The 115,343-nt window shown below is 70.8% G+C and carries 91 protein-coding genes (2 of these 91 only partly in view); 49 read left to right on the plus strand and 42 right to left on the minus strand.

What is annotated here, in order from left to right:
• From gltC to K8640_RS08895, 6 genes are all read left to right on the plus strand, one after another.
• Window positions 1-1,268, plus strand: partial view of an adventurous gliding motility protein GltC gene (gltC, locus tag K8640_RS08870; RefSeq protein WP_370640327.1) — the 3' portion only. The gene continues 805 nt to the left of window position 1, outside the view; the window shows 1,268 of its 2,073 coding nt (coding positions 806-2,073); the start codon falls outside the window, past its left edge; the stop codon is at window positions 1,266-1,268.
• A 115-nt stretch (window positions 1,269-1,383) separates the two neighbouring features.
• Window positions 1,384-2,664 carry an MFS transporter gene (locus K8640_RS08875; RefSeq protein ID WP_223746666.1) on the plus strand — a complete coding sequence of 427 codons (1,281 nt, stop codon included), beginning with the start codon at window positions 1,384-1,386 and terminating at the stop codon, window positions 2,662-2,664.
• Between the two features lies 1 nt (window position 2,665).
• Window positions 2,666-3,712 (plus strand): phosphate acyltransferase PlsX, encoded by a 1,047-nt coding sequence (plsX, locus tag K8640_RS08880; RefSeq protein WP_194869621.1) that lies wholly within the window; start codon window positions 2,666-2,668, stop codon window positions 3,710-3,712.
• Window positions 3,709-4,758 carry a phosphatase domain-containing protein gene (locus tag K8640_RS08885; protein WP_046712794.1) on the plus strand — a complete coding sequence of 350 codons (1,050 nt, stop codon included), beginning with the start codon at window positions 3,709-3,711 and terminating at the stop codon, window positions 4,756-4,758. The genes plsX and K8640_RS08885 overlap by 4 nt, the downstream gene beginning before the upstream one ends.
• A gap of 512 nt (window positions 4,759-5,270) precedes the next feature.
• Window positions 5,271-6,983, plus strand: a complete 1,713-nt coding sequence (gene pcnB / locus K8640_RS08890) for a polynucleotide adenylyltransferase PcnB (RefSeq protein ID WP_223746667.1) — start codon at window positions 5,271-5,273, stop codon at window positions 6,981-6,983.
• Window positions 6,980-7,912 carry a DMT family transporter gene (locus K8640_RS08895; protein ID WP_223746668.1) on the plus strand — a complete coding sequence of 311 codons (933 nt, stop codon included), beginning with the start codon at window positions 6,980-6,982 and terminating at the stop codon, window positions 7,910-7,912. Before pcnB ends, K8640_RS08895 begins: the two co-directional genes overlap by 4 nt.
• A gap of 9 nt (window positions 7,913-7,921) precedes the next feature.
• Here the strand turns inward: K8640_RS08895 and dinB are convergent, their stop codons facing one another.
• Window positions 7,922-9,130 carry a DNA polymerase IV gene (gene dinB, locus K8640_RS08900; RefSeq protein ID WP_223746669.1) on the minus strand — a complete coding sequence of 403 codons (1,209 nt, stop codon included), beginning with the start codon at window positions 9,128-9,130 and terminating at the stop codon, window positions 7,922-7,924.
• Between the two features lie 58 nt (window positions 9,131-9,188).
• The gene (locus tag K8640_RS08905) at window positions 9,189-10,172 is read right to left on the minus strand and encodes an aldo/keto reductase (RefSeq protein WP_223746670.1); all 984 of its coding nucleotides are present in this window, start codon (window positions 10,170-10,172) and stop codon (window positions 9,189-9,191) included.
• 81 nt (window positions 10,173-10,253) lie between these two features.
• Between K8640_RS08905 and K8640_RS08910 the strand changes: the two genes are divergently transcribed.
• Both K8640_RS08910 and K8640_RS08915 read left to right on the plus strand, forming a co-directional pair.
• Window positions 10,254-11,174 (plus strand): LysR family transcriptional regulator, encoded by a 921-nt coding sequence (locus tag K8640_RS08910; protein WP_223746671.1) that lies wholly within the window; start codon window positions 10,254-10,256, stop codon window positions 11,172-11,174.
• Window positions 11,175-11,238: 64 nt separating this feature from the next.
• A complete protein-coding gene (locus tag K8640_RS08915; RefSeq protein WP_223746672.1) occupies window positions 11,239-11,868 on the plus strand; it encodes an HAD hydrolase-like protein in 630 nt (209 codons plus the stop codon).
• A gap of 58 nt (window positions 11,869-11,926) precedes the next feature.
• Here K8640_RS08915 and rpsD read toward each other — a convergent pair whose 3' ends face one another.
• Window positions 11,927-12,559, minus strand: coding sequence for a 30S ribosomal protein S4 (rpsD, locus tag K8640_RS08920; RefSeq protein WP_223746673.1), 633 nt, complete (start codon window positions 12,557-12,559; stop codon window positions 11,927-11,929).
• A gap of 459 nt (window positions 12,560-13,018) precedes the next feature.
• Here rpsD and K8640_RS08925 point away from each other — a divergent pair, with 459 nt between their 5' ends.
• Complete coding sequence (locus K8640_RS08925; RefSeq protein WP_223746674.1) at window positions 13,019-13,621, plus strand: hypothetical protein; 603 nt, start codon at window positions 13,019-13,021, stop codon at window positions 13,619-13,621.
• A gap of 117 nt (window positions 13,622-13,738) precedes the next feature.
• Complete coding sequence (locus K8640_RS08930; protein ID WP_223746675.1) at window positions 13,739-14,035, plus strand: hypothetical protein; 297 nt, start codon at window positions 13,739-13,741, stop codon at window positions 14,033-14,035.
• A gap of 169 nt (window positions 14,036-14,204) precedes the next feature.
• Here the strand turns inward: K8640_RS08930 and K8640_RS08935 are convergent, their stop codons facing one another.
• Window positions 14,205-15,212, minus strand: a complete 1,008-nt coding sequence (locus K8640_RS08935) for a terpene synthase family protein (protein WP_223746676.1) — start codon at window positions 15,210-15,212, stop codon at window positions 14,205-14,207.
• Window positions 15,213-15,545: 333 nt separating this feature from the next.
• On the opposite strand from K8640_RS08935, the gene K8640_RS08940 reads away from it, so the two are divergent.
• Together K8640_RS08940 and K8640_RS08945 are read left to right on the plus strand one after the other, a co-directional pair.
• Window positions 15,546-15,959, plus strand: coding sequence for a secondary thiamine-phosphate synthase enzyme YjbQ (locus K8640_RS08940; protein WP_223746677.1), 414 nt, complete (start codon window positions 15,546-15,548; stop codon window positions 15,957-15,959).
• Between the two features lie 146 nt (window positions 15,960-16,105).
• Window positions 16,106-17,782, plus strand: a complete 1,677-nt coding sequence (locus tag K8640_RS08945) for a serine/threonine-protein kinase (protein ID WP_223746678.1) — start codon at window positions 16,106-16,108, stop codon at window positions 17,780-17,782.
• On the opposite strand, the gene K8640_RS08950 is transcribed toward K8640_RS08945, so the two are convergent.
• Together K8640_RS08950 and K8640_RS08955 are read right to left on the minus strand one after the other, a co-directional pair.
• Complete coding sequence (locus K8640_RS08950; RefSeq protein ID WP_141332995.1) at window positions 17,763-18,737, minus strand: RluA family pseudouridine synthase; 975 nt, start codon at window positions 18,735-18,737, stop codon at window positions 17,763-17,765. The two genes, K8640_RS08945 and K8640_RS08950, sit on opposite strands and share 20 nt — an antisense overlap.
• Entirely contained in the window at window positions 18,734-19,861 is a 1,128-nt protein-coding gene (locus K8640_RS08955; protein ID WP_223746679.1) for a serine/threonine-protein kinase, read from the minus strand. Before K8640_RS08955 ends, K8640_RS08950 begins: the two co-directional genes overlap by 4 nt.
• Window positions 19,862-19,991: 130 nt before the next feature.
• On the opposite strand from K8640_RS08955, the gene K8640_RS08960 reads away from it, so the two are divergent.
• Window positions 19,992-22,064, plus strand: coding sequence for a serine/threonine-protein kinase (locus K8640_RS08960; protein WP_223746680.1), 2,073 nt, complete (start codon window positions 19,992-19,994; stop codon window positions 22,062-22,064).
• Window positions 22,065-22,098: 34 nt separating this feature from the next.
• Here K8640_RS08960 and K8640_RS43075 read toward each other — a convergent pair whose 3' ends face one another.
• Window positions 22,099-22,704 carry a putative metal-binding motif-containing protein gene (locus K8640_RS43075; protein ID WP_223746681.1) on the minus strand — a complete coding sequence of 202 codons (606 nt, stop codon included), beginning with the start codon at window positions 22,702-22,704 and terminating at the stop codon, window positions 22,099-22,101.
• Between the two features lie 243 nt (window positions 22,705-22,947).
• Window positions 22,948-23,919 (minus strand): YafY family protein, encoded by a 972-nt coding sequence (locus K8640_RS08970; protein ID WP_223746682.1) that lies wholly within the window; start codon window positions 23,917-23,919, stop codon window positions 22,948-22,950.
• Between the two features lie 116 nt (window positions 23,920-24,035).
• On the opposite strand from K8640_RS08970, the gene K8640_RS08975 reads away from it, so the two are divergent.
• From K8640_RS08975 to moaD, 11 genes are all read left to right on the plus strand, one after another.
• On the plus strand, window positions 24,036-24,995 hold the full coding sequence (locus K8640_RS08975) for an SDR family oxidoreductase (RefSeq protein ID WP_223746683.1): 960 nt from the start codon (window positions 24,036-24,038) through the stop codon (window positions 24,993-24,995).
• Window positions 24,996-25,149: 154 nt separating this feature from the next.
• Window positions 25,150-25,941, plus strand: coding sequence for an isoprenyl transferase (locus K8640_RS08980; protein ID WP_223746684.1), 792 nt, complete (start codon window positions 25,150-25,152; stop codon window positions 25,939-25,941).
• Window positions 25,938-26,768, plus strand: a complete 831-nt coding sequence (locus tag K8640_RS08985; protein WP_223746685.1) for a phosphatidate cytidylyltransferase — start codon at window positions 25,938-25,940, stop codon at window positions 26,766-26,768. Before K8640_RS08980 ends, K8640_RS08985 begins: the two co-directional genes overlap by 4 nt.
• An 84-nt stretch (window positions 26,769-26,852) precedes the next feature.
• A complete protein-coding gene (rseP, locus tag K8640_RS08990; RefSeq protein ID WP_223746686.1) occupies window positions 26,853-28,493 on the plus strand; it encodes an RIP metalloprotease RseP in 1,641 nt (546 codons plus the stop codon).
• Window positions 28,494-28,500: 7 nt separating this feature from the next.
• Window positions 28,501-28,992, plus strand: coding sequence for a septal ring lytic transglycosylase RlpA family protein (locus K8640_RS08995; protein ID WP_223746687.1), 492 nt, complete (start codon window positions 28,501-28,503; stop codon window positions 28,990-28,992).
• A 9-nt stretch (window positions 28,993-29,001) separates the two neighbouring features.
• On the plus strand, window positions 29,002-29,736 hold the full coding sequence (gene tsaB / locus K8640_RS09000; RefSeq protein ID WP_141326583.1) for a tRNA (adenosine(37)-N6)-threonylcarbamoyltransferase complex dimerization subunit type 1 TsaB: 735 nt from the start codon (window positions 29,002-29,004) through the stop codon (window positions 29,734-29,736).
• A 60-nt stretch (window positions 29,737-29,796) separates the two neighbouring features.
• Complete coding sequence (locus tag K8640_RS09005) at window positions 29,797-30,825, plus strand: aspartate-semialdehyde dehydrogenase (protein WP_223746688.1); 1,029 nt, start codon at window positions 29,797-29,799, stop codon at window positions 30,823-30,825.
• Between the two features lie 125 nt (window positions 30,826-30,950).
• Window positions 30,951-31,847, plus strand: coding sequence for an MXAN_2561 family MXYO-CTERM-anchored protein (locus K8640_RS09010; RefSeq protein WP_255652794.1), 897 nt, complete (start codon window positions 30,951-30,953; stop codon window positions 31,845-31,847).
• Entirely contained in the window at window positions 31,844-32,572 is a 729-nt protein-coding gene (locus tag K8640_RS09015; RefSeq protein WP_223746690.1) for an MXAN_2562 family outer membrane beta-barrel protein, read from the plus strand. The genes K8640_RS09010 and K8640_RS09015 overlap by 4 nt, the downstream gene beginning before the upstream one ends.
• Before the next feature lie 6 nt (window positions 32,573-32,578).
• A complete protein-coding gene (locus K8640_RS09020) occupies window positions 32,579-34,441 on the plus strand; it encodes a PKD domain-containing protein (RefSeq protein ID WP_223746691.1) in 1,863 nt (620 codons plus the stop codon).
• Window positions 34,438-35,112, plus strand: a complete 675-nt coding sequence (gene moaD, locus K8640_RS42830) for a molybdopterin converting factor subunit 1 (protein ID WP_370640328.1) — start codon at window positions 34,438-34,440, stop codon at window positions 35,110-35,112. The genes K8640_RS09020 and moaD overlap by 4 nt, the downstream gene beginning before the upstream one ends.
• An 8-nt stretch (window positions 35,113-35,120) precedes the next feature.
• On the opposite strand, the gene K8640_RS09035 is transcribed toward moaD, so the two are convergent.
• The 3 genes from K8640_RS09035 to K8640_RS09045 all read right to left on the minus strand — a co-directional run bounded on the left by K8640_RS09035 (window position 35,121) and on the right by K8640_RS09045 (window position 38,091).
• On the minus strand, window positions 35,121-35,789 hold the full coding sequence (locus tag K8640_RS09035) for a hypothetical protein (protein ID WP_223746692.1): 669 nt from the start codon (window positions 35,787-35,789) through the stop codon (window positions 35,121-35,123).
• A 145-nt stretch (window positions 35,790-35,934) separates the two neighbouring features.
• Window positions 35,935-37,653, minus strand: coding sequence for a M50 family metallopeptidase (locus K8640_RS09040; RefSeq protein ID WP_223746693.1), 1,719 nt, complete (start codon window positions 37,651-37,653; stop codon window positions 35,935-35,937).
• A 15-nt stretch (window positions 37,654-37,668) separates the two neighbouring features.
• Window positions 37,669-38,091, minus strand: coding sequence for an NUDIX hydrolase (locus K8640_RS09045; RefSeq protein ID WP_223746694.1), 423 nt, complete (start codon window positions 38,089-38,091; stop codon window positions 37,669-37,671).
• Window positions 38,092-38,161: 70 nt separating this feature from the next.
• On the opposite strand from K8640_RS09045, the gene K8640_RS09050 reads away from it, so the two are divergent.
• The 3 genes from K8640_RS09050 to K8640_RS09060 all read left to right on the plus strand — a co-directional run bounded on the left by K8640_RS09050 (window position 38,162) and on the right by K8640_RS09060 (window position 42,294).
• Window positions 38,162-38,641: a hypothetical protein gene (locus tag K8640_RS09050; protein WP_223746695.1), complete on the plus strand. Its 480-nt coding sequence runs from the start codon at window positions 38,162-38,164 to the stop codon at window positions 38,639-38,641.
• 67 nt (window positions 38,642-38,708) lie between these two features.
• Window positions 38,709-40,664 carry an acetate--CoA ligase gene (gene acs, locus K8640_RS09055; protein WP_223746696.1) on the plus strand — a complete coding sequence of 652 codons (1,956 nt, stop codon included), beginning with the start codon at window positions 38,709-38,711 and terminating at the stop codon, window positions 40,662-40,664.
• A gap of 274 nt (window positions 40,665-40,938) precedes the next feature.
• Window positions 40,939-42,294, plus strand: a complete 1,356-nt coding sequence (locus tag K8640_RS09060; RefSeq protein WP_223746697.1) for an aminotransferase class I/II-fold pyridoxal phosphate-dependent enzyme — start codon at window positions 40,939-40,941, stop codon at window positions 42,292-42,294.
• 268 nt (window positions 42,295-42,562) lie between these two features.
• On the opposite strand, the gene K8640_RS09065 is transcribed toward K8640_RS09060, so the two are convergent.
• From K8640_RS09065 to K8640_RS09130, 14 genes are all read right to left on the minus strand, one after another.
• On the minus strand, window positions 42,563-43,201 hold the full coding sequence (locus K8640_RS09065; RefSeq protein ID WP_223746698.1) for a histidine phosphatase family protein: 639 nt from the start codon (window positions 43,199-43,201) through the stop codon (window positions 42,563-42,565).
• Between the two features lie 61 nt (window positions 43,202-43,262).
• The gene (locus K8640_RS09070; RefSeq protein WP_141326561.1) at window positions 43,263-43,898 is read right to left on the minus strand and encodes a hypothetical protein; all 636 of its coding nucleotides are present in this window, start codon (window positions 43,896-43,898) and stop codon (window positions 43,263-43,265) included.
• A complete protein-coding gene (locus K8640_RS09075) occupies window positions 43,895-44,779 on the minus strand; it encodes a ribonuclease HII (protein WP_223746699.1) in 885 nt (294 codons plus the stop codon). The genes K8640_RS09070 and K8640_RS09075 overlap by 4 nt, the downstream gene beginning before the upstream one ends.
• A 282-nt stretch (window positions 44,780-45,061) precedes the next feature.
• Window positions 45,062-45,430, minus strand: coding sequence for a carboxypeptidase-like regulatory domain-containing protein (locus K8640_RS09080; protein ID WP_223746700.1), 369 nt, complete (start codon window positions 45,428-45,430; stop codon window positions 45,062-45,064).
• A 65-nt stretch (window positions 45,431-45,495) separates the two neighbouring features.
• A complete protein-coding gene (locus tag K8640_RS09085; RefSeq protein WP_223746701.1) occupies window positions 45,496-46,947 on the minus strand; it encodes a hypothetical protein in 1,452 nt (483 codons plus the stop codon).
• A 12-nt stretch (window positions 46,948-46,959) separates the two neighbouring features.
• Window positions 46,960-48,738, minus strand: coding sequence for a M61 family metallopeptidase (locus K8640_RS09090; protein WP_223746702.1), 1,779 nt, complete (start codon window positions 48,736-48,738; stop codon window positions 46,960-46,962).
• 25 nt (window positions 48,739-48,763) lie between these two features.
• Window positions 48,764-50,197, minus strand: a complete 1,434-nt coding sequence (locus K8640_RS09095; RefSeq protein ID WP_223746703.1) for an RsmB/NOP family class I SAM-dependent RNA methyltransferase — start codon at window positions 50,195-50,197, stop codon at window positions 48,764-48,766.
• A gap of 132 nt (window positions 50,198-50,329) precedes the next feature.
• Window positions 50,330-51,955: a metallophosphoesterase gene (locus K8640_RS09100; RefSeq protein ID WP_223746704.1), complete on the minus strand. Its 1,626-nt coding sequence runs from the start codon at window positions 51,953-51,955 to the stop codon at window positions 50,330-50,332.
• Window positions 51,956-52,087: 132 nt separating this feature from the next.
• On the minus strand, window positions 52,088-52,870 hold the full coding sequence (locus tag K8640_RS09105; RefSeq protein ID WP_223746705.1) for a hypothetical protein: 783 nt from the start codon (window positions 52,868-52,870) through the stop codon (window positions 52,088-52,090).
• Window positions 52,867-53,571: a DUF4956 domain-containing protein gene (locus tag K8640_RS09110; protein ID WP_223746706.1), complete on the minus strand. Its 705-nt coding sequence runs from the start codon at window positions 53,569-53,571 to the stop codon at window positions 52,867-52,869. The genes K8640_RS09105 and K8640_RS09110 overlap by 4 nt, the downstream gene beginning before the upstream one ends.
• 15 nt (window positions 53,572-53,586) lie before the next feature.
• Window positions 53,587-55,299 carry a dTMP kinase gene (gene tmk, locus K8640_RS09115; RefSeq protein WP_223746707.1) on the minus strand — a complete coding sequence of 571 codons (1,713 nt, stop codon included), beginning with the start codon at window positions 55,297-55,299 and terminating at the stop codon, window positions 53,587-53,589.
• Between the two features lie 5 nt (window positions 55,300-55,304).
• Window positions 55,305-56,018, minus strand: a complete 714-nt coding sequence (locus K8640_RS09120; protein ID WP_223746708.1) for a VTC domain-containing protein — start codon at window positions 56,016-56,018, stop codon at window positions 55,305-55,307.
• 15 nt (window positions 56,019-56,033) lie between these two features.
• On the minus strand, window positions 56,034-57,290 hold the full coding sequence (locus tag K8640_RS09125) for a hypothetical protein (RefSeq protein ID WP_370640329.1): 1,257 nt from the start codon (window positions 57,288-57,290) through the stop codon (window positions 56,034-56,036).
• 285 nt (window positions 57,291-57,575) lie between these two features.
• Window positions 57,576-58,217 (minus strand): hypothetical protein, encoded by a 642-nt coding sequence (locus tag K8640_RS09130; protein WP_223746710.1) that lies wholly within the window; start codon window positions 58,215-58,217, stop codon window positions 57,576-57,578.
• Between the two features lie 91 nt (window positions 58,218-58,308).
• Between K8640_RS09130 and K8640_RS09135 the strand changes: the two genes are divergently transcribed.
• Entirely contained in the window at window positions 58,309-60,639 is a 2,331-nt protein-coding gene (locus K8640_RS09135; RefSeq protein ID WP_223746711.1) for a serine/threonine-protein kinase, read from the plus strand.
• Window positions 60,640-60,666: 27 nt separating this feature from the next.
• Here the strand turns inward: K8640_RS09135 and K8640_RS09140 are convergent, their stop codons facing one another.
• Both K8640_RS09140 and moeB read right to left on the minus strand, forming a co-directional pair.
• A complete protein-coding gene (locus tag K8640_RS09140; RefSeq protein WP_223746712.1) occupies window positions 60,667-60,999 on the minus strand; it encodes a rhodanese-like domain-containing protein in 333 nt (110 codons plus the stop codon).
• Between the two features lie 8 nt (window positions 61,000-61,007).
• Window positions 61,008-62,168, minus strand: a complete 1,161-nt coding sequence (gene moeB / locus K8640_RS09145) for a molybdopterin-synthase adenylyltransferase MoeB (protein WP_223746713.1) — start codon at window positions 62,166-62,168, stop codon at window positions 61,008-61,010.
• Window positions 62,169-62,302: 134 nt separating this feature from the next.
• Between moeB and K8640_RS09150 the strand changes: the two genes are divergently transcribed.
• Complete coding sequence (locus K8640_RS09150; RefSeq protein WP_223746714.1) at window positions 62,303-62,692, plus strand: iron-sulfur cluster assembly accessory protein; 390 nt, start codon at window positions 62,303-62,305, stop codon at window positions 62,690-62,692.
• Window positions 62,693-62,779: 87 nt separating this feature from the next.
• Here the strand turns inward: K8640_RS09150 and K8640_RS09155 are convergent, their stop codons facing one another.
• The 3 genes from K8640_RS09155 to K8640_RS09165 are packed head-to-tail and all read right to left on the minus strand — an operon-like array spanning window position 62,780 to window position 64,942.
• A complete protein-coding gene (locus K8640_RS09155) occupies window positions 62,780-63,298 on the minus strand; it encodes an acyl-CoA thioesterase (protein WP_046712842.1) in 519 nt (172 codons plus the stop codon).
• A 55-nt stretch (window positions 63,299-63,353) separates the two neighbouring features.
• Window positions 63,354-64,112, minus strand: coding sequence for a deoxynucleoside kinase (locus K8640_RS09160; protein ID WP_223746715.1), 759 nt, complete (start codon window positions 64,110-64,112; stop codon window positions 63,354-63,356).
• Window positions 64,113-64,123: 11 nt separating this feature from the next.
• Window positions 64,124-64,942 carry a glycerophosphodiester phosphodiesterase gene (locus K8640_RS09165; protein ID WP_223746716.1) on the minus strand — a complete coding sequence of 273 codons (819 nt, stop codon included), beginning with the start codon at window positions 64,940-64,942 and terminating at the stop codon, window positions 64,124-64,126.
• Window positions 64,943-65,092: 150 nt separating this feature from the next.
• Between K8640_RS09165 and K8640_RS09170 the strand changes: the two genes are divergently transcribed.
• From K8640_RS09170 to K8640_RS09180, 3 genes are all read left to right on the plus strand, one after another.
• On the plus strand, window positions 65,093-66,172 hold the full coding sequence (locus K8640_RS09170) for a hypothetical protein (RefSeq protein ID WP_141332796.1): 1,080 nt from the start codon (window positions 65,093-65,095) through the stop codon (window positions 66,170-66,172).
• Window positions 66,173-66,376: 204 nt separating this feature from the next.
• The gene (locus K8640_RS09175) at window positions 66,377-69,115 is read left to right on the plus strand and encodes a serine/threonine-protein kinase (RefSeq protein WP_223746717.1); all 2,739 of its coding nucleotides are present in this window, start codon (window positions 66,377-66,379) and stop codon (window positions 69,113-69,115) included.
• Between the two features lie 156 nt (window positions 69,116-69,271).
• Complete coding sequence (locus tag K8640_RS09180; protein ID WP_141332795.1) at window positions 69,272-70,078, plus strand: hypothetical protein; 807 nt, start codon at window positions 69,272-69,274, stop codon at window positions 70,076-70,078.
• Window positions 70,079-70,100: 22 nt separating this feature from the next.
• On the opposite strand, the gene K8640_RS09185 is transcribed toward K8640_RS09180, so the two are convergent.
• The gene (locus tag K8640_RS09185) at window positions 70,101-71,324 is read right to left on the minus strand and encodes a hypothetical protein (protein ID WP_223746718.1); all 1,224 of its coding nucleotides are present in this window, start codon (window positions 71,322-71,324) and stop codon (window positions 70,101-70,103) included.
• 460 nt (window positions 71,325-71,784) lie between these two features.
• Window positions 71,785-73,350 (minus strand): hypothetical protein, encoded by a 1,566-nt coding sequence (locus K8640_RS09190; RefSeq protein WP_223746719.1) that lies wholly within the window; start codon window positions 73,348-73,350, stop codon window positions 71,785-71,787.
• A 172-nt stretch (window positions 73,351-73,522) separates the two neighbouring features.
• Here K8640_RS09190 and K8640_RS09195 point away from each other — a divergent pair, with 172 nt between their 5' ends.
• The gene (locus K8640_RS09195; protein WP_223746720.1) at window positions 73,523-73,909 is read left to right on the plus strand and encodes a metallothionein; all 387 of its coding nucleotides are present in this window, start codon (window positions 73,523-73,525) and stop codon (window positions 73,907-73,909) included.
• On the opposite strand, the gene K8640_RS09200 is transcribed toward K8640_RS09195, so the two are convergent.
• From K8640_RS09200 to nadA, 3 genes are all read right to left on the minus strand, one after another.
• Window positions 73,902-74,714: a class I SAM-dependent methyltransferase gene (locus tag K8640_RS09200; RefSeq protein ID WP_223746721.1), complete on the minus strand. Its 813-nt coding sequence runs from the start codon at window positions 74,712-74,714 to the stop codon at window positions 73,902-73,904. The genes K8640_RS09195 and K8640_RS09200 overlap by 8 nt on opposite strands.
• A gap of 7 nt (window positions 74,715-74,721) precedes the next feature.
• Window positions 74,722-75,321 carry a hypothetical protein gene (locus K8640_RS09205; RefSeq protein WP_046712851.1) on the minus strand — a complete coding sequence of 200 codons (600 nt, stop codon included), beginning with the start codon at window positions 75,319-75,321 and terminating at the stop codon, window positions 74,722-74,724.
• Between the two features lie 77 nt (window positions 75,322-75,398).
• Entirely contained in the window at window positions 75,399-76,331 is a 933-nt protein-coding gene (nadA, locus tag K8640_RS09210; protein ID WP_046712852.1) for a quinolinate synthase NadA, read from the minus strand.
• Window positions 76,332-76,700: 369 nt separating this feature from the next.
• On the opposite strand from nadA, the gene K8640_RS09215 reads away from it, so the two are divergent.
• The 4 genes from K8640_RS09215 (at window position 76,701) to K8640_RS09230 (ending at window position 84,390) form a co-directional block, all read left to right on the plus strand.
• Window positions 76,701-79,124, plus strand: a complete 2,424-nt coding sequence (locus K8640_RS09215; RefSeq protein WP_223746722.1) for a PilZ domain-containing protein — start codon at window positions 76,701-76,703, stop codon at window positions 79,122-79,124.
• Window positions 79,115-79,903: a methyltransferase domain-containing protein gene (locus K8640_RS09220; RefSeq protein ID WP_194869298.1), complete on the plus strand. Its 789-nt coding sequence runs from the start codon at window positions 79,115-79,117 to the stop codon at window positions 79,901-79,903. Before K8640_RS09215 ends, K8640_RS09220 begins: the two co-directional genes overlap by 10 nt.
• A complete protein-coding gene (locus K8640_RS09225; RefSeq protein WP_255652796.1) occupies window positions 79,900-82,818 on the plus strand; it encodes an ATP-binding protein in 2,919 nt (972 codons plus the stop codon). The genes K8640_RS09220 and K8640_RS09225 overlap by 4 nt, the downstream gene beginning before the upstream one ends.
• A 177-nt stretch (window positions 82,819-82,995) precedes the next feature.
• Window positions 82,996-84,390 (plus strand): peptide MFS transporter, encoded by a 1,395-nt coding sequence (locus K8640_RS09230; protein ID WP_223746723.1) that lies wholly within the window; start codon window positions 82,996-82,998, stop codon window positions 84,388-84,390.
• 118 nt (window positions 84,391-84,508) lie between these two features.
• Here the strand turns inward: K8640_RS09230 and K8640_RS09235 are convergent, their stop codons facing one another.
• Window positions 84,509-85,957, minus strand: coding sequence for a POT family MFS transporter (locus tag K8640_RS09235; protein WP_223746724.1), 1,449 nt, complete (start codon window positions 85,955-85,957; stop codon window positions 84,509-84,511).
• A 474-nt stretch (window positions 85,958-86,431) separates the two neighbouring features.
• Complete coding sequence (uvrA, locus tag K8640_RS09240; RefSeq protein ID WP_223746725.1) at window positions 86,432-89,332, minus strand: excinuclease ABC subunit UvrA; 2,901 nt, start codon at window positions 89,330-89,332, stop codon at window positions 86,432-86,434.
• Between the two features lie 181 nt (window positions 89,333-89,513).
• Here uvrA and K8640_RS09245 point away from each other — a divergent pair, with 181 nt between their 5' ends.
• The 3 genes from K8640_RS09245 to K8640_RS09260 all read left to right on the plus strand — a co-directional run bounded on the left by K8640_RS09245 (window position 89,514) and on the right by K8640_RS09260 (window position 94,746).
• Window positions 89,514-90,419, plus strand: coding sequence for a DMT family transporter (locus K8640_RS09245; protein WP_223746726.1), 906 nt, complete (start codon window positions 89,514-89,516; stop codon window positions 90,417-90,419).
• Between the two features lie 275 nt (window positions 90,420-90,694).
• On the plus strand, window positions 90,695-93,640 hold the full coding sequence (locus K8640_RS09255) for a choice-of-anchor D domain-containing protein (protein ID WP_305070644.1): 2,946 nt from the start codon (window positions 90,695-90,697) through the stop codon (window positions 93,638-93,640).
• Window positions 93,641-93,834: 194 nt separating this feature from the next.
• The gene (locus K8640_RS09260; RefSeq protein ID WP_223746915.1) at window positions 93,835-94,746 is read left to right on the plus strand and encodes a metallophosphoesterase; all 912 of its coding nucleotides are present in this window, start codon (window positions 93,835-93,837) and stop codon (window positions 94,744-94,746) included.
• Between the two features lie 6 nt (window positions 94,747-94,752).
• On the opposite strand, the gene K8640_RS09265 is transcribed toward K8640_RS09260, so the two are convergent.
• Both K8640_RS09265 and K8640_RS09270 read right to left on the minus strand, forming a co-directional pair.
• Window positions 94,753-95,931, minus strand: a complete 1,179-nt coding sequence (locus tag K8640_RS09265) for a chlorophyllase/cutinase-like alpha/beta fold protein (protein ID WP_223746727.1) — start codon at window positions 95,929-95,931, stop codon at window positions 94,753-94,755.
• Between the two features lie 44 nt (window positions 95,932-95,975).
• Window positions 95,976-96,893, minus strand: coding sequence for a phosphatase PAP2 family protein (locus K8640_RS09270; RefSeq protein ID WP_223746728.1), 918 nt, complete (start codon window positions 96,891-96,893; stop codon window positions 95,976-95,978).
• Window positions 96,894-96,965: 72 nt separating this feature from the next.
• Here K8640_RS09270 and trxA point away from each other — a divergent pair, with 72 nt between their 5' ends.
• Window positions 96,966-99,272, plus strand: coding sequence for a thioredoxin (gene trxA / locus K8640_RS09275; RefSeq protein ID WP_223746729.1), 2,307 nt, complete (start codon window positions 96,966-96,968; stop codon window positions 99,270-99,272).
• Between the two features lie 104 nt (window positions 99,273-99,376).
• On the opposite strand, the gene K8640_RS09280 is transcribed toward trxA, so the two are convergent.
• Entirely contained in the window at window positions 99,377-99,664 is a 288-nt protein-coding gene (locus K8640_RS09280; RefSeq protein WP_223746730.1) for a hypothetical protein, read from the minus strand.
• On the opposite strand from K8640_RS09280, the gene K8640_RS09285 reads away from it, so the two are divergent.
• Window positions 99,657-100,877: an FHA domain-containing protein gene (locus K8640_RS09285; protein ID WP_223746731.1), complete on the plus strand. Its 1,221-nt coding sequence runs from the start codon at window positions 99,657-99,659 to the stop codon at window positions 100,875-100,877. The two genes, K8640_RS09280 and K8640_RS09285, sit on opposite strands and share 8 nt — an antisense overlap.
• A 47-nt stretch (window positions 100,878-100,924) precedes the next feature.
• Here the strand turns inward: K8640_RS09285 and K8640_RS09290 are convergent, their stop codons facing one another.
• A complete protein-coding gene (locus tag K8640_RS09290) occupies window positions 100,925-101,986 on the minus strand; it encodes an SMP-30/gluconolactonase/LRE family protein (RefSeq protein ID WP_223746732.1) in 1,062 nt (353 codons plus the stop codon).
• A 108-nt stretch (window positions 101,987-102,094) separates the two neighbouring features.
• On the opposite strand from K8640_RS09290, the gene K8640_RS09295 reads away from it, so the two are divergent.
• The 7 genes from K8640_RS09295 to K8640_RS09325 all read left to right on the plus strand — a co-directional run bounded on the left by K8640_RS09295 (window position 102,095) and on the right by K8640_RS09325 (window position 114,571).
• Complete coding sequence (locus K8640_RS09295) at window positions 102,095-103,090, plus strand: LysR family transcriptional regulator (protein WP_223746733.1); 996 nt, start codon at window positions 102,095-102,097, stop codon at window positions 103,088-103,090.
• Between the two features lie 32 nt (window positions 103,091-103,122).
• Window positions 103,123-103,926, plus strand: a complete 804-nt coding sequence (locus tag K8640_RS09300; RefSeq protein ID WP_223746734.1) for a GNAT family N-acetyltransferase — start codon at window positions 103,123-103,125, stop codon at window positions 103,924-103,926.
• Window positions 103,927-104,121: 195 nt separating this feature from the next.
• A complete protein-coding gene (locus K8640_RS09305; RefSeq protein ID WP_223746735.1) occupies window positions 104,122-107,361 on the plus strand; it encodes a PD-(D/E)XK nuclease family protein in 3,240 nt (1,079 codons plus the stop codon).
• Window positions 107,358-111,023, plus strand: coding sequence for a UvrD-helicase domain-containing protein (locus K8640_RS09310; protein WP_223746736.1), 3,666 nt, complete (start codon window positions 107,358-107,360; stop codon window positions 111,021-111,023). The genes K8640_RS09305 and K8640_RS09310 overlap by 4 nt, the downstream gene beginning before the upstream one ends.
• A 12-nt stretch (window positions 111,024-111,035) precedes the next feature.
• The gene (locus K8640_RS09315; RefSeq protein ID WP_046712872.1) at window positions 111,036-112,346 is read left to right on the plus strand and encodes an adenylosuccinate synthase; all 1,311 of its coding nucleotides are present in this window, start codon (window positions 111,036-111,038) and stop codon (window positions 112,344-112,346) included.
• 104 nt (window positions 112,347-112,450) lie between these two features.
• The gene (locus tag K8640_RS09320; protein WP_255652875.1) at window positions 112,451-114,076 is read left to right on the plus strand and encodes a tetratricopeptide repeat protein; all 1,626 of its coding nucleotides are present in this window, start codon (window positions 112,451-112,453) and stop codon (window positions 114,074-114,076) included.
• A 63-nt stretch (window positions 114,077-114,139) separates the two neighbouring features.
• Window positions 114,140-114,571, plus strand: coding sequence for a PH domain-containing protein (locus K8640_RS09325; RefSeq protein WP_141325203.1), 432 nt, complete (start codon window positions 114,140-114,142; stop codon window positions 114,569-114,571).
• A 4-nt stretch (window positions 114,572-114,575) separates the two neighbouring features.
• Here K8640_RS09325 and K8640_RS09330 read toward each other — a convergent pair whose 3' ends face one another.
• Window positions 114,576-115,343, minus strand: partial view of an FHA domain-containing protein gene (locus K8640_RS09330; RefSeq protein WP_223746738.1) — the 3' portion only. The gene runs 57 nt beyond the window's last position; the window shows 768 of its 825 coding nt (coding positions 58-825); its start codon lies off the right edge, out of view — the gene reads right to left on this strand; it ends in the stop codon at window positions 114,576-114,578.

The following is a 115,343-nucleotide window of genomic DNA, read 5'->3' on the forward strand; positions in this document are numbered from 1 at the left end:
GCAACGAGTTCCGGTACCTGCTGGCGCGCTACCACTTCGTGCGCGGCCGCGCGCTGGACCAGGTGGGCCAGACGGCGGACGCGGACAAGAGCTTCGCCGAGGTGAAGCGGCTGACGCTGCTCATCCCGAAGACGGACGCGTTCTATCCCCGCGCGCGCTACCTGGACGGCATCGCCAGTTTCCGCAACGGCAGCCGTCAGAAGGACGCGGCGTCCAAGCGCGGCAACGGCGAGATGCTCGCGTCGGTGGAGGCGATGAAGGAGGTGGTGCGCCTCACCCGCCCGGTGGCCGGCAAGTCCGCGGACCAGGCCAAGGCGGACAAGTCCCTGCGCGAGCTGGCGTTCATGCAGCTGGCCCGGACGCACTACGGCATGCAGCAGAACCGCTACGCGCTGTTCTACCTGGGCAAGGTGGAGCGCGGGAACACGCAGTGGCTGGAGTCGCTCTTCGAGTCGAGCTGGGCCAACTACCGCGTGGGCCAGTACGAGCAGGCGCTGGGCAACCTGATTACGTTGTCGTCGCCCTTCTTCCGCGAGGAGTACTTCCCGGAGGCGCTCATCCTCAAGGCGGTCATCTATTACGAGAACTGCCGCTACCGCGAGTCGAACATCATCCTCCAGGACTTCGAGCGCACGTACCTGCCGGTGCATGACCAGCTCGAGGGCCTGGTGAAGAAGGACATGGAGGCCTCGGCCTACTACTCGGTGCTGGCGGACGTGCAGAAGAAGAACAAGGAGGGGCTGGAGAAGAACGACACCGACCTCATCCTGGAGCGCATCCTCCGCCTGGCCCTCACGGACCAGGACCTGCGCAAGACGAACGACTCCATCCTCGAGCTGGAGGGGGAGATGGACGCCTTCGCCAGCCGCGGCGACACCTTCAAGTACTCCGAGCTGTCCAAGCAGCTGCTGGAGGAGCTGAAGGTGCAGCGCCTGAGCCTCATCTCCAAGGCCGGCATCATGGCCAAGGGCAAGCTGGAGACGGAGCTCGTGGCGCTCAAGCAGCTGCTCGCCAACGGCCTGCGCATCAAGTTCGAGACCACCACGAAGGAGAAGGAGTTCCTGGAGGAGCAGCTCAAGGCGGGCGGCCGCACGGCCATCGTCAAGAAGTACCGCTTCTCCGTGGCGGTGGCGGACGACCAGCTCTACTGGCCGTACGAGGGTGAGTACTGGCGCGACGAGCTGGGCACGTACCAGTACACGCTGACCAAGGGCTGCATCGACCGCGACTCGGCGAACCGCAACGTCCAGTCGGCGGAGGCCCAGTAGCGGGAGGCCCCGCGTCGAATCGTCGCGGGGGGCTCGCACGGAGCGCCTTTTCGACCGCCGGAGCGCTATCTTCCGCGCTCCGGCGGTTTTTCATTTCAGGCAAAGGGAGCTACGGGTGAGCCGGACGGCGTCACTGCGCGTCGTCTTCGGAATCGTGTCGCTGGACCTCATCGGGTTCGGCATCCTGATTCCGCAGCTGGGCGTGTACGGAGTGAAGTTCGGGGCGTCGCCGTTCACGGTGGGGCTGCTCATCTCCGTCTTCTCGTTGATGCAGCTCATCGCGGCGCCGGTGCTCGGGCGGCTGTCGGACAGGTACGGCCGCAGGCCCGTGCTCCTGGCCAGCCAGGTGGGCTCGCTCCTGGGCTACCTGCTGTTCGCCGTGGCGCACTCGCTGCCGCTGTTGTTCCTGGCGCGCGTCATCGACGGCATCTCCGGCGGCAACATCGCCACGGCGCAGGCGGTGGTGGCGGACATCACCAGGCCGGAGGAGCGGGCGCGCGGGATGGGCGTCATCGGCGCGGCCTTCGGGCTGGGCTTCGTGCTGGGGCCCGCGCTCGGGGGCTTTCTGGGCGCGTGGGGCGGCAACCTGGCCATCGGCCTGTTCGCCGCGGGGCTGGTGGCCGTGAACCTGGTCTGCACGTACCTGTTCCTGCCGGAGTCGCGCGCGCCGGGCGGGCCGGAGGGCCACGCGCGCACGCTCAAGGGCGTCTCCCAGGCGCTGCGGCTGCCCGTCGTCGCGAAGTGCCTGGTGCTGATGCTGCTGTTCACCACGGCCTTCGCCCAGATGGAGGGCACCTTCTCCGTCTACCTGCTGACGCGCTTCCTGTCCTCGGGGCCGGTGGCGCTGGAGGAGGGGGGGCTGTTCCTGCACGCGGTGCGCACGGACGCGGCGGTGCTGAGGGAGGCGAGCCTTCGCGCCGGCTGGCTCTTCGCCGTGGTGGGGATCCTGAGCGCGCTGGTGCAGGGTGGGGTGGTGCGCCGGCTGGTGGGCAAGGAGGGGGGCGGCTCCGGGCGGGAGGCGCGGGTGGCCCTGGCGGGCTTCGCGGTGACGGCGATGGGGCTGGCGCTGTTGCCGGTGGCGCCCACGTACGGGTGGCTGTTCCCCGTGATGGGGCTGTTGGCGGTGGGCTCGGCCCTGACGAACCCGTGCCTGTCCGCGCTGGTGTCGCTCCACGCGCCGGCGGACCGGCTGGGCGCGGCCCTGGGGGGCTTCCAGGCGGCGGGCTCGCTGGGGAGAATCGTGGGCCCGGCGCTGGGCGGGTGGCTCTTCACCCGTTTGGGGCCCGGGGCGCCGTACGGCACGGCGGCGGGAATGCTCGTCGTGGGGGCCCTGGTGGCCGCCTCGTTGGTGGGGCAGGCAAGAATGGCAGGCGCGAGGGCCCAACAAAGGTCGTAAGATGGAGGCCATGGTGGTCAAGCAGCCGCAGCCCGTGACGATTGCCTTCGACGTGATGGGGACGGACCATGGGCCCGCGGAGGTGGTGCGCGGCGCCGCGCAGCTCTCCCTGGACTCACCGCACATCCATGCGTTGCTGGTGGGGGACCGCACCCTCATCGACAACGCGCTCGCGGAGACGAAGCACAACGGCGAGCGCATCTCCGTCCAGCACGCCTCGGACTTCGTGGGCATGGACGAGAAGCCCGGCGAGGCGCTGGCGCGCAAGCCCAACGCCTCGGTGGCGGTGGCGGCCCGGCTCGTCGCCGAGGGCGAGGCGCAGGCGCTGGTGTCCGCGGGCAACACGGGCGCAGGCGTGCTCGCGTGCGCGCGTCACTTCCAGCTCATCCCCGGGGTGCGCCGCGCGGCGCTCGCCACGGTGTACCCCACGCGCTCGGTGCGCGGCGCGAAGGAGGACCCGTTCTCCCTCATCCTCGACGTGGGCGCGACGGTGGAGGCCACCGCGGATGACCTGGTGACGTTCGCCGTCATGGGCTCGAACTACGCGCGCATCATCTCCCGCAACGAGCGGCCCAAGGTGGCGCTCCTGTCCAACGGCGTGGAGCCCCAGAAGGGCCCGCCCCGGGTGGTGGAGGCGCACGCGCGGCTGTCGGAGATGAAGGACATCCACTTCATCGGCAACGTGGAGGGCATCGACATCCCGAAGGGCACCGCGGACGTCATCGTCACGGACGGCTTCGTGGGCAACGTGTGCCTGAAGATGCTGGAGGGCGTGCACGAGACCGTGGTGGAGCTGGCCCAGTACGCCTACAAGGAGAGCCTGCGCTGGCGCGCGGGCCTGGCCATGCTGTCCAGCGGCATCCAGCGCATCAAGGACATCACCGACTGGAACCAGTACGGGGGCGCGCCCATCCTCGGGTTCGACCGCATCTTCATCAAGGCGCACGGGCGCTCCAAGGCGCACGCCATCGCCAACGCGGGCAAGGTGGCCGCCAAGGTGGTGGCGAACAACCTGGGCAACGCCATCCGGGAAGGCCTCCAGAAGTGAGTCTGCCGGACCGTATCGATCCGCGGCCTCCGCGGCGCATCTACCGCTGGGACCTGGACAAGACGTACCTCCAGACCGACTTCGACTCGCTCCGCGACCTGCTGCGCACCGCGTTCCAGAAGGCGCACGAGAAGGTCGCCGTCCCGGGGGCGAGCGCGCTCATCCGCGAGCTGTCGGAGAGCGGCGACTCGCGGCTGTGCATCGTCTCCGGCAGCCCCAAGCAGATGCGCGCGGTGCTGGAGGAGAAGCTCAAGCTGGACGGCGTGCGCTGGGACGAGTTCGTCCTCAAGGACAACGTGGGCAACCTCCTGCGCGGCCGCTTCCGGGCCCTGCGCGGGCAGGTGGGCTACAAGCTGCCGGCGATTCTCGAGAGCCGGGTGAAGGCGCCCGCGGAGGCGGAGGAGGTCCTCTTCGGGGACGACGCGGAGGCGGACGCGTTCATCTACTCGCTCTTCGCGGACCTCATCGCGGGGCGCGTGGACGAGCGGGTGCTGTCCCAGGTGCTGGAGGCGGGCGGGGTGTACCCGGACGACGCGGAGCGGGTGCGCGCGGCGTGGAAGCAGATTCCGGTGGCGGACCCGGTGCGGCGCATCTTCATCCACCTGGACAAGCTGACGCCGCCCGCGCACTTCACGCCCTACGGGCCGCGCGTGGTGCCCATCTTCAACTACTTCCAGGCGGCCCTGGTGCTGCTGGCGGACGGCCACCTGTCCGCGCCCCAGGTGCTGAAAATCGCCGTGGAGATGGTGCAGACGGCCGGGCACAACATCATCACCCTCTCCAACTCCTTCCAGGACCTCTTGCGCCGGGGCCTGCCGCTGCAACAGGCGGCGGTGGCGCTGTCCCAGGCGCTGGAGGGGCCCAACAAGCTCCTGGCCGCCATGCGTCCGATGCCGGACATCCTGTCCGCCTTCAGCAAGCGGCTGGCCGCCCTGGGGACCCCGCCGCCCCCGCCGCCGGTGCAGGCGGTGGACTACGTGTCCCTCATCCACCACGCGCTGCCCCGCAACCACAAGGGGCGCACCCGGCCCTCACCTGGTGGGTAGGGCCGCCCGGGTCGCCCGCCCGCCCTCTGTCCAGGGGGCCGGGCGCCCGGTGCTTGGGACGTTTCCAGAACGTTTCGGTCCGTACCAGTGTTGATACCCAGGCAGAGTCCGTGGGCGGGCCTCGGGCCAGGGGCCGGTGTCCGGCTCCCAGGTCGATACTCGTGGCGGACCCTATTGACGGCCTGGAGCGAACTGGAACCGGATGTCCTTCGACGCTGCTTCGAATGCGCGGATGAGCCCCTTCTCGCCGGACGAGCGGAGGGTGGGGCACTGTCACTCCACCTGCCCGGTGGGCTCGCTGAAAGGGCGCTACTCCCTCCCGGGGCGGATGCGCTATAGACGGCTGCCCCTGAAGCGCCCCATGCGGGGTGTCCAAGGCGATGACGCGAGTTTTGACTGAACCGCCGCCTGCCGGCGGTCCACTGCCACCTGCGCCCGATTTTGACGCGCGCGAGGTTGCCTCCTTCGAGGCGGCAGTGGGCTCCAGGCGCGGCGACCAAGAGGTTTCCTACATGTCTTCCAATCTGGAGCTGACGGCGGCCCCCTCGGAACAGGCGACCGCCCCCGAGAACGAGGCCACTGCTTCAGCCCCTTCCGAGGTCGAGTCCCCATCCCCCCTGCTGGCCCAGTCGGCCCCCACCGCCCGCGCGCCGGAGCCCCCGTCGGAGGACGAGGCGGACGACGACGAGGATGACGACGACGAGGCGGACGCGCTCGACGACACGGGCCTGGGCGCCGTCGAGGAGGTGCTCGCCGCCGCCGAGGCGCAGGACGCGGCCGAGGCCGCCGCCGACGAAGAGGTGGAGCAGGTGCCCACCGTGCTCGAGCCCGAGCCCGAGCCGACCCCCTACGAGCGCGAGCTGCACGCGCCCCACGTGCGCTCCACCGGCGAGCCGGCGGAGATTGACCCGGACGAACTGGACCCGGACGCGCTCAAGGTGGTGCTGCGGCTGCATCAGCACGGGCACCAGGCGTACCTGGTGGGCGGCTGCGTGCGCGATCTGCTCCTGGGCCGCAAGCCCAAGGACTTCGACGTGGCCACCAGCGCGCACCCGAACGAGGTGCGCGCCATCTTCCGCAACTGCCGGCTCATCGGCCGGCGCTTCCGGCTGGCGCACGTCTACTTCAAGGGTGGGAAGATCATCGAGGTCTCCACCTTCCGCGCGAACCCCACGGAGCTGGAGGCCGCCTCGCCGGCCGCGCCGGAGGACGAGGGCGACAACGGCGGGGATGACCTGCTCATCACCCACGACAACGTCTTCGGCACCGCGCAGCAGGACGCGCGCCGCCGCGACTTCACCATCAACGGCCTGTTCTACGACGTGAGCGAGGGGCGGGTCATCGACTACGTCCGCGGCCGGCGTGATTTGGACGAGCGCTTCATCCGCACCATCGGCGACCCCGAGGTGCGCATGCGCGAGGACCCGGTGCGAATCCTCCGCGCCGTGCGCTTCGCGGCGAAGCTGGACCTGGACATCGAGTCGCGCACGTACGCGGCGATGGAGGGCGCGGTGGAGGACCTGCCGCGCTGCGCGCCCGCGCGCCTGTTGGAGGAGACCTTCCGCCTCATCCGCGGCGGGGTGTCCGCGCCCGCGCTCAAGCTGCTGGACGCGCTCGACGCGCTGAAGCTGCTGTTGCCGCCCGTCAACGCGTACCTCAAGCAGCACGGCAAGGAGGGCGAGAAGACCTTCTACGCCTTCGCCCAGGCGCTGGACCGCCGGGTGGCCGCGGGCGAGCCGCTCGACGACGCCATCCTCCTGGCCGCGCTGCTGGTGCCCATCAGCCACTCCGGGCCTCCGGCCGAGCCGCAGGATGGGGGCCGTCCGTCGGTGTCGCAGGTGGTGGAGGAGCTGCTCGCGGGCTTCGTGCAGTCGGCCCGGCTGCCGCGCCGCATCGCCGAGCGCTGCCGCATGCTGCTGCTCGCCCAGCGCACGCTGTCGGGGGAGCGCCGTCGCAAGAGCGCGGCCTTCCGTCGGCACCCGCTGTTCGGCGAGGCGCTCACCGTGTTCGAGATGTCGGTGGAGGCGACCGGCGAGGGCCGTGAGCAGCTGGAGGCGTGGAAGGCCGGCGAGGTGCCGCCGCCGCGCGCCGAGTCCTCGGAGGGCGAGGGTGGCTCGGAGCCTGGTGGTCAGCGCAAGCGCCGCCGCCGTCGTCGTCGCCGTCGTTCCTCCGGTGAAGGGGCCGCCTCGGCGGGTTCTTCCGGCTCGGGCGCCGGCGAGGCGTGAGCATCCAGGCGCCGCGCGCGGACGTGTCCCGTGCGCGCGTCTACGGCGGGTTGGTGCTGGGCGTCGTGGCCGTGTCCTGGGCCGCGCCGCTCATCCGCTTCGCCGAGGCCCCGTCGCTGGCCATCTCCGCGTGGCGCCTCACCTTCGCCGCGGCGCCGCTCCTGGCGCTGGCGTTGGTGCGAGGGCGCTCGGAGCTGGCGTCCTTCTCCGTGCGCACGTGGGGTTGGCTCCTGGTGTCGGGGCTCGCGCTGGCGCTGCACTTCGCGACGTGGATTGCGTCGCTCCAGTACACCACCGTGGCCAGCTCCGTGGCGCTCGTCACCACGCAGCCGGTGTGGGTGACGCTGTTCGCGTGGCTCGCGCTGTCGGAGCGCGTGGGCTCGCGGGGCGTGGCGGCGCTGGTGCTGTGCCTGTCGGGCAGCGTGCTCATCGGCGCGCGGGACTTCGCGGCCGGCGGCACGGCGCTGTGGGGGGATTTGCTCGCCGTGGCCGGGGCCATCCTGGCGGCGGTGTACTTCGTCGTGGGCCGCCGCGTGCGCGAGTCCATGTCGCTGGGCACGTACGTGGGCGTCGTCTACGCGGTGGCGGCGGCGGCGCTGATGCTGGCGCACGGCTTCGTCGACTCGCCGCTGACGGGCTTCTCGTCGCGCACGTGGTGGGTGTTGCTGGGGCTGGCGCTGGTGCCGCAGCTCATCGGCCACTCGCTGCTCAACGCCTCCGTGCGCCACCTGTCCGCGCCCTTCGTGGCGGTGGCGTCGCTGGGGGAGCCCGTGCTGTCCACGCTGTGGGCGGTGCCGCTGCTCGGCGAGACGCCGGACTGGGTGCAGCTCGTGGGGGGAGGGCTCGCGCTGGTGGGCGTGCTGGTGATGTCGCGGGACGAGGCCGCGCGGCAGCCGCCTCCTCCGGACATGGTGCCCGCGGCGGACTGAGGCGAGGCCTCAGCGCTTCGGGGGCGTCTTGTCCACGGGGCGCTCGGAGCGGTGCGCGTCGTCGCTCGGGGCGTCGCTGCCCGCGATGTCCGCCATGGTGATGGCCTTGCTGCCGAAGCGCTCCGCGATGCGGTCCATCGCCGCGTTGAGCTTGGCGGTGCGCGGCGGCGCGGCCGGGAAGAGGCCCAGCTGCGGTGGGGCCTCGTCGAGCTGCACGCTCACCCCGGTGAGGCGGATGGGCTTGCCCTCGTGCGCGCGCTCCAGCAGCTCCAGCGCCGCGCGGTAGAGCGTCTGCCCATCATCCGTCACCTCGCGCAGCGTGGTGCGGCGGGTGAGCAGGGTGAAGTCGGACAGCTTCAGCTTGAGCTGCACCACGCGCCCCTGCACGCCCGCGCGCCTCAGTCGCCGCGCCACCCGCAGGGCCTGCGCGTGGATGTGTGGCTTCAAGGCCTCCACGCCGACGAGGTCCTCCTCGAAGGTGTCCTCGGCGCCCACGCTCTTGGCGGCGCGGTCCGGCACGACGTCGCGCGCGTCGATGCCCTGGGCCAGCTCCCACAGGTGCCGGCCGCTGGTGCCCAGCCGCTGCTCCAGCCAGGCCACGTCCTTCGTGGACACGTCGCCGATGGTCTTCAGCCCCGCGCGCTGGAGCGCCTCCTCCGTCTTGGGCCCCACGCCCCACAGCCGCGACACCGGCAGCCCCGCGAGGAAGGCCACCGTCTCCTCGGCGCGCACCTCCCGCTGGCCGTTGGGCTTGGTCAGGTCGGAGGCGATCTTCGCCACGAACTTCACCGTGGCGATGCCCGCGGAGGAGGGCAGCTGGAGCTCGTCCGCGATGTCCTTGCGGATGCGCCGCGCGATGTCCGAGGGCGCGCCGAACAGGCCCACCGAGGCGGTGACGTCCAGGAAGGCCTCGTCCAGCGACAAGGGCTCGATGAGCGGCGTGTAGCGCTCGAAGATGGCGAAGACCTGCTCGCTGGCCTCCGCGTACGCGGCGAAGCGAGGCTTCACCACGATGGCGTGCGGCGCGGCCTTCACCGCGCGGGCCATGGGCATGGCGCTGCGCACGCCGAAGGGCCTGACTTCGTAGGACGCGGCGACGACGACGCCCCGCTGCGCATGCCCGCCCACGATGAGCGGTTTGCCCTTCAGGGCCGGGTTGTCCCGCTGCTCCACGGACGCATAGAAAGCGTCCATGTCCACGTGGATGATGGCTCTCATTGCAGGAGCCACTCTACCGGCTCTGTCTGACGTTTCCGGACTCGTAGGACGCTCCAGGTCAGGGGCGCTCGCTGTCGAGCATGTGCATCTGCTCGGCCCCATACCGCTCGCCGGTGAAAGCCACCAGAGACTCGAGGGCGGAGACGTCCTCACGGGACAGCGGACGTGCCAGGGCGGCGAGCGCGTCCTCGACCTGGGCGACGCGCCGGGCGCCGATGATGGGGACGAAGCCGGGCTGACGCGCGAGGACCCAGGCGATGGCGAGCTGTGCGGGCGACAGGTCCCGCTCCTGGGCGAAGCGATGCAGCGCCTGCACCGAGGCCTCGTTCGTCGCGCGGTGCTCGCCGCTGAAGCGGGGCAGGTGCGCGCGGAAGTCTCCCGCGCCGGTGGGCTTGCTGCCGGTGAGCAGGCCGCGCGAGAGGACGCCGTAGAGCGTGGCGCCCACGCCCAGCTCCCTGAGCGCGGGGAAGAGGTTCGCCTCCGGGCCTCGGCTGGCGAGCGAGTACTCGAGCTGCACGTCGACGATGGGATGCACGCGCTGGGCGCGCCGCACCGTCTCCGCGCCGACCTCCGACAGGGCGATGTGCCGCACGTAGCCGGCCTTCACCAGCTCGGCGATGGCGCCGACGGTCTCCTCGATGGGGACGTTCGGGTCCAGGCGGGCGGGCCGGTAGATGTCGATGACGTCCACGCCCAATCGCTTGAGTGAATAGGCGGCGAAGTTCTTCACGGCCACGGGGCGCAGGTCCATGCCGCCCCAGCTGCCGTCCGGTCCACGCATCGCGCCGAACTTGACGGAGAGCTGCACCTTCTCGCGGCGGCCGGCGATGGCGCGGCCCACGAGCAGCTCGTTGTGGCCCATGCCGTAGAAGTCCCCGGTGTCGAGCAGCGTCACGCCGCGCTCCAGGGCCGCGTGGATGGTGCGGAGGCTCTCCGCTTCATCCGCCGCTCCGTACATCCCGGACATGCCCATGCAGCCCAGTCCGAGCCGGAAGACCTCCGGTCCCGTGCTCCCCAGCTTCACCGTGTGCTTCGTGTCCATGTGCGCCTCCTGGTTCGTTGCGACACGGCAAAGGTGAGGCATCGCCATGATTGAATCCAATCAATAGGATGGATTCCTCACATGAACGCCCTCTATGAGAAGTCGCTCGACCTCAACCTTCTCCGAGTCTTCGTCGTGGTGGCGGAGGCGGGCAGTGTCACGGCGGCGGCCGCTCGGCTGTACCTCACCCAGCCGGCGGTGAGCGCGGCGCTCCGGCGGCTGACGGAGGCCGTGGGAGCTCCCTTGTTCGTGCGCAGTGGACGGGGACTGGCGTTGAGCGCGCGGGGCCGGAAGCTGCTCGCCACGGCGAGGCCCCACCTGGAGGCGCTGGTGGAGGCGGCCTTATCCCCGGCGGCGTTCGACCCCGGCACGAGCGAGCGCACCGTGCGCCTGGGGCTCTCCGACGCGAGCGAGGCGTGGCTGCTCCCCCGGCTGCTGGCGGTCCTCGCGCGCGAGGCGCCGAGGATGCGGCTGGTGGTGCTGCCCGCGCAGTTCCGGAACGTGGGGGCGCTGTTGAGCACGTCCGCGGTGGACGTGGCGATGACGGTGGCGGACGAGCTGCCGCCGAACATCCGCAGGCTGAAGCTCTTCCACGAGGGCTTCGTCTGTCTCTACGACCCACGCCACGCTCGGCCCGGCAAGCGCTTCACGCTGGAGCGCTACCTGGAGCACGAGCACGTCATCGTCTCGTACAACGGCGACTTGCGCGGCGTGGTGGAGGACGCGCTGGGACTCCAGCGCAAGGTGCGCGTGTCGATTCCCTCGTTCCACGGGGTGGGGGAGCTGGTGGAGGGGAGCGCGCTGCTGGCCACGGTGCCGGGGAGGGTGGCGCGCCAGGTGGTGGCGTTGCGCCCGGCGCTGCGGACGGTGAAGCTTCCCTTCGCGGTGGAGGGCTCGCCCCTGGAGCTGTTCTGGCGTGTCACGTCCGAGGACGACGAGGCCCTGCGCTTCATCCGCGAACACGTGGTCCGGATTGCCCGGAGCCAGGGGCCCTCGACCTGAGCGGTTCTGCTATGACTTCGCGTCGCTCCCCGGTGGACCCCCGCCCACCGACGGAGCGCCCCTCATGACGCCCTTTCGACTGGTCATCTTCGACTTCGACGGCACCCTGGCGGACTCGCTGCCGTGGTTCCGCTCCATCTTGAACGACGTGGCCGACCGCTTCGGGTTCAAGCGCCTGTCGCCCGAGGAGCTGGAGGCGCTCCGGGGACTGTCCGGCCACGACATCCTGGCGAAGGCGAGGGTGCCCCTGTGGCGGCTGCCCTCCATCGTCAACCACATGCGCAAGGAGAAGCTGGCGGCCGCGTCGTCGACGCCGCTGTTCCCCGGGGTGCCGGAGCTGCTCGCGGACCTGAAGGCCGCGGGCGTCACGGTGGCCATCATCAGCTCCGACAGCGAGGCCTCCGTGCGCGCGGTGCTGGGGGAGTGCACCCGGGCCGTGGCGCACTTCGACTGTGGCGCCGCCCTCTTCGGGAAGGCCGCCAAGTTCCGTCGCATGGTGAAGCGCGTGAAGGTCAGCCCCGGGGAGGTCCTCTCCGTGGGCGACGAGATTCGCGACCTCGACGCGGCCCGGGAGGCGGGCATCCCCGCGGCGGCGGTGGCGTGGGGCTACACGCTGCCGGAGGCGCTGGCCCGGCACTCGCCGGACCGGCTGTTCCGCACCCTGGACGAGCTGCGCGCCGCGCTCCTGGGCTGAAACACACGGGCGGTGGGGCGGCCCGCGGGGCCCGCCCTCCGCTCGGGGATTGCGCCGGTCAGCTGCGCTGCGCGTAGAACTCGACGATGAACGGCTCGTTCACGTCGACGGGGATCTCCTCGCGCTCGGGCAGGCGCACGTAGCGCACGCCCTCGCCATCGCCGAGCACCTGCACGTAGGGCGGCACGTTGCGGCCCTTCATGCGCTCGAACGACTCCCGGACGATGGCCAGCTTCAGGTGCGCGGCGTGGTACTTCACCTCGCTGCCCGGCTTGACGCGGAAGCTGGGGATGTCCGTCGCGGCGCCGTTGACCTGGAAGTAGCCGTGGCGCACGAACTGGCGCGCCTGGCGGATGCTGGTGGCCAGCCCCGCGCGCAGGATGAGCGAGTCCAGCCGGCTCTCGAGCAGCTGCAGCAGCACCGTGCCCGTGTTGCCGGGCGAGCGGCGCGCCTCCATGAACGCGCGCCGGCACTGCTTCTCCAGGAGGCCGTAGTAGAGCTTCAGCTTCTGCTTCTCACGCAGGCGGCGCGCGAAGTCGCTGTTGCCCATGCGCGCCGTGGCGCCGTGCTGGCCGGGCGGGTAGGGCCTGCGCAGCACCGGGTCCTTGTCCGGATCCTTCGCGGTGATTCGCGACAGGGGAATCCCCAGTCGCCGGCACATCTTGCCCCTTGGTCCCAAGTCACGCGCCACGTCGTGTCCTCCACGTCCGGCCCGATGCTGTCAGGCTCAGTTGATTTTGATAATCAATATCAATATCAAGATCAGTACCGTGAAACCGGTCTGTGGGTCAAGGGGGGGCGTGGACTCCGTGTGTGGGGCGCTTCGCGGAGGATGTGGAGGGGAGGGCGTGCGGCGTGGGGCGTGGCGGGTTGGGCGGTGGTGCCGGCGGATTCGCCGAGGTTGGCGGGTGGCGCCGCGGTTGCGGTTGACCCGGTCTTGATGCGGGCTGCCGCGAGATGTGTCTGCCTTTGTAGAGGTTTTCGAGGACAGCGGACGGGTGGTCCGTCGAGACACCGTGTCTTGCGATTTGCGTGGGGTTGGTCATTCTTGACGCGGGGGTGTCGGAACGGGTTGCAGCGGCCTGTGTTGTGAGGGGTTGCGGGAAGGGCATAGAGTCGCGGTCCTCCCTTTCCCGGAGAGACTCAAGAAATGACTGTCTTCAAGAAGCTTGTCTGGGCTTGCGCCGTCGTGTCCCTGTCCGCCTGTGGTGGTCCCGAGCAGTCCTCGCCCGAGGAGTCGTTGGGCGCGCGTGAGGACGCGCTGACGACCAGCTCCTTCGGGGGCTGTAGCTTCACCATCTCCTCGGCGGTGATTCCCGGGGAGCTGCCTCCGCGCTACGCCATCACCCTGACGCGCGCCGCGTCCGGCACGTGTCCCTACGCGGCGGGCAGCGTGGAGCTGGGTCGCTCCTACAACACGCCGCACATCGCCGTGCTGGGCACGGGCGTGGGGCTGGCGACGGCCTACTCGACGAAGGGCTCCCCGAGCGGCAGTGCCAACACGCAGTGCCGCGTCAATCACATCGACGTGGCGACGCTCGGGAAGGTGCGCGACGACACCATCGTGGTGAACTTCGGCGCGGGCAACGTCAATGTCTGCAACCTGGACAAGACGGACGCCGGCGCCACGCTGGTGGTCTACGGGACGAAGACGGGCCCGCTCCCGGGGGAGACGGGCAGCGGCAGCAACTACGTGGCCACGTACTACAACTACTTCACCAGCACGACGCCGCCCGTCTACTACGCCTACTGACGCAGGAGGTGGGCCCGCGGGGTGTCTGGCTCCGTGGGCCCGCATGGGCAGGACACACTCAGGGTGTGTTGGGGTAGAGGGGCCGTACCCCCCGAAAAACAGTCCCTGGAGGCACGAATGCAGGCTGGAAGGTTCGTCAGCGGTGCGTTGCTTGCGGTGGGGTTGATGCTGGCGGGTTGTGGTGGCCCCTTGGAGGAAGACCTCGGGGAGCAGGAGTCCACGTCACGTGAGGGCCTGGTTCCCGACTGCAGCATCACGTCGGCGGGGACCGTCTATTACACCTCCTCGACGCGCTTGCGCATCGTGGGCTACCGGGGATGCGGTTGTGGCTCCTGGACGAGCTGGGGCACGACCTCGACCTACTCCCAGTCCACGAATGCCTGCATCCCGCCGGTCAGCATCCCGGAAGACTGAGGAAGCGCGTGTGAGTCGAAGGCGGTCCGTCCGGTGATTCCTGGGCGGGCCGTTGTCGTGTTGCTCAACCCGAAGCCTGTTGGAGAGTCGAATGAAGGCGAGCGTCATCTGGGGTGGGCTGTTGCCCGATACGCTCGTGTTCGATTGTCTCTGAGCCCGTAGCGGCGTGTCAGCGGGCCGCGAGCAGGACGCCGTTGTCGTCGGGGTCCTGCTCCGCGTGGTGCAATGAATAGCGCTGGGTGTCGACGTCCGCCCATTCGTTGTAGCCGTGGAGCCAATCGCGCAAGCCGGAGATGAAGCCCTGGAGTTGTCTGCTCGCCCCTTGCTCCAGCTGGTTTGCCCGCTGTTGGAACAGAAGCATTTCCTCGCGGACCTTTCGGGCGGTGAAGTCGACGCCCTCCTGGAGCGTATGTCCTCGGGCAACGTGGAGGCTGACCATGTTCCGCACCTGGCTTGGGTGCAGCGTCTCCACGGCCATGCTGTGGATGTCATTGTTCCAGATGACGGTGTTGATGGTGTGGTGGATGAGTCGCTGGACGCCGAACTGATGGTACTCGGCGGCGGAGACCTTCCCGGCGTTCGCCGCATCGCACAAGGCGAGGCAGGGCAACACGCCGCCGACGTATCGGCGGAGCGCCTCATAAGAGCGTTGGGCCAAGGGCTCCTTCATGATGTTGCATAGAATCTGGAGTCCTGCGGCGGAGCCCCACAGCCGAATCCCGTGAGCGAAGCGCTCGAAGTGCTCTGGGTCGAGCCGTGCTCGCATCCGCTGGCAGATACCCAGGAACGCCATCTCTCCGAAGCGAGGTGTCGCGGACGCGTGGTCGAAATCGATGATGTCCAGAATCGCCGTGAGATTGGGGAGTGTCTCCTGAGCGACGGCGTCCACCCTGTCCACGAAGAGGTCGTCCACGATGAAGTACCAAAGGACGAAGTCCGTGAGGAGTTGCACCAGCTCGCGGTCCGCATGCGGATAGCAGCGGGCCATGAGCCAGCCGTACTTCCCCCGGGCGTGCCGGGCCAGCTGTTTCTCGGAGATGATGAGCCCCTGCGTCTGTGCCCAGCGCAGCGCCTCCTGATCAACGGCCTCGGCGAATGGCGCGCACGCGCCAGACCACGGAAAGGTGAAGGTGGGGTACTGGATGTGCTCCAGTTGAGCGGCGAGGTTCTCGTTCACGGTGTTCATCCTTTCGCACGTGACGTGCCGTTGCGGGGCCTCGTGAGTTCGTGCAGGACGGACGGACTGTTGGAATCCCGCTTCGCAGACCCTGCTTGCCCTCCAGGCCGCTTCAGCGACCCGTTCGCAGGGACGCGGAAGGGTCGCGCGTGCGTTCCTGGAAAAGGGAGGGTTTGAGGCGGGGTGTCGTCAGTATGAGGATGGTTTGACTGATTCGCAATGTGTTGCATGCTTCTCGGGCGGAGCGAGGAGGCTGCGGGGAAGTCTGCTTCGTGCTGCGGGCCGGGGTGCTCCCCGCAGCGAGGCCTGGGGGGCTCGGCTATCGTGTGGCGCATGAAGACCCTGACCGAGTACCTGTGGTTCGAGACGAAGCAGCGCCGGGAGCTGGTGCGCCTGACGGACACCGTGGCCTCGCTGGTGCGCAAGAGCGGCATCCAGGAGGGAATGGTGCTGGTCTCCGCCATGCACATCACGGCGGGAGTCTTCGTCAATGACGACGAGTCCGGGCTGCACGAGGACATCTGGGAGTGGCTCCAGAAGCTCGCGCCCTTCGGACCGGATTATCGCCACCACGGGACGGGCGAGGACAATGGTGACGCGCACCTCAAGTCGATGCTCGTCCACCACCAGGTCATCATCCCCGTCACCGCGGGCAAGCTGGACCTGGGCCCGTGGCAGCAGGTCTTCTACGCGGAGTTCGATGGACAGCGGCGCAAGCGCGTCATCGTCAAGGTGATGGGCGAGTAGTGGGGGTGGGCCTGGTTGTCGCGCATCCGGTCGCGCAGCCCGGAGAAGATGCCTCTTGGCGCGCGGCTCCCGCGAGTCTCCGTTCTGAGCTGTATTCCATTGCGGGGACTGGGAGGACGCGCGCTCAACGACTACATTGCCTTCCCATGGACTCCGTGACTGCCAAGGCGTTGGGGCGCTACACGTTGGTGTCGAGATTGGGCAAGGGCGGCATGGCGGAGACGTGGCGTGCGCGTCTGGTGGGCGAGGCCGGCGTGACGAAGTCGGTGCTCATCAAGAAGGTGCTGCCCGAATACGCGCAGGATGAGGGTTTCCTCCAGATGTTCATCAGCGAGGCGCGCATCTCCGCCTCGCTCTCTCATGGCAACATCGCCCAGGTCTTCGACTTCGGTCAGGCGGACGGCGAGCACTTCCTGGCGATGGAGTTGGTGGATGGTCAGCCCCTCGACCGGATCCTCAAGCGTTCGCATCAGCCGGGACTGGCGTCCATCCCCATCGCCCAGGCTGTCTTCATCACGCTGGAGGTCTGTCGGGGGCTGCATTACGCGCACACCCGTGTGGACAATCGCGGCGTCAGCCTGGACCTGGTGCACCGCGACATCTCTCCCGAGAACATCCTGGTCAGCTACGAAGGGCAGGTGAAGGTCGTCGACTTCGGTATCGCCAAGGCGCGGGAGCTGAGAGGCTTCAACACGGAGCCCGGCGTCGTGAAGGGCAAGTACCTCTTCTTCTCCCCGGAACAGGCGCGCGGAGAGGAGGTCGACGCTCGCACGGATGTCTGGGCGACCGGAGTCGTGCTCTATCAATTGCTGTGCGGTCGGCTTCCGCTCGAAGGGCCCTCGTACGTCGTCATGCACCAGCTCCAGGAGGGCCGGTTCCCGTCGCCGCGCTCTCTGCGGCCGGAGCTGCCAGTCGAGTTGGAGGAGATCCTCCAGAAGGCCCTCGCGGTGCATCGTGAGGAGCGCTTCGAGTCAGCGCACGCCTTCGCGGAAGCGCTCTCCGGCTTTCTCTATGCCACCACACCTCGCTTCTCCCCGATGTCCGTGGCGTGGCTCGTCCAGACGCTGTTCGCACGGGAGTTGCGTGAGGAGGGGCGCCCGCCCCAGGTTCCCGCCGCATTCAGCGAAGCGCTGGCCCGCCCCACATCTCCGCGAGCCATCAACACCGCGCCGGAGGCCTTGATGGAGACGGGGGCATCCACCCAGGCTCCTCGGGGTGTCCGACGTCTGTCGGGCATCGGGCTCGGCGCGGCCTGTCTGCTCCTGGGAGGGCTCGGGTTCGCGGTCTGGCGTCTGTCCGAACGAGCGCCAGCGTCCATGCCGGTGACGCCGACGGCGCCCATTCGCGTCGTGGAGGCTCGTCCTGTGAAGCCCCGGGCCACGGAGGCCCCCGTCGCGGAGGCGCCCGCGGTGCCGCTCCCCGCGGTCGCCCAGGCTTCCGTGGACTCGGAGGGCGAATACGCCAACCTCATCAAGCAGGCGAAGAGCGCCACGGTGGGCAATCGCTTCAAGTCCGCGGCCGCGAGCTACCGCAAGGCGCTGGGCCTCAAGCCCGACTCCACGGAGGCCAAGGCCGGACTGGGAATCGCCCTGACGAACGGCTTCGAGTCCGAGTCCGCCTTCCGCGAGGCCACGAAGCTGCTGGCGGACGTGGTCCGGGACGACGAGAAGAACGCCCGGGCCTGGCTGTCGCTCGGCATGGCGTACCAGTCCATCGGCAAGAACTCCGAGGCGGCACGGGCCTACAACCAGTACTTGAAGCTGGAGCCCTCCGGGGCCTCCGCCAATGAAGTCAGGGCGATGCTCAAGTCGCTGGGGAACTGACGCTCGCGTCGCCGTGCTCGCCACGCGGCAGCGGCAATCCCAGCCGCTCCAGCTCCGCGCGCAGCTCCGGGGGCAGGGGACTGGTCACATGCAGGGGCTTCTTCGTCACCGGATGCGACAGCCCCAGCGCCCGCGCGTGCAGGAAGAAGCGCCCCAGCTCCGGCGCCTCGCGCCCGCCATACAGCGTGTCCCCGACGATGGGCGCGCCGATGCCCGCCAGATGCGCGCGCACCTGGTGCAGCACGCCCGTGAGGATGCGCACCTCCACCACGCTGTGCTCTCCGGCGCGCGACAGCACCCGGAAGCGAGACACCGCCTCGCGCGCGTCCTCGGCACCGTACGGCGCGGGCTCCACCCGGTCCGGATGGCGCGGGTGGTGACGCAGCGGCAGCTCGATGTCGCCCTCGTCCACCAGCGGCCCCGTCACCAGCGCCAGATAGCGCTTGTCCACCGCGCGCTCACCAAACGCCTCGCGCACCGTGTTCCAGGCCGCTCTCGTGCGCGCCGCCACCACAACGCCCGACGTCTCCACGTCCAGCCGGTGGCACAGCCCGCCCTCGCGCGGGTCCACCGACGCCTGCGCGCACTCGGGGTAGCGCGCCACGAGCGCGTTGGCCACCGTGCCCGTCTCCCCCGACTGCAGCGGGTGCGAGGGCCGGCCCGCGGGCTTGTCCACGAACACCAGCTCCGCGTCCTCGTGCAGCACCGTGAGCGGGAAGTCCTGGTCCGGCACCGCCTCGCGCGTCTCCTCCTCGAGGACGACGGCCACGGCCTGGCCCTCCACCAACGTCAGGCCCTTCTTCGCCGCGCGGCCGTTCACCTTCACCGCGCCGGACTCGAAGAGTCGCTTGAGGCGGGCACGCGACAGGCTCAGCGCCTCGCCCACGAAGAGGTCCACGCGCTGGCCCGCCTTGTCGGCGGCCACCGTGAAGGTGTGAAGCTGGGAGGTGCTCACTCGGAAAGTGCCTCGTAGACTTCCTCGGCCGTCTGGAACCGGTCGTCCGGCTCCTTGCGGATGAGGCGGTGGGCCACCCGCGCGAACTGCGGGTCCCCATGAAGGTTCAACGCCAATACGGGCGGAGGCTCCGTCTCCAACACCTGCCGCCACAACTCGTGCGGCGTCTTCGCGTCGAAGGGGGGCCGCCCGCTCAGCAGCTCATAGAGGATGACGCCCAGGCTGTACAGGTCCGAGCGTCCATCCAGCGGCTCTCCGAGAATCTGCTCCGGCGCCATGTAGCGGTACGTGCCCACCATCTTGCCGGCTTCTGTAATCGCCACGTCGTCCGCGAGGAACTTCGCCAGGCCGAAGTCCATCAGCCGCACCTGCCGGTCCTCGTCCACCATGACGTTGGAGGGCTTGAGGTCGCGGTGCACCAGGCCGTGCCCGTGGATGTACGCCAGCGCCTCGCACAGCTGGAGCATGGTGTCCTTCAGCCGCCCCATGCGCTCGGGCCGGTTGAGGTCCTCCACGCGCGGCGCCCGGGCGTCGTCCGCGGGCTTGCGGGGCGCGGGGGCGGGCACGTCAAATCCCTCCAGCGAGTCGTCCGAGTCCAGCGCGTCCTGGTTGTCCTCCGCGCCGTAGCTGCGCAAATCCTCGCTCGGGGGCTCCTCGTTGAAGGCGTCCATGCTGAACAGGCCCTCGTGCCCCGAGCGCGAGTCCCCCGGCAGGTCCAGGTCCGAGTCGCTGCCCACCCCGAAGTCGTCGTCCGCCGTGCGCCGCACGGACAACAGGCTCCGGGGCGCGCTGGAGCTGCTGGGCGACAAGAGGTCGTCCCCGCGAATCTCCAGGTAGTGGCGCAGCGTGAGCCCCTCGATGAGCTCCATGGCCAGGTAGGGCCAGCCCTGGTGGACCCCCGCCTCGAAGACCTTCACCACGTTGGGGTGGGACAGGTCCGCCAGCGTCTCGAATTCGCGCGCGAGCCGCCGCGCCGCGCGCTCGTCCAGCGTCGGGCCGGCCGAGAGCAGCTTCAGGGCGACTTCGTCGTTGCTGCGGCGGTCCAGGGCCCGGTACACGGTGCCAGCCCCGCCGCTGCCGAGCGTCTCCAGGACGCGGTAGGGACCGATGAGCTTCGGGGGCATGCGTGGCGCGGATCCTACGGAGCCGGTCGCGCCAGGGCAAACTCGTTGACGCTCGGCTGCATGGTCCTGGGCAGAACACTCGGGGAGGGATTTCACTTTTCCAGGAAAACCTGGGAGAACCTTCAGCCCAATGCAAGTCGGGAAGTATCAACTCGTCCGGAAGCTTGCCTCGGGGGGCATGGCGGAGGTCTTCCTCGCGAAGGCCGCTGGCCCCATGGGGTTCGAGAAGACGCTCGTCTTGAAGCGCATCCTCCCGCATCTGGCGGAGGACCCCGCGTTCGTGGAGATGTTCCTGGGCGAGGCGCGGCTGGCCGCGCAGCTCGAGCACCCGAACATCGTTCAAATCTTCGACTTCGGCGAGGCGGACGGCAGCTACTTCCTGGCGATGGAGTTCATCGACGGGCCCACGTTGCGGCGGCTGGTGAAGCGCGCGTCGGAGCAGCCGTTGCCGCCGGTGGTGTGCGCGAAGCTGGTGGCGCAGGCGGCGGAGGGGCTGGCGTTCGCGCACGAGTTCAGTGACGCGGCGACGGGGGAGCCGTTGGGGCTCATCCACCGCGACGTGAGCCCGGACAACATCCTGGTGTCTCGGCAGGGCGCGGTGAAGGTGGTGGACTTCGGCGTGGCGAAGGTGGCGGGGCAGGGGCATCGCACGCAGACGGGCGTGGTGAAGGGGAAGGTGGCGTACATGCCGCCGGAGCAGCTGCGCGCCAGTCCCCTGGACCGCCGCGTGGATGTGTATGCGCTGGGGGTGGTGCTGTACGAGCTGCTCACGGGCAAGCGCCCGTTCGAGGCCACCACCGAGGCGAGCACGATGCAGGCCATCCTGTTCGAGCCCTTCGTGCCGGTGGAGGCGCGCCGGGCCGATGTGCCCGAGCCGCTTCGCAGGATTCTCGAGCTGGCGTTGATGAAGGAGCGCGACGCGCGCTATCCGGACTGCCGCGCGCTCCAGTCGGACCTGGAGCGCTATCTGCTGTCGTCGGGCGAGCCGGTGGGGGCGTACCAGCTCTCGCAGTTCGTGGCGAAGGTGATGGCGGAGGCGGGGGGCACGCCCGCGGCGGGGGTGGTGGCGCCCGTGGGCATGACGCCGCCGAAGCCCGCGAGCGCGCCCCGGTCGATGTCCGCGCCCGTGGAGGAGCGGCCGATGAAGACCACGCCGCTGCCGGCGGTGGTGGATTCGACGTCGCCGACCACGCCCATGCCGCTGTCGGTGCGCGGGGTGATGGGCGGCGAGGTGGCGCAGGCCCGGCCTGTTCCGGTGGAGGCGCGGGAGAAGGGGAAGCGGGGGAGCTCGCGGCATGCCTTGCCGGCGCAGGCGGGGATGGCGGGGCAGGTTCGTGGGGCGGATGACGGGTGGAAGGCCGCTTCGCTCGCGGGAGCCACGGACGTGGCCCAGGGCGCCGAGGCCGAGCGGGATGCGAATGACCGCGTGCGGACGGACGCGGGGGCGTCGGATGAGGACCACATCTCCACGGGGGTGCAGGTCTCCGCGCCCATGGGCCCGGGGCGTGGGTGGTTGCTCGGAGTCATGGCGGCGGGAGTGGTGCTCGTGGTGGGCGGCGGTCTGGTGCTGGCCACGCGCGAGGAGTCTCCGAAGTTCGTGAACCCGCCGCCGCTGCCGGTCGCGACGAAGCGCGAGTCGGTGACGGCGCCTGAGCGCGAGGGCGTGGCCCAGGTCGCGAAGTCACCCGAGGTGGCGGCCCCGGTGGTTCAGGCCCCCAATGGGCAGGAGGTTCTGCCCGAGCGTGCACACGTCGCTCCGCCCTCCGGCGCGCCTGCTGGGAATCCGGTGGAGGTCGTGAAGGGAACGGAGCCGGCGCAGGCAAAGCCTCCCAGGGTGGCTCAGGCGGGAGGAGCCAACGTGGAATTGCCGGCCGCCGTCGCTCCTCGGCCGGCGCAAGGGGCCGCGAGCCCCGTGGGGCAGAAGCCCTCGCAGATTCCCGTGTTCGAAGCGAAGCCCGCGGCCCGTGTGAAGCCTCCGGTGCGCGTGGGCAAGGGGACACTGGAGTTCCGCATCCGGCCCTATGCCGTCGTCACGCTGAATGACCAGGAATTGGGGCCGACGCCGTTCGCCCCCAAGGAAGTCCCGGCGGGAAAGCACCGCATCAAGCTGCACAACCCCGACCTCCAGAAGACACAACATGTCACCGTGGAGGTGGGGGCAGGGGAGACCAAGGTCATCAAGCACAACTTCGAAGCGGAGTAGGCTCACGCCGCTTCGAGGTCCTGGGGCCGCTCCGTCAGCACGAACCCGAAGGGACGCAGACGGTCGAGTCCTGCTCCGGGGAGCATTGGTATGTGCCCGCGCATTGGGTGTTGGCATCCAGGCACGCGGAGCCGAGGTTGGGGTAACCCTCGTCCTGGACGCTGTCGCAATTGTCGTCCTGGCCGTTGCACAGCTCGGGGGCGCCGGGGAAGACGGTGGCCAGGTCGTCCCGGCAGTCGGAGCCTCCGAAGTTCCTGGCGACGAACCCGTCATTGTCGGCATCCCGGCCATCGAGGGTCATGGACGCTGGGACCACCTGCCCGGGTCGCACGGTGACTCCCTGGTGGAAGACGCCGATCTGGACTCCGTCGCAGCGCTGTTCGAACGAGCGGACCGTGACGCCGATGTCGGAGGACCACGAGTCAGGAGGGAGGAACGCCACGCGGAGGTCCCTCGCCTGGCGCGCACGGAGGTCGGTCACATCCGCGATGAACTCCTTGTCACTCGCGGCGTCCCTCGCATGCAATCTCAGACAGCCTGGCGTGAAGCCGAGGAGCGCGGTGGAGACGGCCACCACTCGACAACCCGAGCCGTCGCCCAGCACCGCCTCGGTGGTGCCTACCTCGAACACTCGGGTCACATCGGGCTTCCTGTCGCAGTCCGAGTTGGGTTCGGAAAGGCTCGGCGCGGAGCAGGAAGAGGCGAGCAACAGGGACAGGATGGATGCACATCTCATGGCCGCGAGACCTCGTGACGTTCAGAAGGACGGGTGAGACTCCCCACGCGAGGGCACATGCGAGGCCCGCGCAACCGATGCCAGGAAGGTGCCCCTGGACCCGAATGACTGCTCATGTCCCTGCGAGGCTAACATACCTCCCAGCCCTCATCCCTCGCCGTGATGGTTTTCCAGGACCGCCTTGGCCAAGGCAATGAACCGCACCCGGAGCGCCCGGGGCTCGATGACCTCGAATCCCTGGCCCACCGCGCACAACTGGTCCATCGCGATGGCCTCACGCTCGAAGTCGAGGGTGACTGTCTTTCGTCCGTGGGTAGCATCCCCCGCGTCGAACCGGACGCCATCCACCGGAGGGCGCATCCGCCGCAGCAGGCCTTCCGCCTCCGGCGTCAATCGCAGCGTCACCTCGTACAGTGCCCGCTTCTCCGCGAAGCGCGCGCACCACTCCTTCCAGAACGCGGGCAGGTCGAACCGCGCGGGGCGCTCGAAGGTCTCCGCACGCACCTTCACCCCGTCGATGCGCGAGCCCCGGTACACCCGAGTACCGGCCTCCGTCCCCGCGACCAGGTACCAACGGTCCGCCTTCAACACGAGCGCGTACGGCTCCACCTGTCGCCGGCCACGCTTCCCATCGAAGTCCCGGTACCTCAGCGACACCCGCCGGTTCTCCCACGCCGCCTCGCGCAGATCCTCCAGATGGGGCACGGACTCCCGTTCCGCGAACCAACCCGATGCGTCCACATGCAGCCGCTGCCGCGCGTACTCCAGCGCCGGCTGCTGCAACGCGGGCAGCGCCGCCGCCAGCTTCACCAACCCGCTGCGCAGCGGCGCGCTCAACCCGATGTCCCCCAACCCTCCCGGCGCCGCGCTCATCGCCGCCAGCGCGTGCAGCTCCGCGCGCGTCAGGCCCGTCAGCTGCGTCTTCCATCCCTCGAGCAGCGCCACGCCGCCCTCCGAGCCGCGCGTCGCGTAGACCGGCACGCCCGAGGCAGACAGGGCGTCGAGGTCTCGGTGGATGGTCCGCGCGGAGACCTGGAGCTCACGCGCCAGCTCGCCCGCGGTCAGCTTCGGGCGGCTCTGCAACAGCATCATCAGGCTGACGAGTCGGTCGGCGCGCATCGGAAAGACCTCCGCCGTGAACGTTACGGAACCAACATGACAGAGGTTGTCATATTACCCCCCGTACGGTGCGCCCCATCGCCGGCCACCCCGGTCGGTCCGTGAGGAGACACCCCATGAAGAAGCCACTCGTAGGCCGCATCGCCCTGGTCGCCGGCGCCACCCGAGGCGCGGGCCGCGGAATCGCCACCCGACTGGGCGAGGCCGGCGCCACCGTCTACTGCACCGGCCGCAGCGTCCGGGGCCGTCCCGCCTCGGGCGACTCCCGCCCGGAGACCCTCGAGGAGACCGCCGAGCAGGTCACGGCGCTCGGTGGCCACGGCATCCCCGTGCGCTGCGACCACACCGTGGAGGAGGAGGTCATCTCCCTGTGCGAGCGCATCCAGCAGGAGCAGGGCCGCCTGGACATCCTGGTCAACGACATCTGGGGCTGCGACCGGCTCACCCACTTCGGCCAGCCCTTCTGGAAGCAGTCCATCCCGGACGCACGCACCATGCTGGAGCGCGCCGTGCTCACGCACGTCATCACCAGCCGCCACGCCGTCCCCCTCATGCTCCCGCGCAACCAGGGGCTCATCGTCGAAATCACCGACGGAGACCACTTCGCCTACCGGGGCCACGTCCTCTATGACGTGCTGAAGATGGCCGTCATCCGGCTCGCCTTCGCCATGTCCCGGGACTTGCGCCGCACGGGCCTCACCGCGCTCGCCGTGACGCCGGGCTTCCTGCGCTCCGAGGAGATGCTCGAGCACTTCGGCGTCACCGAGGCCAACTGGCGCGACGGCACGAAGGTGGACCCGGACTTCATCGCCTCCGAGACGCCCGCCTATGTGGGGCGCGCCGTCGCCGCGCTCGCCGCCGACCCCAACGTCGCCTCCAAGGCCGGCCGCGTCCACAGCTCCTGGGCCCTGGCCCGCGAGTACGGCTTCACCGATGTGGACGGCTCCCAGCCGCACTGGGTGGATCACTTCACTCGCACCCACGGGCTGCCTTACCCCGTCGCCGACGAGGCCCGGTACGCCACCTGGGGACAGAGTCCCATCGAGGCCCTCCGCCCGAACTGGCCCGAATCCTGAGCCCCCATCCCCGGGCTCGCGCACCTGTGCCCACATGCGCGCGAGCCCCGAGGCCGCTCACCGGGGCCGGGCGACCGACCAGGGGCCGGGGGTGACGGTTGGACCACGCTGGCGTGGACGCGGCGCGGTGTCGCCGGTAGGGTGCGCGGCTCGAATGGAACGCCCCCTAGTGGTTTCCGCCCTCGAAAATCAGGTCAAGGCCCGGCCCATGCCGCGCCACGTGGGCATCATCATGGATGGCAACGGTCGGTGGGCGGAGTCGCGGGGTCTGGACCGACTGGAGGGGCACCGCGAGGGCAGCGCCAGTGTGCGTGAGGTGACCCGCACCGCCCGCCGCCTGGGCATCCAGGCCCTGACCCTCTACGCCTTCTCCTCGCAGAACTGGGCCCGCCCCGCCGAGGAGGTCGCGGGCCTGATGGACCTGCTGCGCGACTACCTGGAGCGCGAGCGCGCCGAGATCCTCGACAACGGCATCCGACTCAACGCGGTGGGTGACGTGGACCGGCTGCCCCGGTTCGTGAAGGACCCGCTGGAGCGGCTCATCGCCGACTCCCGCCACAACACGGGGATGGTGCTGTCGCTGGCGCTGTCCTACGGCGGCCGGGAGGAGATCCTCCGCGCCGCCCAGCGGATGGCCCAGGCCATCACCCGGGGGGAGCTGGCGGCGGACCGCGTCGAGGAGGCCGACTTCGAGTCCTTCCTCTGGACCAACGGCCTGCCGCCCCTGGACCTGATGGTGCGGACCAGCGGCGAGCTGCGCGTGTCCAACTTCCTGCTCTGGCAGATGGCGTACGCGGAGCTGTGCTTCACCGACGCGCTCTGGCCGGACTTCCGCACCGACGAGTTCCTGCGCTGCGTGTCTCAGTACCAGCAGCGTGAGCGGCGCTTCGGGTTGACGACGGCGCAGGTGAAGCGGGAAGACCCCCCTCAGCGGGCCAAGGCGTGAACGACAAGAACAAGAACCTCGTCATCCGCATCGTGACGGCGCTGACGCTCCTGCCGTTGGTGCTGGTGCTGCTCTTCCTGGGCGGTGTGTGGAGCGCGGGCCTGCTCGGCCTCGCCGCCGCCGCGTGCGTGGGCGAGTACTACCTCATCGTGCAGAAGCGGCTGAACGCGGCCGCGTGGGTGGGCATGGCCTTCGCGGCGGTGCTGCCCTTCCTGCCCCTGCGGGACGCGGCGCGCACGGGTGAGACGGCCTTCTGGCTCACCATCGTCTTCGCCTTCTTCGCGTGGATCTTCCACCTGTTCAAGGGCCCGCTCGCCGAGGCCCCCACGCGCACGGCCCACCTGGTCAACGGCTTCCTGTATGGCGCCGTGGGCCTCACCGCGCTGTCCGCGCTGCGCCTGCTGCCCGACCATGGCCTCGCGTGGGTCATCTGCGCGCTGACCATCACCTGGGCCAACGACACCGCCGCCTACTTCTTCGGCCGCTTCATGGGGCGCCACAAGCTCTACCCCGAGGTGAGCCCGAACAAGACGTGGGAGGGCTTCTTCGGCGGCATGCTCGGCTCGGTGGGCGGCATGTTCATCGCCCGGGGCTTCTTCTTCCCCGTCTTCACCGTGTGGGACTGCGTCATCCTGGGCATCGCCGGTGGCCTGCTGGGCCCCGTCGGTGACTTGTGCGAATCCATGCTCAAGCGGGCGTACGGCGTGAAGGACTCGGGGTTCCTCATCCCGGGGCACGGCGGGGTGTTGGACCGCATCGACGCCTTGCTCTTCAACGCACCCCTGGTGTTCGTCTACGTGCAGTTCGTGCGAGGCCTGCTGCCGTAGAAGCGTGAGATTTCGCTCGGCTGGCTGGCTGGCGGCCCCGGATGTGCGTTGTCCGTCCGGGGGTACACGATTACTCTTGCCGCCATGCCCTCACTTCAGAACCTGGGGTTCTTCATCCTGCTGCTCGGCGTGCTCGTGACAGTGCACGAGCTCGGCCATTTCCTCGTGGCGAAGGCCTGCGGGGTGAAGGTCCTCAAGTTCTCCATCGGCTTCGGGCCCAAGCTCATCGGCTTCATCAAGGGTGAGACGGAGTATCAGATCGCCATCCTGCCGCTGGGCGGGTACGTGAAGATGGCGGGGGACCTGCCCCACGAGGAGCTCAGCCCGGACGAGGCGAAGCGGGGCTTCCTGGCGCAGCCGCCCTGGAAGCGCGGGCTCATCGTCCTGGCGGGGCCGGCCTTCAACCTCATCTTCCCGGTGCTGGTCTATTTCTTCGTCTTCCTGGGCCCGCACCAGGCCACGTCCACCCTGGTGGGCTTCGTGGAGCCCGGCAGCCCGGCGGAGCTGTCCGGCATGCGCCCCGGCGACCGCGTCCTGTCGGTGGAGGGCGAGTCGGTTCGCACCTTCGACGACATGCGGGAGACCTTCGTGGGGCGCTTCGAGCGGCCCATCCCCATCGTGGTGGACCGGGGCGGCCAGCCGGTGACGCTGACGGTGACGCCGAAGAAGAGCACGGAGACGTCGCCCATCGACACGGTGGAGCGGGGCCTCATCGGCGTGGCGCCGGTGTCCAAGCCGCCCTTGGTGGGCGTGCGAGCGGGCTCGCCGGCGGAGGCCGCGGGCCTGCGCACCTTCGACCGGGTGCTGAGCGTCAACGGCGTGAACGTGCCGGACGAGGCGCGGCTGTACCAGGAGCTGGGCCGGCATCCGGAGGGTGAGCCGCTGAAGCTGGTGGTGCGGCGCATGTCCACGGTGGAGGCCGGCGTGGTGATGGGCCAGGTGCCCGCCCTCGTCGAGGTGACGGTGCCCCGGCAGCCGGGCGTGGGCCTGGCGGCGGTGGGCGCGGAGGCCGCGGACACGTACGTCGCGACGGTGGCCCCTGGCAGCGTGGCGCAGAAGGCGGGCCTTGCGCCCGGAGACCTCATCGTCGCGTTCAACGGCAAGCCCGTGCAGTCGCTGCGGATGATGGAGAACGAGCTCACCGAGCTGAAGGACCAGCCCTTCACGCTGACGTGGCGCGACGCGAAGGGCGGCGAGCACACCGAGAAGCTGGCGCAGGCGCCGCTCAAGAGCGAGGACGCGATGGGGCAGGAGACCTCGCGGCTGGCGCTGGGGGCGCGCGGCTGGGCGCTGATGGACGCGGACGCGCCGAAGGTGGACGAGGTGACGGTGCACCTGGGGCCCGCCGCCGCGTTCAAGCAGGCGGCCGTCGTGGTGCCGAAGATTGTCGGGCAGATGGTGAAGGTGCTCGCGGGGCTGTTCACGCGCGACGTGCCGCTGTCCTCGGTGGGCGGTCCCATCATGATGTACCAGCTGGCGGCGAAGAGCGCCGAGCAGGGGCTCGACTCGTTCCTGCACCTGATGGCCATCATCTCCATCAACCTGGGCGTGATGAACCTGCTGCCCATCCCCGTGCTGGATGGCTTCGCGCTGCTGTCCGCGGCGTGGGAGGGCATCCGCCGCCGCCCCATCCCCACGCGGGTCCGCGAGGCCGCGAACATGGTGGGCCTGGCGCTGCTCTTCCTGCTCATGCTGCTGGTCTTCACCAACGACATCACCCGATAGAGGCCCCATGCGCGCGAGCACCGTCGTCCTCCTGCTGGCGCTGGGCTGCTCCACCGCGTGCGCCTCGCGCGCGGCGAAGCCGGACTCTCGCGACGAGGAGACCCGGACGCGCTCCGGTTCGACTCCGGGCGTGACTCGGCGCGAGCAGATGCCGCGCTCCTACCTGGGCGAGGGGCTGGCGTCGTTCTACGGCCCCGGGCTGCACGGCCGGCCCACCGCGAGCGGGGAGCGCTTCAACCAGAACGCGCTCACGGCCGCGCACAAGAAGGCGCGCTTCGGCTCCTGCATGAAGGTGGTCAACATGGAGAACGGCCGCTCCGTGCAGGTGCGCATCAACGACCGGGGGCCCTACGTCGAGGGCCGCATCATCGACGTGTCCAAGGCCGCCGCGTCCAAGCTGGGGATGCTGGACAAGGGCGTGGTGCGCGTGCGGCTGTATCGCTGCCCCGATGACACCGTGTCGGAGATTCCCCAAGCAATGTGGGCCGCGCCGGTGTAGGGAGCGCCCATGTTCCTCGCGCTGGACACCTCCACGCTGACGATGTCGCTCGCCCTGGTGGAGCGGGGGCCGGACGGCGTGCGCGTCGTGGAGCACCAGGTGGTGCGTCCGCCCATCAAGCAGAGCGAGGCCCTGCCCGGCGTGGTGGGGGAGCTGCTCGCGCGGCACGACGTGAAGCTCGCGGCGCTGGAGGGGCTGGTGGTGGGCCTGGGGCCCGGCTCGTTCACGGGCCTGCGCATCGGCCTGGCCACGGTGAAGTCGCTGGCGTACGCGGCGGGCCTCAAGGTGGCGGGCGCGTCGTCGCTGGCGGCGGTGGCGATGGAGGGGCCCGAGGACGTGCCGCTCCACGTGCTGGCCGTGGCGCGCAAGGATGACTTGTACCTGGGCGCCTACGTGCGGCGCGGCGGGACGGTGGAGGCGCTGGAGCCGGAGACCGCCATGTCGCCCCAGGAGGTGGCCCAGCGCATGGCCGCCGAGCCCCGCGCGGTGGCGCTGGGGCCCGCGCTGGTGGACTACCGCGCGGCGCTCGAGTCCCACGGCGTGGCGCCCGAGCGGCTCCTGTCCGGGCACGACTTCCCGTCGGCGGTGGAGCTGGTGCGGCTTGCCCGCATGCCGGAGACCTTCTCGCTGGAGGCGCTCTTCTCCATGGAGCCGCACTACGTGCGCGCCTCCGAGCCGGAGCGCAATCCGAAGTTCCCTCCGCTGCCGGGGCCGGTGCCCACGGCGCGGCTGAAGGACGACTGAGGCCCTCCTTCCGGGACGCTGCTTGCGCCTGGAGGAGTCACGCACGCACGAGGACGCGTCATGAAGAACGACTTGCAGATTGCCGTGGTGGGTGCCACCGGCGTGGTGGGCCGCGAGGTGCTGGCCGCGTTGTACGCGCGGGACGTGCCCGCCGAGCAGGTGCGCGCCTTCGGCTCCGAACGCTCGAAGGGCCTGGAGGTGGAGTACGGCGAGGACTCCATCGAGGTGGAGCGCGCCGCGCCGGACGTCTTCCGCGGCGTGGGGCTGGTGCTGCTGGCCACGCCCGCGGAGGTGTCGCGCACGCTGGCGCCCGCGGCGCAGGCCTCCGGCGCGTGGGTGGTGGACATCAGCTCCGCGTTCCGGAGCGACGGCAACGTGCCCCTGGTGCTGCCGGGCTTCAACACGGAGGCGCTGGCGCAGGTGACGAAGGGGCGGGTGGTGTGCCTGCCGGGCGCCGTCACCACCGCGGCGGTGCACGTGGTGGAGCCCTTGCGCAGGGCCTTCGGCGTGGTGCGCACGCAGGTGACGGCGATGATGGGGGTGTCCAGCGCGGGCGTGCGCGGCGTGGCGGAGCTGGAGAAGCAGACCGCGGACCTGTTGTCCGGGCGCGAGCCGGAGCCGCACGCGTTCCCCCACCGCGTGGGCTTCAACCTGGTGCCGCAGGTGGGCGGCTTCATGGTGAACTCGCCCTGGACGGAGGAGGAGGCGGGCTGGACGCTGGAGGCCGCGCGCCTGTTCGCGTCCCGGGGCGAGGCGCCGGTGCTGGCCGGCACCGCGGTGCAGGTGCCCAGCTTCTACGGCCACGGCCTGTCGCTCCACGTGCAGCTCAAGAAGGCGGGCCCGGTGGAGCAGGTGCGCGCCGCGCTCAAGACGTCCCCGGCCCTCAAGGTGCTGGATGCCCCCGGCGAGCGCATCTACCCCATGCCCATGCTCGTCACGTCGGACCCCACGGTGCACGTGGGCCGGGTGCGCGCCTTCCCCCAGGCCCCCGAGTGGGTGACGCTCTTCGCCGCGGTGGACAACGCCACCCGGGGCGCCGCCCTCAACCTGGTGGAGGCCGGCCTGAAGCTGGTCGAGCGTCCCGTCTGACAAATTGGCACGGCCGTGGGGGCCGCCCTGCCTGTTTGGCGCGCCAGGTCGGCTCGAAACGTCCGAAAAAGGGCCTGTCGGAAGGCGTTGTGTGTGGCCCCCCGCTTGCTAGCGTCCGGCTACCCATGCGCCTCACACTCGCCTTGCTTTTGCTCTCCGCGTCGACCGCCCTGGGGCAGACCGTGACCTTCTCGGTCTCGGGAAGCCAGGGCAACGAAATCGTCGTCTCCAAGGCCGACTGCGCCAAGGTCACCCAGGTCACCTGGCAACGTCAGGCGACCAACCAGTGCGACACGCTCTACATCTGGCTGTCCCCGGACACGTGCTCGGACACACCGAGCTCGAGCGAGGTGACGCTGGAGGAGATCGAGCGGTCCTCGTCGGTGACGACGGGCACGGTGAGCCTGAACGTCAGCGAGGCGCTCACCAAGGCGGGCCAGACGTGCGAGGCCCAGACGGAGAACAAGAGCTTCAAGCTGTGCGCGTCCGTGCGGCCGTTCAACAGCACCGGGACGACGTGCGAGGCGACCGCGACGAGCGTGGGCACGCCGGCCATCACCCTGACCTTGGACCCCAAGCCTCCCGCGGCGCCCATCCTGCCGACGGTGACGGGCCTGGACACCGCGCTGAGCGTGGACGTGACGGCGCCGAGCGACTCGTCGCAGATGAAGGTGGAGGTGGTGAAGCTGGTGGCGGGTGAGGATGGTGGCAGCACCACCGCGGGCGACGTGGTGCGCTCCAAGGAGCAGACGTCGTCGAACACGCTGTTCCGCATGGACAACCTGGAGAACGGCGTGGAGTACGGCGTGCGGGTGTTCGCGCTGGACAAGGCGGGCAACCAGAGCGAGCCGTCGCCGCTGGCGACGGGGACTCCCATCGCGAGCAATGGCTTCTGGGCGGCGTACCGGGGCGCGCAGGGCGCGGAGACGGGCGGGTGTGGGGCGGGAGGTGGCGGACTTGCCGTGGGCGCCGTGGTGGCGGCCCTGGGCTTCTGGACGGTGTCGAGGAGGAAGCAGTCATGAGTCGGGCATGGGGCCTGGGTGTGGCCGTGGCGTTCGCCGCGCTGCCCGCGTGGGCGCAGGACGCAGGCGTGGTGTCTCCGGATCTGGTCGAGTCCCCCCGCACCGGCGGCATCATCTTCCGCCTGGGGGGCTACAAGCCGCTCATCGACGAGGAGAAGGGCCTGGGGGGCACGCCCTACAAGGACACCTTCGGCGACTCGTCGCTGCTGCTCGTGGAGCTGGAGTTCCAGCGCTACTTCTACCAGGGCATCGGCACCGCGGGCGTCGGCGTGTCGGCGGGCTACGGCGAGAAGTACGGCGCGGCGAAGCTGGCGGACGGCGGTGGAGACGCGGCGGAGCGCACGGCCATCAAGGTGGTGCCGCTCGCGTTCAACCTCTTCTACAAGTTCGACTACGCGGCCTTCGAGTGGGGCATCCCGCTGGTGCCGTACGGCAAGCTGGGCCTCATCTACTCGCCCTGGTGGGTGACGAAGGGCAGCGACACCGAGGTCTCCGGCGGCGTCACCGGCAAGGGCGGCAAGTGGGGCTGGGGCGGCACGGCGGGCCTGGCGTTCCTGCTGGACGTGCTGCAGCCGCGCTTCGCTCGCGACTTCGACTCGGGGCTGGGGGTGAACCACAGCTACCTGTTCGCCGAGTACACCTACGCGGATGTGGACGATTTCGGAGGGAAGGGGCTGAACTTGTCCAGCCGGCGCTGGATGTTCGGACTCGCGCTGGACTATTAGCGGCTCATGCCGCACTCCCCGCGCTCCGTCCGTCGGTCCGTCACGCTGTTCCTCCTGTTGACCGCCGTGGGCCTGACGGGCCCCGGCTGTCGGCGAGCGGTGCGCACGGACCTGGGGGAGGACCGCACGGTGGAGACGGGCGTGCCCGTGACGCTGGGCTCCGGGGAGAAGGGCGCGCAGGCCCTCTCCTGGGATGTCGGCGACGGGACTCCCGCGAAGCAGGGCGCCCAGCTGTCGCACGCCTTCGCCCGGCCCGGCGCGTACACCGTGCGCGCGCTGCACGAGGGCCAGGAGGTGGGGCGCGTGCGGCTCACCGTGGTGCCGCGCCCGTTGCTGCGCGCGGTGCCGGGAGACGCGCAGACGGTGCTGTGGATGCCCCGGCTGCAGGGCAACGTGGAGCCGCTGGTGGACTTCCACGAGCGACTCATCGGCCCCGAGGAGGCGGAGGAGGCGCTGCGCGAGGCACCCCTGGTGTCGCTCGTGTTGCAGAGCCTGACGCAGGGCTCGAGCGTCGTGGACCCCGAGGAGGGCTTCGGCCTGTTCATCCTGCCGGAGTTCGACGGCGTGGTGGCGGTGCTGGGCATCACGGAGCCCGACGCGGCGATGTCCGCGGTGGCGAGCGAGCTGGAGAGCTCCGGCCACCAGGTGATGCCCACCGATGATGGCGCCATGCGCGTGGTGCCGCAGGATGGCAGCGAGCCGATGCTGCTGTTCGTTGATCGGGGCTACCTGTACCTGGCGATTCCCGACGGGCCGGAGGCGGAGGACGACGAGGAGGGGGAGGAGGGCGTGCCGCTGGAGGTGCTCGCGGTGGAGCCGCCGCGGCCGGCCGTCGCGGACGTGCAGCTGGTGCGTCGGGCGGTGACGGAGCTGACGGGGCCCGGGATGTCCGAGGTGGCGCTGCTCAACGAGCTGCGTCCCAAGGTGGGCGAGGGGAATGTCTACCTGTACACGGGCGCACCGAGGCTCGACGAGGGTGAGGAGGAGGGGCCGGTGCGGGGCTTCTTCGCCTCGATGACGGTGCGCCCCGAGCACGTGTCGCTGGATGGGTTCCTGTCGTCCACGCGGCCGCTGTTGCAGGGGGCGAGCGCGCCTCCTTCCGCGCTGATGGCGGAGAGCGGGTTGGGGCCGGTGGCCGCCGCGCAGCTGTCCGTGCCCCCCGAGGAGCTGGCGAAGCTGGCGTTCGGCGCGCCGGGCTCGCCGCGTCGCGAGCGGATGGTGGAGCGGTGGCGCGCGCGGGGACTGGACGCGGAGGCGCTGTTGAAGGCGCTGCGTGGTGACGTCGCGATGCTGGTGTACTTCGATGCACCGGGCTTCCTGCGGAACTTCGTGCGGAACCAGCGGCCCGAGCCTCGGGGCACCGTCCTCATCGACGCGGGCCTCACCTCCGTGGAGCCGGTGCTGCGGCTGCTCGATGAGCGCGCGCAGGGCTCGTCGCTGCGCTTCGCGATGGAGAAGATTCCCGGCGGCCGGCTCTACAAGACGCTCCTGTGGGGACAGCCGGTGCAGCTTCGCATCGGCCCCGAGCGCGCCACGTTGATCGCCGGTGAGCCTTTGGAGGGGCGTCCTCGCGGCGATGTCGGCAAGTCGCTGCGCGAGCGCTTCGGCGGTGAGGCGTTCGGCGCGGGGCACCTGTCGGTGATGGCGGACCTGGGGCGGCTGCGCGCGGAGCTGGATGCGCAGGAGTCGCTGCCGGGCGTGCCCGCGGAGCGACTGGCGTCGGCGCAGGCGCTCATCAAGGCGGTGCTGGAGGGCTTCACGCCGCTGGACTCGGGCTTCCTGGACTTCTCGCTGGCCGAGGGCGGCGCGAGGCTGAAGGGGAGTCTGCGATTGAGGGAGAACGCTCGCGCGGGACAGGAGTGGAAGTGAGCCCGGGCGGCGCTGTCACCGTGCTGTACTTCGCCGCCGCGAGGGAGCGCGCGGGGACGGCCCGGGAGCGCGTGGAGGTGCCCGAGGGCGCGACGGTGGAGGTGGTTCTCCAACTGCTCGCGGCGGCGCATCCGGGGCTTGCTCCGTTGCTGCCGCACCTGCGCGTGGCGGTGGACCAGGAGTTCGTGGGCGCGGAGGCGCCGGTGCGGGCGGGCGCGGAGGTGGCGTTGATTCCTCCCGTGGCGGGTGGCTCGCCGGGGCTGTTCCGCGTGGTGGAGCGGCCGCTGCGGTTGGAGGAGGTGGTGGAGGCGGTGGGGGGCGAGGCGTACGGCGGGCTCGTCACCTTCAGCGGCTCGGTGCGCGACGCGACGAAGGGGCGGCGCGTGTTGCGGCTGGAGTACGAGGCCTACGCGCCGATGGCCGAGAAGAAGCTGGCGGAGATTGGCGCGGAGGCCGCGACGTCATGGCCGGGCGTGCGGCTGGCCATCGTGCACCGCGTGGGCGTGCTGGTGCCGGGGGAGCTGGCGGTGGTCATCGCCGCCGCGGCGCCGCATCGCAAGGAGGCCTTCCGGGGCTGTGAGCACGCCATCGAGCGGCTCAAGCAGGACGTGCCCATCTGGAAGAAGGAGTTCTTCGAGGATGGGGAGGTGTGGGTCGGCCTGGGGCCGTGAGGCCTTCGTCAGCGCATCCGGAAGCTGGCGGGGATGTTGACCTCGGGGCCCGCGTCCGCCGGTTGCTGCTGCTCGCGCTCGGCGTCGGTGATGGGGCGCATGGGCGTGTCCAGGCCCATGGCCTTGCGACGCGCGGCCTCCTTCTCGGCGGCGAGCTGGAGGGCGCGGGCGTTGGACTCGGCGGCGCGCTCGGGCGTGGGGCCCGCGATGAGGAAGCCCACGGGCAGGCTCAGGAAGAGCAGGCCGACGATGGCGAGCCAGCCCATGTCCTTCCACTGGAGGGGGCCGACGCGCTCCTTCACGACGGAGGCCTGGACGAGCAGGGACAGCTGTCCCTCGGTGAGGCGCAGCGTCATGCCGTCCGAGAGCGTCACGGAGGCGCGGCCCTGGTCCTGGACGAGCTGGGCGCCGGGGAGGGCGGCGAAGGCGTCTCCGCGCTGCTTGTGCTCGACCTGGACCTTGGGGGGCAGGTGGATGCGCCAGCCGCGCTCGGTGCGCTCGGCCATGAGGAACGGCTCTTCCGGGAGGGTGAAGCCGTAGAGGGGCAGGGGCGCCTTCTCATCCGGCGCGGCGTGGACCCGCGTCTGCTCGCGCCCGTAGCTCCAGGCCTCGGCCAGGTTCTCGCCCCAGTACAGCTCGAAGTACAGCCCGCCGTCCGCCTTGGCCTTGGTGCTCATCTCGCGCGCAAGCATATGCGTCCCGCCGCCTGTCGGCCGCATCATCGGGGCCGGAAGCCCACAGGTGGACAGGAAGCGTCCGCCCGCTTGCCCGACAACCAGGGGAGGCTCGCGGTTCCCCTCGCGGGTTCCGGGGCAGGGGATTTCAGGCCGTCGTCCTGCCCATCACCGAGGGACCGCCGGATGAGGGGGTGTCCTTCGTCCCGGACTCGGCGGGTAGCGGAGGTGGCGTCGCGGGTGGAGCGCTCGCGGGAGGCGGCGTGGACGATGGGCTCGCCGCGGGTGTTTGTGTGTCCGCGCCGTGTGGCGCAGGCGTGGTTGTCGGAAGGCCCGACGGCGCACCTGCTGGCGCCGCGCTGTTCGCGGGTGCGTCCGTCGCCCCGGCTGCCGTGGCGGGCGTTGCCGTGGTTCCCACGTTCGTGGGCGTCGCGGAGCCCGTGGATGGCGGCGCGCTCGTCGTGGGGGATGCGCCCCCGCCGCTGCTCCCGGCTGGATTGAGCGCGCTCGCCGCTCCGGAGGCGGGGACCGTCACGCCGCGCGAATCAACTCCTGCCGGTGCGCCTGTCACTGGCGTTGGCGCAGCGGGTGCTGCCTTGGTTCCCGTCGCAGCGGCTGCTCCCGAACTGGCGACAGGCGGAGCCACAGGTCCTCCAGGGCCCGTGCCGTCCGGTGTCGCGGTGGTGGGAAGCGCCGTTCCCGCGGGTGCGCCGCCGCCAGGGGCCGTCGCTCCCGAGGACGCTCCGATGGGAGGTGCACTCGCTCCCGTCGTGGGGGGCGCTCCGGCCGTGGTGCCACCGGGTCCCGTCGTCGCGGGTGACGCGGACTCCGACCTGAACCGCTCGGGGAGCGCCCCGCGAATCTCCGCGAACGCCACCGCGACGATGACCGTCGCGCTCGCGAGGAACCCCACCGTCTGCGCCACCGTCTCCACGCGAGGCGGCAGCTTGCGACCACTCACCGCCTCCACCAGCAACAGCACGACGCGCCCGCCATCCAGCCCCGGAATCGGCAGCAAGGTCAGCAGCGCGAGCGCCAGCGACGCGGCCACCAGCGCTCGCAGCACCGAGTCCAGCCCCGACGACGCCGCATCGGACGACTCCTGCCGCACCAGCGCCCCGGGGCCCGTCGGTCCACCCCGCGCCTGTTCTCCCTTCGCCAGCCGCGTGAACATCGTCACGCCCTCGGCCGCGAGGTTCATCGTGTGCACCGTCGCGTGCCTCAGCGCCTCGCCCGGCGCATGCGTGCGGTACACGTACTGCTGGCTCACGCCGATGCGTCCCTCGCCACGCTCGTCCGCGCGCGGTCGCACCGTCACCGTGCGCTGCTCGCCGTGCCGGTCCACCCGCAGCTCCAGCGTGCTGCCCACGCCCACCGCCACCTTCTCCACGAACTCCGTCCAGCTGCGCAGCGCCTGACCGTTCACCGAGTCGATGCGGTCCCCGGGCAGCAACTGCGCCCGCGCCGCCTCCGAGCCCGGCCGCACCGTGCCCACCGTCAGCGGCACCACGACGTGGGTGCCCGACGTGTAGAGCGCGAACAGCACGCCCAGCGCGAACAGGTAGTTGGACAGCGGCCCCGCCAGGATGATGAGCGCGCGCCGCAGGGGCCCCAGCGTCCGGAAGCTCGCGGCCTCCACGACCTCCGAGCGGTGAGGATTCATCCCCTGGATGTGCACCGTGGCGCCCAGCGGCACCGCCCCCACGACGAACTGCGTCCCCCCCAACCGGAAGGACGCCATGGGCGGACCGAAGCCGAACACGAAGCGGGGCACCCGCACCCCGAGCAGCCGCGCGGCGACGAGGTGCCCCAGCTCATGCAGGGCCAACAGCCCTCCGAGGGCCAGCAGGACGAGCGCGTAGTGCATCCTGGACGGCGCTCCCTACAGCTTCCGCCGCTGCCCGGTCTGCTTGTACGTCCGGTAGTCGGAGAGGATGGTGCCGTGGTCGAAGCACAGGTCCGACGGCAGCGCGTCCAGCGCGAACGTGCGCGCCTCCGCCGCGTCATCCGAGCCCTTCGGCTCACCGTCCGCCGTGCCGATGTACACCGTCGACAGCGTGTGCTGCCGCGGGTCCCTCTTCGGGTCCGAGTACGTGAAGAACTGCTCCACCAGCTTCACCTCCAGCCCCGTCTCCTCCTTGACCTCCCGGATGGCCGCCGCGTCCAGGGGCTCGCCCTCGTCCACGAATCCCCCCGGCAGCGCCCAGCCGATGGGCGGGTTCGCGCGGCGGATGAGGACGATGCGTCCACCGGCCAGCTCGATGATGCAGTCCACGGTGGGCTTGGGGTTGCGGTATTCGGGCATGGGGGCCACTCTAACCCCGACCGCCACGAGCGCACTGCACTCGATGCATTCGTGGGGTATGGTGCGCCCCGTGTCCACCCCGAGACGCTTCCGCCTGCTCGTGCCCGCCCTCCTCGTGAGCGCCATGTCGGGCTGCCTGCCCTTCGTCCAGGAAGCGGGCGACTACGAGTTCACTCCCGTGGAGATCTTCCGCGACGACTGCGGCCTCTACGACGCCAACCGCGACTTGTTCCGCGGCAGCCTGCAGGTCACCGGCCGCGTGGTGCGCCTGAACTTCGGGCTGCTCGACACGCAGCTCATCGGCTACTTCCTCGCCGAGGGCGACGACTTCGCCATCGACGGCACCACCATCAACGCCGCCACGCCCGTGCGCGGGGTGGACTGTCTGCTGGATGAAGCCAGCATCCACATCGACGCGACGACGCAGTGCGAGACGCGCTTCGACGGGGCGATGCGGGTGCGCTACGCCTCCGAGCAGCGGCCCGCCGAGTGCGCGTGCGAGCTGTGGATGCGTTTTGAAGCCGTCAAGGAAGCGAACCGCTGCGAATAGCGTGCTTGAGCCCGGCCTCCGGGGTTCCTAGAACAGAGGGGTTGTCGCCCACTCTGCGGAGGAGCCCATGGCTGAAACGCAGCAAGAAATCTCCTCGGTCCTGACCGAGACCCGCGTCTTCCCACCGCCCCAGGAGTTCTCCCAGCGTGCTCACCTGAAGAGCATGGAGGACTACCAGCGGCTGTGGGACGAGGCCGCTCGAGATCCGGACAAGTACTGGGGCGAGCGCGCTCGCGAGGAGCTCTACTGGAAGGAGCCCTTCCAGACGGTGCTCGACTGGAAGCCGCCACACGCGCGCTGGTTCGTCGAGGGGCGCACCAACCTGGCCTACAACTGTCTGGACCGGCACCTGGCCACGCGCCGCGACAAGCCCGCCATCCTCTTCGAGGGTGAGCCCGGAGACCGGCGCACCCTCACGTACGGGCAGCTCGCCATCGAGGTGAACCGGCTGGCCAACGGGCTGAAGTCCCTGGGCGTCAAGAAGGGGGACCGCGTGGGCATCTACCTGCCCATGGTGCCCGAGGCCGCGGTGGCGATGCTGGCGTGCGCGCGCATCGGCGCGGTGCACTCGGTGGTGTTCGGCGGCTTCTCCGCGGAGGCGCTCCAGGAGCGCATGAAGGACGCGGGCGCCAAGGTGGTGCTCACCGCGGACGGCGGCTGGCGCAAGGGCGCGGTGGTGCCGCTGCTCAAGAACGTGGAGGCCGCGCTGGAGAACATGCCCAGCGTGGAGAAGGTGGTGGTGGCGCGCCGCACGGGAGACGCGCTGGCGCTCACCGACCCGCGCATGGTGGCGTGGGACGTGCTGGTCAACGGCCAGTCCGACACGTGCGAGCCGGAGTGGGTGGAGAGCGAGCACCCGCTGTTCATCCTCTACACGTCCGGCTCCACCGGGAAGCCCAAGGGCGTGCTGCACACCACGGCGGGCTACGCGGTGGTCGCCTCGCTCACCACGCGCTGGGTGTTCGACTTGCGCGAGGATGACGTCTACTGGTGCACCGCCGACGTGGGCTGGGTGACGGGCCACAGCTACGTCGTCTACGGGCCGCTGATGAACGGCGCCACCACCGTCATCTACGAGGGCGCGCCCACGCACCCGGGGCCGGACCGCTTCTGGGACATCATCGAGCGCTACAGGGCCACCATCCTCTACACCGCGCCCACGGCCATCCGCGCCTTCATGCGATTGGGCGACGAGCACCCGCGCAAGAAGAACCTGTCCTCGCTGCGCCTGCTGGGCAGCGTGGGCGAGCCCATCAACCCCGAGGCGTGGATGTGGTACCGCGACGTCATCGGTCAGGGCCGCTGCCCCGTCGTGGACACGTGGTGGCAGACGGAGACGGGCGGCATCATGATTTCGCCGCTGCCGGGCGCGACGCCCACCAAGCCGGGCTCGGCCACGCTGCCGCTGCCCGGCATCCACGCGGAGATCCTGGACCGCGCGGGCAACGCGGTGCCGAAGGGGCAGGGCGGTCTGCTCTTCGTCACGAGGCCGTGGCCCTCCATGCTGCGCACCGTGTACGGCGACCCGGACCGCTACGTGCGCACGTACTTCAGCGAGCTGCCTGGCAAGTACTTCACCGGCGACGGCGCGCGCACGGACATGGACGGCTACTTCTGGCTGATGGGCCGCGTGGACGACGTCGTCAATGTCGCGGGCCACCGGCTTGGCACCGCCGAGGTGGAGAGCGCGCTCGTCGCCCACAAGCTCGTGTCCGAGGCCGCCGTCGTGGGCCGCCCCGATGACCTCAAGGGCACCGCGCTCGTGGCCTTCGTCACGCTCAAGCAGGGCAACGTGCCCTCACCGGAGCTGAAGAAGGAATTGGCCCAGCACGTCTCCAAGGAGATTGGCGCCATCGCGCGGCCGGATGAGATCCGCTTCGCGGAGGCGCTACCCAAGACACGCTCCGGGAAGATCATGCGGCGGCTCCTGCGCGACGTGGCCGCGGGCAAGCAGGCATCGGGAGACACCACCACGCTCGAGGACCTCCATGTCCTCGCGGCGCTCCAGCAGAACGACGAGTAGCGCATGGAGGCGCGGAGGGTCCCATGGGCCCTCCGCTTCTCAAGATGGATGTGTCACGTCGTGTTACAACGACAGGACTCCGAGGGTTTGAAACGCAATCGGATTTCACCCAACGTATGAAGGTTGGTCCGCACTCATAATTCGAAATATCCGGGTGTTGAGGAGTTGTTGACACTGGAAAGATGCAGGGGCATTAAAGGCCGCGCTCACCCCCCCGAGCGCGACGTGCCAGGTCCTGTTCCAGCGTCGTTCCCCCTCCCCCTCGGATGTGTTCATGAATCTACGCGATCAGCTCGATTCGCCGTTGTTCACCCATTTCATCGCCAATTACACGCATCCGACCGGCCCTGATCTGCTGGCTCGGACGGAGGCGTTCTTCCAATGGCAGGAGTCACGGCGACAGACAGGATTGTGGCCGTACTCGCGCAGCCTGGAGGGCGCGCCGACCGCTGAGTGTGGCGTGCGCAGCGAGGGTGGGGTGGCGCGGCACGGGGTGAACTTCGGCTCGCAGGACTATCTGTCATTGTCCACGCATCCAGCGGTGGTCGAGGCAGCGCATCGGTCCATCCGGGACTACGGCGTGCACAGCGCCGGCTCCGGGATGTTCGGTGGCAACACGACGCCGGGACTCCAACTGGAGCAGGCGCTCGGAGAGCATCTGGAGATGCCGTACGTGGCGCTGTTCGCGACGGGGTGGGGCGCGGGCTTCGGCGCCATCGCGGGGCTGGTGCGTCCGGAGGACCACGTGGTGCTGGACGCGCTGTCGCACGCGAGCCTCCAGCAGGGCGCCAGCGCGGCGACGCAGAAGGTGAGCCGGGTGCCGCACCTGAGCAACCGCGCGATGCGCCGCAAGCTCCAGGAGCTGCGCGCCCACGACACGGCCAATGGCATCCTCGTGGTCACCGAGGGCCTGTTCTCCATGGACTCGGACATTCCTCGCATCGAGGAGCTGCAGAACCTCTGCCACGAGTTCGGCGCGACGTTGCTGGTGGACGTGGCGCATGATCTGGGCGCGCTGGGCCCTCGCGGCACGGGCAGCCTGGGAGCGCAGGGGCTGTTGGGGAAGGTGGACCTGGTGGTGGGCTCGTTCTCCAAGACGTTCTCGTCGAACGGTGGCTTCGTGGCGACGCGCTCGCCGGCGGTGCGCCAGTTCGTGCGGGTCATGGGCGGGCCGCACATCTTCTCCAATGCCATCCTTCCGGTGCAGGCGGCGGTGGCGCTCGAGTCATTGCGCATCGTCCGCTCGGACGAGGGCGAGGTGCTGCGCGCGAAGGCGATGGAGAACATCCTCGCGCTGCGCGCCGCGTTCGCCGAGGGCGGGGTGAAGTGTCTGGGGGAGCCCTCCAACGTGGTGCCCGTACCGGTGGGCGACCCGAAGGTCGCGAGGGTCGCGGGCAGGCTCGTGTTCGAGCGCGGCGTGTTCCCCAACATGGTGGAGTACCCCGCGGTGCGCATCCGCGAGTCTCGCTTCCGCATGCAGGTGATGTCGTCGCACTCGGTGGAGCAGATGAAGCTCGGCGCCGAGGTGGTGCTGCGCGCGGTGGCGGAGGCGCGCGAGTTCGTGGAGGCGCCGCAGCAGAGCCCCCTGCGCACCGCGCGCGCCGAGTCGGGCAAGCGCGCCGAGGTCTGACGCGTCAACGAGGCCCCGCGCCGTTCCAGTTGGAGGGCGCGGGGCGCGGTCCTGGGCTGACGCTCCCCTCGTCGAGAGCCCGCGTCGTTGCGTGTGGAGGGCGCGAGGCCCCGTGCTGATGAGGCGCAGCGCACCTTCCACCGCCCGCATCTTGGCGCGTGGAGGGCGCGAGGCCCCGTGTTGATGAGGCGCCGTGCGCCTTCCACTGCGTCCGGGTGCCGCGTGGCGGCCAGGTCGCGCGACACCTCCGTGGCGTGGGGACCTCTCCTCAGCGCGCGGAGGAGTCGTCCGCGCTCAGTTCCTTGAGGTGGGTGATGTCGCCCCACGTCACCAGGCGGAACGCGCCCTGGTGGTAGTCGAACTGGTTCCAACACGCGTTGAGCACCGAGAAGGCGCGGGGCGTGGCCGGCGGAATGCCCAGGCTGTGGCGGAAGAAGCTGCTCAGCACGCCGCCGTGCATCACCACCACCACGCGCTCGCCCGCATGGCGGGTGCCGACCTCGCCCAGGCACTCCACCGCGTGGCCCAGCCGCTGGGACGTGCTCTCCCCACCGGGGACGACGAAGTCCGGGGCGTTGGTGGCGTACGTGCCGAAGACCTCCGGGTGACGGCGGCTCGCCTCCTCGCGGGTGAGCCCCTCCAGGACGCCCAGCCCCCGCTCGCGCAGCCGGGCATCCGGGCGCACGTCGTGCCCCGTGCGCGCGGCGATGCGCCTCGCCGTCTGCACCGCCCGGCCCAGATCACTGCAATACAGCGCGCTGAAGGACACCGTCACCAGCCGCGCCGCGAGCGCGTCCGCCTGCCGCACGCCCTCGGGGCTCAGCGGGCTGTCCTGGTGGCCCTGCAAGAGCCCCTTCGCGTTCCACTCCGTCTCGCCGTGCCGCAGCAGGATGAGCTCGGTCTTCATCCCGGAAGACTGACGGCGCCGGCCGCACGGGGCAAGGGCTCCGTGCGGCACTGTTGGCGGTTCAGCGTGCCCGCTCCAGGTGCGTCATGCCCTCCTCGAGCAGCGCGGCCACTCCCCGACGCACCACGTGGACGACCTTGCGACTGTAGGCCGGGCCTCCATGCGTGTAGTGCCCGCTCACCTTGTGGTGCAGCTCCGTGGCGCCCCACACCAGCACCAGGTCCGCCCACTCCAAGTCACTGCGGGCCCGGTCCGACGTGCGCCGCTCCGTGCCGTCCACCATGCGCAGGTCGATGTGCGGCCCGAGCTTCGACTCCAGCTCCTCGCGCACCGCGGGCGAGCCTCCCACCACCACCACCTTGCTCACGCCGAGCCGGTGACACGTCTCCACGAAGGCCACCTCCGCCCGGTGGTTCGCCGAACCTCCGCACCTGGCGCAGTGGCTGCGAGGCTCCACGCGCAAGGGCTCCCGGCCGCTCGCCTGGGCCACCTTCACGCACGCCCCATCCGAGCACACGGGGAAGAACCGCCCGTCCAGCACCTGGGCCGCCTTGAGCAGCTTGGGCTCGCTCATCCGCGCCTTGCCGGGACGGGTGAGGCCCGCCTCCTCCAGCACCGCTCGCGCGCGCAGCTTCGCGTCCGTGAGGGTGATGCCCCGCTCCGACAGCCAACCGTCGATGTCTCGGTCCGTGCTCATGACTTGCGCCTCGTCGTCGCGATGGGCTCCACGCGGAACAGCTCCGCCTGAGCAGGGGACGGCTCACCGGGCTCCACCAGCCCGAGCACCTCCTTCACCGGACCGAAGCTGCGTCGGTGGATGGGCAGCACTCCCTTCTCCCGCAGCGCCTGGACGTGGCGCGCCGTCGGGTAACCCTTGTGGTCGGCCAGGCCGTAGCCCGGGTAGCGTTGGTCCAGCTCCGCCATCAGCCGGTCGCGCGTCGTCTTGGCCAGGATGGACGCCGCGGCGATGCTCATCGAGAGCGAGTCACCCTTGATGATTCCTCGCTGCGGCGCCGGGCACTGCGGAATCGTCCGCGCATCCACCAACACGTAGTCGGGCTTGAGCCCCAGCCCCTCCACCGCGCGGCGCATGGCCAACAGCCCCGCGTGGTAGATGTTGAGCTGGTCGATCTCCTCGACCTCCGCCCGGCCCACCGCCCAGGCGACGACGTCGCGCTTGAGCGACTCCGCCAGCGCCTCGCGCTTCTGCGCGTCCAGCACCTTCTTGGAGTCGTCCAGGCCCTTGAGCCGGTAGCTCCTGGGCAGCACCGCGGCGGCCGCCACGACGGGGCCCGCGAGCGGCGCCATGCCCGCCTCGTCCACCCCCGCCACGTGCACGAGCCCCTGCTCCCACAGCTCCGTCTCGAAGCGCAGCAGGTGCCGCAGCCGCTGGCCCTCCGAGCGGTTGCGCTCCTGCCTCGCGCGAATGCGCCGCGCCAGGGACTGGGCGCCTCGACGCGGGTCCGCGTCCAGCGCCTCCAGCAGGCCCGAGGGGATGGGGTGTGCCTGGTTGACGAAGCGCTCGGTCAGCTCGCCGAGCGCGCACTGGAGCCACTGCTCCCGGCTATCGATGGACATGCTGGCGGACCCGAAGAGCTACCGGAACGGTAGGACGCCACGCGGGGCTCCCCAGGGGGGGAACGCGGCTCCCGCCACAACACGTCCCCACCGCCGTACACACGGGAGCGCCCGCACGCTGGGAGGCTCCGAGGACGAGGAAGAGGGGGGAGGTGGCGAGCATGCGGGTCTGACGCATGGCTCCAAGCCGTACCGCATCGGACCGGCCGAACACAACCTCTGCGGTGCCATCTCACATGGAAATCCGTGAGATGTCCGGGAAGTTGGAGGCCCGAGGGCCTGTCAGGGGCTCAACTCCAGGGTCAATTCGGACGGCTCGGGGACGCAGTTGCAGGTGTCACACACCCACTCCACGTGGGAGGCGGGGGACACCTTGGAGCCGGCGGTGGCCGTGACTCGCACCGGGCTGGGCGCCAGCGTCTCGTTGACGGCGGTGGTGACGCCGTCGGAGCCGGTGACGCCGGAGATGCTGACGTTGGAGGCCACGTTGGTGGCGGTGACGGTGGCGCCGCGCACGCGGGCGCCGTCCGCGGAGACGACGGCCACGCGCACGGCCATCAGCGTCGTCTCGCACTCGTCATGGCCTCGCGACATGCGAGGCGCGTCGTCACAGCCGGACAGCAACATGCCGAGTCCGAGGAGCCCACCCACCCATCCACACGCCCGAATCATGCACGGGAAGGTGATGCCGATGCCCGCGCGCGGCAATGCCCGGTTCAATCAGGCCGGGGCCGGCTGCGCTCGCTCGCGAATCTCGCGGCCTGGGTATCCGGATAGCGGTGTTGCACGTACTGGTAGACCTCCTCCGCGCGCGCCGCGTCATTCATCCGCTCACCCAGCACGCGCGCCAGCATGACGAGCGCCCTGGGCGCGGTGGGCGAATCCGGTGCCACGTCCGCGGCGCGTTCCAGCGCGGTGACAGCCAGTGGGAAGTTTCCTTCCACCGCCGCGGCCTGGCCGATGAACAGGTGGTGCTCGGAGGGCACCCTCGCGGCGGGCAGTTGCTCCAGCGCGGCATACAGCTCCAGCGCCCGGGCCACGTCGCGCCCACCCACCGCCAGCGCGAGGGCGGCGAGCCGCTCGTCGGCGCCCACGGGTGCGCCGGGTGTTTCCTCTCCGGGGGACTCCGCTTCCCGCGCGGGAGTGTCCCGCTGCACGCCGGCTCCCCCCAGCGGGGCGGACCCCCGGGTGGGCTGGGCGTTCCCCAGCACGGGCGCCACGTAGTCGCTCGGCTCGCCGTAGCCCACGCGGTCTCCGCGCACGTACAGCAAGAGGCCCAGTACGTGCGCCGCCAGGAAGGGCACCACCAGCGTGATGGCCTCCGCGAGGAAGCGGGAGATGAAGACCAGGCCCAGCGCGCGCACGGCCGCCGCGAGCACGTGCGCGGCGCCATGGACGACGAGCAGCCCCGCGAGCGCGGCGCAGGCCACCAGGTAGTCGGAGCCCAGGCCGCGCGCCAGCCGCAGCACCATGGCCGGGTTGAGCATGTGCGAGACGGGGTGCTCCGACGCCGCGAGCAACAGCCCCATGGGCAGCCACAGACCGCCCACCCCCACGAGCAGCCAGAACACGGGGTCCGCCGTCAGCCCCGGCGGCATCCGCCACTGGATGAACCAGGCGAACATGTCCAGCTTCGCGCTGCCACCCGGGTGTGCCCACAGCCCGTAGACGAGCGACGGCAACCCGGCCACCAGGAACACCAGCAGGCCGCGCAGGCCGGGCAGCAGCGCGTCCCGGAAGATGTCGCTGAAGTCAGGGATGTCGAGCGACGTGTCGCCGCGCGCCGTCTCGCGCACGAGCCCGAAGAAGGTCGCCCAGAACAGGCCGCCATAGAAGGCGATGAGCGGCGGCCGCATGACGAGGAAGGAGTTCTCCGCCAGCCACCCCACCATGCCCAGGAAGATGCTCAGCGCGACGAGCAGCTGCAGGCCCGCGGCGGAGAAGGGGTAGCGCCAGGCCTTGCGCAGCCGACGGGTGAAGGGCACCACGTCGCGGTGGAGGTGGAGCACCTCCGTGTCGCCTCCGCACAGGCCGCACCCCACCAGCTCCACCGTCTGGACGCGGCGCCCCACCGCGCACTCCGGGCACAGGGATGCGCCGCAGGACTGGCACTGCCAACCGGCGAGCTCCCGGGGATGTTGGCGACAGGCGATGGAGGCGGAGGACATGTCCCCCGCAGCCTATGCCGCGCCGGGGGCCTCGTCCCAGGGGGCGCCGAGCCAGGACTGGTACGCGGCCTTCTGGGCCTCGGTGGGCCTGTCCACGCGCGACAGCCACACCGCCTCCGCGGGCTTGGCGCCCAGCACCACCGGCACCTCCAGGAGCCTGTCCCGGCGGAACACCGTCACGCGCACCGTCTCGCCGGGGCGCTTGTCCTCGCACCGGGCGACGAGCGCGGCGCCGTCCGCCTTCCAGCCGTCCAGCGCCACCACGTCGTCCTCCGCGTACAGCCCCGCGTCCTGCGCCGGTGAGCCGTCCAGCACCGTGGCCACCGTGGCGCTCCCCTTGAGCGTCAGGCCCAGCCACCCCTTGGGGCGCGCCTCCGTGGCCTTGCCCTTGGGCGGCGTGCCGCCTCTGTCACTGGCGGACTCTCGCGGGCGGAAGTTCGCCTCCAGGCCCACGTGCGAGAGGACCGAGTAGTCCAGCTCCTCCGTCGTGCGCAGCGCCCGCTCGAAGAAGGTCGACAGGTCCACGCCCGCCACCTCGCTCGCGGCCGCCTCCACGCCGTCCTCGCCCACTCCGGAGCCGTCGCCGTGGCGCTCCCACAACAGCCTCATCACGTCATCCAGCCCGCGCGCGTCGCGGGTGGCGCGGCGAATCTCCAGGTCCAGCAGCGCCGACACCACCTCGCCCTTCAGGTAGTAGGAGATGGCGCTGTTGGGCGAGTTCTCGTCCGGCCGGTAGTGCTTCACCCAGCTCACCAGCGACGCCTCCGCGAGCGTCTGCGTGCGTCGGCCCGGCGTGGAGTGCAGCGCCGTGAGCGTCTCGCCCAGGCGCGTGAGGTAGCGCTGCGCGGACATCAGCCCCGCGCGGCGGACGATGAGGTTGTCGTAGTACGCGGTGGTGCCCTCGAAGGCCCACAGGAGCGCGGTGTAGTTCTCCCTCGAGTAGTCGAAGGGCACCAGCGCTCGGGGCTTCACCCGCTTCACCATCCACAGGTGGAAGTACTCGTGCGCGGCCAGCGTGAGCAGGTCCTCCCAGCCGCGCCCCGTGGACAGGCCCGTGCGCGGGAAGAGCAGGGCGGTGCTGGCCTGGTGCTCCAGGCCGCCGCGGCCCTTGTCCGTCAGGTACAGGAGGAACAGGTAGCGCGGCATGGGCAGCCCGCCGAACAGCCGCGCCTGCACCTCGCACAGCCGCTGGAAGTCCGAGCACAACCGCTCCGGGTCCGCCGGCGTGTCGCCCCAGACGACGACTTCGTGGGACACGCCCGCCACGGTGAAGGTCAGCGGCGTGTGCGGACCCACCTCGATGGGGCTGTCCACCAGCGTGTCGTAGTCGTTCGCCACGAAGGCCCCGTCGCGCTGGCCCAGGGCGCAGAACGACGTCCAGCCCGCCGGCGCCTCCACCGTGACGTGGTGCTCCAGCTCGCGCGTCGCGTCCGTGTAGAGGAACACGCAGGCGCCGTTGAGGTACGCGTGCGTGCCGTCCACGTGGCTGGTGCGCACCGTCAGCTCGTTGCAGTAGACGCGGTAGCGCAGCGTGACGGCCTGGCCCTGGGCGTCCACCCGCCACGTCTGCTTGTCCACCCGCCGCACCGGCAGGGGCGTCCCGTCCCCCGTCGACGCGGTGACGTCCTGGACGTGCCGCGCGAACTCGCGCACCAGGTAGCTGCCGGGCGTCCACACCGGCATCCGCGCGTCGAGGGAGGCTGCGCCCTCGGGGAAGGTGGCCTCCACCTCCAGCAGGTGGGTGTGGGGCCTGGGCAGGCTGACGCGGTAGCGGACGACGGTGGGGGACATGGCCGGGCCTTTCTTCCCGGGCAGGCTACTTCGCCCGGACGAGGACGGCCGCGAAGAAGCCGTCGGTGCCGTGGGTGTGGGGCGCCAGCCTGAGGAACGGGCCGGGGCCGAGCTTTGCTCCCAGCTCCGCGCCCAACAGCTCCGCGACGGGGCGCACGCTGTACTCGGGGTGGCGGGCGAGGAAGTCCTCGACGACGGCCTCGTTCTCCTCGCGCAGCACGCTGCACGTGCCGTAGATGAGCCGGCCGCCGGGCTTCACCATCCGCGAGAAGCGCTCCAGCAGCGCCTTCTGCCGGGCGGCGTGGGTCTCCAAATCCTCCGGCGTCAGGCGGTAGCGCGCGTCCGGCTTGCGGCGGAACGTCCCGGTGCCGCTGCAGGGCGCGTCCACCAGCACCCGGTCCGCCTTGCCCACCAGCGCCTCCAGCGCGGTGTCCACCTCCGGCCCCTCCGCGGGGATGAGCTGGGCGCGCACGTTGTGCACCCCCGCGCGGCGCGCGCGCTTCTTGAGGTCCTCCATCCGCCGCTCGTCGATGTCGAGCGCGTGGAGGTCACCGCGGTTCTTCATCTGCGCGGCCAGCTGGAGCGTCTTGCCGCCCGCGCCCGCGCACGCATCGACGACGCGCGTGGGCGGCGCGTCCACCAGCATGCCGAGCAGCTGGCTGCCCTCGTCCTGGATCTCCAGGAAGCCCTCGCGGAAGCTCTCCAGCGCGAAGACGTTGAGGCGCGTCTCCAGGTGCAGGCCCATGGGCGACAGGGCCGTGGGCTTCGACTCCACCTCCGCGGCGGCGAGTCGCTTCGCCAAGGCGTCCCGGTCCTCCTTCAGGAGGTTGGCGCGCACGGTGAGCGGGGCGCGCTCGTTCATCGCCTCGGCGGCGCGGGCGGCGTCCTTGCCGTACAGCGCGAGGAAGCGCTCGGCGAGGAAGTCCGGCAGCGACGCGGCGATGGGGAAGCGCTTCTTCTCCGGCAGGGCCTCCAGCGCCGCGGCGGCCTGGGGCAGGGCGGAGAGGGCCTGCGCGTCACCGGGCGCCAGCGACGAGGTGCGCGCCACGTCGGCGAGGGGCTCGCCGTGCAGCACGCGCGAGGTGGCCAGGCGCAGCACGTCCTGCCGCGTCGCGTCCAGCGAGTCGAAGCGCGGGTGGGCGCGCGACAGGAGGAAGTCCACGGTGCGCTGGCGGCGCAGCAGGGCATAGACGCGCTCGGCGACGGCGCGGCGCTCCGACGAGTAGAGGTTGGCCTTGCGGCGCAGGGTGAAGTCCAGCGCCCGGTCCGACAGCCGGCCTTCGTGGCGCACCAGCGCGTATGCCTCCAGGCAGGCCTGGAGCACCAGGTCCTCGCGCAGCGGACGCGTGGAGCGCTCGCGCTCGGCGGCCGTGAGCTTCTTCTTTCCGGACGAAGGGGAGGGGGACTTCTTCTTCGTGGACGGCCGCGCGAAGCGGCGGGACTTGGATGGGGGAGCCATGACGTGCAGGGGCCTTTGCATCCCCGGGGCGGGTTGACAAGCGGGGAAAGCAAACCCGGGCGGCCGCCGGACGCCCTTCGCGCCCGCCGACACACCCGGGGATGCCCGCGCCTGGGGGAGGGCGGGGGGATTTCAGTCGGAGCGGCCGGACCGGCGCCGACGCATCAGCCCGGCGAACAGCAGCCCCGCCAGGGGGAGGAGGGTGGCGGTGGGGCCCGCGGCGCAGCCTCCGGAGCCGCCGCCGGGCTCATCCTCGGTGCCGGGCGTGCCGGGCAGGGTGGGCGTGGGGCGCTCGTCGGGCGTGCCCGCGTCGGCGCCCCCGCCTCCGCCGCCGGACGCGGAGGTGACGGTCACCACGGACGTGGCGGTGCGCGTCACCGCGCCGAACGTGGCGGTGGCCGTCACGGTGTACTGGCCCGCCTTGGCGTAGGTGTGCTCCGCGGAGCGGCCCTGGGCCGAGCCGCCGTCGCCGAAGTCCCAGCTCACCGGGACGTCCGGGGTCGTGGTCGCCAGGAAGAGCGCGCGGTGGGGGGCCACGCCGCGCTCGCCCTCCACGGTGACGCTCAGCGCGTCCGCCGGGGGCGGCTCTTCCACGGGCGGCAGGTCCTTGCGCAGCGTGAGGCTGTCGAGCACCTTGCCGTCCGTCGTCAGGAGGTTCGCGGTGAGCAGCCCGTCGACCACCTCCACGTCCAGGAAGCCATACGCCTTGTTGTCGCGCATGGCGCTCCAGGCCGGCTGGCTGGTGTCGAACGCGCGCAGTGTCGCGCCGCCGCCACCCACCACCAGGTAGGGGATGCCGCCCGAGGACGCCACGTCGTCGCCCTTCATCGGCTTGCTGCGCTCGTAGTTGTGGTCATGCCCGGTGAGCACCAGGTCCACGCCGTACTTCTCGAACAGGGGGGCGAACTGGCGGCGCATGGTGAGCTGCGAGCCGTGCTCGCCGCTGGACCAGGGCGGGTGGTGGAAGAAGACGACCTTCCACGGCTGCGTGGTGCCGGCCAGGTCCGTCTCCAGCCACGCCTTCTGCCTGGCCAGCGAGCAGCGCTCCGCGGACGACAGGCCGATGGCGCAGTTGGAGTCGAGCGACACGAAGTGCACGTGCCCCCAGTCGAACGAGTAGTAGCGCTCCGTGCCCTCCGGGTTGTTGGTGGGCATGTAGAGGTTGTCCAGGTACGGCTGGCCCTGGTTCGTCACGTACTCGTGATTGCCGGGCGAGGCGAACAGCGGCACCTGCGAGAGCAGCTCCGCCATGGGCACGAAGAGGTGCTCCTGGAAGTCGGCCTCGGTGCCGTCCGGGTAGGCGTTGTCGCCCAGGGCGACGAAGAGCTCGGGCTTCGTCTGGACCATCCGGGCCGTCACGCGCCGCTGGTCCGAGCCGCCCGTGCCGAAGTCACCCATGGCGGCGAAGTGCACGCGGCGCGTGCCGGGCACGGGCGCCGTCCTGAAGCTCTTGGCCGGCGTCTTCAGGCCGCAGGCGCTGACCTCATAGGTGTACTCGGTGCCGGGCTTGAGCCCCGTGAGCACCACCGCGTGGGCCTTGCCCGAGTCGTTCGAGCGGGCGACCTCATTGGTCGCTCCCACGCCGTAGCGCACCTCGGGCGAGCAGTTGGCCGCCAGGCGGAACGCCACCAGGGCCGTGTCGGGACCGACTTTCTGCAGATAAGGGTCGCGAGCGAGGACGCCCGCAGAGGCCATGCCCGACACCAACGTCAGGGCCACGGCGAGGGGAAGTGGGGTGAAGCGGTTCTTCCGATGCATGCAGCCTCCTCCCGAACCATCTCGGGACGGAGGCCCAACCGTTCACTCCGCGACCTTCATCCAACCTTCCCGTTAAGGAGCGGGCGGCGAGGCGAGCCCTCGCACGCCCGTCACTGGGACAGCGGACAGGCGCTACTTCTTGATGTCGTAGGAGGCCAGGTCCTCGGTGCGCTCGCCCTCCTCGCGCACCTTGCCGATGCCCGGCACCAGCCAGTACGTGCGCTCCTTGCCCTCCTTCACCTCGCCCGCGTCGTTGAGCTTGTCGCGGCGGACCTTCACGGCGTTGGTGAAGGTGCCGGCGCGCGTCTGCACCGTCACGCCCACCTCCAGGACGCGCCACGTGTAGGTCGGGTCGCTGTCGTCCTTGCTGCCGTCACCCAGCACCGTGAACTCCTGCACGGCGCTGGTGTAGGCCCAGGGCACCGTCGTGGGCGCGCGCGCCAGCGACTTCACCGTCGCCGGGCTCCACGTGGTGGTGCGCACCTGGACGCCGTCGCGGTGGTCCTCCTCGCGCAGGCGCACGACGAGGCCGTTGCTCTGCTCGAGCTGCCACGAGTACTCCTCGTAGAGGATGCCCGTGGCCACGCGGTCCTGCCGGCTGTGCACCAGCACGCCCGTCGTCCCCGCCGGGGCGCCCGGCACGTCGCGCGGGCCGAGCACCTCCACCCGCTTCTGGAACCTGCCGTGCACCGGGTCCTGGATGTCGTAGACCCAGACGGAGCCCGTCGACAGCGGCCACAGCGTGGTGGCCGCCGGGTCCGGGTTCGACGGGTCGGGGTTCTGCGAGTCCCCCGGCAGGCCCACGTCTCCGTCCGGGTTGGACGCACCAGGGCCGGCGCCCGGCAGGCTCCCTCCACCACCACATCCCACGAGCAACCATCCGGCCGCGAGCGCGACCACCCACCTGCGCGTCATGTCAGCTCCTCCCGTGTCCCCTTGGGGCCTACCGCCGTCCACCGCAGCCCCCGCAGGGGCATGCCCTCCGTCCGTCCCAGCGCCGCCGTCAGCGAGCCGGGCACGGGCTCCTCCACTTCCAGCTCCAGCCGCCGCCCGTCGAAGTCGAGCGCGCAGCTCTTCACCATCACGTTGCGCTCCCCGAGCGCGCTCCTCAGCGACGCCTCCGCGCCCACCAGGTCATCGGCCTGGGCGGACACCAGCAGCCGCTGCTTCGGCGCCGAGGGCGCCTCGCGGTTGAACAGGTCCAGCACGAACAGCAGCGCCGCCACGAACACGGTGCCCACGCCCGCCAGCCCCAGGCTGCCGTGGCCGCACGCCATGCCCAGGCCAATCATCAGGAACAGGATGGCCGCGTCGCGCGGATCCTTGAGGCCGGAGCGGAAGCGCACGAAGCCGCCCAGGCCCACCAGGCCGAAGGCCTTGGCCACGCTGTCACCGATGACGGCGGTGATGACCGCCGCCGCCGCGCACAGCAGCACCTGCGCTTGAATCATGTCCGCCTTCGGCAGGGCCCGGCGCATGACCAGCCGCCAGGGCCGCAGGGACAGCACCGTGCCGATGAGCGCCGCCGCGAGCATCCGCGGCAGCATCACGGTGATGGACAGGCTGTTCAGCTCCGACTTGGCGCTCTCGAGGAACGCCGGAATGGAGGCCTCCATGGTGTGTGTGTTCCCTCAGAGCTCGACCTGCTGCGTGGGTGCATCCACCGCCGGGCGGCTCGCGCGGGCCTGCGTGGCCCGGGTATCGAGCGCCGCCGCGGTGGCGATGACGGCGTAGGCGTTGCGCAGCGCGGGCAGCTTCCGGGGATGGGCCTCCAGCACGCGCTGGATGAGCACGCGCGCCTCGGGTCCCACGGGCAGGCCCTTGAGCGAGGAGAGCACGGTGGCCGGCCAGCGGCTCGCGTGCGTCACCCGCAGGCGCCACGCCCGCGGGTCGTTCATCCCGTCCACCGAGTCCAGCGCCTCCTTCGTCTTCGGCGCGGCGCGCTCGCGCAGCGCCCAGGCCTCCTCGGTGGAGAGCCCCGTCAGGGAGCGCATCACCAGCTTGGTGGCCTTGTCCGCCAGCGCCTCGCGCAGGCCGCGGGCCACCGGCGTGTCCAGTCCCTGCGTCCCGCGCAGCACCGCGAGCCTGTCGTGGGGCAGCAGCGCCTCGCGCAGCGCGTCCGCGCGGGCGTCGGAGAGTCCCCCCAGGCTGCGGGCCACCTCCGCGTACAGCCCCCGCTGCATGCCCGCCTCGCGCACCACCCAGGACTCCTCGCCGTCCACGCCGGAGAGGCCCAGCAGCACGTCGCTCAGCTTCCCGTCGCGCACGCCGCGCTCGCGCAGGCTCCACGCCTGGGGCGAGCTGTCGCCCTTGAGGCCCTGCAGCGCCTCCGCGGGCGCCTGGGCATACAGCCGCTCCCGCAGCATCGCCGCGCGGGCGCCCGTCTGGCCCAGGAGGCTCGCCGCCACCTGGGCCGGCGCCAGCGGCGCGAGCACCTCGCGCAGCGTCCACGCGGGCGCGTCATCCAGGCCCTGGAGGCCCCGCGCCGTGAGGGCGGGGAAGCGCTCCACGAAGTCCAGTCGTCGCTGATGCGCGGCGAGCCCGGGCAGGCCGCCCAGCATCCACACCGCCAGCGCCGGCTCGCGCGGCTCCACCGTGTCGAGCGCCTGGAAGAAGCGGGCCTCGACGTTCTCCACCTCGACGGAGCCCATGGGCACCGACGCGGGGGCGGGGACGATGCGCTGCACGGGCGTGTCCCGACCCTCCAGCCGCGCCACCACCGCGTCCACCAGGCGCTGCTCCAGCACGTGCAGCGGCGCGTCGTTGTTCTCGATGATGAGCCAGCGCCTGGGGTCCTCCTTGGCCAGCGCGAGGAAGGACTCGCGCACGCGCACCGCCAGGCCCGCGCCCACCATGCCCTTGCGGCTGTCGCCCGCCTCGCTCTTGTTCGTCAGCGCCTTGCCCAGCCGCTTGCGCCAGCGGGCCAGGTCCGGGTCCACGTCCACCAGGATGACCAAATCAGGCCACAGGCCCTGCGAGGCCAGCTCGCACGCGGGCCTGAGCTCCGACATGGGCAGCCCCCGGCCTCCCCCGCTCAGCGCCAGCTGCGAGTACAGGTAGCGGTCCGTGATGCACACCTCGCCCCGCGACAGCGCGGGCGCCACGACCTCCTCCAACTGCTGCGCGTCGCGCGCCAGGTTGAGGAAGAACTCCGCGCGCGGTGACATCTCCAACAGGCGAGCGTCCCGCGTCAGCTCCCGCACGCGCCGGGCCGTGGACGAGCGCAGCTCGCCTCCTTCCCGTGCGTGCGCCACCCGGTAGCCGAGCTTCTTCAACCTCCCGGCCAACAGGTTGGAGAGCGTCGTCTTGCCGCTGCCGTCAATCCCCTCGAAGTCGATGAACACGGTGCCTATCCCCTCGCGACCCCATCCACGGCGAAGGCATGTGCCCTCGCCATCCCCTCTGCGAACTTGCTGTACGTCGGCGCGCCGCCCGGATTGAGCGACGACAGCCAGTCGGGCAGCTCCTCCCCCAGGTGCTTCACCTCCACCACCACGCGGCCCTCGCGGAAGAAGGGCGGCCCCAGCCGCTCGCTCGTCAGCGCAAGCTGGGACATGGCCAGCTCCGGGGCAATCTGGTGGTAGCCGATGTCCCGGTCCACCGTCACCCGCCACGCCTGCGACGCCTGATACACGTGGCGCTGATACGTCACCGCCAGCACCGGCTGCAGGCTGCCTCCGGTGATGAGCGGCAACAGCCGCGCGCCGCCCCTGAGCACACGCCCCAGGTCCGAGCGCGGCACCCAGACGCGCCGCTTCTGTGTGAGGCCATGGCGCTCGCGCTTCACCTCCAGCACCACGCGCTCCACGCCCCCCGCGCCCACGTCCGGTGAGTACTCCTTCGTGCGGACCTTGAGGCAGTCCTCTGGCGTGCGCAGCGCGCGCGACGCCAAAGGACAGCCCGGCCGGTCGAAGTAGACGGACACGATGCGCGTGGGCTCGGGCACCTGTCCCTCCAACTCCCGCGTCAGGCGCGCGCACAGCGCGAGCGCCGTCTCCTCCTCCAGCACCAGCTTGAACTCACGCCGGAGCCTGGTCACTTCCCCCTCGGCGAACGAGAGCATGGCGTGTCTCCGTGATTAGAAGCGGGTGGCGAGCTGCAGCGAGTACTCGAGGCCCGGCGCCTCGTCCCCCGGCCGCAGCGCGCGCTCCACCTGGAACTGCCCCCGGAACCGACTCCCCAACAACAGGTTGAGACCCCCGAGCAACGAGTGGCCCCTGCCCTCCACATCCCCCCGCAGCTGCAGTCCCTCCGCGCCCACCACCGGCTGGAGGGCCCACTCCGTCGTCACCGGGAGCGTCCAGCTCGCCAGCAGCAGTTGCGCGGTGAACGGCCCCACCGGCAGCCGGCCCGTGACGACCTCCCCCGTGACGTGGAACGCGCCGAACTTCAGCTCCGCGTCGGCCGCCATCGCGTGCCTGCGCGCGCGGTCCAGCGCCTCCGCCACGTACGTGCTGACGCCCAGGGTGAGCATCTTCTTGAGCGGACGCACGGTGATGCGTCCGGCCAGGTCCTCCTTGGTGCGCACGCCCAGCTCGTCGCGCGAGCCCTGGAACGCGCCAGCGGAGACGCGCAGGTCCCACAGGCCCTTCAAGCGCACCTCGCCCATCAGCCCCAGCCGACGGCCGCCCAGCTCATGCACGTCCCCCAGGTAGTCCTCCACGAGTCCGCGCCCCTGGATGGGCAGGCTCCACGCGCCCTCCAGCCGGCGCTGGAGGAAGGGCGACTTGAACTGGCCGCCATAGAGGCGGAAGCGCTTGTTGTCGTCGGACAGCCGCACGAAGGCGTCCTTGAGCATGTTCGAGTCGGCCAGGTCCGCGCTCACCTCGGCCTCCAGGTTGGGCAGCGACGTCGCCACGCCCACGCGCGCCGAGTTGATGCTCAGCGTGCGCGCGTACTTCTCGCGCTGGTCCGCGCTGGCCTGCGCATAGACGCGGCCGAACACGCGCACCGTCTGGATTTCGTCGTCCGGCGTGTCGTCCAGCGCGGTGGCGTCCTCGCCGATGGAGTCCTCCTGCTGCGCGCCGGGCTTCCTCTTCTTTTTCTTCTTCTGCTCCGCCGCCGTCTTGGCGGGCTCGACGGTGGGCGCCGCGCTCGTGGTCGGCGTCGGGGGCGCCGCGTCCGGTGAGTCACCGGGTTGGATGCGCGGCGGCAGCGCCTGCGCCAGCGCGCCCTCCGTCAGGCCCGGCGTGGGCTCCAGCGGCTCGGAACCCTCGGGGGGCCCCGCGTCCACGGGCTCCACGCCATCCACCACGCCGCCCGAGAGCGAGTCCACCGAGGCGGCGGAACCGGAGGCCGCTGCCTCCACGCCACCCTCGGGTGCCGGGGTCGCCAACGCCGGTCCACCCACGAGGACCGCGACGAGGAGACCCCGCCTCCCCAGCTCATCCAACCGCCACCCACCCATGTCCCCGCCTCCCCGTCGCAGCCGGCAGAGCGCTTGTGCAACAGCGGTGCCCGACTGGACAACGTCGGGTGGCGGACGGCGGTGGGCGACGCAAGCCCGTCAGAGGGCTCGAAAACGTCGTGACGCGGGCGTTACGAAGCCCTCGGTGGGAACGAAAGTTCCACTTCGTGGGCACCCATCCCTGTACGAATGTCGATCAGCCGGTGGAAGGAGTTACCGGTTGGACGCCGCATCCGGCGCCGGTGCGGTGGCGTCGGGGGGCTCGGTGGACGAGGACGCCTCCACCGGTGGGATGACGGCGGGAGGAGCGCCGACGTCGGACGTTCCGGTGGGCGGGGGTGTGCCCCGCAGGCGCTGGAGCGCGCCCCTCACGCCCATCGCGAGCACCAGGCCCGAGCCGCCGATGACCAGCGCCCAGCTCAGGCCGCGGGGCAGGGGCGTGGAGGCCACGGTGATGTGGCCCGTGAGGACCTTGAGCCGCGTGTTCTGGTAGCGGACCTCCAGTTCGTAGAGGCCCGGCTCGTCGAACTCCAGCGGCGTGTGCCAGTTGACCCCGTCGTATGTCAGCGTGCGCGTCAGCTGCGAGGGGGAGTCCTTCAGGTGCAGGGTCAGCGTCAGCGGCCCGGTGAACTCCGCGCCCTGGAAGGCGCCCACGTGCAGGGACAGCATCGCGGGCTCGCCCTCGCGGGGCATGGCGGGGTGAAGCGTACCCTGCAGCCGCTCCTCGGCGTCCGCCCAGCGCAGCTCCAGGACGTCACCGCGGCGCTCGGTGCGGAGTTGATCCGCACCCGGAGTGGCCGCGACCGCACCCGTCGTGAGCAGGCAGGCAATCAGCGCGCCAGTCGATCTCCACACATGCCACCTTTGCCTCGGCGACCGCTGTCCTCTAGGATGCCGAGCCCTGACGCATTCCACCTGAGCCAACTCCCCCGGCCAGAGACCCGGGATGAACCCTCAATCTTTCGGGAAATATCAGCTCCTGAAGAAGCTTGCCACCGGCGGCATGGCCGAGGTGTGGCTTGCGCGCCAGACGGGCATCGAGGGCTTCCACAAGAACCTCGTCGTCAAGCGCATCCTCCCGCACCTGGCGGAGGACCGTGAGTTCGTGGAGATGTTCCGGAACGAGGCGCTCATCGCGGCGCGCTTCAACCATCCGAACATCGCCCAGGTCTACGAGTTCGGCGAGGCGAACGGCACCTACTACATCGCCATGGAGTTCATCCACGGCGAGGACCTGGGCCGGGTGATGCGCAAGGCGGCCAGCGCGGGGCAGTGGATCGCCCGGCCCCTGGCCATCCGCATCGTCGCCGCGGCGTGCGAGGGCCTGCACTACGCGCACAGCCGCACGGACGACGCGGGCCGGCCGCTGCGCGTGGTGCACCGGGACATCTCGCCGCAGAACATCCTCATCAGCTTCGACGGCTCGGTGAAGCTGGTGGACTTCGGCATCGCCAAGGCGGCGGATCAGGCGTCGCTCACCAAGTCGGGCGCCATCAAGGGCAAGTTCGCGTACATGGCGCCGGAGCAGGCGGCCGGAAAGCCCCTGGACGGGCGCGCGGACATCTTCGCCATCGGCCTGGTGCTGTACGAGCTGCTCACCGGCGTGCGTCCCCTGAAGCGGGAGTCGGAGCTGGCCACGCTCCAGGCCGCCATGGAGTGCGCCATCCAGCCGCCGTCGCAGGTGGCGGACGTGCCGGAGGAGATGGACCCGGTGGTGATGCGGGCCGTCGCCAAGAGCTCGGATGACCGCTACCGGGACGCGCGCCAGTTCCAGACGGCGCTCGAGGAGATCCTCGTCGGCCAGCGCTGGGTGGCGGGCTCGGTGCAGATCTCCGAGCTGATGGAGACGCTGTTCGCGGACCGCCTGAACGAGGAGAAGGCCCAGGGCCAGGTGGTGCTGGCGGACGAGGAGTCCGGCAGCTCGGGCCCGTCCGCGCCGCCCCCGCCGCAGCAGGAGCGGGGCCGGGGGCGCGCGTCGTCGTCGGACATGAGCTGGGAGGCGCCTCCGGGTGAGTCGTCCTCTCCGCGCGAGCGGGGCCGCGCCGCGCCGTCCCGCTCCGCGCCGCCGCCTCCCGCGCGTCGCACGGGCGCGGTGCCGCAGCCGGTGGTGGAGGAGGACCCGGGCGAGTGGGATGCGCCGTCCGGCGTCATGGAGGCGCCGAACCGCCGCCGGGGTGGGACGTCGGACTCGATGCGCCGGCCGAGCAGCGCCAACGTGACGCAGGTGGCCCGCACCAGCTCGCGCTCGGACCTGCGCAGCGCCACGACGAATCCGGGAGAGCCCCCCGAGCCCGCGCCGCCTCCGCCTCGCCGCTCCATGACGCGCGCCGCGCCCGTGGTGGACGTGGAGCCGCCCGCGCCGCGCCGCTCGCGCACCTCCGCGTCGCTGGACCTGGACGAGCGCACGCGGATGGAGGACGAGGACGACGACGAGCGGACCATGCTGCCGCCGCCGGAGCCCTCGCCGCCGCCGCGCCGCCGCACGGGGATGCAGTCGCAGGTGTCCGCGCCGGAGGCCCCGCCGCGTCGGCGCACCTCCAGCCGCGCGGAGATGCCCTCGCCGCCGCCGCCGTCACGCTCCCGCGTCTCGCTCGCCTCCGCGCCCGCGGTGCGGGAGGAGGACGAGGTGGACCGCGCGCTGGCGAAGGACGCGCGCCGCCACGCGGGTCAGCCGGTGGCCCGGCGCAACATCGCCATGGTGGGCTTCATCGTGGGCATGCTCGCGGTGGTGGCCATCTTCCACAAGCCCATCCTCGCGGTGCTCAGCGCCACGGCGTCGGACGGGCAGGGTGTGCGGCTCACCGTCAACACCAACGAGCGGGTGAAGGTGTCCGTGCGGCACACGGAGCGCTGCGGCAGCTCGCAGCCCGTCACCGAGCTGGGCCTGACGCCGCTGACGCTGGTGTCGGGCGCGCACCTGCAGGACACGCTCATCCTGGAGAACGAGCAGCAGGGCATCTACACCGAGGACACGGACACGCTGGCCTTCGGCGTGCCGGGCGAGGCCAAGGTGCTCACCCAGGAGTTCCGTCGCGGCTCGCTGCAGCTGCTCCTCAAGCCCGAGACGGTGCGCGGCATCACCGTGCGCCGCCGGGGGCAGGACGTGGGCCTGTACCAGGGCGGCGGCGGCAAGGGCCTGAAGATCGACCTCATGGAGGGCAAGCACAAGCTCGAGCTCATCGGCGGGCCGCTCAAGGAGCCCTTCCTGTTCGAGGTCGACATCAAGCCGAACTCGGTCCAGAAGGAGACGCAGGACCTGTCGGCCTTCATCGGGTAGCGGCTCGCTCGCGGGCGCCCCCGGACTTCAGTAGCGCGGCAGGGAAGGGTCGACCTGAAGCGAGTACAGGTCGATGCCCCCGCGCAGCGACACCGCCTCCAGTCCCCGTGACAGCAGGTACGCGGCGCCATCCAGGCTGCGCACGCCGTGGTGGCAGTAGACGACGACGGGGCGGCCTCGCAGCGCCTCCAGCTCATCGGCGCGCTCGTCCAGCTCCGGCAGCGGGATGAGCACGGAGTCGGGGAGCGCCACGTACTCGTGCTCATGCGGGAAGCGCACGTCCAGCAGGGCGGGGCGGGTCTCGACAGGGCCTTCGAGGAGCTGGGCGAGACGGGCGGGGGTGATTTCGGGGATGGGCATGGCGGGTGTCAGTGGGCGGTGGCGCAGAAGCGCTCGTAGTCGATGAGCTCCACCTTCGCGCCGGGCGAGCACACGGGGCACTGCGCGTCGCGGCGCAGCTTGAGCTCCTGGAAGCGGGTGCCCAGCGCGTCGAACGTCAGCAGCCGGCCGACGAGCGGCTCTCCCTTCCCGAGGATGAGCTTGAGGGCCTCGTTGGCCTGGAGCAGGCCGATGAGGCCCGGCAACACGCCGAGCACGCCCGCCTCCGCGCACGAGGGCGCGAGCTCCGGCGGCGGCGGGGCGGGGTAGAGGCAGCGGTAGCAGGGGCCCTGTCCCGGCACGAAGGTCGTCACCTGGCCCTCGAAGCGGAACACCGAGCCGTGGATGTTGGGCAGCCCGCGCATGAGGCACGCGTCGTTGAGCAGGTAGCGGGTGGGGAAGTTGTCGCCGCCGTCGAGGACCAGGTCGAAGCCGTCCAGCACGCGCAGCACGTTCTGCGACGTCAGGCGCTCCTGGAAGGGCACCACCCTCACGTCCGGGTTGAGGGCTTCAATCGCGGCGCGGGCGCTGACCACCTTGGGCTGGCCCCGGCGCTCCTGGGTGTGCAGCACCTGCCGCTGCAGGTTGCTCAGGTCCACCACGTCCGAGTCGACGATGCCCAGGGTCCCCACGCCCGCGGCCGCCAGGTACAGCGCCGCCGGGGAGCCCAGGCCCCCCGCCCCCATCAGCAGCACCCGGGACTTCAAGAGGCGCGCCTGACCCTCCTCGCCCACCTCCGGGAGGATGAGGTGGCGGCGGTAGCGCTCCTTCTGTTCAGCGGAGAGCACGAAGGGCTTCTCCACGGGCAGGGCCGCGTCGCTCCAGCGGTTGTAGCCGCCCGCGAGCGACGCCACGCGCGTGTAGCCCAGCTCCTTGAGCGTCCTCACCGCCAGCGCCGAGCGGGTGCCGCCCGCGCAGTAGACGATGAGCTCCTCGTCCCGGCCCGCGCGCTCCTCGATGCGCAGCTCCAGGTAGCCCCGGGGGATGTGCACCGCGCCCGGCAGCCGGCCGCCCGCGTACTCGTCCGCCTCCCTCACGTCCACGAGCTTCACCGGGGCCCGGGCGTCCAGGAGGCGCTTCACCTCGTCCACGGTGACTTCGCGAATCTCCTGTTTCACTCCGGCCAGCAGCTCTCGGAAGGTGGGCGCCATGGGGCCGGTATAACCCGAGGCCTGGGGGCGGGCCCGTGCGGGATGAAGTGTCCCGGGGCGGACGAGCGGCCGCTCCCATGGATTTTCCGGCCCCGGGCGTTATAAAGGTCGGTTTGAGAGGAGATTTTTCCGACATGGATACGACGACCACGACCCCCGCTTCCGCCACCTCGACGGCCCCCCAGTCCGCGCCCCCGACGGCGGTGCGTTTGACGGAGGCCGCCGTCCGGCAGGTGAAGGAGGTCATCAAGGCCCAGGGCTTCGAGGGCTACTTCTTCTCCATCCGCGTCGTCCCCGCCGGCTGCAGCGGCCTGGGCTACGACCTGAACCTGGTCAAGGAGACCAAGGCCGGCGACAGCGTCTGGGAGCAGGACGGCGTGAAGCTCGCCACCGACGGCATGAGCAGCCAGTACCTGGCCGGCACGGAGATCGACTACGTCTCCGCGATCACGGGCGCGGGCTTCAAGTTCAACAACCCGAACGCGAAGTCCTCCTGCGGCTGCGGCACGTCGTTCACGACCTGAGCCGCATCCGTTGCTCGACGGCCTCACGGCGAGGGCGGTGGCAGCACCGCCGCCCTCGTCGAGTCCGCCGCTTCGCCGAGCGGGCCCTCAGGCCCCGGCGATGGGCTGCATCACCTTCAACCAGGACTGGTTCTCCTTCTGTCGCGCGAGCCGCTGCGCGCGGCGGGCCTCGGCCTCGCGGAAGGCCTCCTTCTCCGTGTCCGACTCCATCAGGAGCGGCGGCACGGGGACGCGCTTGCCGTCCTTGTCGATGGCCACGAAGGTGAGCAGCGCGCTGGTGGTGAGCGTGCGCTCGCCGGTGAGCGGGTTCTCCGCGTGCACCGTGACGCCCACCTCCATGGACGTGCGGAAGGCGGCCAGCACGCGCGAGTGCAACAGCGCCACCCAGCCCACCTTGATGGGCGCGTGGAAGTGCAGGTCATCCATGGAGGCCGTCACCACCACCTGCCGGCAGTGGCGCTGGGCGGCCACCGCGCCGCAGATGTCGATCCACTCCATCACCTTCCCGCCGAACGCGGCGTTCAGGTTGTTGGCGTCAGGAGGCAGGATGAGCTGTGTCATCACCACCTCGGTGTCCTTGGCTCGCTTGGGCGTCAAATCCGACATCACTCACACCTTCCAGACAGAGACGACGGGCCCATGACGAAGGCCCCGCCGCGTCTCATGCCAGGAAGGTGGAGATGCGGTCCAGGAACTCCTCGCGCCCGCGGCCCTTGCGGATGTCCTGGCGTGAGACATCCATCACCAGGGTCTCCACGCCGTACTTCTCCTGCAGCACCTGGGGGAAGGAGGCGTAGTAGCCGTTGAGCCCTCGCAGGAACTGCGGACGGATGCCCTTCTCCTCCTCGCGGCCCCGGGTGCGGATGCGCTCGAGCAGCACGTCCACGCTGCCCACCTCGAAGCAGATGACCTTGTCCGGGCGGATGATGTGGCGCGACAGCCGCTGGAAGTACTCGTAGTACAGGTCCAGCTCCGCGTTCGTCATGTGCCCCAGGCCGTGCAGGTACTTGGCGAAGATTTCGGGGTCCTCGTACAGCGTGCGGTCCTGCACGCAGCTGCGGCGGTACGAGTGGATGAGCTCGTGGTGCTCCACGCGGCGGATGAGGAACTCGAGCTGGAGCGTGAAGGACCAGCGCGACATGTCCGCGTAGTAGTCACGCAGGAAGCGGTTGTCGATGACGGGCTCGTCGAACAGCTCGTAGCCGAAGCTCTGGCTGAGCATCTTCGCCGCCGTCGTCTTGCCCGCGCCGATGTTGCCCGCGAGCGCCACGAAGCGCCGCCCCTTGGGGGCCTTCACCTTCGTCTTCGCCGCCGTCTTCACCGCGTTGCGCGCGCGCGGCGCGGACGTCTCGGCGGGGGTGTCGGAGGGCTTCGGGGCAGCGGCCGGGGAGGGGGACGGGCGCGAGCTGGAACGAGGCATGGAACCGGGGCTTAACCCGCCTTGGTGGTGGCGTCCATTCGCTGCCTCAGCAGGTCCGGCCGGTCGGTCATGATGCCGCCGACCCCTTCTTCGATGAGGCGGGTCATCTCCGCCGCATCGTCCACCGTCCAGACGTTGACCCACTTGCCGCGCTCGGCGCACTCGCGCAGGAATTGCGCGTCCACCAGCCGCACCTCGCCGAAGTACAGCGGCATGTCGAGCACCGTGTAGCGCGGGTCCTCCGGCGGCGGCTCGCCGCTCCGCATCCCGATGACCAGCGCGGCCAGCGCTTCACGCGGATAGAAGTGACACGCGTCCGGCAGCCGCGCCGCGAGCCGCTCCCCCACGGCGTCCTGCTCGCTGCCCAGGCAGACGCGGTCCACGGCGCCCTCGTCCTCGAGCAACCGGGCGAGCAGCTCCTCCTGCCCGGGCACGTCCGGCTTGAGCTCCACGTTGAGGCGCAGGCCCGGGAAGGCCCGCAGCACCTCTCTGAGTGTGGGGATGCGCACGCCCCGACCCCGGAACGGGAACGTCTGGCCTTCATCCGGGGTAAAGCCATACCCCGCGTCCAATCGCTTCAGCTCGGAGAGCGAGAGCGCGGCCAGTTGTCCGATGCCATCCGTGCAGCGCTGCAATGTGTCGTCATGCGCCACGACGATTTCGCCGTCGCGCGTCACGTGCACATCCAATTCCAGCATGTCCGTGCGGAACCGTTCCACGGCCTGACGGAAGGCTTCCAACGTGTTCTCGGGCGCGAGCAGCGCGCCGCCGCGGTGCGAGATGTGCAGCGTGGGCCGCAGTCCTCGGAGAAAAGCGGGCGGGGCTCTCATGGGTTGTTCCCTGATTTCACGCGGGTGTCACCTGCGGGGGAGGGGGTTCCTTGCCGGCCCCCTCCGGGCGCCGGTATAAGGCCGACATCCTCGGACCGACCGGCGTCGACATCAACCCCTGGCGCCGCGACAAGAATGGAGAAACGAGAAATGCAACTGCGCAAGACGCTTGGCGCGGCGGCGCTGGTCGCCACGGCTGTACTGGCCTCCGTGGCGGGCTGCTCTGGTCGTGACGATGACGACAACGGTACGCCCGACTCCGGTCCTGGCTGCACGGGGGCATGTGGCGACGCGGGCCCCCCTGACGCGGGCCCTCCTGACGCGGGCCCGTCCTCGTGTCCGGCCCCGGTCAATGGCATGGGCCCCATCGGCGTGCTGCGCACCACCGCGGAGCGTGGCGACCGGGTCTCGCTGAACAACGTGGTGGTGACGGCGGTGAGCAACATCCAGAAGGGCAGCTCCGGTGACATCATCGCCCGCTTCTGGGTGGTGAGCCCGTGCTTCCCGAAGGAGGGCATCTACGTCGACAAGTACTACACCGACCACGAGACCACCGTCGCGGGCAAGTACGAGCCCGTGGTCGGCGACGTGCTGGACATCACGGGCCTGTACCGTGAGTTCCTCCCGGACGGGGACGACAACGTGCCCGCCGGCCGTGACGCGTACCGTCCGGTCATCAAGAACGACTTCCGCCTCAACGTGAGTGGCGCGACCGGGAAGATCGCCTTCAACAAGCGCGGCTCCGGCCAGGTGCTGGCGGACAACGAGGCGCCCGCGAACTTCGGCAACGCCGAGGGCGGCACCGCCCAGCCCAACCCCGAGTACGCCGGCTCGCGCGTCCACATCCCGGGCCCCATCACCATCACCAACGCCCGTCCCCCGGCCTTCCGTCAGTACCCGGATGATCCGACGAACGACAACTACCTGGGCTTCGAGGTGACCGGCGGCGTGCTGGTGGCGAACTACAAGACCTACCAGACCTGCGACCTGCGCGTGTCCGCGGATGACGGCGGCACGGTGACGTTCCCCAACGGCATCCGCGGCGTCTGGGAGACCTTCACCAACACCCCGTGCGTGGACGGCGGCACGACCACCACCGACGCCGGCACCCGCTTCACGTGCAACGACTACGGCGACGGCGTCATCCCCGGCACGGAGAACAAGTTCACCTACGTGCTGTACCCGATGAACTGCGACCCGGACATGGTCGGCACCGTCGCGGCGCCGTAGTTCCAGGCCCATCCCCCCGGGGATGATCCGCGCAGTCGCCGCCCCTCGCCCGTGCCGGGAGGGGCGGCTTCTTTTTGGACGGGCGCCCCAGGACGGTGTCCGCTACCGGTCGATGTGGGCCCCCGGCTCCCCCAACCCTTTGATTGTGGGTAAGCTCGGGAAAAGTCCAACCTGTCCCACCCTGTCAGACGCCTCGTTCCCTCCGTGAGCTCGCCCCAGACGGCCATCCCGTTCGGAAAGTACCTGCTGATCAAGCGGCTCGCCGTGGGTGGGATGGCGGAGCTGTTCCTGGCGCAGCGTCCGCCGGATCCGGAGCTGGTGGTCCTCAAGCGCATCCTCCCGTACCTGTCGGAGGAGCCGGAGTTCGTCCAGATGTTCCTGGACGAGGCGCGCATCGCCGCCCAGTTGCACCACCCCAACATCGTGCAGGTGCACGAGCTGGGGAAGGAGGGCGACAACATCTTCATCGCCATGGAGTTCGTGGAGGGCGTGGACCTCCGCCACGTGGTGCTGGAGGAGTTCAAGTTCGGGGCGACGGTGCCGTGCGGCGTGGCGGCGCGCATCTGCTCGCTGGTGGCGTCGGGGCTGGACTACGCGCACCAGAGCCGGGGCGTGGACGGCCGCCCGCTGGAGCTCATCCACCGGGACGTCAGCCCGCAGAACGTGATGATCGGCTACGACGGGCGCGTCAAGCTGGTCGACTTCGGCATCGCCAAGGCCGGCGCGTTCATGGAGCGCAGCAAGCCGGGCGTCATCAAGGGAAAGTTCCTCTACCTGGCGCCGGAGCAGGTGTCGCAGGAGCGGTTGGATCACCGCGCGGACATCTTCGCGCTGGGGACCATGCTGTACGAAATCACCACCGGCAAGCAGCCCTTCTCCAAGCCGACGACGGAGGGAATCCTCTACGCCATCCGCTTCGAGGACCCGACGCCGCCGCACCTCTTGCGCCCGGACTATCCGCTGGAGCTGTCGCGCATCGTCATGCGGTGCCTGACGAAGGACCGCAACCAGCGCTACCCGCGCGCGTCGGTGGTGCACGCGGAGCTGGAGGCGTTCCTCGCGTCGGGCTCGCTGCAGCAGAGCCTGGACGTGGCCGACTACATCGCGCGGCTGATGGGCGAGGAGGAGGAGCGCACCATCCTCCACATCCCGGTGTCCAAGCCCGCGGGCCGCATGAACGCCACCGTGCCCATGGCGGGCAACCGGGTGCTGGATTCGTCCATGCCCCAGCGCCTGCCGCCGCTGGAGGTCACCGGGCCCACGCTGTCCTCCACCACGCCCATGGCGGAGCCGGCGCCTGCTTCCGCGCCTGGGCTCACCGCGCGCCCCACGCCGCGTCGCAACTCCGCGGACGGGCTGCCCGCCGCCAGCTACCGGGACGAGCCCGAGCCGGCCACGCAGATGGCGCGCCCGCGCGAGCTGCCGAGCGGCGCCCGGAGCGCGCCTCCCGTGGACGAGGACGTGGACTCGGAGATGTCCACCGCCGTGCGCACGGCGCCCACGGGGTACTCGGTGCTGTCGCAGCTTCGGGACGAGGAGGACGAGGACGCCGGTGACGGCGAGTCCACCATTCCCCAGCGCAGCCGGGGCCGCACGCCGCCTCCTCCCGCGCGGCGCTCCAGCACGCACTCGGAGGTGTCCTCCGCGCAGCGAGGCCCCATCACCCCGGAGCCGCTCACCGCGCCGCCCACGCCCGCCAGGCGCGCGGCGTCGGGGCCGCTGCCGGTGGAGCCGCCGCCTCGCGCCGTCGCGCCGCTGGAGCCTCCTCCCTCGCCGCGCGCGGCGGCGCTCGCGGAAGGGCCCGTCCCCCGCACGCCCACGGACGCGCGCGCGCGTCGCCTGTCCTCCCCGCCCGTGGCCGCGCCGCCGCGCCGCTCGCCCACGCCGGTTCCGCGGGACCTGGAGGACGGCCCCGGCGACATGACGATGCCCATCCGCCGTCAGTCGGTGGTGGACGCGGAGGCCTCGGTGTCGCTCACCACGCCCATGCGGCGCTTGTCGCCCCTGGACGAGGAGGCCTCGCAGTCGGTGTCGCTGACGACGCCCATGCGGCGCATGTCCTCGGTGGACGTGGAGACGTCCGAGTCGGTGTCGCTGACGACGCCCATGCGGCGCATGTCCTCGGTGGAGCTGGAGCCGTCGGTGTCCATCACCCCGGCGACGGTGAGCCACCGCGCCGCCTCCCGGCCGCTGATGCCCGCGGCGCGCGCCTCGGCCGTGGCCGTGGGGGACGACGACGACCACTTCCACACCGACTCCAGCATGTCGGGCGCGCTCACCAGCCCCACGGCCTCGCTGCGCGATGGCGAGGACGACGAGTCCACCATGGGGTACGGCGGCGGCTACGACTACTCCGACACGAGCGCGACCCCCGCGCGCACCGGCTCGCGAGGGCTGGTGCTGGTCGTCGTCGGTGGGCTGCTCCTGCTGGTGCTGCTGAGCCTGGTGTGCTGGGGCCTCTACACCCGGCTCAAGGGCCCCACGCCCCTGTCCATCCCGCCGCGGGACCTCTCCCAGAAGGCGCTCGAGGAGAAGCCGTCGGCCGTCACGGTGCCGGTGCGCTCCGCGAATCCGCCGCCCGTAGCCGCCGCCCCGGTGGTCATCGCGCATCCCGCCGCGGGCATCGCCCCCGCGCCCTCGACGCCCGAGGCGCCGGCCCCGACACCGGGCGTCGCCGCCGCGCCCGAGCTCCCCGCGAAGGTCGAGCCCGCACCGCCTTCGCTGGTGGAGGTCCGCTTCGAGGGGCCCCCGAAGACGGTCCTGCGCCAGGAGGGGGGCGAGCGGCTGCCCGTCAATCGGCTCGTCAGCCTGCCCCCCGGCCCGCTCCGGGTCGATTTTGACTGCCCCGGCCGGAGGACCGGACGGGGGACGAAATCCTACCTCATCGAGCAGGCAAACCCGGGTCCGCTCGTCCTCCCGGTGCCCTGCAAACCGCGTCGCTAGTCGGGACGGGCATTTGCCCGTATGGGCGGGCCTCCCCCAGGAGCGGACAAGTGGGACCGGGTGGGCTTGAGTGCCATTAAGTCGTTGGATTTCCTAGGTTTTCCGCTTGGCGAGCGCATTGCGCATGTCAGACGGGGCCGTAGAATCCGGCGCTCCATGGCGCGCCTCAAGAAGCAGAAAAACATCGTGACGAAGAGGAGTTACACGGCCGGGCGGGTAGTGCGACAGCTTCCTGTCGCGCCGGAACCGAACCGGCTCTTGAAGGTCTGGAGACGCGTGCTCGAACGCCGCCTCCGCACGCGTCTGCGCGCGAAGGTGGCGGTGGAGGTCCACGACAACACGCACACGATGCTGACCTTCCAACGTCAGCGAGCGATGTGGCGGCTTCGGCTGCACCACATGTTCCTGGCGGCGCCCGACGACGTGGTGCAGGCGCTCGCCAGCTTCGTGCGCAAGGGGGACCCGGAGGCGAGCGCGTTGTTGGACCGCTACATCGAGCGCAACCGCAGCTACATCCGGCGGCTGTCCCCGGCGCAGATGCGCAAGCGCATCCGGCTGGAGCCGACGGGGCGGACGCACGATCTGGAGCGCATCTTCGACCGGCTCAACGAGCGGTACTTCGGCCGGCGCATCGACGCGGCCATCACCTACGGGCCGGCGCCCCGGGTGAAGGGGCCGCGCAAGAGCATCAAGATGGGCTCCTACTCGGCGGACTCGAAGGTCATCCGCATCCATCCGGCGTTGGACCAGCCGGTGGTGCCCCGCTACTTCGTGGAGTGGATCGTCTTCCACGAGATGCTCCACCACATCTACCGGACCCGGCGGGGTGAGGACGGGCGGCGGTGCATCCATCCGCCCGAGCTCATGGAGCACGAGAAGCGCTTCCACGACTACTCGCGGGCCCAGGCCTGGGAGCAGGAGAACCTGGACCTGCTGCTGCGCGCCCGCGTCTCACCGGAGTGAGGCGCGGGGCCTCCCCGGGGCTTCAGGGGAGGATGAGTCCGCCTGGACTGCGCCGCTCCTGAGAGGGGGCGGCCTCGGCGGACGCGGTGGGCTCCCGGGCTCCGGGGGCTCGCTGGGTGGCGGTCTCGGCGCGGGCTCCCGCGGCCGCCACCAGGCCGACGACCTTCTCGAAGAGGCGCTCGGCGAAGCGGGAGAAGGGCTGGTCGGCGCCGTGGAACAGGCGCCGCGCCTCTCCCCGGGCCACGTCGGCCTCCCGGGTCCGCTCGGTGCGCTCGAAGAAGTCCGCCATCCTCCACAGTCGCAGGGCGTAGCGCCGGGCCATGTCCGGGGAGAAGAAGTCCCGCGCCACGGAGGCCACGGCGGACTGGAGCTGGTCCTGTCGCTGCACGTCGCTGAGGGCCAGGGGGCTGACGACGACTTCGTCCAGCTTCGCCAGCAGGCGCTTCACCACGGGCTCGGGCGGAAGCCACGCGGCCATCTCGGCCGTCTCGTGCAGGAGGTCGCCCTCGCGCGAGCGGCGGACATCGTCGGGCTCGGGAGCGGGGAGGGTGGTGGGCTCGAGCTGCGGCTGGACGCCGAAGTGGCGCAAGGCGACGTCCAGGCCTTCGGGGAACGGGGTGTGGGTGCGCAGGTTGAGTCCGGCGGCCTCGGCGAGCAGGGCGGCGGCCTCATCCACGGGCAGCTCCATGGTGCCCCCCTGCTCCAGGCCCTCCTTGATGACGCGGCGCCACGCGCCCCGGCCCTTCTCGCCCAACTGGAGCTGGATGACGCCGTGCTCGTCGGTGAGCAGGGCCTGCACCACCTCGATGCCGCCGCCGCGAATGGCGCGGCCCAGGACGAGGGCCCGCTCGCCCCGGCCGGTGATGATGCTGGCGAGGGCGGGGAGGGCGTCGCTCGCGGGAGCGGGGGTGGGGGACTCGGTGGGGGCGGCGCGCGGGGCCTCGGCCACCGCGACACCGCGCGAGCGCAGGCGGTACAGGGCCTTCTTGGCGAGCTTGGCCAGCGGCTTCACCGAGGAGGCGGACAGGGCTTCCGCGAGCGCGGGCTGGCCTGCGAGCACGGAGGCTTCGAGGAGGGCGGCGGCGAGGGGCTCGGGCAGGGCCTCCACCTCGGCGGGCGTGGCGACGTGGCCCTCGCGCGCGAGGGCGCGGGCGGCCTCCACCTTGTCGGCGGGGAGGTCCGGCAGGGCGGTGCCGGCGCGAAGTGCGTCCAGCAGGGAGCGAGGGTCCGAGGCGGGGGATTTCATGGGGGCCTTGTACCGCGCGCCGTGTGTCTCGGGGCATCGCCCGTGCGGGGCGCGCGACCACTGGCCCACACTCGGGACGGCGCGGGACGCGGCGCTCGGGTGCGAGTGTCGTGGTGGTGTCGACGCCCGACGCCGGGCCGACGTCGGTGAGCGTCGAGCGGAGCCTTGCTCTGAACGCCTCGGAAGGCGTGCTCAGCATCTGCGCACCCGCCGACTGCGGCCCGTCGAGCTGATGCGCGTGAGCGCCAGGCGGAGCCTTCTGCCACCCACCTGGGAAGCCATGCTCAGCATCTGCGCACCCGCCGACTGCGGCCCGTCGAGCTGATGCGCGTGAGCACGAGGCGGAGCCCTCTGCCAACCAACTCGAAATCCGCGCTTCGCGCCAGCGCACCTGTGGGCCGCGACCTGGTGGTGGCGCGCCTCACCTGGAGCCTCGCGCCGAACACCTCGGACCCCGCGCTCAGCGCCTGCGCACCAGCCAGCTGCGGCCCGACTGCCCGACGATGGCGAACTCCGACTGGAGCCTCGCGCCGAACACCTGGGACGGGTGGGCGCCGCGCACCACGAAGGTGTCGTACCAGGCGCCCTGCCTGTCCCAATCCACGTCCTGGGGCCGCCACTCGGAAGGGAAGGTGGGCGGCACCTCGCCGCGATACTTCAGCGGCGAGTGCGGCGTGGACGCGAACGTGAAGTTGGGCACACCCCCGCGCTCACGCGCGAGCACCGCCGCCGAGTGGATGAACACCGGAAATCGGACCACGCGCGAGCCCGGGTCGTAGACGAGCCCCATGACCCGGGGCTTCGACGCCGTCGCCGACACCAGCCCCTCCCACTCCGCCGCCTCGCGTGAGAACGCGCGGAAGCCCCGGCCCAGCGTGACGGCCAGCACCAGCGCGCACGCCCCCGCGGCCCATCGCAGCGGCACCCGCCACGACGCCACCGTCGCCGGCGCGGTGGCCACCAGCAGCGCGGCCGCCAGGTGCGCATAGCGCGTGTTCAGGTAGTAGACGTATCCCCGGATGTCGAACGGCAGCAGGAAGTAGAGGGCCAGCGCCAGCCCGCCCAACCCCAGCAGCCGCGAGCGCGTCACCCAGCCCCGAGAGCTCCCAGCCTCCGGCCGCACCAGCCCCGCCACCCAACCCGCCAGCGCCACCGCGCCCACCGCGTACATCGCCCACCGGTCCGAGCCATCCCGCAGGGTGTTGGCGAGCACGTCGAACAGCTCCGCGCGGTTCTGCGCGAAGCTCTTCCACCCCAGGTTCTGCGGCGAGAACGTCGGCCCCCACGCCTTCCACGGCGCCCCCGGCTGGATGTCGGGCGGCTCACCGAAGCGCAGCACCACCCAGCCGAGGAACAGCGCGACCCCGGGCACCACGCCCAGGAGCGCCGGCACCCGGGGCTTCAGCCTCGCGACGAGTCCCCGCGCCGTGGCGTCCTCCGGCACCGCCGTGGTGACGAGCAGCCAGGGCAGCCCGAAGGCGAGGAACCCGAAGGCCTGCACATGGAACAGCAGCACCGCGACCAGGCACCCGGCCAGCCACGCCGCCCAGCGTCTGCGCCGGGGGGCGTCCTCCAGCGCGCGCACGAAGAAGCCACAGCACAGCAACGTCAGCGGCAGCGCGGCGCAGTAGTTGATGAAGCCCCAGCCGAAGCTGTCTCCGTACGCGAAGGGCAGCGCGAGCAGCGACGGCCACGTGGGCCTGCCCAGCGAGCGCAGCAGGAAGCCCAGGCTCAGCGGCAGGCCCACCACGTAGGCGGTGAGGAAGACGCGGTTGGCCAAATCCAGCGGCAGCAGCCAGTTCAGCGCGCTGACCAGGTAGTAGTACCCCAGGTACGGGGTCAGGGCGTGCCGCGCCTCGAAGAGCTGCGGGTACAGCGTGCTCGGGTCATCCAGCCGGTGGAGCACCGAGATGAGGTACAGGTGCTGCGGCAGGTCCACCATGGGCAGGTGGCGGGACACCCACAGGGGCAGGGCGCCGAGCACCAGGGCCGTCACGTGAATAAAGCGAGCGTTGGAGTTCGTCACGAGAGGGGCAGGACTGTACGCGCCGCTTCCCTGCCCGGCGAGCAGCCAACAGAGACGCTCGACGTGACGCGGCGAGGTAGACAAAGGTATGGCCGTCGACCTTGGCAGTCGTTGGGGCCTGCGCTATAGGCGCCGGAGCACGGGGGGCGAGGGCCCCTCGAGGAGCGCGCACATGACACGCAACGCGACGATGATGGTTGCGGCGCTGGCCAGCGGTCTGCTGATGCTCGCGCCCCGAGCGGCGAGCGCCTGCGAGGCCCACGCCCAGGCCGCGCGAGCCAAGGCCGAGAAGGCCCAGACGCCCGCCCCGGACACGAAGGCCGCCGAGGCCCGTCCGGCCACGGGCGAGCAGGAGCGGCCGCTCGACGCGCTCGACTCGCTGATGGCCGCGAAGTGTCAGTGCGGCAGCAAGGCGGACTGCACGTGCAAGAAGGGCACGTGTGAGTGCGCCCGCTGCAAGCCCAAGCGGCAGGTGATGGACGCGCTGCGCGGCCAGCCCGCGGAGCTGAAGCTGGACGAGGCGCGCCGCACCGACGCGTCCGCCGGAATCTTCATCTGAGCGTCTCGGCGGAGGCCCTCTCCGCCTTGAGCACCAGCAGCGGCGGCAGCGCCACGCGCTCGAAGCGCACCAGCCCCGCCGCCCCGGCCGCCGCGCGCAGCGTGGCCTCGGTCCTGGGGTGGAGCCCCGCGCGACGGTGAAGCAGCCCCGACGCGGACCCCGGCGGCGCATACGTGCTCGCCACCCAGCGTCCCCCGGGCCGCAGCGCCCGCGCCACCTCCAGCATCAGCCGGCCCAGGTCCTCCACGTAGTGGAGCGAGTCCACCATCAACACCGCCCCCAGCGCTCCGTCCTGGAAGGGTAGGTAGGGCGCCTGGGCTCGCAGGAAGTCCACCGTCGCGCCCGCCTCGCGCGCCTGCGCCATGCCTTCCTCCAGCATCGCGGGGCTCACGTCCTGTCCGGCGACGGGCGGGAAGCCCGGCTCACGCGCGAGCCTGCGCGCCACCAGCCCCGTGCCGCAGCCCAGATCCAGCACCGGGCCGTCGGGCGTGCCCAGCAGGCTGCGGTAGAGCAGGTACTCGCTGTCCGCGTCGAGCGGCTGACGCAGGAGCGCGCGTTGGAGGGTGGGGCGCACGTAGCGCTCGTAGGAGCGCGCCACCCAGCGGTTCTCCAGCCCGCGCTGCAGGCCGGCGGAGGCGGGAGGCTCCAGCACCAGGTCCGCGACGCCCTCGGCCACCGGGTAGCTGGTGCGGCACTCCGGACAACGCAGCGGGCCGAAGAGCAACACCGGCGCGGGCGCCTCGGGACGCAGCGCGCCCTTGCGACAGCGGGGGCATCGAAGGAGCTGGACGAGCGCGTGCCGCACCCGGACGTCAGGCCTGGGGCGGCGGAGGGGTGACGCGCCGGTCCTCGGCCACGAGCACCGGCCAGCCCCGCGCCATCGCCTCGCGGAAGAAGGCGGCCAGCTCCCTGCGGCTGTCGTTCACCGCGCCCTGGAAGGGGTCGATGAGGGACTCCTCGCCGAGGCTGCGCGTGGCGTTGAGCTCCACCGGGGTGCCGCACCGCTCGCAGCGGATGGACACCTGGCGCACCAGCGCCACCGGCACCGCGTACCGGGCGCCGCAGTCGCCGCACTTCCACACCAGCGCGCGCTCACCGGCCTCGCGCCGCGCCAGGCCCTCCAGCTCATCCGCCAGACGCAAGAGCGCCGGCAGATCCTGGGGAGGCTGCGCGAACACCGCCGAGGCGCCGAACCCCGCCTCGGGCGCGCCCAGCTTCGGAGGCTTGTCGCCCTGCAGCAGGGCGCGCAGGCGGTCCTTCGCGCGCATGTCACGGAACTCGGCGCCTGACAGGGCGCGCTCCACCGCCTCATGGACCGGCGGCAGGTCCGGCTCGAGGCGCTCATCGACCGGCAGCGACTGGGGATGCTCCACCAGTCGGTGCGACGGAACTGCGAGAAATCGGAAGGCCACGGATGCTCCATTGCACCCTGGCCTTCCCGGCGCAAGACGCGAGTTGGCAAATGTCCGCTGTGACGACAGATTCCGCTCTATCTGGACCACTCCAGCATGAGCTGCAACGGAGCGCGGGCCGCCTCCCGCAGGTCCTCCGGCATCGTCAGCTCCGGCGTGCGCTCCTTCATGCACTTCCAGAGCTTCTCCATCGTGTTGAGCCGCATGTACGGGCACTCGTTGCACGCGCAGCCGTTGTCCGGCGGCGCGGGGATGAAGTGCTTGTGCGGCGCGCCCTTCTTCATCTGATGGAGGATGCCCGCCTCCGTCACGACGATGAACTTCTCTTTCGGGCTCTTGATGACGTGGTCGAGGATGCCCTTCGTCGAGCCGATGAAGTCCGCGTGCCGCAGCACCGGCGCCTCGCACTCCGGATGGGCCACCACCTCCGCGTCCGGGTGCAGGACCTTCAGCTCCACCAGCTTCTTTTCGCTGAAGATTTCGTGGACGATGCAGCTGCCCGGCCACAGCACCATGTCCCGCCCCGTCTGCTTCATGACGTGGCGGCCCAGGTGCTGGTCCGGCGCGAAGAGGATCTGCCGGTCGCGGGGGACCTGGTTGACGATTTTCACCGCGTTGGAGGACGTGCAGATGACGTCGCTCATCGCCTTCACCGCGGCGGAGCTGTTCACGTAGCTCACCACGAAGGCGCCCGGATGCTTCTCCTTGAAGACCTTGAAGGCCGCCGGCGGACACCGGTCCGACAGCGAACAGCCCGCCTTCAGGTCCGGCAACAGCACCTGCCGCGAGGGATTCAGGATTTTCGCGGTCTCCGCCATGAAGTGCACGCCACAGAAGACGATGACGTCCGCCTGGGTGCGCTCCGCCGCCTGCGCCAACGCGAGGCTGTCCCCGACGAAGTCCGCCACGTCCTGGACTTCGCTCTCCTGGTAGTAGTGCGCAAGAATCACAGCGTTCATGGAACGCTTGAGCTCCTCGATTTCCCGCGCGTAATCCACCTCGGTGCCCATGGCACCTCCTTGCCTGGTCGACACTTAACTCGCCCGGCGGGGTTGGGCCACATCGTCGGAAGTTGGCTGCCGGGCGGACGGATGGCCGGCGCTGGCGTTCCCTGGGTCGACTCTGCCACCGTCCCACTTCGTGCAAGCGAGGCGCATGCCCGCATCACCTGACGGCGCGGAGAGGGTAGACTGCGCGCAATCCTCCGGGTCGGCCCGGGGGAGCAGTCGCCTTGCTGTCGAGCTTGGACAAGCCACACATTCGGGGTCGAGAACACGCGATCGGCTGGTGGAGAGGGGGCGGCACCGGACCCGTGGCCGTGGGCAGGCAATGGCCCTGCCCCTTCTCCATTTGAACGCCTTTCCCGTCGAGGAGAGAGCATGAGTGTCCCCACTCAGGACGTCCTGATTGTGCATCCGAACGAGGGCCGGCGCGCCGCGCTGGCCGAGGTCCTGGGCGTCCACCGGGTTGTCGCGGTGGAGTCCCAGGTGGAAGCCACGCGGCGCATGGAGTCCACGGCGCCCACCCTCATCATCGCTCCTCCGGAGAACGCGCGGCGCTTCTTGAGACATGTCGACCGGGCCGCGCCCGAGGCCGTGCGCGTCTTCGTCTGTTCGCAGTCGGACCGCCAGGGGCTCGAGGAGCTCGTGGAGACCGCGGCCGAAGGGCATGTCTTCAATACGCTGGATGACAGCCTCACCGTGTCGGAGCTGGGCCGCCGGCTCACCAGCATCCTCCAGCACCGCTCCTCGGCCCGGGTGACGCCCGCCAGCACCCTGGCGGTGCGCTTCCGGCTCAACGGCGTGACGTACCCCGCCGGCTGCCTGGACGTGGGCAACTTCGGCGCCGCGCTGCGCGTGCCGCTCACCGCGTCCATCGGCGCGTTCATCCAGGGCACCGCGCTGGAGGACCTGGTCTTCGAGCGCCACGGCAAGACGGTGCTCCAGGTCCCGCGCGCGTTCATCCGCCACGCCCAGCAGGTCCACGCCACCCAGCAGCCCTACCTGCGCCTGGGCATCACCTGGGGCGAGGGCCTGGACGAGCCGGTGACGGCGCCGTCCTCGCGCATGAGGGACCCGGTCATCGTCCTGGCGCTCCTGCGCAAGGCGGTGCGCCGCGAGACGCCCATCTGGCTGCACTACCTGGACACCCCGTCCTCGCACTTCCGCCTGGACGCGCCCGTGGTGGAGCTGCAGGACGGGCGCGCGGTGCTGCGCGGCTTCAATGACGGCGCGTTCCCCGCGGACGTGGGGGACGTGCTGCAGCTCTCCTTCGAGGTCGGCGGGCAGAGCTACTCGGGCGCCACCAGCGTGCTGCGCCGGGGCGACAACGACGTGGCGCTGAGCGTGCCGCGCTCGGTGGGGCTGCAGAACCGCCGCGGCCTGCAGCGCTTCCGGCTGGGGCCCGACCACCGCTTCCTCGTCACCTTCCACGCGCCCATCAACGGCGAGCGCATCACCCGCTCGGTGCTGGACCTGAGCGGCCGCGGCTTCGCGTTCCCGTTCGACGCGTCCTGCGAGGTGCTGCCCGCCGGCTCCCAACTGGACGTGTCGCTCCTGTTGCCGGACGGCTCGGAGGTGCCGTGCCGCGCGGAGGTCCGCTCGGTGGACGCGGTCAACACCGACAGCCGGTTCGACCGGAGCCTGCGTCCGTACCGCTGCGGCGTGCGGCTGCTCGAGGTGCCGACGAAGATTCGCGACGCCATCCATGACGCCTTCATGGCGTCGCGCAGCGGGGCCTCGCGCGACGGCGGCCAGGAGAAGCTGGCGGACATCTGGAAGATGATGGAGGAGTCCCACTACACCTTCCATCCGGACTACCCCTTCGGCGGCGAGGCGGGCTACCTGGACGCGCTGGAGCACACCCACCGGCGGCTCGCGGAGGCCAAGGACCTGGGCCGCTCCATCCTCTACGCGGACGCGGGCGCCATCATGGGCCACGTGGGCGGCTTGCGGATGCACTCGCGCTCGTGGCTGGTGCAGCACCTGGCGGTGCGGCCCGGCTACCACCGGCACGAGCAGATCGCCAACGACCTGACGGCGCTCGCGGTGGAGATGGGCGAGGCCATCGAGGACGTGGAGTTCCTGCGCTACATGTGGCGCAGCGACAACCGGTGGCCCAACCGGCTGGGCACGTGGCTGGCCCGCGTCATGGAGAACCGCGGCTTCAGCATGCTGCGCGCCTTCCACTACATGCGGCTGCCCCTGGAGCTGGCGCCCCAGGCCCCGGCGACGACGCTGACGGTGCGCGAGGGGACGCAGGCGGACCGCGCCTGGCTGGAGGCGCACCTGCGCGCCCGGGGCGAGGTGGTCCGCGTGCTGGCGGAGGACCTCCAGGCGGAGCCGGACGCGGAGGACCAGATGCGCGCGCGCTTCGCGGCCGCGGGGCTGTACCGGGACCGGCGCATGTTCGTGGTGGACGGGGAGCACGGCCCCCTGGCGCTGGCGCTGGTGGAGGAGGCCTCGCCGGGCCTGAGCTACATCGAGGTCACCAACGGCTTCTGGCTGGAGGTGGCGGACCGCTCGCATCCGCTGGCGAAGCAGGCGCTGGAGGCCCTGGTCCACCGGTGCATCGCCCACGCCCGCGCGCGGGGCCGGCCCTCGGCGGTGGGCCTGGTGGCGGACGAGGACGCGCCGCTGCTCGCGTCGATGGGCTTCGTGGGGCAGGGGCGCTTCTGCGAGTGGATCTTCCACCGCTCCATGGTCCGCCGCTGGTGTGACTTGTGGCGCTCGCTCTTCGAGCGGCTCAGCCGCCCGCGCCGCGCCTCCGCCCAGCCGTCACCCGAGGACCCTTCATGTACTTGATGGAGTCCACGGAAGAGGGACGTCGGCTGCTCGCGCAGGAAGGCGCGTCCGACAACATGCGGACCCTCCTGGGCGCCACGGGGCTTGGCACCGGGGCGCGCGCGCTCGACGCGGGCTGCGGCCCCGGCGGCATCTCCGAGACGATGGCGGACCTGGTCGGCCCCACCGGCCACGTGACGGGCGTGGACCTCAACGAGGACCGGCTGCGCGAGGCCTCCCTGCGCAACGCCCACCGTCCCTGGCTGCGCTTCCATCAGGCGGACATCCGCCGCACCGGGTTGCCGGACGCGTCGGTGGACTACGTCTGGAGCCAGTACGTCTTCGAGTACCTGCCGGACCGGCCCGTGGCGCTCGCGGAGCTGATGCGCGTCACCCGGCCGGGCGGCAAGGTGGTGGTGTCGGACATCGACGGGCTGGGCTTCCAGAACTGGCCCTTCTCCGACGCGCTGCGTGACGGCACCCAGCGCATCGTCGACGCGCTGGCCACGAGGGGGTTCGATCTGCACGTCGGGCGCAAGCTCTTCTCGGAGTTCCGCGAGGCGGGGCTCGTGGACGTGAAGGTGCACCTGCTGCCGTTCTACCTGGTGGCCGGGGCCGCGGACGCCCGGCTGATGCGGGACTGGGAGGTGCGCTTCGCCGCGCTGGCCCCGGTGGCCGCGCCCGCCTTCGGAGGCCTGGAGCCGTACCAGGCCCACTGCCGCGACTTCCTGGCCATGTTGGCGGACCCCGCCGGACTCAAGTATGCGGTGACGCTGGTGACGGAGGGAACCCGGCCTTGAGTGACAGTGCCCCACAGCGGGAGGATGCGCAGACGCCCGACAACGCGCCCGAGGTGGGGACCCGCGCCACCTCCACGCTGCTCTTGTACTTCGAGCAGCGCTACGGCGGTGAGCGGCTGCAGCGCGCCTGGGCGCGCCACGGCTTCGGTCTGCCGCTGGAGTACATGCGCACGCCGACGAACTTCGTCTCGCTGCGCTTCCTGGAGCGCGTGGCGGCGATGCTCCAGCAGGAGTCGGGGGACCCGCAGTTCATGCGGCAGGCGGGGCTGTTCACCGCGTCGCCCCAGGCGCTCGGCTTCGTCTTCTACATGCTGCGCGCGGTCGGCTCGCCGCGCATGTGCTACCGGCAGACCATTGAGTTCTCCCCCAGCTACAACCGCGTGGGCCACTTCACCGTGGAGCGGCTGGAGCGCGAGCGGCTGGACCTGACGTACCGCAGCAGCATCGTCGAGCAGGACCGCAACATCTGCGAGCTGCGCATGGGCCAGTTCGCGTCGTTCCCCACCATCTGGGGCCTGGCGCCCGCGGAGGTGCGGGAGCTGGAGTGCCAGGTGCACGGCGCGCCCGCGTGCCGCTACCACCTGACGTGGACGGACCCTCCGTCGCTGTGGGGGCACCACCTGGGCCTGGTGCTGGGCACGGTGTGTGGCCTGGCCGCGACGGCGGTGGGGCTGGGCCACCCGGTGTTCTGCGTGGGGGCGCTCGCCACGGCGGGCTTCGCGGTGGGCGGCTGGCTGGACGGGCGGCGCGAGCTGAAGGGCAAGGACGAGGCGCTGCGCTCGCAGAACCAGGCCATCATGGGCTCGCTGTCGGAGCTGCAGCAGCGCTACGACGAGATCTTCCGCGCCAACGTGGCCCTCGAGGACCGCGTGGCCGAGCGCACCCAGGAGCTGAAGGAGGCCAACGGCAAGCTGGGTGACGCGCTGGTGCGCCAGCAGGAGCTGGACCGGCTCAAGAGCGAGTTCTTCGACAACGTCAGCCACGAGCTGCGCACGCCGCTCACGCTCATCCTGCTGACGCTCGAGTCGCTGGAGCGCCGGGGCGAGGAGAACAACCCGGAGGTGGTCATGCAGCACGTGGCCACCATGGAGCGCAGCGCGCAGCGCCTGCTTCGCCTCATCAACAACCTGCTGGACCTGGCCCAGCTCGAGTCGGGCAAGGCGCGGCTGCGCTACCAGCCCCTGGAGCTGCACGCCTTCCTGAGCACCGTGCTGCCCCCGTTCCTCGCGATGGCGGAGCGGCAGGGCGTGTGGCTGAAGCTGGAGGGCCAGACGGTGACGCCCGTGGAGGTGGACCACGAGCGCATGGACATCGTCTTCCAGAACCTGTTGTCCAACGCGCTGAAGTTCACCCAGGCCGGCGGGGTGACGGTGCGCGTGCACGAGGACGAGAAGGACGTCTGGGTGGACGTGGTGGACACCGGCCAGGGCATCTCCGCCCCGGACACGAAGGTCATCTTCGACCGCTTCGCCCAGGCGGACAACAGCGGCACCCGCCGCTTCGGCGGCACGGGCATCGGCCTGGCGCTGGTGAAGGAGACGCTGGAGCTGCACGAGGGCGGCATCCACGTGACGAGCGAGCTGGGCCAGGGCTCCACCTTCCACGTGCGCCTGCCCAAGGGGAGAGCGCACATCCGCGAGGAGCTGCGCGAGCGGCGCCGCGCGGAGATGCCGGTGCGGCGCGAGCGGCGAATCTCGGGCTCGTACCCCTCGCTGGACGCGGGCGTGCCGGACAACGGGCGCAACGCCTCCGCGCTGCCGGCCAGGGATCACGCCGGGCCGGGGCCGGACGCGCCCCGCATCCTGGTGGTGGAGGACGACGCGGAGATTCGCGGCTTCATCGCGGGGCTGCTCAAGCAGCACTACCGGGTGATGGAGGCCGTCAACGGCGAGGAGGGCCGCCAGCGCGCGCTGGCCGAGCGGCCGGAGCTCATCGTGTCGGACGTGATGATGCCGGTGCTCTCGGGGCTGCAGATGCTCGAGGCCCTGCGCTCGCATCCGCAGACGGTGGACATCCCCGTCATCCTCCTCACCGCGCGCCAGGAGGTCTCCGCGAAGGTGGAGGCCCTGGGCACGGGCGCCAACGACTACCTGGGCAAGCCCTTCAGCCCGCGCGAGCTCCTGGCGCGAATCGAGACGCAGCTGCGCCTGCGCGAGGCGGCCATCCGCTCCGCGGAGAACGAGCGGCTGGCGGCCATCGGCCTGCTCACCTCCGGCTTCGCGCACGAGGTCAGAAACCCGCTCAACGGGCTGATGAACGCGCTGACGCCGCTGAAAGAGGTGCTGGTGGCCGACACGCCGGACGCGCAGATGAGCCGCGCCATGGTGGAGGTGATGGAGGAGTGCGGCCAGCGCATCCGCCACCTCGCCGAGTCGCTGCTGTCCTTCACCCGCACCACCGACACGCCGGTGATGCTGTCCCTGGACACGCTGCTGGACTCCACGCTGGGCGTGCTCATGTGGCGCGTGCCTTCGGGCGTGACGGTGGAGCGCGCCTACGAGTGCACGCTGCCGGTGCAGGGAGACCCGGGCTCGCTCAACCAGGTGTGGCTCAACCTGCTGGACAACGCGCTGCGCGCGGTGGGCGAGCACGGCCGGGTGCGCGTGGCCACGGCCTGCCAGGGGGACGAGGCCGTCGTCACCATCAGCGACAACGGCGTGGGCATCCGCCAGGAGGACATGGAGCGGCTGTTCCAGCCCTTCTTCTCCACCCGTGCCGCGGGGGAGGGCACGGGGCTGGGGCTGGCCCTGAGCCGGCGCATCGTCGTGCGCCACGGCGGCCGCATCCACTTGAGCAGCGCGCCGGGCAAGGGCACCCAGGTGGAGGTGCGACTGCCCCTGCGTCCGCCGGGGCGCTCCTCGTCGAACGGCGGCGCCGAGGGACAGTCCGAGCCCCGCGTGGGCCGGCTGGGCTGAGCCCCTTCACGGGCGGAGGCTCGACTCGGCGCGGCGTGACGTCCGGAGGGCGGGGCGGGGGGCGGGGGAATTCTCGGCCGTCCCCGTTGTCCACTCACGCACGGCTGTCGTTGGGTCTGCTACAGTCAAGTGCTCTTTACGTCACACCCCCATCCACCCACCGAAGGAAACCTCGGCATGCAAGGAACCGTAGCCGCGGGCGCTGCCCGTCAGGGGCACCCGCGAGGGTTGTACCTCCTGTTCTTCACCGAAATGTGGGAGCGCATGTCGTATTACGGCATGCGCGGCCTGCTCGTCCTATTCCTCACGAGCCAGGTCAACGGGGGCTTCGGGTGGACCAAGAGCGAAGCGCTCAGCCTCTACGGAACGTACACCGGCCTGGTGTACCTGACGCCCATCGTCGGCGGCTTCATCGCGGACCGCTTCATGGGGCAGCGCCGGGCGGTGGTGCTCGGTGGCGTGTTGATGATGATAGGCCACCTGGTCCTCGCGCTCCCCAGCGTGATGATGTTCTACGTGGGCCTGGGCTTCCTCATCATCGGCAACGGCTTCTTCAAGCCGAACATCTCCACCATGGTGGGCGGGCTGTACGCGCCGGGTGACGGCCGTCGGGATGGTGCCTTCACCATCTTCTACATGGGCATCAACCTGGGCGCGATGCTCGGCAACTTCATCTGCGGCACGCTGGGTGAGAAGGTCGGCTGGCACTGGGGCTTCGGCTCCGCGGGCGTGGGCATGTTCCTGGGCCTCATCGCCTTCCTCGCGCTGCAGAAGAAGCTGCTGGGCGACGTGGGCCTGGCGCCCGTGAAGCCCACGCCGCAGGCGCAGGCGGCGCAGGGCGGCGGGGAGAAGAAGGGCTTCAGCCGCGATGAAATCGACCGCATCATCGTCATCTTCATCATCGCCCTCTTCGTCGTCGCCTTCTGGGCGGGCTTCGAGCAGGCCGGCGGTCTGATGAACCTCTACACGAACGAGAAGGTGGACCGTCACCTGTTCGGCGCCGAGGTCCCCACCACCTGGTTCCAGAACTTCAACTCGCTCTTCATCGTCGCGCTGGCGCCGGTGTTCGCGGGGCTGTGGGGGTGGCTGGCCGCGCGCGGCAAGGACCCGAGCATCCCGGTGAAGATGGGCATGGGGCTGGTGTTCCTCTCCGTCGGCTTCGTCTTCATGCTGGGCGCCTCCAACCAGAGCGCGGACGCAGGCAAGGCGGCCGCGTACTGGGTCATCCTGGCGTACCTGTTCCACACCATGGGCGAGCTGTGCCTGTCCCCGGTGGGCCTCTCCATGGTGACCAAGGTCGCGCCCCAGCGCATCGTCTCCGCGATGATGGGCGTGTGGTTCCTGGCGAACGCGGCGGCCAACAAGCTGTCCGGCGTCATCGGCGGCTACTCGGAGAAGCTGGGCGAGTTCGACGTGTTCCTCTACATCTCCATCGGCACGGGCATCGCCGGCCTCATCCTCCTGGTCGTCTCGCCGGTGCTGAAGAAGATGATGCACGGCACCGACGAGGTGAAGCCCGCCTCCGCCACCCACGAGCAGGCCCAGGGCGGCTCCTCGGTGGCCGCGGCCTGAGTCCGGAAACGACGAGGGGCGCGCCTCCCTGGAAAGGAGAAGCGCGCCCCTTGGCTTCGACGATGCACCCGACGCCGGAGCGCCTCTCAGGTGGAGGGCTCCGGCGTCGCTGTTTTTCTCAGGCCGACTTCGCCGTGATTCCCGCCGCGCTGCGCTCCTCGGTGGGGAGCGGCGCGGAGGTCTGGTACCAGTCGCGCACCACGTAGCGGCGGGCCACCAGCGCCATGCCCACGGCGGCGACCAGGGCCATGCCCGCGTAGAAGAAGAACTGGCCGGAGCCGGAGAAGACGTTGAGCGCCGCGGCGATGGCCACCGCCACGTTGGCCAGCGTGTTCGTCACCAGCCACACGCTCTGGATGGTGCCCTTCATCTGCCGGGGCGCCTGCGTGTACGCGAACTCCAGGCCCGTGGTGGACATCAGGATTTCGCCGAGCGTCAGCACCACGTACGGCAGAATCTGCCACGCGATGTTCAGCGTCGTGCCGCCCTCCATCGCCACCTGGAAGAAGCCGGCGATGATGAACGACACCGCCCCGAAGACGAGCCCCAGCGGCATGCGCCGCAGCGGCGTCAGCTCCCACCCCGAGCGCTGGAACAGCGGGTACACCACCGCCGTCAGGAAGGGGATGAGCAGCATCACCAGCATGGGGTTGACGAACTGCATCTGGCTGGGCTGGAACTCGTACCCGGCCACGTTCAGGTCCATGGAGCGCGCCTGCACCACCCACGTGGACGCCTTCTGGTCGAACAGCATCCAGAAGAAGGGCACGAAGGGCAGCATCAGCCCGCTCACCCGGAACACCGCCTTGGCGCCCTCCACGGCCTCGTCGGGGTGCGTGGACTTGGCGCCGTCCAGCCAGTGGCCGCCCTGGCCCCGGTTCTTCAGCGCGCTGCTCACCACCTTGAGGAACGAGTGCGGGTTGGCCCCCGTCGGCGGCACCATCACGTAGTGGCGCCGGCCCGCCCAGAAGATGACCGTCGCGATGAACATCAGCACGCCCGGGATTCCGAAGGCGACCGACGGGCCGAAGTTCTTGAGCAACAGCGGGATGAACAGCGACGCGAAGAACGAGCCGAAGTTGATGGTCCAGTAGAAGATGGCGAAGAGCTTCTTCACCAGGTGGCTGTTGGACTCGTTGAACTGATCTCCCGCCATCGCCGCGACGCACGGCTTGATGCCGCCGCTGCCCACGGCGATCAGCGCCAGGCCCGTGTAGAAGCCCGTGGCGTTGTTCTCGAAGACGGCCAGCAGCGCGTGGCCGATGCAGTAGACGATGCTCAGCCAGAGGATGGTGCGGTACTTCCCGAAGAAGCGGTCCGCCAGGTACCCACCGATGAGCGGGAAGAAGTACACCCCCGCCATGAAGGTGTGCATCAGGCTCTTGCCCTGGGCCTCGCGCAGCCCCGTGTCGGGCACCGCGTTGCGCAGCAGGTAGTCGATGAGGAACACCGTGAGGATGTTCCGCATCCCGTAGAAGCTGAAGCGCTCACACGCCTCGTTGCCGATGATGAAGGGTATCTGCGGCGGGAACTTGTTGTTCTGCGGTACCGCGGGACTCTCAGCCATGAGTCGGGGTGCTCCCTGGTGGCGAAAGGTGGGGGCGCCTGGAAGGCAAGGGGCCCAACCCTACCCAACGCGCGCGCCGGACTCCACCGAAGGCCCGCGTCCCACGTCACTCCGCCACCCCGAGCGGCCCCTCCCCACACGGTGGGGCGGCCTTGGCGCGGGCTGCCTGCCTTGCCCTGCCGCGATGCGGCGTGCGTCGCGTGCCCCGCGCCCGCGGCGCAGTCGCACCGGAATTCTCCTGCGAGCTTGCCCCGCGCGTTCCGATGCGAGTGCGTGTTGAACGATGCAACTTAAGCGGGCTGGGCCTGTTTGACAGGAATTGATGAGGCCCTATCATATGACACGCGGCTGAAACTGATTTCGCGTCTCACACCCCACCTGTGAAGTCTTCCTCCAAGGTGGACGGGGGGTAGGGGGTGAATGAAGGCACCCCCGCCCCCCGCTCCATGTTCTGGAAGCGGCCGGTGTGTGTAATCAGCCCGTCGCGCCGGGCTGCGCGGGCCTCGTGTCCGCCACGCGCTTGCCCACGCGGGCGCGCCGGGACTTGCCCAGCACGTGCGCCAGGTAGCGGCCGGTGTGGCTGGCCTGCACCTTGGCCACGCTCTCCGGGGTGCCCACGGCCAGCACCTGGCCTCCGCCGGCGCCGCCCTCGGGGCCCATGTCGATGAGCCAGTCCGCGCTCTTGATGACATCCAGGTTGTGCTCGATGACGAGCACGCTGTTGCCGGCGGCCACCAGCCGGTTGAGCACGGACAAGAGCTTGCGGATGTCCTCGAAGTGCAGGCCCGTGGTGGGCTCGTCCAGGATGTAGAGCGTGCGGCCGGTGGCCACGCGCGCCAGCTCGCGCGCCAGCTTGATGCGCTGGGCCTCGCCGCCGGACAGGGTGGGGGAGGGCTGTCCCAGGCGGATGTAGCCCAGGCCCACGTCGCCCAGCGTCTGCAGCACGCGCATGATGTCCTTGTGCGCGCCGAAGTGCTCCTGGGCCTCGCGCACGCTCATGTCGAGCGTCTCCGCGATGTTCTTGCCCTTGTAGCGCACGCGCAGCGTCGCCTCGTTGAAGCGCTTGCCGTTGCAGACCTCGCAGGGCACGTACACGTCCGCCAGGAAGTGCATCTCCACCAGCTTGACGCCGTCGCCCTCGCACGACTCGCAGCGGCCGCCCTTGATGTTGAAGCTGAAGCGGCCCGGCCCGTAGCCGAACGCGCGCGCCTCCGGCGTCATCGCGAACACCTCGCGGATGGCGTCGAACACCTTGGTGTACGTGGCGGGGTTGCTGCGCGGCGTGCGGCCGATGGGCCGCTGGTCGATGTCGATGACCTTGTCCAGGTGCTCGAAGCCCAGCACCGCCTTGTGCTTCCCGGGCGACTCGCGGCTGTCGTACAGGTGCCTGGCCAGGGCGGGGTAGAGGATCTCGTTGATGAGCGTGGACTTGCCCGCGCCGGACACGCCGGTGACGGCGGTGAAGATGCCCAGCGGAATCACCGCGTCCACGTCCCGGAGGTTGTTCTCCTTCGCGCCTTGAATCACCAGCTGGTGCTTGGGATTGGGCGCGCGGCGCTGCTCGGGGATTTCAATCTCCAGCCGCCCGGAGAGGTAGCCGCCGGTGAGGCTGTTCTCGTCCGCCATCACCTGCTTGGGCGTGCCCTGGGACACCACCTGGCCGCCCAGCTCCCCCGCGCCCGGGCCGAAGTCCACCAGCCAGTCCGCGTCCTCCATCGTCTCCTCGTCGTGCTCCACGACGATGACGGAGTTGCCCAAATCCCTCAGGCGCTTGAGCGTGGTGAGCAGCTTGCCGTTGTCGCGCTGGTGCAGGCCGATGGAGGGCTCGTCCAGGATGTAGATGACGCCCGTCAGCTCGCTGCCCATCTGCGACGCCAGCCGGATGCGCTGGCTCTCACCGCCCGACAGCGTGGACGCGGTGCGGTCCAGCATCAGGTAGCCCAGGCCCACGTCGACCAGGAACGACAGGCGGCTGCGGATCTCCTTGAGCAGCTCGGTGGCGATCTTCCGCTCGTGCTCGGACAGCGCCAGCGCGCCCAGGAACGCGAGCGCGTCCGCGATGGTCAGCCGGCTCAGCTCGACAATCGAGTGCGCGTGGACCTTCACCGCGCGGCTCTCGGGGCGCAGGCGCTCGCCCTTGCAGGTGGGGCAGGGCTTGTTGCTGAAGTACTTCTGCAGCTCGGTGCGGCGGGCCTCGGACGTCGTCGTCTTGAAGTTGCGCATCATGCGCTCGACGAGTCCCTCCCACTCCATCTTGTACTTGCCGTTGTCGCCCCACTCGACGGTGAAGCTCTTGCCCTTGGCGCCGTTCATCAGCGTGTCGCGCTCGCGCTTCGACAGCTTCCCGTAGGGCACGTCCAGATCAATCTTGAACGCCTTCGACAGGCTCTCCACGAAGTCCGCCGTCCAGCCCTCGCCGCGGTTCATCCCGTTGGCCCAGGGCTCGATGGCGCCGTCGCGGATGCTGCGAGACGGGTCCGGCACGATGAGGTCCGGGTCCATCTCCGGCCGGGTGCCCAGGCCGTTGCAGTCCGTGCACATGCCCAGCGGGTTGTTGAAGGAGAACGACGCGGGCGTCAAATCCCCGAAGGAGATGCCGCAGGCGGGGCACGCGTTGAGCTCGCTCATCACCCGGTCGGCGCTCGCCGCGCCCGTCTCGTTGGTGATGATGAGCGTGCCCTTGCCCTCGCGCAGCGCGGTCTCCACCGAGTCCGTCAGCCGCGTCTTGATGTCCGCCTTGAGCACCAGCCGGTCGATGACCAGCTCGATGTCGTGCTTGGACTTCTTGTCCAGCTCGATGCGCTCCTCCAGGCTCTTGAGCGCCCCGTCGATGCGCGCGCGGGAGAAGCCGCGCTTCTGCGCCTCGGTGAGCAGGTCCTTGTGCTCGCCCTTGCGGTTCGTCACCAGCGGTGCCAGCACCTGGAGCTTGCTGCCCGAGGGCATCTTCAGGATTTCGTCGACAATCTGTTGCGCGCTCTGCTTGCCGACCTTGCGGCCGCAGTTGGGGCAGTGCTGCACGCCGATGGAGGCGTAGAGCACGCGCAGGTAGTCGTGCACCTCGGTGACGGTGCCCACCGTCGAGCGGGGGTTGTTGCTGGCCGCCTTCTGCTCGATGGAGATGGTGGGCGACAGGCCCCGGATGGTGTCGTACTTGGGCTTCTCCATCTGCCCCAGGAACTGACGGGCGTAGGCGGAGAGGCTCTCGACGTAGCGGCGCTGGCCTTCCGCGTAGAGCGTGTCGAAGGCGAGCGAGCTCTTGCCGGACCCGGAGACCCCCGTGAAGACGACCAGCTTCTTCTTGGGGATGTCCAGGGAGACGTTCTTGAGGTTGTGCTCCTTGGCGCCTCGGAGGGAGATGACGTCGGGCTCGGACATGATGGGCGGGCGATCTACCACTGAATAGGTGTTCCGGTAGTGGAAAAACCTGGAGAGGAGGGTGGATGGTCCTCAACGCGTGGCGTTGCGCGCCCACTCCCACCCGCGCCGGCCGCCCGAGCGGGCGACCCGGGGCCGCTGGAGCCCCGACCGGGATTCCGGTAGAGGGGCGCCTCCTCCTATGTCCTCTCGCTGGGTCCTCCCCGTGCGCTACCGCGGCACGCCGCTGCTCGTGTTCGCGAGCGTGCTGTTCGCGGTCATGGCGCTGTGCACCCGCCTGCTGGCCGGCCGCCTGTCCCCGGGACAGGTGGCGTCCGGGCGCTTCGCCATCGGCCTGCTGTTCCTCGCGCTGTTCTTCCCGCTGATGCGGCGCAGGCCCCGCTTCGGGCGCGTCCACCTGTGGGCGCTGCGCGGCATCTTCGGCGGCGCGGCCGTCTACCTCTACTTCGTGGCGCTGGACCGGATGTCGGTGGGGCCCGCGGTGCTGCTCAACGCGTGCTGGCCCATCTACGCGGCCATCATCGGTTGGATGTTCCTGGGCGAGCGCGTGACGGGGGCGCTGCTGGCGGGCCTCGTGCTCACCACGGCGGGCGCGGGGCTGGTCATGTGGAGCACGGTGGCCCAGGACGTGTCGCTGACCCTGGGGCTGGGCGCGTGGGCGGGCATGGCGTCGGCGGTGCTGGGCGGCGCGGCCGTGGTGGTCATCCGCGCGCTCAGGCACGAGACGGACGCGGCCACGGTGTTCCTCTCCTTCTGTCTGTTCGGCCTGCTCTTCAGCCTGCCCTTCGCGCTCGCGGACTGGAGGCCGCTCGGCTGGGATGTCGTGCTTCCGCTGTTGGGCGTGGGGGTTTCCTCCGTGGTGGCGCAGATGGCCTTCACGTATGCCCTGGGCTACGTCACCGCGGTGGCCGGAGGGGTCGCCACCCAGTCGACGCCGGTCTTCTCGTGGGTGCTGGCGGCGGTGCTGTTGGATGAGGCCGTCTCGCCCCTGGCCGTGACGGGCGCCCTGGTGTGCATGGTGGGCGTCCTCTGGGGAACGGGCGTGCTGGAGCGCCTGCGCGCCCCGCAGTCGAAGCCCGCGCCCTGAGGCGCTCGGGTGCCCACGGCGGGCTGGTGGTTTGTCCCGACTGTCACCTGGCGTTCCTGAAGTAATTCCAGTCCCACCCGCCCCCAGGGAAACGTTCTTCCCACGGCGGAGAACCCCTTTTCCCAGCCACGCCCAAGAGTTGCCACGTTGGCCGGTGGACGTCTGTCGCCGCCATGCGTCGGGCACCTGGGTTGCAAAGCGCCCCCTCCGCCGGAATCGCGCGGGTGCGAGGCCGTGCGGAATCCGGGCTCGGGAGTCGTGGGGAGGCAGCAACGATGAGACGTCTGTTCTGGGTGGCGTGGGTGGCGGTGGCGTTGGTGGTGGGGACGGGATGTGAGCGCCCGTCGTCGCAGCGGGCGAAGAGCGCCTTCGTGGTGCGCCCCGAGACCATCGACTTCGGCCCCGCCGCGCTGGGCCGCACCAAGAGCTTCAAGCTGAAGGTGACCAACGGCGGCCGCGCGTCCTACCGCGTGGAGGGCGCCACCTCCACCATCCCCAATGTCACGGTGCCGCCGTTCGAGCCCTTCACGCTGGGCGCCGGCGCCGAGCGCGAAATCGAGGTGCACTTCAAGCCCGAGGTCGAGGGCTCGGTGCAGGGCTCGCTGGAGCTCATCACGGACGCGGACGCCCAGGGGCAGGTGCCGGTGTCGGGCCGGGGCGTGAAGGCCTTCGTGGAGGTGCCGCTGACGGAGCTGGACTTCGGCAACGTGGCCATGGGCTTCGTGGAGATGCGCCAGGTGACGGTGAAGAACCCCTCCGACGTGGAGACGCCCTTGGCGGTGTCGGTGCAGGGCGCGGACCTGGACCAGTTCACCGCGGAGCACGGCGAGGCGCCCACGCTGGCGCCGGGCGAGGAGCGGGTGTTGTCGGTGGCCTTCGCGCCCCGTCGTCTGGGCGCGGCCGCGGCGGAGCTGCACATCGCCGTGTGCGAGGGCTGTGAGCCGGCGGTGGTGCCGCTCAAGGGCATGGGCGTGGCGTCCAAGCTGGAGGTGACGCCGCTGCGGCTGGACTTCGGGCGCGTGGCGCTGGGCGCCAGCGCGGAGCAGTCCATCACCGTGCGCAACCAGGGCACCGAGTCCCTGCGCTGGTCCGGCGTGGAGCTGCAGCTCAACCCGGGCGGCGTGTACCGCGTGGTGAGCGAGCCCGTGCTCAGCGGCGGCCTCCTGGCGGCGGGCGCGAGCGTGGAGGTGCGCGTGGCCTTCACCCCGGTGGTGCTGGGGCGCGCGGGCGAGGGGCGCGTGGAGGTGGGCGTGCGCGAGCAGGGCTCCTCGGCGCCGGGCCCCAAGGTGTCGCTCGCGGGCGAGGGCGGCACGTCCTGCGTGGCGGTGAAGCCGCGTGACTTGGACTTCGGCGTGGTGGCCGAGGGCATGACGGCGACGCGGCCGGTGGAGGTCATCAACCGCTGCCGTGACAGCGTGCTCGTCAACAACCTGAACCTGACGACGGCGCAGGGGGGCTACTTCACCCTGGCGCAGGCGCCGGCCAGCGTGACGGTGCCCGCGGGCCAGTCCGCCTTCGTGGGCATCACCTTCAGCCCGCGCGTGGGCGCGGCGGGTCGGAGCGAGGGGCAGCTCGCGGTGAGCGTGCGCGCCGGGAGCACCACGTCCACGGAGGGCGTGACGCTCAAGGGCGAGGGGCGCGCCTTCAAGCCGTGCCAGTACTCGCTGCCGCAGCAGCTGAAGTTCGGGAAGGTGCCGGTGGGCGCGGAGGTGGGGCTGGGGGTGACGTTGCGCAACACCGGCACGGAGGCGTGCTACCTGGCGTCCATGCAGCTGGTGGCGGGCTCGGACCCGTCCTTCCTCGGGCAGTCGGTGCCCAACCACGTGCTCGAGCCGGGCCAGAAGGCCACGCTGGTGGTGCGCTTCAAGCCGGAGGAGGAGGGGCCCTTCGAGGGCCTCGCGGAGGCGTGGGTGAACCACCCGACGCTGGGGCACCCGCTGGTGTCGCTCGTGGGCGAGGGCGTGAAGGGCTGCTTCGCGCTGCAGCCGACGACGGTGGACTTCGGCGTCACCAAGCTGTCGTGTGGACCTCGCACCCGGGAGCTGGTCGCCATCAACGAGTGCATCGGCCCGGTGAAGGTGGCCGGGATGACGCTGGAGCAGGCGGGCGAGGAGTTCTCGGTGGAGTCGGCGAGCGCCTTCCCGTCCTCGATTGCCGCGGGCGGGCGGGTAAAGCTGACGGCGCGCTACACGCCGACGGACGACGGCGACGACGCGGCGGCGGTGCGCTTCCGGCTGGAGGATGGGAGCGAGTACACGGCGGGCCTGTTGGGCCGGGGCGTGACGAAGGCGGAGCAGACGGACCGCTTCTTCCAGGAGTCGAAGGCGAAGGTGGACGTGCTCTTCGTGGTGGATAACTCGGGCTCGATGATGGAGGAGCAGCAGAGCCTGGGGCAGAACTTCGCGGCCTTCCTGAGCGCGGCGAGCGCGGCGGCGGTGGACTACCGCATCGGCGTCACCACGACGGGCCTGGATGAGTCCCCGGGCGGCTGGTCCGAGTGCCCGGGCGGCGCGCAGGGCGGCGAGAACGGCCGCCTGTTCCCGGTGGACGGCTCGCGCCCCCGCATCATCACGCCGGACACGCCCAACGCGGCCGCGGTGTTCGCGGACAACACCCGCGTGGGCGTGTGTCACTGGAACGAGCAGGGCCTGGACGCGGCGCACCGCGCCCTGTCGGACCCGCTGCTCTACAACCTGGATGACACCCGCACGCCGCTGCCCAACGACGGCAACGGCGGGTTCCTGCGCGAGGACGCGAAGCTGGCCATCATCTTCCTGTCGGACGAGGAGGACTTCAGCTCGCAGCCGGTGTCCTTCTACGAGACGTACTTCCTGGCGCTGAAGGGCAACGACAAGGCGAAGCTCAGCATCAACGCGATTGTCGGCCCCATGGACCTGGCCACCTGCCCCACGTCGAGCAGCGCCGGCAGCCGCTACATCCAGCTGGCGAACACCACGGGCGGCGTGGTGGAGAGCATCTGCACGCCCAACTGGGCCGCGTCCCTGGAGAAGCTCTCCAACAGCGCCTTCGGCCCCAACCGCAAGTTCCCCCTGTCCGAGGAGCCCGCGGACACCACGCGAATCGTGGTCCACGTGGACGGCGTGCAGGTGCTGTCGGGCTGGGAGTACGACGCGCGCACCAACAGCATCATCTTCGACCGGGACTCCGCTCCCGCGCCGGGCTCGCTGGTGGAGGTGACGTACCCGCTGGGCTGCAACTAGCGCTCACGTGAGTCCAAGGTGTGACGGCGCCGCGCTTCTCCTCGGAGGGGCGCGGCGTTTGTCTGTGATTGATTCTGGCGAGTGCTTCCTTCATGGCTGCGTTGAGCTGAAGTGTGGGTTTTCTGTCAGCCTTGCGTCCCATGGGGCAGGGATGACTCGACAGGGTGGATGCGCGGGTGCAGCCTTCCGGGGTGATGCCGGAGCCCCTCCTGGTTGCCGCCCTGGGTGACGTCCACGGTCGCTTCCACCGCGTGGAGACGTGGTTGGACGCGCTGGAGCAGTCGCGTGGTCGGCCGGTGTCGATGGTGCTCGCGGTGGGGGACGTGGAGGCGTTCCGCCGCGCGGACGACCATCGGCGCAAGGCCGCCAAGCGGACCATGCCCGCGGAGTTCGCCGAGTACGCGGACGGCGTCCGCCGCGTGAAGCGGCCGCTGTACTTCATCGGCGGCAACAACGAGGACTTCGAGGCGCTGCACGACTTCCAGGACGGGGGCGAGCTGGCGCCGGGCGTCACCTACCTGGGCCGCGCCGGCGTGCGCGAGCTTTCGGGGCTGCGCGTGGGCTTCCTGTCCGGCATCCACGCGCCGCGCTTCATCGACCAGCCCTTGAAGCGCCCCGTCACGCAGGACCTGATGAAGCAGGCGGGCTACTTCCGCACCGCGGAGGTGGAGCGGGTGATGTCGCTCAGGGACGTGGACCTGATGCTCGTGCACGAGTGGCCCCGGGGCATCGTCCAGCGCGCGCGCGAGGAGAACCCCTCGCCGCCCCGGCCCTTGCCCTCGTACTGGATTGGCAATGGCGTGACGCGCCGCCTGGTGGACACGGTGCAGCCGAAGTGGCTCTTGTGTGGACACTCGCACAAGGCCTTCGCGGTGACGCTGGAGGGCGCGGGCCGCCCCGCGACGCGCATCGCCTGCCTGGACCAGGCCACGCGCCCCGAGGAGTCCGTCTTCTGGCTGGAGTACGAGGGCCGAGAGGTCGTGCGCGTCGGCTGGGGGGTGTCCGGGGCCGTCGCCTGGGAGCCGGGGCGCCGCTGGGATTTGTCCCGGCTGCCCGTCGTGGAGGGAGGGCACGACGGCGACGAGGCTCCCGCGGGCGTGATGTAGCGCGGCTCAGGGCTGGCCGGGCTCCCAGTGCTCGAGCAGCGCGTCCGCGTCCGGTGTGAGCAGGGCGCTGGCGGACGGAGGCGGCGCGGTGGGCCGCACGAGCCTGCGTCGCACGGTGGCGTCCAGGAACCTGCGCGTCACGTCCGCCGTCGTGGCCCAGCCCCGGGCCACCGCCTTCGCCGTCTCCGCCGACACCACCCCCGGCGCCAGCGTGGCGGCGGCGCCCACGCTGGTGAAGCCCACGTGGCGCATGCCGGGGATTCGAACCATCCACCGATGCGCGCCGCGCAGCGACTCGAGCAGCTCGAAGTCGGGCACCACCACGGCGTCGTCCTCCTGGAACAGGTGCAGCAGGGGGACCTGGACCCGCTCCGGCTGGAAGTCCGGCAGGCCCTTCAACCACCCCTTGCCGCGCCGGGTCCCGATGCCCCCATCCAGGCTCACCAGCGCGCCCGCCTCGGGATGCGCGAGCGCGAACAGGAAGGCCGCGCGAGCACCCAGGCTGTGCCCGATGACGGCCACGCGCGAGGTGTCGATGCGCGCATCCGCGCGGAGCACGCGCAGCGCGCGCTCCAGCTCCCGCGCCTGCCGTCTCGCGGTGGCGAGCACGTCGACGAGCGGCCCGGGCGGCTCTGCGCGAGTGGGCGAGGGCGTGGTGGCCACCACGTAGCCGTGGCTCGCCAGGTACTCGGCCAGCACGGCCTGATGGTGGGCGGAGTGGTGCCGGCCCTGCGCCACCAGCACGAGCGGGAAGCGTCCCGGCGCGGGCGGCGCGTGGGGCGTGGCCGTCATGGGCGTGTCGAGCCACGCGGCGGTGCTCTCCTCGGGCACGCCCAGGTCGATGAGCTGCTGCTCGTAGAGGGTGACGGCCTGGGTGGCGCGCGCCTCGTCGCGAGGCGTCTCGGGTTCGGACTCGAAGCCCATGAGTCCCACGTAGTCGCGATAGTGCAGGCGCGTCGCCGCGTCGCTCTCCCGCGTCGGGTACCAGACCGTGAGCTGGAGCGCCGAGGGGTCCTCCGGCGTGGCGGCGATGGCCTGCACGCGCATCCCGACGCTCCAATGCCCCGCCTCCACCGGGCCCCAGATGGGCGGCGCGGTGATGAAGGGTTGGGGCGGCACGAGCAGGTAGCTGGGCGCGAAGCGGCTCGCGGAGTTGCAGCCGGCGACGAGCACCAGCGCCAGCACGCCCGCGCGCCACGCCCGCCCGAGACGCCCGCGGATGGCGGGCCTCAGAACACGCCCGAGAAGCCAGCCATGCGCGCGCCGGCGACGGGCATCAGCCGGGCGGCGGTCGGGGAGCGGCGCGCGGCGCTGGACTCCACGCCGCCGGTCCGGCCATGCAACAGCAGGGGCACCGCGACGCCGAAGGCCGCGCCCATCACGGCGCCCGTGGCCACGTCGGTGAGGTAGTGCTTGTCGGCGCCCATGCGCAGCAGTCCCACGGAGGTGGCGAGCGGCAGTCCCACGGCCCAGATCCACGCCTGGTTCTCGTAGCCGCGCAGCGCGGCCACCGTGCCCGCGGACACCACCAGCGAGAAGGCCAGGTTGGTGTGCCCGCTGTAGAAGGACAGGTTGTTGTCGCTGGGTTGGTCGGTGAGGCGCTTCTGGTCCTCGGGCAGCACGTGGACGAAGGGGCGCTCACGGCCGACCAGGAACTTCACCGTCTGGTTCGCGAGCGTCGCCAGCATGGCGCTCTCCAGGATGATGGTCGCGTCCTGCGCGAAGAACCGGTTCGGGCTGTCCGAGCCTCGCCCCACCGCGTACTGCAGACCCATGACCCCGGCGGGCAGCACGCCGAAGCCGATGATGTTGCTCCAGTGCCCCGCGCGGTGCCGGGACGCCTCCGTGTTCCCCGCGAGTCCCCGGCCCCAGCGGTCCAATTGGTTGAGTCGGTCCGTCCCGTCCGGCGCCCGGTCACACCAGCGGCATGTCGCGGGCGCCAGGTCGCTCTTGAAGAGCACCTCGCTCGAAATCCAGAGCACGGCGGCCGAGCCGGTGATGACGCCGTCGCGGGCCCAGTCGAACTTCAGCTCGTGCAGACGAGGGGCGTCCTCGGCGGGCTGGGCCAGGGCCGGAGTCAGCGGAAAGAGCGCGAGGATCGCAGTGAGTGCGAGAATGGGAAAGGACGGGCGCACGGCGCGCAGCATAGGGCGACGCTGGCGCGGCGCGAAGGGTTTGACTACAAGCGTCCGACTCCCATTCGCATCCGAGGCTTCATCGTGAGTACGCACCCCGTCGACCTGACGGCCGAGACCTTCGAACAGATGACTGGCAAGCCAGGGTTGGTCCTGGTGGACTTCTGGGCGGAGTGGTGTGGCCCGTGCCGCAACTTCGCGCCGACCTATGCCACCACCGCGGAGAAGCACCCGGACGTCGTGTTCGGCAAGGTGGACACGGAGGCGCAGCAGGAGCTGTCGGGCCGGTTCCAGATCCAGTCCATCCCCACGCTGATGGCGTTCAAGGATGGCACGGTGGTGCACCGCTCCAGTGGAGCCATGTCGCCGGGCCGGCTGGACGCGCTGGTCAAGTCGCTCAAGACGCTGGACGTCGCCTACGCGAAGCAGGCCGAGGAGAACAAGAAGCTGACCGAGCAGGGCATCGTCCCGCCCGGCGTGCACCCCGAGGCGACGTGGGACGAGGGCGACAGCGAATGGGTGTACGGCGCCACGGACCCCAAGGGGCGCAAGCAGGGGCCCTACAAGTACTGGCGCGCGGACGGCACGCTCTGCAACGAGTGCAGCTTCGAGAACGACAAGCCCCACGGCCCCTTCAAGCGCTTCCACGAGAGCGGTGAGGTCTCCCAGGACGGCGACTTCGTGAAGGGGGAGCTTCACGGGCCGCGCACCTGGTACGCGTCCGAGAAGTTCACCACGGAGCGCATGCACGAGAACGGGGTCTCCACGCTCGTTCGCAAGACGGTGATGGTGTACGAGCACGGCCGCGTCACCGGCGTGACGCACTATGACGGCCAGGACCGCCGCGTGGTGCCGTCCACCGGCGAGCCGTACCCCGACCGTCCCGAGGGAATCCCGCTGGAGGCGGAGCTTCGCGAGGACCTGAACCAGTGGTCCCACGTCGAGCTGAACACCGACGGCGAGCGCCACGGGCTCGCGCGCTTCTGGCTCCAGGACGGCCAGCTGTTGTGGGAGGGCGAGTTCGTCGAGGGGCAGCGCCACGGCGCCTATCGCTCGCTGGCGAAGGACGAGTACCTGGACCCGCGTGTCAGGTTCGACGAGGGCCGGTACGAGCAGGACGTGGCCTGTGGGACGTGGACGCTGCTGGACGCGGACCGGCAGGTGGTGTTGACGCGGGACCTGGGCGTCGCGCAGCAGGAGGCGGAGCTGTCGGCGTCGCCGGTCTTCTCCAACGTGCCCCGGAGCGCGGAGGCCTGGCGTGAGTACGCGGCCACGTGCGTGGCGGCGCGCAAGCACCGCGAGGCGCTCCTGGCGCTGGCGCGCTCGGTGGCGATGGACCAGCAGGTGGCGCCGTTCCTCGAGTTGATGGAGCGCGTGGCGCTGCCGAGGACGCCGGACAACGCGAAGGCCACGGCGGGCGAGGCGCTGCAGAACGCGGCGGACTCCAGCTCGGCGCTGGCGGAGACGCTGGTGCGCGGTGGTGACGCGGGCATGCTGCTGCGGGCCCATGCGGTGCGGCTGGACCAGCTGGACCGGCCGAGGGCGGCGCTGGACTTCGTGAACGCGGCGCTGCTGGTCGCTCCGGAGCGCACGGCGTTCCTCTTCACCCGAGGCCTCGTCCTGTTGAACATGGGCATGGACGCACACGCGTTGAAGGACGCGGAGGCGCTGGCGAAGGCGGAGCCGGGGACGGCCACGTTCCTGAGGACGTACGCGCGGGCGCTGTTCCCGGTGTTCGACTTCTGGCCGGCGAAGCAGAAGCCGGTGTCGACCTACGAGGACCTGCCGGAGAAGCCCGCGCAGACGCTCGACGCCATCGTGCGCATCGTCCAGAAGTACGCCTCGCGGCTGCAGCTCGTCCGCGCCGCGCTGCTGGGGCGCTTCAAGCCCGGCGCCGTGCTGCCGTGGATGCCGCCGGACGTGTCCGCCCTGTTGCCTGCGGGGCCGGTGGAGCTGGCCGAGGAGGAGGTGGAGGTTGGGGAGGACTCGGTCTCCGTCGACGAGACGCTGAGCGTGGCGGGCATGGGCCTGCCGGACCTCATCCGGCTGGCGCGTGGAGACTGGAACGCGCTCACGTGGCTGTTGTGGGCCTGTGGGGAGTCGAAGGTGGTGCTGCCGAAGAAGGTGGCGCCTCCGGCGGACTTCGGACAGGCGGCGGGCATGTCGAGCCAGCGACACTGGCGGGTGCGGGACCGCAAGGTGACGGGCGGCCGTGGCGCGCAGGCGTCGGGCGCGGCGGGCTTCGAGTTCGCGGGCGTGGAGATCGACGCCCTGCACCCGAACCTCCTGGGCATCGCGGAGCAGCACTACGCGGAGATGCAGGCGATGTTCTATTGGCTGACGGACAGCCACAACGTTTCGCCCTGGCAGGACAACCTGAGGGGGAGCTGAGCCATGAACCGCACGCCTCGACAGGTCGAGATCGCCGACCCGCTGTGGAAGGCGCTGGAGACGATGAGCCGCGAGATGGGCGTGGACCGCGATGTCCTCGTCAATCAGGCGCTCTTCTCGCTCGCGCGGCAGTTCGGGTTCATCCAGCCCACGCAGGTGAGCCTCACCGAGACGAGCAGCGCGCCGGCCGTGGTGGCCGCGCCTGTGGTCGCGCGGACGCCCGTGGCGACGCCAGCGGCAGTGGCGACGCCCGCGGTCAGCGCCCCCGTCTCAGTGCCCGCGGCGCCCGCGGTGACTGCTGCTCCAGCGGCAGCGGAGCCGGTGGCCACACCTCCCGCGACGGTGCCTCCGATGAAGGCACCTGCCTCCGCGAAGGTCGCGGACGTGGCCAATGAGTCCGCTGAGGTAGAGGCTCCGAAGGGCGCCGAGTCCGAAGCGGTCGCCGAGCGTGTTCGCGAAGTAGTGCGCGCCGTGGACCAGTCGGTGGAGGTTCAGCCGCCTCCGGTCGTCGCGCTCGCGGACACCGACGAAGAAGAGTCCAAGACCGGGGAGCACGAAGGAACTCCCGGGGCCGACGACGCGGAGGGTGCCGAGGTGAAGGCCGCCGGAAGCGCCAAGGACTCCGACGACGAGGAAGCGGAGGGTTCCGAGGACTCCGAGGACGAGCCCGCCACGGAGAAGGAGCCCACGGTCGACGAGGCCGAACTGCGCGAAGCTGTCGCCGCGCGCGTCCGAGACATCGTGGGTGACGTCGACCGTCTGGTCGAGCCCGTCGACGCGAAGCCCGATGACGACTCGGATGACGATGCCGACGAGGACTCGGACGACGATTCCGATGACGATGCCGACGAGGACTCGGACGATGGTTCCGATGACGACTCGGACGACGATTCCGATGAGGACTCGGACGATGACGAGGACTCGGATGGCGACGCGGATGAAAAGGACTCCGGCGACGACGATTCCGACGAGGACTCGGATGGCGACGCGGATGAGAAGGACTCCGGCGACGACGATTCCGACGAGGACTCGGACGACGATTCCGATGCGGACGGGGATTCGGACGACGATTCCGATGCAGACGAGGATGCGAAGCCGGCCGCAGGCAAGGCGGCGGCAGGCAAGCCAATCCCAGCCAATGCAATCGCAGGCAAGGCCGCGGTCGGCAAGCCCGCCGTCGGCAAGGCGGCAGCAGCTTCCGCCGAGCCAGCGTTCGTGGACGAAGACTCCTCCGACCTGGTGACGGAGGCGAAGCCCGAGCCGAAGGCGCCGGCGGGCAAGCCGGACAAGACCATCATCGTGCAGGCTCCGCCGGAGCTGAAGGTGCACGTGAAGCTCGACGATGGCGAGCCGGTGCTGGTCGCTCGCGAGCGGTTCATCATCGGCCGGGGTCCCAGCGCGGACCTGATGGTGAAGTCCGCCAGGGTCTCGCGTGAGCACGCGGTGATCCTGCGCGACGGCGACGAGGTCTTCATCGAGGACCTCAAGTCCTCGAACGGCACCTGGTTCGACAACACGCGCATCGCGCGCCGTCAGGTCTCCGATGGCGAGGAGTACCTGCTGGGCGGCATCCGCATCACCTTCTCGCTGACCACCGAGTCGTAACGCGGCCCCTCTCCGCCTCCACGGACGTCACGTCCGTGGAGGCGGTGTCAGCGGGGAAGGGGCAGCGAGGCGACCCAGAAGACCTGGGGCAATGCGGCCTCCGGACCTCGAAGGATGCGGTCGCGGAGTCTCGCTTCGGTGACCCAGACCGTCCCCTCGTCGGACACGGTGAGATTCACCGGGGACTCCATCCCCGATGCGAGCACCTCCAGGACCTTCGCGCCCCGGGACTTGCCCAGGACGTCGATACGGACGAGCCGCCCGTCGCCGCTCTGTGTCGCGCCCTCGACGAGCAGCAGGCGTCCGTCTGGCGCGAAGCGCATGCCGTCCGGATTCTCCAGGCGGCGCGGCAGCGAGACTTCACGGACGCTCGGACCCTGTCCCCTGGCTCCAGGACGAATCACGAAGAGCCGACCTGGGCCGAAGGTGTTGATGACGAGCGTGCTTCCATCGGGCGCGAGCGCGATCCCCGCTGGCCCCACCGCGCTCATCCCGGGGCCGCGAGCGCTGAAGCGTGGAGCCATCACCCATGTCTCCCACGCCTCGCTGTCGGGCCGCAGGTACAGCACGGCGGCGCGGTGGCTATCCGTGACATACAGGCCGCCATCCGGAGCCACGGCGAGGTCATTGCCGAGCGCGCCCGCGGGAAGCGGGATGACCTTGAGCAGCGCGCCCGAGCGAGCGTCGAGCGCGAAGACGCGAGCCCCCCGTCCACCCGCGACGCCCTGGGGTCTCAGCAGTCCCATGGCGTCGGGAGACGTCCCCCACAGCAGGTTTCGAGGCGCGTCCAGACGGAGGCTCGTCACGGAGAACACCTGCTCGGAGCCCGGAAAGAACTCCGTCCAGTCACCGCCAGCGACACGTCGGAGCACCCGGCCATCCGCCACGGAGCCGACATAGAGCGTTCCCTGGTCATCCACGGCGATGCCGTTGGGCACCGTGAAGCCCGAGGGGAGCGACATGCGCTCGAAGCCATGCGGGCCGGGCGTGGTGCTCGCGGAGGCGGGTGTCACGGCACCCGAAGCGCGGGCCTTCGAGTGCGGCGGGGTCGCGGGGGAGGTGATGAGCAGCAGCGTCGACAAGACACTCGCGAGCGGCAGTGGGCACATGAGATGGACTCCCAGGAGGACGCGTGGTGCATAGCCCGCGAGCGACCCGGCATCATCGGGGCGCCGGGCACGACACTCGTGCGCGAGATGCAACAATCGGAGGGAGGCGTGGAGCGCTTGGAGTTGAGAGATCGGCTGGAGGACATGCTGGCCTTTTCGGCCGTGGCGCGCGCGCTGAGCTTCGCGGACGCGGCGCGGGAGCTGCGGGTGAGCGCGTCCACGCTGAGTCGACGGGTCGCTCGGTTGGAGGCCGCGCTCGGGGCCGCGTTGTTGAGACGCACGACGCGCCGGGTCTCCCTCACGGAGGCGGGCGCCCTGTATCTGGAGCGATGCACGGATGTCCTCCAGCGCCTCGAAGAGGCGGATGCCCTGGTGTCCGGCTACGGAGGAGCGCCGAGAGGGCGACTGCGCGTGGCCGTGCCCAATCTCTTCGGTCAGCGTCAAATCGCGCCGCTCGTTCCGGACTTCATGCGCCGCTATCCGCGCATCACGTTGGAGCTCTCCTTCCAGGACCGCTACGTCAACCTCGTCGAGGAGGAGTTCGATGTGGCCATTCGGATTGGCGCGCTGCCGGACTCGAGCCTCGTGGCTCGACGGCTGGCGACGATTCGTCGATTCCTGGTGGCGGCTCCGCGCTATCCGAGGGGCCGCGAGGCGCTGGCCCAGCCCGCTGACCTCGCGTCGCATCCGTGTCTCCAGTTCTCCCATTTCCAGGACGGAGAGACGTGGACCCTGGTGCGTGGCGCCGAGCGGACCACCGTGCGCATCCATCCCGTCTTGCGCACGGACAACGCGGAGGCGCTGCGGCTGGCCGCGCTCGGCGGTTGTGGTGTCTCGGCGCTCGCCACGTTCCTGGTGGATGAGGACCTGCGGACGGGCCGGCTCATCCGCATGCTGGAGGACTGGGCCCTGCCGGAGGTGGGCCTGTTCGCCGTGCATCCTCCCAGCAGACTGGTGGCGCCCAAGGCGCGTGTGTTCGTCGACTTCCTCGCGGAGCGACTGGCGGGTGAACCCTGGGAGCGCTCGGGAGCAAAGAGGCCCCGTCGGGCGCGGAAGCAAGGGGTTGCCGGCGGGGTGTCGCTGCGGCAGCGTGGCGTGGAATGAATCGCGAGCCTCAGGCTTCGGAGCCGATTGCCATGGACCTCGTTCCCGCGTCCGAGGGGTCTTTCCTGTCGCTGTCCACGCTGTTCGCGCGCGCCTTCGAGGGCTACTTCGTCCCGGTGCCCGATGCGCCGCAAGCCTTCGATGCGCGCGTGCGAAGCGAGCACATCTCGTTGACGGAGAGCCGGGTCGCTCGCGTGGGTGGTGAGGCGGTGGGGCTCGTGCTGATGGCGCGACGGGGCAACGTCAGCCGGGTCGCGGGCATGGGCATCGTTCCCAGCCGAAGAGGGCAGGGCCTGGGCGGCGAGATGCTGCGTCCCTTGCTGGACTCCGCACGAGCGCGCGGAGATGCGCGGATGGTGCTCGAGGTCATCGAGCAGAACGCGCCCGCGGTGAAGCTCTACGAGCGCCTGGGCTTCCGACGCATGCGGCGACTGGTGGGCTTCACGGGGACGCCGACGCCAGAGCCCGGAGCGCTGGAGGAAGTGGACCCGCGCGAGTGTGCGAAGCTCCTGCCCGCGGGCCTGCCATGGCAGCTCGACGCGGCGACGGTGATGGGCTTGTCGTCCCCGGCGAAGGCCTTCCGACTCGGTCCCGCCTTCGCGGTGGTGGCGGATGTCGCCGCGCCCACGCTCGGTCTGCGCTCGCTGGTGGTGGAGCCCTCGGCCCGAGGAAAGGGCGCCGGGAGGAGGCTGCTGAGGGCCCTGGCCGCCGCGCATCCCGGCAAGCCCCTGGCGGTGAGCGCCATCGTCCCCGAGGGCCTGTGTGACCGCTTCTTCCTGGGCGAGGGCTTCACCTACCCGGCGCTCTCGCAGCTCGAACTGGCGCACACCTTCTGACGCGCACCCGCTCCAGGGCGCAAGGGCCACCCGGAAGCTCCAGGGCTTCTGGGTAAGCCGGTCAAGGAGGTCCGGTTCGCGGGCCAACCGTGGGAAACAGGTGGGCAGGCAGGCGGGCTCACGAACACACTGGGCGCGGAGTGAGGAATCGAGCATGAAAGCGACCCGTCCGGTCGTTCTAGACTCCACGCATCCATGGCCAGCTCCGTCCGTACCCTCCATGTGTTCCCCGACGCCAGCCGGCGTCAGGCCGCGTTGCGCGCGGAAGGGAACGCCCGGGGGCTGGCGGTGGGCCGGGACCTGCTCACCTGGGAGGAGCTCCTCGTCGCGCTGGGCGGGGCTCGCGAGCTGAACCGGCGTCCGTGCCCGGCGGTGCTGGCGCGCGCGGTGATGTCCTCGCTGGGGCCGCAGCTGGGCAACACGCACTTCGGCGAGTACGTCCGGGAGCCGGCCTTCGCGCGCGCGGGGCTGGAGGTGGTGCTGGACCTGAAGGCCGGGCGCCTGTCGCCACGGGAGCTCCAGGACGCGGTGGAGGTCCTCCCGCCCGAGCGGCAGAAGCACGTGCGGGTGCTCGCCCGGCTGTATCACCTGTACGAGCAGAAGCTGGCGGAGCTGGGGCTCGCGGACCGCGAGGACGTGCTGCGCGGGGCGCGCGAGGCGCTGGGCCGGGGCGCGTGGCCGGTGAGCTGGGATGGCGTGGGGACGCTGGTTTTGCACGGGGTCTACGACGTGCGCCCGTCCGGCCTGGAGCTCCTGCTGGCGTTGGCGGCGGCGTGTGAGTCGCGACGCGTGACGCTCCGGGTGGAGACGCCGGTGGGTGGCTCGCCGGTCGCGGACGCGGCCCTGGCCTCGCTGTTCCGCGCCTTCGAGAACCGCGGCGAGTCCATGCCGCACGTGGACCTCTTCAAGGCGGACGTCACCTTCGAGTCCCGGCCGTTCATCGACCTGGGGCGCTTCGCCTTCTCGCCCCGGGCGCCGCGCAATGTGCTCGAGGACGCGAAGACCCAGCCTCGCGTGTGGAGCGCGGCCACGGCGCGCGAGGAGGCGCGACTGGTGGCCAGGGACGTGCGCCGGCTCATCGCGGAAGGGGCCGCGCCGTCGGACATCGCGATTGCATACCGTGAGCTGGGGGCGGAGGCGGGGTGGCTCGCCGAGTCGCTCGGTGAGCTGGGCGTGCCGGTGCGACTGCCCTGGGGCGAGCCGCTCTCTCTGGCCGGGCCGGTGCGTCTGGCGTTGGACCTGCCGCTGCTGGTGGAGGACGGCTTCCCCGCCGAGCGCGTGGCGGAGCTGGTGGGCAGTCGCTACGCGCACATCCTGTCGCGCGGAGGTCCGGAGTCGCCGGCGAGCCTCTTCGCGCTGGCCGCCGTGCGGGACGACCGCCTGGGCGCGCTGCGAGGACGCGGTGCCTACGACGTGCGCCTCGAAGGCCTCGCGCGTCGTCTCCAGGCGCTCCAGGGCGCACAGAAGAAGGACGGCAGCGCGCGCATCCAGTCGGTGCGGGTGCTGCGCGAGCGCTGCGGCCTGCTGCTGGATTACTGCCGACGCATCCCCGAGAAGGCGCCCGTCGCCGAGCAGCTGGCCGCGTGGTGGCACGTGGTGGAGCGGCTGGGGCTGATGGACTCCGAGGGGCCCTTGGAGCCCCGCGCGGAAGGTGGACTGGCGGAGCGGGCGCTGGATGCGCGGTCGCGAGACGAGGCCGCGCGCGAGGCGCTGCGGCAGCGCGTGCAGGGACTGCTGCGGACGATGAAGGCGGTGGGCGGTGGCCCGGTGCTGCGTCGGCGCACGTTCGGTCGATGGCTGCGCGACGCGATGTCGGAGGCGTACCTGCCCGCGCGAGGTCCCCGGGGCGCGGCGGTGGAGGTGCTGGAGGCGGCGGAGGTGCCGGGGCGCTCCTTCCGTCATCTCTTCATCGCGGGGCTCACGGAGGGACGCTTCCCCGGACGGGACGTGCCTTCGCCGCTGCTCGCGGACGCGGAGCGCTCGGCGCTCAATCAGCACCTGGGCCGTGACGTGTTCCGACTGACCGGCGGCGAGTTCGAGGACCGCGCGGCGTGGCGGCTCACCGAGGACCGCCTGTTGTTCGCCAGCGCCCTCGCCGCGGCGGAGGAGACGCTGAGCCTGTCCTTCGCGGTGGAGGGGGCGGGTGGACAGGAGCAGGTGCCGTCCTCGTTCCTGGAGGAGGTGCGCCGGCTCACCGCGCTGAAGTGGACGCCGCGCTCGTTGCCGCCCATCCCGCCGCTTGACGAGGTGCTTACCGAGTCGGAGCTGCGGCGCTGCGTGGCGCTCGAGGTCCTGGCGCATCCAAAGCTGCGCGTCACCGAGCCGGACCCGGCGGCGTCTCGGCTCAAGCATCGCTTCGACCGGGAGGCCTGGTACTCGGGCGCACATGAGCTATCGCTGGTGGAGGTGGAGCGGCTGCACTTCTTCGGGGAGCCGGACCGCAAGCCCGGGAAGTACACGGGCTCGGTGGATGCCAACACGATGCGCGCGTCGTTGCGCGAGGCCTTCCGCTTCGACCTCACGCGGCCCCTGTCCGCGTCCGCGCTCGCGCGCTTCGGCAACTGCGGCTTCCAGGGCTTCCTCACGTACGGCCTGAAGGTGACGGAGCCGGACCGCCCGGGCGAGGAGTTCGACGCGCGCGGGCGCGGCACCTTCTGGCACCGCGTCGTGGAGGAGGTCTTCCAATCGCTCAAGCAGCACCAACTGCTCGGCAAGGCTCCGGAGGAGATCCCCGAGGAGGTGCTGGACTCCGCGCTCCAGTCCGCGGTGGCGCACTTCGAGAAGTTCCACCACGTGGGGCACCCCGCGCTGTGGAAGCTGGCGCACGAGCGCGCGCGGGCGATGGCGCGTCGAATCCTGGTGGATGAGCGGCGCGGGCTGCCCTTCGAGCGGATGGTGCCGGAGGGCTTCGAGCTCCAGTTCGGCCCCGCCGCCGAGGACGACCGGTGGCGCCACGTCATGTTGCCCATCGACGGGGACGCCATCGTCTTCGAGGGGAAGATCGACCGGCTCGACGTGTCCGGCTCGGAGGTGGGTGTCATCGACTACAAGTCCGGGCGCCTGGACAAGAACGAGCTGAAGAAGCGGCTGCTCACGTCCGACTTTCAGCTGCCGCTGTACCTCTTCGCCGCGCGCGAGAGCGGCCACCAGAACGCGAGCCAGGCCGCGTGGTTCTCGCTGCGCACGGGCAACACCATCCACCTGTCGGAGGTGGTCCCCGCGCAGGAGCTGGACGAGCTGTTGTCCACGGACCCCGAGGTGCGCGCGAAGGTGGCGGAGAAGGAAGGCGGGCGCAACCTGCCCAACGCCGTGGAGTCGCTGGTGCGCACGCTGCGCGAGGGCCAGTTCGCCGCGCGGCCCCAGGACTGTGGCTCCTGCGGCTTCCGCGCCGTGTGCCGCATCACCGAGCGGCGGATGACGGAGGAGGGGAGTTGAGCACGGCCCCTTCCATCCTCGCGCTGGAGCGCAACCTGGCGCTCATGGCGGGCGCCGGCGCGGGCAAGACGTACAGCCTGGTGACGATGACGCTGCACCTGCTCGCGGGCGCGCGCGAGGCGGGGGGCCCCTTGCGCCCCGCGCGGTTGTGCATGCTGACCTTCACCGACAAGGCCGCGGCGGAGATGCGCGCGCGCCTGAGGATGCGTCTGGACGGGCTGGCGCAGGGCGAGGCGAAGCTGGACCAGGAGGTGGAGCTGCGCGCCTCGCTCTCCCGGCTGGACCGCCCGTTCCCGTTGCCCGAGGCGTGGCGCCAGCTGCGCGAGGAGATGGGCGCGGCCACGGTGGGCACGTTCCACTCGCTCTGCGGTCAGTTGCTGCGACGCGCGCCACCGGCGGTGGGCATCGACCCGAGCTTCGAGGTGCTCGACGAACTCGAGGCGTCCAGTCTGGTGCAGGACGTGTGCGAGCGCGTCGTGCTCGATGCGCTGGAAGCGGGCGACGCGCGCGTGCGTGAGCTGTGTCAGGAGCTGGGGTTCTCCGGCTCCGGGTTCTCCGATGGTCTGGTCGCCGCGCTGGTGTCGGTCTACGGCAAGCTGCGCGAGGAGGGGCTGCGCGCGGCCTCCGCGGCGGTGGCCGACGTGGCGCAGGCCCGCGAGGAGTTCGACGACGCGCTGAAGGAGTGTCTGCGCCTGTGCATGGAAGTGCGAGCGCTGGACGCCAAGGGCGAGTGGAGCCAGTTGGTGGGCGCGCTGGAGAAGGCGCTCAACGGGATGACGGCGGAGAACTTCCAGAAGGGAGACCGCTACCCGTGGTTGCGCGCCTGCTTCGCGACGGACACGCGCAACATCGCGCGGCTCAGCAAGGGCGCCGCGGGGCCGGTGCGCGAGCTGTACTGGCGCATCTACAAGGGCAAGACGGACGGCTCGGTGCGCATGCTCGTCGATGCGTGGGCCGCGTGGCACACCGCGCCCTTCGAGGAGACCTTCCGCGAGCTGCTGGGGCGCGTGGAGAGCCGGCACGACGCGGAGTTCGCCCGCCGCAACGTGTTCGACTTCACCTCGCTGCTCGTCAAGGCGCGCGACCTGCTGCGAGACCATCCCGAGTTCCGCCGGCAGGTGCAGGAGCGCGTGGGCGCCCTCCTGGTGGACGAGTTCCAGGACACCAACCGGCTCCAGTTGGAGCTGGTGCTGCTGCTCGCGGAGAAGCGCGAGGGGGGGCCTCGCGAGCTGACGCCGGAGATGGACCTGCCGTCCGCGCTGCCGCTGGAGCCCGCGTTCCTCTGCGCGGTGGGAGATCGCAAGCAGTCCATCTACGAGTTCCGTGGCGCGGACGTCTCCGTCTTCACGCTGCTGTCGAAGAAGGTGGAGGAGGAGGGCGGCACGCGCGGCTTCCTCCAGCACAACCGCCGCTCGGTGCCGGGCCTGTTGTCCTTCTTCAACCACGCCTTCGCCGGGGTGCTGGTGGCGGCGGATGCGCACGCGCCCCGTCCGTTCGAGGTCGTCTACGTCCCCGAGGAGGACGACCTGTCACCCGTGCGCGCCTCGCTCACCGAGGCCCCCGTGGTGGAGCGACTCCACCTGGAGGAGCAGGAGACCGCCGGAGACCTGCGATGGCTGGACGCGGACTGCACCGCGAGGCGGCTGCGCATCCTGCTCGCGCCCGGTGCGCTCCCCACGGTGGCTCGCGAGGATGGCGAGGGCTCACGTCCCGCGCGCGGTGGCGACGTGGCGATGCTCTTCCGGACCTTCACGCACCTGGAGGTGTACCGGCAGGCGCTCATCCGCCACGGTGTGCCGCATCGGGTGCTGCGTGGACGAGGGTTCTACGGCGCGCAGGAGGTGCTCGACCTGGCCTCGCTGCTGGCGCTGCTGGCGGACACGGAGGACGCGCTCGCCTTCGCCGCCGTGCTGCGCTCGCCGCTGGTGGGCCTGTCGGACGCGACCTTGTTCCTGCTCGCCGGGGAGCAGCCGTTGTCGCTGGCGTCACCTCGACTGACGGACGACGAGGTGCTCGCCACCCTGCCGGAGCGTGAACGTCAGCGCCTGAAGACCTTCCTGGAGGCCTTGCCCGCGCTGTGCCGGGAGCGGGACCGGTTGGGCGTGAGGGAGCTGTTGCTCTCCGCGCTGGACCTGACGGGCTACCGCGAGGCGCTCGCGGGCTCTCCCTATGCGGAGCAGGCGAGCGCCAACGTGGAGAAGCTGCTCGCGTTGGCCTCGCGTCGCGACGAGCGGGGCTCGGGCGGGTGCGTGGCCTTCGCCCGCGAGCTGCGCATGCTGGCCGAGTCCTCCCCGAACGAAGCCCAGGCGGACCTGCTCGACGCCGGAGACCCGCGCGCGGTGCAACTGCTCACCATCCACCGCGCCAAGGGCCTGGAGTGGCCCATCGTCGTCGTGCCCGGCATGGGCGGTCGACGCCGGAGCACCTCCGCCCGCGCGCACTTCGAGCGCTCGCACGGCATCGCCCTGCGCCCCTGGGTGCCCGACTCGCTGGACGGCTATACGTCCAACCGCTTCGAGGCGGTGCGCCAGGAGCTCAAGGCCCGGGAGGACGCCGAGTATCGCCGCCTGCTCTACGTGGCGCTCACGCGCGCCAGGGACTTGCTGGTGCTCTCCGGTGGAGAAGAGCCACGTGCGGGCAAGGATTCGTGGTGGCACCTCGTCGACGCCCGGCTGGAGGACGTCACCACGCGCGAGCTCGTCACGGACGTGGACGTGGACGAGCTGCCTCCACCCAGGGACCCGGAGCCGCCGGGGCCCGAGGCGCTGGCGCGCGCGGAGGCCCGTGTCGAGGCCGCGTTGCTGCGCGTGCGCGGCGGCACGCTGGACCTGCCCGAGTCAGCGGCGTCCCTCAGCGCGCCCGTGAGCGCCGTGCAGGACTTCATTACCTGTCCACGCCGCTTCCACTACGTGCACCGCCTGGGACTGCGCGGCGCGCCGTGGCCGTGGGAGGTGGCGCCGCGAGAGACCCCGCTCGTCGTCGAGCCGGAGGGCTGGCTCCCTGAACGCAGCCCCGCGGAGCTGGTGCGCCATCTGTTGAGCACCTCTGATTTGCGACTGTGCTCGGCCCGTGACGTGGACGTCACGGAGCGCCGCGCGCACCTGGAGGCCTTGCTGCGCGAGGCGGGCGCGTTGGCGGAGGACCCGGGCATGGAGGCGGTCCTGGGCACGGCGGAGCGCTGGCTCGCCACCGACTTCGCCCGGATGCTGGCGGAGTCCCCGCCGCGCGGCGTGCACCGGGGCCTGGCCTTCAGCCTGGTGGTGGACGAGGGCATCTCCCTGGAGGGTGAGATGGATGTCCTCTGGGAGTCACCTCGCGGCGAGGCGGTGGTGGTGACCTACAAGTCGGGCGGACGGCATCCGTTGGGAGCGGCCGCGTACGCCCACGAGCTGGACGCGCTGGAGCTGGCGGCGCGACGGATGGTGCGAGCGGGCGTCCCCGTGCGTGTGGGCGTCGTCTTCCTGGGGGAGGAGCGCCCGGAGCCCGAGTGGCGGGCGGACGCGGCGCGCCCCGAGGAGGCCGCCAGGCGGCTCGCGGACGCGACGCGGGCGCTGGCACGGGGGGAGGTGCGTGGCGCCTGGGTGGGACGAGAGAGGGCGACCTGCCAGGCCCTGCATTGTGGCTTCTCGGAACACTGTCACCCGGCCCCTCCCGCGTGCTAAGCGGCGGGCACCATGCCGAACGTCGTCGTCATCGGAGCGCAGTGGGGAGATGAAGGGAAGGGCAAGGTCGTGGACCTGCTCACCGAGCATGCCCAGTTGGTCGTCCGCTTCCAGGGCGGCAACAACGCGGGGCATACGCTCGTGGTGGGGGGCCAGAAGACGGTCCTGCACCTGATTCCCTCGGGCATCCTCCACCAGGGCAAGACGTGTGTCATTGGCAACGGAGTGGTGGTGGACCCGGCGGTGCTCGTGGGGGAGATCGACGCGCTCAAGGCGCGCGGCTTCCTCAAGGAGGACTCGCAGCTCATCATCTCCGACAATGCCCACGTCATCTTCCCGTGGCACAAGCTGCTGGACAGCTTCCGCGAGAAGGCCCGCGGTGGCAGCGCCATCGGCACCACCGGCCGCGGTATCGGCCCGTCCTACGAGGACAAGGTGGCGCGCCGGGGCATCCGCATGCGGGACTTGCTCAACCCCGAGCGCCTGCGCAAGCGCATCGAGGAGCGGCTGCCCCAGGCCCTCGAGGAGCTCCGGGAGCTGTGCGGCAAGGCGGGCGTGCCGGTGCCCCAGCTCGAGGTGCCCCAGGTGCTCGCGGAGTTCTCCGGGCTGGGTGAGCGGCTCAAGCCCTACGTGCACGACGCCTCGCTGTACCTCGCCGGCCAGGTGCGCCGCGGCGCGCGCATCCTCTTCGAGGGCGCGCAGGGCACGCTGCTCGACGTGGACCACGGCACCTATCCCTTCGTCACGTCGTCCAACTGCGTGGCGGGCAACGCCGCGGTGGGCTCGGGCCTGGGCCCGACGGCCATCGACAAGGTGATGGGCATCAGCAAGGCCTACACCACGCGCGTCGGCGGCGGTCCGTTCCCCACGGAGCTCAGCGACGCCATCGGCGACCAGCTGCGCAAGGTGGGTGACGAGTTCGGCGCCACCACCGGTCGTCCCCGCCGCTGCGGCTGGCTGGACGGCGTGGTGCTGCGCTACGCGGCGCGTGTCAACGGCCTGTGGGGCATGGCGCTCACCAAGCTCGACGTGCTCAGCGGCCTGAAGTCGCTGCAGATCTGCAACGCGTACGACCTGGACGGCGAGAAGATCACCGAGCTGCCCGGCGACTACGAGGACCTGGCGCGCGTCAAGCCCATCTACGAGACGCTGCCCGGCTGGGAGGAGAACCTCGCCGGCGTGCGCAGCTTCGACGAGCTGCCGGAGAACGCGAAGCGCTACGTGCGCCGCGTGGAAGAGGTCAGCGGCGTGCCCGTGGTGTGCGTCTCCGTGGGCGCCGACCGCGGCGAGACGGTGCTGCTGCAGAACCCCTTCCGCAGCTGAGACGGGCCACACCCTCGGAGAAACTCCCACCGGGGGTGTGGGCGCATCGTGACGTCGTCCCCGGTTTCTGCTACGGCAACCGGTGCAACCCCTTGGGGGACGTCATGCACCTGGTGCGCAAGTCCGTCGTCGTCCTGTCCGCGGTGCTGCTGCTCGGTGCGGCGGAGCCCTCCGCGCCCGCCCGGGCCGCCTTTGCTCGCGGCGAGTCCGCCCTGGGCGCCGGCCGTCTGGACGAAGCGGCCGCCGCATACCGCGAAGCGCTGGCCGCCACTCCGGGCTATTCCCCCGCGCTCAACGGCCTGGGCAGCGTGGCCTTCCGCCAGGGCAAGCTGAAGGACGCCATCGCGCGCTTCGGCGAGGCCACGCAGGCGGACCCGCTGCACAAGATGGCGTACTTCAACCTGGGATATGCCGCGCGCAAGGCCGGGGACGCCGCCACCGCCGCCCGCGCATACGGGCGCTATGTCGAGCTCGAGCCGGACGACGCGGACGGCTACTACGGCCTCGCGGAGAGCCACCGCCAGCTCGGCGACAAGCCCCAGGCCATCGCCGCGTATCAGGGCTACATCGCCCGTGAGAACCGGCCCTCGGAGCAGATCTGGGTCCAGAAGGCGCGCGGCTACCTGAAGTCGCTCGGCGCCTCGCCCCTGCCGCCCGAGTCTTCGAAGCCGCTCCCGCGCGGCGTCGCGGCGCCGCCTCCGACGAGCACCCTCGGCGCCTCGCCCGAGTCCCCGAAGCCGCTCCCCCGCGTCGCCGAGGCGCCGCCTCCGACGAGCACCCTCGGCGCCTCGCCCGAGACTCCGAAGCCGCTCCCGCGCGTCGCCGAGGCGCCGCCTCCGACGAGCACCCCGGGCGTCACGCCAGTGACACCTCCCGCTGTGGCGACGGCCGACGGCGCGGACCTGCGCGAGAAGGGGACGCCCCCGGGCACCGCCGTGGCCTCGCCGGCTTCGACGCCCTCGGCGCAGGAGCCGGTGCCCTTCCCGTCGAAGCCCTCGGCCGAGGTCGCGCAGGCGCGCACGCCGAACCCCGCGCTGGCGGCGGCGCGCATCCGGGACGGCGACGCGCTGATGAAGGAGCGCCGCTACCGCGAGGCGGCCTTCGCGTTCCTGGATGCGTCGCACGCGGACGAGGGCCATGTGGAGGCCTTGTTCAAGCTGGGCAACGCGTTGGCGGTGCTCGGCTACTACGGGCAGGCGGTGGAGAAGTGGGAGTCCGCCATCCAGCTCACGAAGGACGCGGCCATCCGTCAGAGCGCGCAGGACAACATCGCGCGGGCGCGGACGAAGATGGCGCAGTCGGGCGCGTCGCCGCAGGCGGCGGGACAGGCCCCGGGCTCCGGACCTGTCGCGGAGACGACACGGGCGCAGGCCCGGAGGGCCTATGAGCAGGGCGTGCAGCGCATCGGCTCGCGCGACTTCGCCACGGCGCTGACGCACCTGACGCAGGCCATCCAACTGGAGCCCATGCTCGCGGTGGCCTACACCGCGCGCGGCAGCGCCAACATCGGCCTGCGGCGCTACGCGGAGGCCGCGGCGGACTATCAGTTCGCGATGGAGCTGGAGCCCCAGGCGGCGTCCCCCCTGTACGGGTTGGCCGAGTCCTACCGTGCCCTGGGGCGCAACGCGGAGGCACGGGGGCTCTACGAGCGCTATGCCGCCTCGTCGGCCGCGGACGTCCGTCCCCAGCTCCAGGAGGAATCTCGACAGAAGGCCGTGAAGCTGCGTTGACCGGCGGCCAGGCGGGCCGGGGGGCAGGTGGATCCTGTCAGCCCCAAGCATTAATTTGGAGGCATGACCGGGCGCGACGCGGAGATGAACGGACGGCAGGTCTTTCGCCCTCGTCGTAGCCTCTCGGCTGCGATGGCGGCGGCGGGTCTGCTCTGGGTGGCGGTGCTGCTCTACCTCTTCAAGTTCGAAGGGGTGCCGCTGAAGACCTTCCTCTCAGCGGGCTTCTTCATCCTCTTCTTCGGCGTCTCGCTCGCGTACTACGCGCGCACGCTCATCGTCGTGGACGCCCGGGGCATCACCTACCGGGGCATGGTCCGCACCCGGCGCTTCGCGTTCTCGGACATCCGCAACGTGGACGTGCTGCCGGGCCCCGTCACCGTCTACGCCATCCGGGGACAGTGGGGATTCGTCCACTTCACCAGCTTCTTCCTGCATCACCAGAAGCTCGCCCGGATTCTCGTCGAACGCGCGGGGCTGGCGCCGCTGCCGGGTTGACGCGCTAGGTCGTCATCAGGAGGTAGGTGACGAGCAGTCCCGCCAGCGCCGCGGTGCCTCCCAGCCCGATGAACCACCACTCCGCGCGAGCCTTCCGCCGAGGAGGCGCCGTCTGCGCCGGCCCCGTGTCCGAGAGGCTCTGTTCGGGGGATTCCGGGGCGGCCGGCTCCGCGGGCGCCTCGTCCAGGGCCGCCTGGAAGCGCAGCAGCGTGCGCCCCAGCTCCAGCACGTCGCCATCGCACAGCGTCACGGGCTCCTGGACGCGCTCCCCGTTGACGTAGACGCCGTTGGGACTGCCCAGGTCCTCCAGGACGAACACACCTTCTTCGTGGTGGATGCGCGCGTGATTGCGGGACACGGACCTGTCGCGAAGGCGCAGCGTGGCTTCTTGTCCCCGACCGAGGTCCGTGCGGGCGTCCGCGAGCGCGTGCATCCGGCCCACGTCCAGTCCCGTCAGGCAGGTGAGGGTGGCCGCGCGGGAAGGGGCCGCGTCCAGGCCCGTGAGCAGCCCCTTGAGCACGGCGACAGTGCCCTGGGCGCGCTGCTCGGGTGTCTCCGGGAGGACACTCAGGCGCATCGTGTCGGGCAGGCCCACCACCTCGCCGGGGAGCACCAGCCTGGACACGCCCGGAGGCACGAGCACCCCGTTGACGTCGAAGGTCCGGGTTGCCTCCACCATGAGCCGCTGCCCCTCGATGTGCAGGGACAAGAGGTGGGGCGGCAGGGCCTCCAGGCGGACATGGTCCTCGGGACCGCCGCCCAGCAGGTGATG

This window comes from Myxococcus sp. XM-1-1-1 (assembly GCF_020037095.1).
Lineage (GTDB): Bacteria > Myxococcota > Myxococcia > Myxococcales > Myxococcaceae > Myxococcus > Myxococcus fulvus.

What these genes read in the sequence shown, in the direction of transcription:
- plsX (WP_194869621.1), top strand. Translation starts at nt 2,666, where the DNA reads ATGGAGGCCATGGTGGTCAAGCAGCCGCAGCCCGTGACGATTGCCTTC.
- pcnB (WP_223746667.1), top strand. Translation starts at nt 5,271, where the DNA reads ATGTCTTCCAATCTGGAGCTGACGGCGGCCCCCTCGGAACAGGCGACC.
- dinB (WP_223746669.1), bottom strand. Translation starts at nt 9,130, where the DNA reads ATGAGAGCCATCATCCACGTGGACATGGACGCTTTCTATGCGTCCGTG.
- K8640_RS08905 (WP_223746670.1), bottom strand. Translation starts at nt 10,172, where the DNA reads ATGGACACGAAGCACACGGTGAAGCTGGGGAGCACGGGACCGGAGGTC.
- K8640_RS08910 (WP_223746671.1), top strand. Translation starts at nt 10,254, where the DNA reads ATGAACGCCCTCTATGAGAAGTCGCTCGACCTCAACCTTCTCCGAGTC.
- K8640_RS08915 (WP_223746672.1), top strand. Translation starts at nt 11,239, where the DNA reads ATGACGCCCTTTCGACTGGTCATCTTCGACTTCGACGGCACCCTGGCG.
- K8640_RS08925 (WP_223746674.1), top strand. Translation starts at nt 13,019, where the DNA reads ATGACTGTCTTCAAGAAGCTTGTCTGGGCTTGCGCCGTCGTGTCCCTG.
- K8640_RS08930 (WP_223746675.1), top strand. Translation starts at nt 13,739, where the DNA reads ATGCAGGCTGGAAGGTTCGTCAGCGGTGCGTTGCTTGCGGTGGGGTTG.
- K8640_RS08940 (WP_223746677.1), top strand. Translation starts at nt 15,546, where the DNA reads ATGAAGACCCTGACCGAGTACCTGTGGTTCGAGACGAAGCAGCGCCGG.
- K8640_RS08945 (WP_223746678.1), top strand. Translation starts at nt 16,106, where the DNA reads ATGGACTCCGTGACTGCCAAGGCGTTGGGGCGCTACACGTTGGTGTCG.
- K8640_RS08955 (WP_223746679.1), bottom strand. Translation starts at nt 19,861, where the DNA reads ATGCCCCCGAAGCTCATCGGTCCCTACCGCGTCCTGGAGACGCTCGGC.
- K8640_RS08960 (WP_223746680.1), top strand. Translation starts at nt 19,992, where the DNA reads ATGCAAGTCGGGAAGTATCAACTCGTCCGGAAGCTTGCCTCGGGGGGC.
- K8640_RS08970 (WP_223746682.1), bottom strand. Translation starts at nt 23,919, where the DNA reads ATGCGCGCCGACCGACTCGTCAGCCTGATGATGCTGTTGCAGAGCCGC.
- K8640_RS08975 (WP_223746683.1), top strand. Translation starts at nt 24,036, where the DNA reads ATGAAGAAGCCACTCGTAGGCCGCATCGCCCTGGTCGCCGGCGCCACC.
- K8640_RS08980 (WP_223746684.1), top strand. Translation starts at nt 25,150, where the DNA reads ATGGAACGCCCCCTAGTGGTTTCCGCCCTCGAAAATCAGGTCAAGGCC.
- rseP (WP_223746686.1), top strand. Translation starts at nt 26,853, where the DNA reads ATGCCCTCACTTCAGAACCTGGGGTTCTTCATCCTGCTGCTCGGCGTG.
- K8640_RS08995 (WP_223746687.1), top strand. Translation starts at nt 28,501, where the DNA reads ATGCGCGCGAGCACCGTCGTCCTCCTGCTGGCGCTGGGCTGCTCCACC.
- tsaB (WP_141326583.1), top strand. Translation starts at nt 29,002, where the DNA reads ATGTTCCTCGCGCTGGACACCTCCACGCTGACGATGTCGCTCGCCCTG.
- K8640_RS09005 (WP_223746688.1), top strand. Translation starts at nt 29,797, where the DNA reads ATGAAGAACGACTTGCAGATTGCCGTGGTGGGTGCCACCGGCGTGGTG.
- K8640_RS09010 (WP_255652794.1), top strand. Translation starts at nt 30,951, where the DNA reads ATGCGCCTCACACTCGCCTTGCTTTTGCTCTCCGCGTCGACCGCCCTG.
- K8640_RS09015 (WP_223746690.1), top strand. Translation starts at nt 31,844, where the DNA reads ATGAGTCGGGCATGGGGCCTGGGTGTGGCCGTGGCGTTCGCCGCGCTG.
- K8640_RS09020 (WP_223746691.1), top strand. Translation starts at nt 32,579, where the DNA reads ATGCCGCACTCCCCGCGCTCCGTCCGTCGGTCCGTCACGCTGTTCCTC.
- K8640_RS09035 (WP_223746692.1), bottom strand. Translation starts at nt 35,789, where the DNA reads ATGAGCACCAAGGCCAAGGCGGACGGCGGGCTGTACTTCGAGCTGTAC.
- K8640_RS09040 (WP_223746693.1), bottom strand. Translation starts at nt 37,653, where the DNA reads ATGCACTACGCGCTCGTCCTGCTGGCCCTCGGAGGGCTGTTGGCCCTG.
- K8640_RS09045 (WP_223746694.1), bottom strand. Translation starts at nt 38,091, where the DNA reads ATGCCCGAATACCGCAACCCCAAGCCCACCGTGGACTGCATCATCGAG.
- acs (WP_223746696.1), top strand. Translation starts at nt 38,709, where the DNA reads ATGGCTGAAACGCAGCAAGAAATCTCCTCGGTCCTGACCGAGACCCGC.
- K8640_RS09060 (WP_223746697.1), top strand. Translation starts at nt 40,939, where the DNA reads ATGAATCTACGCGATCAGCTCGATTCGCCGTTGTTCACCCATTTCATC.
- K8640_RS09065 (WP_223746698.1), bottom strand. Translation starts at nt 43,201, where the DNA reads ATGAAGACCGAGCTCATCCTGCTGCGGCACGGCGAGACGGAGTGGAAC.
- K8640_RS09070 (WP_141326561.1), bottom strand. Translation starts at nt 43,898, where the DNA reads ATGAGCACGGACCGAGACATCGACGGTTGGCTGTCGGAGCGGGGCATC.
- K8640_RS09075 (WP_223746699.1), bottom strand. Translation starts at nt 44,779, where the DNA reads ATGTCCATCGATAGCCGGGAGCAGTGGCTCCAGTGCGCGCTCGGCGAG.
- K8640_RS09085 (WP_223746701.1), bottom strand. Translation starts at nt 46,947, where the DNA reads ATGTCCTCCGCCTCCATCGCCTGTCGCCAACATCCCCGGGAGCTCGCC.
- K8640_RS09090 (WP_223746702.1), bottom strand. Translation starts at nt 48,738, where the DNA reads ATGTCCCCCACCGTCGTCCGCTACCGCGTCAGCCTGCCCAGGCCCCAC.
- K8640_RS09095 (WP_223746703.1), bottom strand. Translation starts at nt 50,197, where the DNA reads ATGGCTCCCCCATCCAAGTCCCGCCGCTTCGCGCGGCCGTCCACGAAG.
- K8640_RS09100 (WP_223746704.1), bottom strand. Translation starts at nt 51,955, where the DNA reads ATGCATCGGAAGAACCGCTTCACCCCACTTCCCCTCGCCGTGGCCCTG.
- K8640_RS09105 (WP_223746705.1), bottom strand. Translation starts at nt 52,870, where the DNA reads ATGACGCGCAGGTGGGTGGTCGCGCTCGCGGCCGGATGGTTGCTCGTG.
- K8640_RS09110 (WP_223746706.1), bottom strand. Translation starts at nt 53,571, where the DNA reads ATGGAGGCCTCCATTCCGGCGTTCCTCGAGAGCGCCAAGTCGGAGCTG.
- K8640_RS09120 (WP_223746708.1), bottom strand. Translation starts at nt 56,018, where the DNA reads ATGCTCTCGTTCGCCGAGGGGGAAGTGACCAGGCTCCGGCGTGAGTTC.
- K8640_RS09135 (WP_223746711.1), top strand. Translation starts at nt 58,309, where the DNA reads ATGAACCCTCAATCTTTCGGGAAATATCAGCTCCTGAAGAAGCTTGCC.
- K8640_RS09140 (WP_223746712.1), bottom strand. Translation starts at nt 60,999, where the DNA reads ATGCCCATCCCCGAAATCACCCCCGCCCGTCTCGCCCAGCTCCTCGAA.
- moeB (WP_223746713.1), bottom strand. Translation starts at nt 62,168, where the DNA reads ATGGCGCCCACCTTCCGAGAGCTGCTGGCCGGAGTGAAACAGGAGATT.
- K8640_RS09150 (WP_223746714.1), top strand. Translation starts at nt 62,303, where the DNA reads ATGGATACGACGACCACGACCCCCGCTTCCGCCACCTCGACGGCCCCC.
- K8640_RS09155 (WP_046712842.1), bottom strand. Translation starts at nt 63,298, where the DNA reads ATGTCGGATTTGACGCCCAAGCGAGCCAAGGACACCGAGGTGGTGATG.
- K8640_RS09160 (WP_223746715.1), bottom strand. Translation starts at nt 64,112, where the DNA reads ATGCCTCGTTCCAGCTCGCGCCCGTCCCCCTCCCCGGCCGCTGCCCCG.
- K8640_RS09165 (WP_223746716.1), bottom strand. Translation starts at nt 64,942, where the DNA reads ATGAGAGCCCCGCCCGCTTTTCTCCGAGGACTGCGGCCCACGCTGCAC.
- K8640_RS09170 (WP_141332796.1), top strand. Translation starts at nt 65,093, where the DNA reads ATGCAACTGCGCAAGACGCTTGGCGCGGCGGCGCTGGTCGCCACGGCT.
- K8640_RS09180 (WP_141332795.1), top strand. Translation starts at nt 69,272, where the DNA reads ATGGCGCGCCTCAAGAAGCAGAAAAACATCGTGACGAAGAGGAGTTAC.
- K8640_RS09185 (WP_223746718.1), bottom strand. Translation starts at nt 71,324, where the DNA reads ATGAAATCCCCCGCCTCGGACCCTCGCTCCCTGCTGGACGCACTTCGC.
- K8640_RS09195 (WP_223746720.1), top strand. Translation starts at nt 73,523, where the DNA reads ATGACACGCAACGCGACGATGATGGTTGCGGCGCTGGCCAGCGGTCTG.
- nadA (WP_046712852.1), bottom strand. Translation starts at nt 76,331, where the DNA reads ATGGGCACCGAGGTGGATTACGCGCGGGAAATCGAGGAGCTCAAGCGT.
- K8640_RS09215 (WP_223746722.1), top strand. Translation starts at nt 76,701, where the DNA reads ATGAGTGTCCCCACTCAGGACGTCCTGATTGTGCATCCGAACGAGGGC.
- K8640_RS09220 (WP_194869298.1), top strand. Translation starts at nt 79,115, where the DNA reads ATGTACTTGATGGAGTCCACGGAAGAGGGACGTCGGCTGCTCGCGCAG.
- K8640_RS09230 (WP_223746723.1), top strand. Translation starts at nt 82,996, where the DNA reads ATGCAAGGAACCGTAGCCGCGGGCGCTGCCCGTCAGGGGCACCCGCGA.
- K8640_RS09235 (WP_223746724.1), bottom strand. Translation starts at nt 85,957, where the DNA reads ATGGCTGAGAGTCCCGCGGTACCGCAGAACAACAAGTTCCCGCCGCAG.
- uvrA (WP_223746725.1), bottom strand. Translation starts at nt 89,332, where the DNA reads ATGTCCGAGCCCGACGTCATCTCCCTCCGAGGCGCCAAGGAGCACAAC.
- K8640_RS09245 (WP_223746726.1), top strand. Translation starts at nt 89,514, where the DNA reads ATGTCCTCTCGCTGGGTCCTCCCCGTGCGCTACCGCGGCACGCCGCTG.
- K8640_RS09255 (WP_305070644.1), top strand. Translation starts at nt 90,695, where the DNA reads ATGAGACGTCTGTTCTGGGTGGCGTGGGTGGCGGTGGCGTTGGTGGTG.
- K8640_RS09260 (WP_223746915.1), top strand. Translation starts at nt 93,835, where the DNA reads ATGCCGGAGCCCCTCCTGGTTGCCGCCCTGGGTGACGTCCACGGTCGC.
- K8640_RS09270 (WP_223746728.1), bottom strand. Translation starts at nt 96,893, where the DNA reads ATGCTGCGCGCCGTGCGCCCGTCCTTTCCCATTCTCGCACTCACTGCG.
- K8640_RS09290 (WP_223746732.1), bottom strand. Translation starts at nt 101,986, where the DNA reads ATGTGCCCACTGCCGCTCGCGAGTGTCTTGTCGACGCTGCTGCTCATC.
- K8640_RS09300 (WP_223746734.1), top strand. Translation starts at nt 103,123, where the DNA reads ATGGACCTCGTTCCCGCGTCCGAGGGGTCTTTCCTGTCGCTGTCCACG.
- K8640_RS09305 (WP_223746735.1), top strand. Translation starts at nt 104,122, where the DNA reads ATGGCCAGCTCCGTCCGTACCCTCCATGTGTTCCCCGACGCCAGCCGG.
- K8640_RS09315 (WP_046712872.1), top strand. Translation starts at nt 111,036, where the DNA reads ATGCCGAACGTCGTCGTCATCGGAGCGCAGTGGGGAGATGAAGGGAAG.
- K8640_RS09320 (WP_255652875.1), top strand. Translation starts at nt 112,451, where the DNA reads ATGCACCTGGTGCGCAAGTCCGTCGTCGTCCTGTCCGCGGTGCTGCTG.
- K8640_RS09325 (WP_141325203.1), top strand. Translation starts at nt 114,140, where the DNA reads ATGACCGGGCGCGACGCGGAGATGAACGGACGGCAGGTCTTTCGCCCT.